The organism is Micromonospora citrea (assembly GCF_900090315.1).
GTDB lineage: Bacteria > Actinomycetota > Actinomycetes > Mycobacteriales > Micromonosporaceae > Micromonospora > Micromonospora citrea.
On the sequence record NZ_FMHZ01000002.1, the window covers coordinates 285,201 to 398,665 of the forward strand.

Below are 113,465 nucleotides of genomic sequence, written 5' to 3' on the forward strand. Positions count from 1 at the left end.
GTCCGTCGGGCCGGCGACGGTGGCGCCGAGTTCGGTCAGCAGTGCGCGGGCCTGCTCCGCCCGCTGCCGGGCCACGTCGACCACGAAGGTCGGGCGGGCGGTGGGCACCATCACGACGCGGGGCATGGTCACCGCTCCCCCATCGCGGCGTCGACCACGTCGCCGAGGCGACGCAACCGCGCGACGGCGTGGGTGGCCAACTCGGTCTCCAGGTCGGTGGCGCCGATGCAGGACGCCCAGACGGCGCGTCCGGCCAGGAACCCGGAGGCGCCCTCGGCACAGGCCAGCCGGACCGCCTCGGGGAAGACGTCCTCGGGGACCCCGGAGGAGAGCACCACCCAGGGGCTGGCCACGGTCTCGGTGATCCGCGAGCAGCGGCGCCGGATCTCGTCGGGGTCGCCCTGGCCGCGCAGCGGCACCTCGGCCTTGTACAGGTCGGCGCCGAGCGAGCCGAGTTCGGCGGCGGCGGCCAGCACGCCCTCGTCCCAGTCCCAGGCGCGGCCGTCGAGCGGCCGGCGGGAGACGGGCTCGACGATGCTGATCAGGCCGGCGCGCCGGCACCGGTCGACGAACTCCTCCACCATCGCGATCCGGGGGCCGGGGTCGGTGTCGGGCCGGTAGAGCACCAGCAGTTTCTGCGCCACGGCACCCTGCTCCCGGACCCGCTCGGGCACCACGTCGGGGTCGATGTCGACCTCGCCGACGAGCTCTCCGTGGGCGGTGTGGAACCGGTCGGCGGCCGCGATGAGGGCGCAGCCGGGAGCGACCGCCCGCTCGGCGACCACCCGGTCGAAGGCGAACTGTCGGTCGACCAGCACGGCGGAGGCGTACGGGGTCAGGATGCGGGCCGCGGCGAGCTTGAAGGCGGTCACCTGCTCGTCGCTGACGGGCTCCGCCTGGTGCTCGGCGAACATGGCCCGCATCGCCTCGCGCTGGTCGATGGCGAGCATGGCGTACCCACCCGAGGGTCGGCGCAGCACGGACAGGTCCGGTGCGGTGGTGGGTCCTGAGCTCACAGGTCTTCCTCCTGTCGATCGGGTAGGACACCGTCCAGGGCGGACAGCACCTCTGCGTGGTTCGGGATGGCCGAGCGGCCGTCGATCCCACGGCAGGACAGCGCGGCGGCGACGTTGGCGTAGCGCAGGCACTGCGTCAGGGGCAGGTCGCGGACCCACGCCGCCAGCAGAGCGCCGTGGAAGACGTCCCCGGCGCCGAGCGTGCTCACCACGTCGACCGGCAGGCCGGCGGCCTCCACCGGTGGGTACCCGGCCCGGGCGGCCACCGAGCCCTCGGCGCCCCGGGTGGCGACCACGGTCCGCGCGCCCTCGGCCAGCGCCCGGCCGAGCAGGTCGGCCACCGGCAGCGACCCGTGGCGGGCGGCCAGTGCCTCGACGGTGGGCACGTACAGGTCGACGTCGGCCAGCCGCAGGTCGGCGATCGGGTTGCCGCCGTCGACCGAGACGCGGGGCCGGGCGGCGGCCGGGAGTTGGTCGAGCAGGGCCCGGGCCACCGGCCACCCGCGGTGGTCGACGTGCACCCAGCCGGCGCCGGTGAGCCGGTCCAGCAGCGCCGGGTCGGCACCGAGGCTCAGGGCTGGCACCGGGCGGGTGCAGATGGCCCGGGTGGCCCGGGAGCGGTCGATGACCACGACGCTGGCCTGGGACGGCTGCCCGGGCACGACGCGTACCCCCGTGGTGTCCACGCCCTCGGCGCGCAGCCCGGCGACGATCCGCTCCCCCTCGTCGTCGTCGCCGACCGCACCGACGAAGGCGGCCGGCACGCCGAGCCGGGCCGCGGCGACGGCGGCGGTGGCAGCCGGGCCGCCGCCGGCGTACCGGACGGCGGCGGCGACCTGGCGTTCGTCCGGCTCCGGGAAGCGATCGACGAGCGTGATCGCGTCGAAGGTCGCGGCGCCGACGAACACGATCGGGGGTCGTGACGTGCTGCTCGCCATCCGAACCTCCGCCAAGCGTTTCTGCTGGTCAAGGGCGGTAGGGTGACTGACACCACCACCGCGGTGTTAAAAACAAAACACATGGGTGTTCGGAAGTCAACACCTCTGATGTAGGCTCAGCGTCGATCCGGGGGCGGCGCGGGCCGACACCGGATCGGGAGGCGGGGGATGACGAGAGCACGGACGGCGGAGCCCGGGGCACGCCGCGGCACACGCGACGGTCGATGCGTCCGCAAGCGAGGCTCGGCCGTAGAGTTGGAGTCCCCGCGGTCGCACCGGCGCCCGACACGCCCGCCCCGGTCCACAGGGCGGCCACACGGGCCCGGCACAGCGACGCAGACGACCGCGACGAGGAGAGGGCGGTGGCGGTGACGAGCGAGGTGGCCACGCCGACGAGCGCGGCGGCGCGGCGTCAGGCGATCATGCGACGCCTGCACACCACCGGCTTCGCCTCCATCACCGACCTGAGTCAGCTGTTCGGCGTCTCCGACATGACGATCCGGCGCGACCTGAAGCGGTTGTCGGAGACCGGCGAGTTGCGGGTGGTCCACGGTGGAGCGAGCCTGCCGCACGGCACCCTGCGCACAGCCAGCTTCGCCAGCCGGGCCGGGCAGGAGGCGGAGAGCAAACGACGCATCGCCGAGCGGGCCGCGACCCTGATCGAACGCAACGCGACCGTCGCCGTCGACGCGGGCACCACCGCGTACGAGCTGGCCACCCACCTGCCGCCCGGCTTCCAGGGCAGCGTCATCACCCACTCGATCCCCGTGCTGCAACACCTGCTCGGCCTGCCCGACGTGCAGGTCGTGGCCCTCGGTGGCCAACTCCTCGCGGACAGTCAGGCGCTGGTCGGTGAGATCACCGTCCGGTGCCTGGAGGGGCTGCACGCGGACGTCTTCTTCCTGGCCGCCGCGGCCATCAACGCCGGCGGCATCTACGTCGCCGCCGACGTGGAACGCCCCACCAAGCGTGCCCTGATCGACATCTGCGACCGGGTGGTCGTCCTCGCCGACCACACCAAGTTCGCCACCTCGGCCCCGATCCGACTGGTCACGTTCGACCTGGTCGACATGGTGGTGACCGACCAGCCTCCGCCGCCGGCGGTGGCCGACGCGCTACGCGCGGCCGACGTGGAACTCATCGTCTGCGCCGGCTGACGCGTCGAGTGCGGCCAGCACCAACGCCACACCGCCGGCCGCGTCGGCCGTTCCGAGTTCACGACCGTCTGCTGCCCTGACGAGATATCGCCCGTCCCGCAGCGGCTCCACGAAGGGACAGTCGTCGCTGTACGGAAGGCTCACGGTCCGGCTGAAGCGCAGCGTCCGGTGGCTGGTGTACGGCAGCAGCGCTCGCAGTCGCGGTTCGCGGAACGCGTGCGCGACGAACGGACGCAGGCGAGTCAGCTGGCGCGCCTGCGAAGGGTCTTCGTGGTACTGCCGCCATCGATGGCCGATGGCCTCGGCGTCGCCGCGCTCGTACGCCTCGGCGAACCCGTCGGTGCGCAGGAACGGCCATGCCGAGACCAACTGGCGAAGGCGGACGCCCGACTGCCAGGCGTGCATCGCCGCGGCGACGCCCGACAGTTCGACTGTCGTGCCCCGCGCCATGCCCACGCCTCGCGCCCGCAACCGCAGGCAGAAGGCTCGTTCGCCGATGCCCGTCACGACATCGGCGTCGCGTTCGACGCCGACGACTCTCGCCGCGACGTGCCGCCAGCCGGGCGAGGACACGTGGCGGGCCCGGCAGGCGAGACCGGCCGCGTCGAACTGGCCTTGCAGGGCCCGCCGGAGGTCGCCTGCCCGAGCGATGTCCGGGTACGGGACCGGGTCCGGCCCGGCCCGGCCGCGCTGGTCGGACACACGTCAATCATGCTCGCCCACGCCGAGCGGTGGCCCGGGCAGGGGTTGCCGCCGGGGTGGCTCGATACGACCGGTCGAGCCGGAACGAGTCGGCACAACTGCGGGGACTATCCTTCGCGGGCCTGAGTCACACCGAGAATGTTGCCCTCGCTGTCCTTGAACCAGGCACCGCGCATCGTCGGAAACTCCGCGACGCCGTTGACTGTCTTGAGGCCCGGGAGATCATACTCTTCGAACGTCACGCCGCGCCTCCGGAGATCCGCCATCTCGGCGTCGAGGTCGGCGACCAGCCAGGCCGCCAGCGTGTGGGGCGCCTGCCCGGCGTTTGACGTGGGATAGACGAAGAACCGCGTTCCACCGGACTCGAAATGGACCGCGTCCTCGGCTTCCTGCGACACGGCCAGGCCCAGCGTCTCACGATAGAAACGCTTGGCCCGCTCCATGTCGCTCGCGGGAATGGCCGCCTGCGCCGGTGCGTCTGCCAACATGTTGCTCACCTCGTGCGACAGCGTAATCCCCGCCGGGGCGGCAAGCTTCCGCTTTGCCCCACATCGTCGCCTGGCGCACACCGCTCGCCCGGTACGCCCGCCAGGAACCTGTGGACGCCCGGTCGTGGCAGCGGCGCCCTCTCGCCTCGGTGACGCCGGTCGTGGCAGCGGCGCCCTCGCGCCTCGGTGACGGCGGAGACGCGCTGCCACGCGCCTCGCGATCGGCAGCGCTGACGGCAACGGGTGGCGGGTGATGCCCACCCGCCGCATCGGAGAGGTCCTCGGGACCGGCCTGTCGAATCCATGCCCGGCAGTTCGGCATGGCATCAGATTGGATTCGCCGGCCACGCGCCCCGGCTCCCCTGCGCCCCCTCCGGAATATGACGATCGCATGACGGAACCTCACGATCTCATGACGTTTCTCAATCGCGGTCGTCATATTCGCACGATCGGCCACAACGGACCTACCAGTCCGCAGGGCCGGCGAAAAACCGGCACAAAAGCTTCATGATCGCCTGAATCAGTCCCGTCTGTGAGCGGCGAACCTGCTCCGCCTGCGCACACACGTCCGAATTCACAGCCCCGGGCGCGCATATTCCTGTGGTCAATTCCACAGTTCCTCAGGTTGCGACTGGAATCCCGCCGATGACGTCGGTAGGTTCTCGGGCCAGCCCTTGCGGTGCGATGAATGTGACCGATGTTGATATCGACGGACGAGACACGAAGATGTGACCGCCGGCGCGATCCGCCAGCGGTCGTTATCGGAGAGGGGATCGTGCCCGCACTCAGAGTGAAGTCGCTCTACAAGATCTTCGGCAGCCGCACCGACGAGGCGATGCGACGTCTCGCCTCCGGCGCGCCCCGCGCCGAGGCGCTGGCCGGGCTGCCGGCCACGGCGGCCGTGATCGACGCGAACTTCGAGGTACGCCCCGGCGAGATCTTCGTCGTGATGGGCCTGTCCGGCTCCGGCAAGTCGACCCTCATCCGCATGCTCAACGGCCTGCTGCGCCCCACCACGGGCAGCGTGCGGGTCGACGGGGTCGAGTTGACCACGTTGAAGCCCGCGGCGCTGCGCAAGCTGCGACGGGAGAAGATCAGCATGGTCTTCCAGCATTTCGCGCTCATGCCGCACCGGACTGTGCTGGAGAACGCCGGCTACGCGCTTGAGGTCGCCCGGCTACCGAAGGCCGAGCGGCGCGAGCGCGCCCTGAAGGCGCTGCGCATGGTCGGGCTCGAGGAGTGGGCGGACAAGCTCCCCCGCGACCTGTCCGGCGGCATGCGTCAGCGGGTCGGGCTGGCCCGCGCGCTCGCGGCCGGCACCGACATCCTGCTGATGGACGAGGCGTTCTCCGCGCTGGATCCGCTCATCCGCCGGGAGATCCAGGACCAGCTCCTCGAACTCCAGGCCGAGCTGGGCAAGACCATCGTCTTCATCACCCACGACCTCAACGAGGCCATGCGGCTCGGCGACCGGATCGCGGTGATGCGGGACGGCCGGATCGTCCAGATCGGCACGGCCGAGGAGATCCTCACCGACCCGGCCAACGACTACGTCGCGCAGTTCGTCGCCGACGTCGACCGGACCCGGATCCTGACCGCCGCGTCGGTGATGGAGAAGCCGCACCAGGTCCTGGACGTCAGTGCCGGTCCCCGGGTGGCCGCCAAGGCGCTGCGCGAGAGCCAGACCTCGGTGATCTACGTGACCGGGCCGATGAAGAAGTTCCTCGGCACCGTCACCGAGGACGAGGTGCTTCGGGCGCTGCGCGAGGGTCGGCAGCGCCTCGACGGGTACGTGTCGACCGAACGGGTCCGGACGGTGACCATGGACACGGCGGTGGCCGACCTCTTCGCCGACTGCGCGCAGAGCCAGCACCCGGTCGCCGTCCTCGACGACCGGGGGCGCCTGGCCGGCGTGATCCCCCGGATCACCCTGCTCAGCGCCCTGTCCAGCGCGAACCCGGAGGGTGGGTCCCCACCGCCGCCCCCGGCGGACCTGCCGGCGCGCTCCGAGGTCGAGCTGGTCGCCACGGAGGGAGAGCCGGCATGAGCACGACGCGGTCCCCGCTCGACGACTGGCTGCCCCGGATCCCGCTCGGCGCCTGGACCGAGGCCGCCGTCGACTGGGCCACCCGCACCCTGGGCCCGGTCTTCGACACGGTATCGGCCGTGGTCGAGGCCCTCGTCCGCCCGCTGGAGGAGCTGCTCACCGGCGTACCCGCGGTGGCGGTCGTGCTGGTCCTCGCCGGGCTCGGCTGGTGGCTGCGCGGCTGGAAGTTCGGGCTCGGCAGCGCCGTCGGCCTCGGCCTGGTGGCCGGGATGCCGTACTGGGAAGAGACCATGAGCACGCTCGCGCAGGTGCTCGTGGCCAGCGTGCTCGCCCTGGTGCTGGCGATCCCGCTCGGGGTCTTCATCGCGGAGAACCGCCGGGCGTCGGCCGTGGCCCGGCCGGTGCTGGATCTCATGCAGACGCTGCCCGCGTTCGTCTACCTGATCCCCGCGATCTTCTTCTTCGGCATCGGCACGGTGCCCGGCGTCCTGGCCACGCTGGTGTTCAGCATGCCGCCGGGCGTACGCCTGACCGAGCTCGGCCTGCGCCAGGTGGACCGGGAGATCGTCCAGGCCGCGGAGTCGTTCGGCGCCCCGCCCTGGATGGTGCTGCTGCGCACCAAGCTGCCCCTGGCCCTGCCGACGATCATGACCGGCGTCAACCAGGTGATCATGTTGGCGCTGTCCATGGTGGTCATCGCCGGCATGGTCGGTGCCGGCGGCCTCGGCGACGTGATCATGTTTGCCCTCTCCCAGGTCGAGGTGGGCAGCGGCTTCGAGGGCGGGATCGCCGTCGTGGTCCTCGCCGTGGTGCTCGACCGGCTCACCGACTCCGTGGGCGACCGGTTCCCGGCCGCGCGGGCGCAGCGCCTCGCGCGACAGGCCGCCTGACCGTCGCCCTCCGCCGGCGTCTCCTCTGCCCGCGTACGCGGGCCGCCGGCTGCCACCGATCAGGAAGGAAGATCGTGTTCAACACCTTGAAACGAGTCCTCGCCGTCGCGGTGACCGCCACCCTGGCCCTGGGTGCCGTCGCGTGCAGCGAGAAGTCGGACGGCCCGTCCGGCAGCGACAAGAAGATCACCATCGGCTACATGGCCTGGGACGAGGCGATCGCCGTCTCCCACCTGTGGCAGCACATCCTCGAGGAGAAGGGCTACCAGGTCCAGCTCAAGAACCTGGAGGCCGGTCTCGTCTACGGCGGGCTCGCGAGCGGCGACATCGACTTCTTCCTCGACGGCTGGCTGCCCCAGACCCACGCCTCCTATCTGGAGAAGTACGGCGACAAGCTGGAGAAGCTCGGCGTCTGGTACGAGGGCGCCAGCCTGAGCATCGCCGTTCCCGCGTACGTCGAGGGTGTCGAATCGCTGGCGGATCTGGCCGGCAAGGCCGACACCTTCGGTGGGGAGATCATCGGCATCGAGCCGGGCGCCGGCCTGACCAAGGCCACCCAGGAGAAGGTGCTGCCCGGGTACGGCCTGGACGGTGCGATGAAGCTGAAGACCTCCTCCACGCCGGCCATGCTGGCCGCGCTCGACGGCGCGATCACCGACAGGAAGCCGATCGTGGTCACCCTGTGGCACCCGCACTGGGCGTACGCCAAGTACGAGCTGAAGGACCTGGCCGACCCGAAGGGCACCCTGGGCGCGGCCGAGCAGATCAACACGTTCGGCCGCAAGGACTTCGGCAAGGACTTCCCCGAGGTGACGAAGATGCTCCAGCAGTTCAAGATGGACAGCCAGCAGCTCGCCTCGCTGGAGGACCTGATGTTCAACACCCACAAGGGTGACGAGAAGAAGGCCGTCGAGGAGTGGCTGAAGGCCAACCCCGACTACCTGAAGGCGCTCGCCTGACCGTGGGCCCAGCCCGCATGGTCGGGGCCCGCCGCATCGACGGGCCCCGGCCATGGGCTTCGCGCGCGATTTCGCTCAGCCGTACCCGAGTCAGGACCCGTCGCGGACCTCCCCTCCGACGGTGCGCCGAGTCGGACCGCCCGCCTCGACCGGCGTCCGGTCGCGCGACAGTTCGCGCAGGGCCGCCCGGTCCGACCCGGCCGGCGGGGCCGGCCAACGCGCGCCGACCCGTACCGTTCTTGCGGCACCGACGTTCACCGCAGGGTGAGCGGGGTTTCGGATCCGACGCGGGCGAGCTTCTCCGGGTTGCGGACGTAGTAGAGGCCGGTGATGCCGGCGTCCTCGACACGGATCGCCATGACGCCGTCAACCTCGCCGTCCAGGCGTACGAGGAGTGCCGGGTTGCCGTTGACGACCGTCGGTTCACCGGTGAATGTGCCTCTCACCTTGCCCAGGCCACCGAGGAACATGCGGGCCACGTTCTCCGCGCCGAGGATCGGCCGCAGCGCGGCCTGCTTGACGCCGCCACCGTCGCCCACCAGCACGACGTCAGGGGCGAGCACGTCGAGGAGACCCTGCAGGTCCCTGCCTTCGACGGCGCGCTGGAACGCTCCCAGAGCCGCCCGGGTCTCGCTCGGGGAGACCGCCCGGCGGGGGCGGCGGGCATCGACGTGCCGGCGGGCGCGGTGCGCGATCTGGTGGACGGCCGCAGGGCTCTTGTCGACGGCGGCCGCGATCTCGTCGTAGCTGACACCGAAGGCCTCACGCAGCACGAAGACGACGCGCTCGGTCGGCGACAGCGTCTCCAGGACGATCATGAGCGCCATCGACACGCTCTCGGCGAGCGCGACGTCCTCGACGACGTCTGGCGCGGTGAGCAGCGGCTCGGGCAGCCACGGACCGACGTACGCCTCCTTGCGACGTTGCACGGCACGCAGCCGGTTGAGCGCCTGCCGGGTGGTGATGCGGATCAGGTACGCGCGCTGGTCGCGCACGTGCTCCGCGTCGACCTTGATCCACCGCAGCCAGGTTTCCTGGAGGACGTCCTCGGCGTCGGCCGCCGAGCCGAGCATCTCGTAGGCGACGGTGAAGAGCAGGTTGCGGTGGGCGACGAACGCCTCGGTCGCCCGGTCGGTGGCGTGGCTCAATTCTCGACCCTTCTTCCTCGCTGCGGTGCTGGTCGCTGACGGCTCTCGCTCGCGCGAGGCCCTGGTCCTGTCTGCGCTGCTGCCGGCGCTTCGTCGTCAGGCGGCGAACGGCTCGACGACGAAGCGCCCCCACGCGATGAAGACGGCGAGCGCGACATAGCACATGTTCACCGCTATCAATGTGAACTGACCGAGGCGGTAGTGGATGACCGCCGCGCCGAGCATGAGCAGGACCCAACAGACGGCGGTCACCGGCACCAGGAACGGTGCGACGTGGAGCACGGCGGGCAGGACCAGGCCAGCCGCGGCCAGGAGTTCGAGGATCCCGATGCTCCTGACGAAGCCGGCGCTGGCGTGTCCGGTCCATTCCCCGCCCTTCAGCGCAGCCAGTTTCTCCTTGGGTACGAGCGTCTTGGTGATGCCGCCGGTGAGGGAGACTGCCGCCAGCAGTCCGGCAGCAATCCACAGAGCGAGGTTCATACGGTTCGTCCTGCCTCGGGTAGGTGACTGGTGGCCGTTCGGCGGGGCAGCGCCTGGCCGCGCCTGGCCCGCAGCACCTCCTGGCGCTTGTCGTCCCCGACCCAGGTGAGCGAACCCGGTCTGCGTGCCTCGTCCGCCAGATGCTTGACGGTGTGCTTGCAGACGAACTCCTTGAGCCGCGCGCCCGGGCCGCCGCCGATGTACCACCCGTTCGCGGTGTCGTCCCTCGAGGCGAACTGGAAGATTCCGGCGCGCCGCCCCAGGCTGATGCACTGGCCGAAGAACCCCAGGGCGATGGGCGTCGGCTGCTCGCCCGCGATCCGGGCCAGCACGGTGTCGGCGGCGTGCGCGCCGATCCTCGTGGCGGCCTGGCAGCTCATCCGGAAGGGCAGGTCCGACGGAGCCGCCGAATCTCCGGCGGCGACGATGCGCGCGTCGTCCACGCTGGTGGACGTCTCGTCGGTGAGCAGGCGGCCCAGCGCGTCGGTGGTCAGCCCGCTGCGGCCGGCCAGGTCCGGCACGCCGAACCCGGCGGTCCAGATGGTCACCTGGCTCGGCAGCGTGCGTCCGCCGTCGAGTCGCACGGCGTCGCGGGTCACCGCCGTCACCCTCGCGCTGGGTCCGTCGAGCACGGTCACCCCGAGCCTGGCCAGCCGCCTGGCGACCGAGCGCCGACCCCGCGGGTGCAGATACGGGCCGAGCACGCCGCCGCAGACCAGGGTCACCGTTCGGCCCGCCTCCGCCAGCTCGGCGGCGGTCTCGATGCCGGTCGGGCCGGCGCCGACCACCGTCACGGGGGCCGTCGCCGGCGCGGCGGCGACGACCGGCCGCAGCCGTCGGGCCTCCTCCAGGCTGGCGATCGGAAAGGCGTACTCGGCAGCTCCGGGCACGCCCGGGTCGGCGCTGCCGCTGCCCACCGCGTAGATCAGGTAGTCGTAGCCCACCGTGTCGCCGGTCGCCAGCGTCACGGTGCGCTCGGCCGCGTCGATCAGGGTCACCGCGTCGACCACTGGTCGGACGCCCTCGGCCAGGACCTCTCGATAGTCGACGACCGCGTCGTCGGACCCGCCCACCAGTTGGTGCAGGCGGATCCGCTCGACGAACACCCGGCGCGGATTGATCAACGTCACGGCCGCGTCGTCGCGCCGCCTCAGCCGATTGGCCGCCATGACGCCGGCGTACCCGCCGCCGATCACGACCACGTCAACGTTCCCAGTCATGGCGTCTCCTCCGTCTTCAGGGATTCAGCCTCAAGACACCGCGCGACCGACCGTTCTGACATCGTGTGAGGTACGCCACTGTCGAGTCGCTGGTTCGATGGCGGAGGCAGGCGATGCTGGAGCGGTGAACGTCGACGACGGTGGCGAGGAGCGTCCTCGGGTGGGGGTGCCGGGGCGACTGGCGGCCTTCCTGCTGGGTGCCACGGGGGCGATGGGCTACAACCTGCTGAGCACCACGGTGGGCTACCGGGGGGTTGCGGTCACGCTGGCGGTCGGGGCGGTCCTGGCGGCCGCCAACTGGGTTCGGGGGTTACCTCCGCGGGCGCCGCTGGTTCGCTACGCCCTCCGGGTGCTGCTGGCGCTGGCACTGGTGGCGGCGGTGGTCGCGATGACGACCCCACGAGGGTTCGCCGGCCCGGCGGTACTGCTCTCGGCGGGGTTGGTCGCCGCAGCCGTGGTCATCCCCGCCGACCTCGTCGTCGCCGGGCTGTTGGCCTTCCTCACGGCGTTCGCGGGGCTGGGGTTGGCGTTCGTCGACGTCGGGCTGGCGGAGATGAGAGACGGCGATGCCTCGTTCGGTGCCGCCTTGGTTGCCGCCGGCGTGCTGCTCGGCCTCCAGGTCCTCAGGGCGGGCAGGAGCAGTGTGACGGCCGGCGGCCCTGCTCGGTCGCCGGAGCGGAGCGGGGCGCCCGAAGGGGGCATCCGAGCGCACCGCCTCGGCCAGGGCCGCGCTGGTCAGGTGACCGGGCGGACAGACGAGTGGGTCTTCCGGGGTACCCACCTGGCGTCGACGATCGGCGGCGTGGTGTTCATCGGCGGCGGGACGGCGGTACTGGTCCGCGACGGAGCCACGTTCGGCCTGGTCATCGCCGCCTTCGGGCTGGGGCTCGTGGCCTGCGGGCTGGCGCAGCTGCTCGGCAGCGTCACGCTGTGGGGCGTGGCGGCCGTCAGTGCCGGTGCCGCGTTCGCCGGCACCGGGCTGGGAGCGTTGCGCGACGACCAGGTGGTGGCCGGTGCGGGCATGATCGGCGTGGGGCTGGTTCTCGTTCCCGCCGGTGGGCTGATGATCCTGCACCAGGTGGGAGTGGATCGGGTGCTCCGGTGGCTGGGACGTCTGACCAGCGAGCCGGCCGCGACGCCCGGCACCGGGGCCGCTGCGGCGGGGCGCGGGCCGAGCGACGGCATCGACCGTCGGCCAGGCACCAGAACCCCCTGAGTCGCGCCCGCGCGTCAGCCGACGCGGACCTCGGTCGAGGGCGCCGGTGTCGCGGGGGTCGGGCCGTGACACTGGTGGTCGCCGGCGTTGTCGGGGTCGAGGAGGTCCTCGTACACGCCGACCTTGAACCTGATCAGGTCCAGGCACTCGGTCAGCTTGCCGATCTGGGTGGTGACGCTCGTCTGGTGCTCGCGCATGAGCGCGAGTCGTTCCTCCTCGTTTCCGGCTCCCTGCCTGACGAGGTCGGCGTAGCGGCGCAGGGCGGGCAGGGGCATGCCGGAGGCGCGCAGGATGATGCAGACGGTGAGCCAGTCCACGTCATCCTGGCTGTAGACGCGGCGCCCGCCGGGCCCGCGCCGCACCGGATTGACGAAAAGGCCCTCGTGCTCATAGAAGCGCAACGCGTGCACGCTCAAGCCGGTGCGTTCGGCGACCTGCCCGATGCTCAGATTGGTGGTGACCTCAGCCATACCGCTCAGGCTAGTGGCTTGACCTAGAGTCGACTCCAGCTCCTAGGGTTCCCCGTGCGATCGACGCTTCTGTCGCCTCGTGCAATCACGGCTGAACCAGTAAGGAAGCAGCACCATGCGCTATCGCACCCTCGGTGGGACCGGCATCGAAGTCAGCGCCTACTGCCTCGGGACCATGATGTTCCAGGATGGCTTCAACTCCGACCACGACGATTGCGTCCGCATCATCCATGCCGCCCTCGACCAGGGAATCAACTTCGTCGACACTGCCGACATGTACGGACAGGGCGAGTCCGAGGAGATCGTGGGAAAGGCGCTGCGGGGGCGCCGTGACGACGTCGTACTGGCCACCAAGGTGCACTTCCAGATGGGCGAGGGCCGCAACCGCAGTGGCAACTCGCGTCGTTGGATCATCAGGGCGGTCGAGGACAGTCTCCGGCGACTGGACACCGACTGGATCGACCTCTATCAGGTCCACCGCCCCGACGACTCGACCGACATCGAGGAGACGCTCTCGGTACTCAGCGACCTCGTCCATCAGGGAAAGATCCGCGCCTTCGGCTGCTCGACGTTTCCCGCCGAAGAGATCGTGGAGGCGCACCACGTCTCCGAGCGTCGCGGCCTCGGCCGTTTCCGCACAGAGCAGCCGCCGTATTCGATCCTGGCCCGCGGCATCGAGGCCTCGCTCCTGCCCGTCTGCCAGCGCTACGGAATGGGCGTGCTGGTCTGGAGCCCACTGGCCTTCGGGTTCCTCACCGGCCGGTACCGTAAGAACCAACCCATCGACCTGTCGACCGGCCGTCCCACGATCCGGCCGGCGCTGTTCGATCCCGACAACGCGCAGAATGCCGCCAAGCTCGACGCCGTCGAACACCTCGTAGAACTCGCGGAGAACATCGGCTGCACCCTCCCGCAGCTGGCCATCGCGTTCACCGTTGCCCACCCCGCCGTCACCTCGGCGATCATCGGGCCGCGGACCATGCCGCAGCTGGAGGATCTCCTCAAGGGCGCCGCGCTCATCCTGGACGATGCGACCCTCGACAGGGTCGACGAAATCGTGCCGCCCGGAACCAACCTGTACAACCCCAACGCTCTGGTGCCCCCGCGTTCACTCACCGACACGGCGCTGCGTCGCCGCCCGCTCACCGACCGCGCGGCCGCGTGAGCTGATTGCGGCGGGCTGGATCTCCGGCGCGAGGGAGACGGGGCGTCCCCGTCTCCCTCGCGCCCCCTTCGAGCCTTCCGGTTCGGGCTCGGCCACGCTCGGCCGACGATGTGCCGCAGTTCCTCCCGGCAGCGGTGGTGGAGGATCCGCGCCTGGCGGCAGTGTCCGCAGTATGTCCGAGCGCCGTCGTCACCGACCGCGGCTGTTTCGCGGGTCAGGCCGGTCTTCCGCGCCGGATGACCGCGACGCCCTTGCCTTGAGCACACGGCCACAGGTCCAGGTGGTGGCGGAAGTGCGGACCCGGCTCGATCGCATACGGCAACGTCGGTGCCGGTGGCGGGCCGGACGGCAGGTAAGAGATCCGGAGCCGGTACCGCCCGGCCGGGATGTCCACCCGGTGCTGCGGCCCGGGCACCTCCATGCATCCGAAGACGTGCACGACGCCGCTCGGCACGGCGAGGTCCGCCTCCACGATGTGTTCGGCATCAGCCGACAACGGCGGGTCGGCGAGGTGCACCTGCAGGGCCGTCTCGACGTGGTCGCTGCGGGCCGTGCCGATCGCGATCGAACACGGGCCGTCCGGGCCGATGCGCCATACCTCGACCGCCTCCTCCGACCACGCCTCCGGCCAGTCGTGGTCATCGTCCTCCTCGGCCGCGACCTGCCCGTCGACATCCTGGATGTAGAACTGGGCGTGATCGGCGAAGACGACGGCACGGCGTACCTGATCCACCGCCGAAGGCTATCGGCTGGCAACTGTGGCCGGCCGGCGGCACCGATCGCGTCGGCGCGGTGTGCGGCCGCCACGCGTCAGGCGGCGAGTTACGCTCGCAGCCCTCACCGGTCGATCCGGATCCAGTGCTCCGCGATCTTGTTTCCGTCCCGTCGGGCGTGCGGTCTGTGCGTGCCGTCACCGGATGACACGGGCCGCGCTGCCATCGTCGCTGGTCTCGCCGACGTCCACCGCGGCCCCGCGTGGCCGCAGGGGCTATTGGCCGCTGCGCGTCCCTGGGGCAGCGGCCAGCGGGTCGCCGACAGGGGCGGGGTGGGCGACCATCCCGCCCCCCGTCGCGCTACGCCGGACGCATCAGCGGCGACACGATCGCCTGCGCGGTCGCCTCGGCGCGCGCGGCCAGGCCCGGGATGCTTGTGGTGATGAACGATCCGCCTCCGGCAAGGTCGCCCACCGCATACCACCGGGGGTCAACGTGCCCGGAGACCATCAGCCGCCCGGTCGTGGGCTCGATGTTCAGCCCGCCGTCGGGGTGGAGTTCGGCGGTCCCCGCGGTGAGCATCGACGCGATCACGGCCTGGGCGCCGTCGGGGATCGAGTGCGGTGGCGGGTTGACGGCGTTGATGACGACGTCGGCGCTCCGGACGCTGCCGTCGGTGAACACCCGGAAGCCGCCGTCGCCGGGCTCGATCTTCCGCAGGCCGGGGATCACGGCCAGTTGCCCCGTCTCCAGCAGTTCGAGCATGGTGGCGGCGTTGCCGGGCACCATCGGAGAGCTGAGGCTGGCGATCGCGCGGAAGTACCGGCCGCGCAGGACGTCGCGATCGGACTGGCGCAGCAGACGCCAGGCGTGCGGCCCGACGACGTGCACGGCCTGCTGGAGGAGGCGGCGACCCATGCCGGGCGAGTCGATCAGCGACAGGTGGCGCCGCAACCGCCCGATCGGATCCTCCGAGTTGGTCGCGCGCACCTCCTCGGCGAGCTCGGCCAGGTCCGGGCCCAGTTCGACGTCCAGCAACGACCACAGGTGGTCGAGCGTCAAGGCGCCGTGCTCGCGGGCGAGGGCCGCCAGCCGGTCGGTGGTCAGGTGAGCCATCGTGACCCTGGCCGGTCGCTGCCACACGGCCGGCAGCACTCCAGCGCGGGACAGCAGACTGATCCGCCCCGTGTGGCCACGGGCCGCCAGCGAGGCGACGATGTCGACCGCCGTGAGGCCGCTACCGACGACTGCGACATCCCGCTCGGGCGCGACGTCGGCGAGGGTGGTGGCCAGCGGGTAGGGGTCGCGGACGAATCCGGGGCTGCCACCGAGCCCGTAGTGGTCCTGCGGGACTCCGCACCCCACGGCCAGCACCGCGACGTCGACCAGGTGACGTCGTCCGGTGTGGGTGACCAGCGTAGGCCGGTCCGCAGGGAGGACGCCGGCCACGCGCTCGCGTACGACGTCGGTCCGCCACCCGAGCCGCCGCAGACCGGCCAGGGCGGATTCGGCGGTCTGCTCCAGGTAGCTGCCGTACACGCCACGCGGAACGATCGGCTGGCCGAGGCGCCGGTCAAGATACGAGCCGCCCTGGTCGGCGAGCCACCGGCCGTAGTGTCCAGGGTCGCCGTGGCTGGCGGACATGATCATCGGAGGGGTGTTGACCAACACCGACTCCAGGTCCGGCGCGAAGGCGCGCCCTCGCCACAGGTACGGCGACGGCTCGAGGATCGTGAGCGCGCCCGGCTCCCGCGCAAACCGGGCCAGCGCGTCCAACAGCCCTACCGTGGACGCTCCCGCCCCGATGATTCCGATCTCCATGTGTGCCACCCCTTCACGAGTCCTTGATCGCCTCGTCACGACTCTCGCCGCCACGGCCCGTGTCGCCCATCCCCCGCCGACGGGGCGCCGGGCGAGGCCGAACCCCCCAAACGCGGGGTGGGACACAGTTGCGAGCCGAGGCAGGCTGGGTGGTCGACTGCCCGAGAGGAGACTGGATCGTGCGCCACGACCCGATCGCCGAGGCGACGGACTCCCTGGAGCTCTTCACCCGGGTCTCGGCCCGGCTCCGCGAGCGCGTCGTCTTCGACGCTGCCGTGTGGTCGGTCACCGACCCGGAGACCGGACTCGTCACCGCCCCCATGTGGGTGCAGAACCTCGACGGCGGCGCGCAGTGCTACGCCTACTGGGAGTGCGAACTGCTGGAGGAGACCGTCATCCCCTTCCGCGAGCTGGCTCGCTCGGTCACCGCCGCCGGCGCGTTGCGGTGGAACACCGGCGACCTGCCCGGCCGCAGCGCACAGTACCGGCGGCTGCGGGGCCAGGGTGTGATCGACGAGCTCCGGGCGGTGTTGCGTGCCGGCGGCAGACCGTGGGGTGTCGTCAGCCTGTTCCGGCGCACGGGACGGGCACCCTTCGGCCCGACCGACATCGATGTGGTCGCGGGCCTGTCCGCGCCCCTCGGCGCGCGGCTGCGCTCCTTCGCCCGCCCGTCCGCCGCGCCGGCGCTCGGCGGGCCGACCGCACCCGGCATGATCCTTTTCGCCCTCGACGGAACCGCCACCTCGATCAACGAGGAGGCCCGGCACTACCTCGCCCTGGTGCCGGACGGACCGACCGAGCCGTCGGCCCTCGGCATTCGTCTCCCGGTCTGCGTCGTCGTGACGGCGGCGCAGGCACGGGCGGTCGCCGCCGAACGGGACGGGCGGACCGCGCGGGCGCGCATCCGTACCCGCGACGGCGGCTGGCTTGCCTGCCACGCCTCGTGCCTCAGTGGCCCCGACGACCGCCCCGGCCCGACGGCGCTCATCATCGAGCCGGCCCCCGCCTCCGACATGGCGCCGATGATCGCCGACGCCTACGGCCTCTCCCCCCGCGAACTGGAGATCGCCCAGCACATCGCGCGCGGCCTCGCCACCACCGACATCGCCGCGGCGCTGTTCATCTCCGCGCACACGGTCCGCGACCACGTCAAGACGATCTTCGACAAGGCCCAGGTCTCCAGCCGGGGTGAACTCGTGGCCCGCATGTTCACGGAGAACTACTGGCCGCTGCGCGACCGCCCCGGCGCCACGACCTACGGCCCCGTCTGACCGACGGTCCCGGGCTTCGACGGACGACCGGAGACGGTGCCACCGGGCGCCCGCCGGGCGGTGCGACGCAGCGGGCCCGTCAGTGCACCGCGCCCGCGCCGCCTCGTGGTCACGGCGTCCTCGGCGGCGGCAGCGGATGCAGACCGGGCGACTCCACGACCGGCACCGGCCGCCCCGGCGGATCGTCGCCGTCCTATGGCGCGTCGACGACCTCGCGGCCGAGGGGCCAGAACGCGGCGGGGACGAGCTTGAAGTTGGCGACGCCGAACGGGATGCCGATGATGGTGACGCAGAGCGCGATGCCGGCGAGGATGTGGGACAGGGCCAGCCACCAGCCGGCGAGCACCACCCACAGGACGTTGGCCAACCCCGACGCGACCCCGGCGTCGGGCCTGGCCACGACGGTGCGGCCGAACGGCCACAACGAGTAGACGGCCAGGCGCAGCGACGCGACGCCGAACGGGATCGTGATCACCAGGACGAAGCAGATCAACGCGGCGATGCCGTAGCCGGCGGCCAGCACGAGCCCACCGCCGAAGACGAGCCACAGCACGTTGAGCGCAAACCGAATCATGTCTGCCAGCATGACCGTACCGCGCCAGCCCGCGGCTGGCAGAGCCGTCTGCCGCGGGGAATTACCCCGCCGACGCACCGATGGCGGGGTAATTCTTTCCGGGTGACCCGGTCAGCTCTTGATCGACGGGCTGTAGTTGTGGTACTTGTACACACCGTTGCGCGACGCCCAGATGTGCACCCGGATCGGGATGTTCTCGGCCGTGTTGTAGTTGCAAACGGTCATGCCGCCGTTGGTGTTGCTCGTGCTGGTGTCGTCGAAGCATGGGGTGCTGTGGTTGACCCACCGCTTGACGCCCTTGCTGTCCGGCACGTACTTCTGGATCTGCGCCCGGACGCCCCAGCCGTCGGCCTGCATGTCCTCCACCCGCAGGATCTCGCCATTCGCGTAGAGCTTGGCGCACCCACCGTTGATCCGGTCGTCGGGGGCCTTCCAGCACGCCCACGCATACCCGTTGTTCGCCGCGGACGCGGCGCCCGGGATGGCGACGACAGCCATGCCGATTCCGGCGCCCAGCGCCACGGCGAATCTGACGGCCTTTTTGATCATCTTGCCTCCTCCTGTCGGCCGCGGACAAGGCTGCGCCCAGGCCACGGCGGCCGTTCGAGCAGCGGTTCCGGCCCTGCGGTGGCTGATCCCTGCTCGATTCGTTCGCATGATTGTTTCGACCACTGTGGACGTTCACCAGGAATCGTCGGAGAGCTTGAGACAATCTTGAGGGTGGGAGACTTGTCGGCGAGCCGGGTGTTCAGCATGGCTCCGGCCGCGCCGTAGCGAAGCGACCCGGACGCGCCGCACGTGACGGCCGGTTCGCCCGCGTTCCCGGGTCCTTGCGGTGCACCCGTGGCATCGGCGGAAAGGAAAAGCGGGCGAAGCGCGCCCAGGTGCCCGTGAAGAGGCGATCCTCCACGACACCGGGCGAAACTTCACCCGCATCCTCAGTGCATCAGTTGTTGGAGAACGACCACAGGTAACTGAGCGGCATGGTGGCATAGTTCTGGCGATAACCAGCGTTGACCGTCTTCCTGCCGGCCTCACTCCAGTCGAAGTTGCACCTGGCCCAGGAGCCGTGCCCGTGCGTGTTGCGGCAATACCGGTATGCCAGGCCGCGTTCGCTGTCGATGCGCGCCATCGCCGAGCGGCCGTCGGCCGAGCCGTCCCTGACATAGACGTGGTCGCCGTTGTAGTCGAGGCAGACGCTCGTCGAGGCATAGGTGGCGGATTCGGTCATGCACACGCCGACCGGACCAGCAACCTTGACGCCGGTCTGACACGACGCGGACGAACTCTCACACCCGACGAAGTACGGGTCACCACCGGCCATGCTCGGCTTCGGCGCGACGAACACGGCAACCGCCGTGGCCACGAGGGCGAGGGCCGCAGCCTGGCCCCGGCGGCTCCTGCCGACCCGCACTCCCGTTACTCGGGCCGGCAACCGCTTTACGAGATCCATCAACACGATCCTCTCATCCAGGGACGCGACTGCGATCATCCTTCCAACGAATGCCGGTGAACGATCACGATCATCGGTCGCCTTGAACAAATCTTGAGCCGTCGAAGCGTCAGTCGACTGTGGGCCGCCGGCAACGAATGCCTGCCACCCTCGAACGTCGAGCGGCCGGCACCGGGACGGTGCCGGCCGCTCCCGACGTGACCCCCCGGCGCCCCCAGCGGAGCCGTGTGCGGCTCGGTTCGGTCGGCCGAGGCCCACCCCGAACAGTCGGCGGCGAGCCGCTCGACCAGGGAGCGAGGGATCAGGGTCCTCCACGGGTTGCCGGGTGAACGTGGGTGGGCCGCGTCAGCGTTGCAGCGTCAGCACACCGGGCCGGTAGGGCAGGAGGCCGTAGTCGCCGCCGGAGTTCGGGGAACGTCCCTGGTACAGCAACCGCAGGTCGCAGGGGTCGACGGTCATGGTGTGGTCGGCGTTGGCGCGGATCAGCTCGCCGTGGCTGATGTCGTTGGTCCAGGTCGCGCCGCTGTTGGCCTTGCCGGCGAAGGGGTTGCTCTCGGTCGCGGCCTGCGGCGTCCACGAGCCGCCCAGGCTGGTGGCGGTGAACGAGCGGAAGTAGCGGCCCTGGGAGCCGATCGCCTCGACGAGCATGAGGTACCGGTTCTGCCCCTGGAGCTTGTAGACCTGAACCGCTTCGAACAGGTTGTTCGTCGAGTCGCTCATGATCACCGTCGAGGTCGAACCGAAACTGCCCGGGAAGTTGCCGATGGGCATGCTGGCCCGGTAGATCCTGCCGTTGTCCCCGGCGAAGAACAGGTACATGTTCGTGTCGTCGCCGATGAGCGCCTGGTCGATGGGCCCGGTCGGGGAGTTGGCGATGCTGCCGGTGAACAGCGCCTGGGGCGCCGACCAACTGTTGACGTTGGTCGGGTCGGTCGACGTCCGGTAGGAGAACGCCGGTCCACCCCACTGGTAGGCCAGCACCCAGACGTTCCTGGGCGCGAAGTAGAACAGCGTGGGCGCGACGGCCGCGAACGGCATGGCGTTCTGGCTCGCCGACGCCATTTCCGACCAGTTGGTGAAGAGACCGAAGTTCATCGAGCCCCACGTCGTGCCCGTGTCGTGCGTGGTGGCGTAGACGAGTTGCCTGCCGTTGTAGGGGGCGTGGGTGAAGTCCTTGAGCGAGACCCAGCCCGACCTCGGGTTGGCCAGTACGCCGGTGGACGTCCAGCGGTACGTCGACGGGAGGGCGCACGTGCCGGGCGGCGGGGTCGTCGGGGTGCCTCCGCCGTCGACGCGGACGAGTTGCCACTGCTGGTTGGCGCCATTCCAGTCGTCGTACTGCACGACGTTTCCACCGTCGGCGGTCGACGCGCCCTGCACCTCCATCGCCTTGTTGCTGTGCCGGCTGATCATCCGAACGTGGCCGCCGTCGGAGTCGGCCAACCGGAACTGCTGGTTGGTGCCGTTGTGGTCGGTCCACTGCACGATGCCGGCGCCGTTGGCGGTCGACCAGTTGTAGACGTCCAGCACCTTGCCGGACAGCCGCGACCTGAGCCGGTAGTAGCCACCGCCCGAGTCCACGAACTGCCACTGCTGCTGGTTGCCGTCGTTGCGCGCCCACTGCACGATCCGCGCACCGTCGTTCGTGGCCAGGTTGTACACGTCCAACGCCTTGCCGCTGTTGCGGTTGATCAGCACGTACCACGCGTTCGTGTCGACTGTCGCCGCGGTGGCCGGCGTCGACACCACCGCCGCCGCGGCGACACCGACCACGACCGCCGTCACACCGGCGGCGACGACACGCGGCAACCAGGCACGCCGCCGTGACGGCGGCGCGAGCGATGCGGACCTACGGAAGGCAAACATGATCCTCCTCAAGTGACGGACCCAAACGATCTTCGACGACGGGTGCACCGTGACGCGCGAGCGAGGCCCGGCTCGATGTTAGCGCTAACAATGCGCGCACTGGCTGTGCGGTGCACCTGATCCGAGATGACGAAGCGGGCTGCCCGGTAGTCCGCAGACGTCGTTGCCCTTAGCCATCGACTGTGAGCGATAACAGGCCGCCAGTCAAGTTGGGTTTCACCGGCCGGTGGCGTCCCGCTGCCCGTCGGGAGGCTCGTCGGCCGGTGGCCCGGCCGACACCCGGGCCGGTAGAGACGGCCGGCCCCGATGACGCCGGTTCAGCGGTGTGGGGGGCCGGCGACGCTGCGGCGGGGTATCAGCGTCGGGGCGATGGTGTGCCGGCCGGGGTCGGTGGCGTTCGTGTCGATCTGGGCGAGCAGCAGGTCCAGACTTGCCCGAGCGACCGCGGCGAAGTCGGGTCGCACGGTGCTCAGCGGCGGGATGAAGAAGGCCGCCTCCGGCACGTCGTCGAAACCGACCACGCTCATGTCGTCCGGCACCCGCCGGCCGTGCTCGTGCAGGGCGCGCAGCACACCGAGCGCCAGGTGGTCGTTGGCCGTGAAGACCGCGGTGACCTCCGGCATCCGGGCCAGCATCTGCCCGCACCGGTAGCCGGCCGCCGCGGACCAGTCCGCCGGCACCAGCGGTGGGATCTCCGCACCGGCCGCCCGCAACGCCTGCCGCCATCCCTCGATCCGGCCGGCGCTGTCGAACCAGTCCGGTGGCCCCGACACGTGCCACACGGTGCGGTGCCCGGCGTCGAGCAGGTGCTGGGTGGCCATGCGGGCCCCGGCCACCTGGTCGACCGTCACCAGCGGCACCGGCCGACGCGGGTCGCCGTCGACGGTGACCAGCGGAACGTCCTTGGGTAGCCGTTCCAGGGCCTCCCCCGCCGACTCGACCGGCGCGATCACCACGATGCCGGCGACCCGGTGCGTCAGGTGCCGCTCCACCGCCGCCGCGATCGACTGATGGTCCAGGTCGCGGACGCTGCCGACGCTGACAGCGAAGCCGGCCTCCGCGGCCTCCTGCTCAAGGGCGGCCAGCAGCGACGCCGGGCCGTAGAGGGTGGTGTTCTGGGCGACCACGCCGATCACCTGCGACCGGCCGGTAACCAGTGCGCGGGCCGCCCGGTTCGGCCGGTAGCCGAGTTCGGCGATCGCCGCCTGGACCCGCAGCCGGGTCTGCTCGCGCACGTTGGGATGCCCGTTGAGCACACGGGACACCGTCTGGTGGGAGACGCCGGCGAGGCGAGCCACGTCCGTCATCGCAGGACCGCGCATGGCCACCTCACTCTCCCGTCTGCCCTCGACGACCGCGCCAGTGGTCGACGAAGGCGGCCTGGAGGGGACGAAACGTCCGGGCAGCCGCCGCCGTGGTCTCTTCAAGTGGCCGGCGCCGGATCGCCGACAGTCTACGGCAGTGCCGTGGTGGCCAGGCGCGGCCGAGCCCGCCGGTCGAGTGCACCCGTCGGACGGCCCCGGGTCAGAAGCCTCGGGCGAGGCGGTAGTAGGCCTGGTTCCACCGCAGCTCGTCGGCGAAGCGGCTCGGGTCGGTGTCGGCGTCGATGATCAGCAGTTCGGTCCGGCTCATCTCCGCCAGGTCGCGCAGTTCCTCGACGCCCACCGCCTGCGAGAGCACCGTGTGGTGCGGAGCGCCGGCGGTGATCCACGCCTCCGCCGAGCCGGGCAGGTGCGGACGGGGCCGCCAGACCGCCCGGGCCACCGGCAGCCGGCGCAGCGGGTGCGGCGGCGGCACGACGTCGACGACGTTGGCCACCAGCCGGAACCGCTCCCCCATGTCCGCCATGCCCAGCACCACGGCGGGGCCCGCCGCGGCGTCGAAGACCAGCCGTACCGGGTCCTCCCGGCCTCCGATGCCGAGCGGATGGATCTCCACGTCCGGCACGTCGGCGGCGATGCTCGGGCAGACCTCGAGCATGTGCGCGCCGAGGACCAGTTCCTGGCCCGGGGTGAGGTCGTAGGTGTAGTCCTCCATGAAGGAGGTGCCACCGTCGACACCGACCGCCGCCGCCTTGAGCAGCCGTACCAGGACGGCGGTCTTCCAGTCGCCCTCGCCGCCGAAGCCGTATCCGTCGGCCATCAGGCGCTGCACGGCGATCCCGGGGAGTTGACGCAGGCCACCGAGGTCCTCGAAGTTGGTGGTGAACGCCCGGAAGCCGCCCTCGTCCAGGAACGTGCGCAGGCCGGTCTCCAAACGCGCGGCGTACCGCAGGGACCCGTGCCGCGCTCCGCCGGGCCGCAGCTGAGGGTCGACCCGGTAGGTGTCGTCGTACTCCTTGACCAGCTCGTCGACCTGCGCCTCGCCGACGTCGTCGACCACCGCCACGAGGTCGTTGACGCCGTAGGTGTTGACCGACACCCCGAAGCGCAGCTCCGCCTCGACCTTGTCGCCGTCGGTCACGGCGACGTCGCGCATGTTGTCGCCGAACCGGGCGAGCCGCAGCGATCGCACCGCCGACCAGCCGATGGCGGCGCGGGCCCAGGCACCGATGCGTCCGACGACCCGGGGGTCGGTGACGTGGCCGGCGACGGTCTTGCGGGCGATGCCGAGCCGGGTCTGGATGTAGCCGAACTCGCGGTCGCCGTGGGCGGCCTGGTTGAGGTTCATGAAGTCCATGTCGATGTCGTTCCACGGCAGCAGGACGTTCGCCTGGGTGTGCAGGTGCAGTAACGGCGTCCGCAGGGCGTCCAGTCCGGCGATCCACATCTTCGCCGGGGAGAAGGTGTGCATCCAGGCGATCACCCCGACCGCTCCCCGCGTGGCCGCGTCCCGGCACGCCGCGAGGATGTCGGTGCTGGAGGTGAGGACCGGCTTCCAGACCACCCGGACGGGAATGTCCGGGGACGCGTCGAGCTGGGCGGCGATCTGCCGGGACTGGTCGGCGACCTGCCGGAGGGTCTCCTCGCCGTACAGGCCCTGGCTACCGGTGAGGAACCAGACCTCGGGCTGGGGGTGTCTTGCCATGCTGTTGCCTTCCCGGTAGGGGCGGTCACTTGAAGCGGATGCCGATGAGGCGCTGGAGAAGGATGAAGGCGAAGAGCAACCCGCCGATCACGATCCTGGTCCACCAGGAGTTGAGGCTGCCGTCGAACGTGATCAGGGTCTGGATGACACCCAGCACCAGGACGCCGAGCACGGTGCCGAAGACGTAGCCGGACCCGCCGGTGAGGACGGCGCCCCCGATGACGACGGCCGCGATCACGTCGAGTTCCATGCCGACGGCGATCAGCGGGGCGCCGGAGAGCGTGTAGAACGACAGCAGGATCCCGCCGATGGCCGAGCACAGCCCGCTGACCGTGTAGACGGCGATCCGGGTGCGCCCGACCGGCAGGCCCATCAGCAGCGCGGAGTGGGAGTTGCCGCCGACGGCGTACACGGTGCGGCCGAAGCGGGTGTACGCCAGCAGGTACGCGGCGGCCAGCACCACCGCGAACGCGATCAGCACGCTGATCGACACGAAGTTCCCGGCAGGGTCGCCGATTCGCTTCTGCGACATGGCTGTCCAGAAGCCGTCGGTGATGGGGATGGACGCGTCACTGATGAACGTGCACATGCCCCGGGCGAAGAACATTCCGGCGAGCGTGACGATGAACGGCTGGATGTCGAAGAAATGGATCGCGCAGCCCATCAGGAACCCGAGCGCCGGGCCGATCAGCAGCGCGATGACGAGCACCAGTGCCGCGGGCAACCCGTCCTGGAGCAGGGCGGCCGACACCATCGCGGTCATGGCCACCACCGAGCCGACGGACAGGTCGATGCCGCCGGTGAGGATCACGAAGGTCATGCCGACGGCGACGACGAGCAGGAATCCGTTGTCGATGAAGACGTTGAGAACGACCTGGACGTTGGAGAACGCCCGGTACTGGGACACGCCGATGCCGTACATGACCAGCAGCAGGGCGAGGGTGACCAGGACCGGGAGGTGCCGGCGGGGCAGCGTGGGTCGCCAGGCGCGGGCGGTGGCCAGGGAGCTGCCGCTCATGCCGGCACCTGCTCCTTCTTCCGGTGCGGTGCCGCCGGACCGGGTGCGGCTCGTCGGCGGCGGTGGTGGAACCGGGCGCGGAACCCGGGCGACTGGATGAGGCAGACGGCGATGACGACGACCGCCTTGAACAGCAGGGACGTCTGCGGCGAGATGTTCATGGCGTACACCGTGGTGGTGAGGGTCTGGATGATCAGCGCGCCGAGGACCGTGCCGCCGAGGAAGAACCGTCCGCCGGCGAGGGACGTGCCGCCGATGGCCACCGCGAGGATCGCGTCGAGTTCGATCCAGAGCCCGGCGGCGTTGCCGTCGGCGCTGGACACGTTCGCGGTGATCATGAAACCGGCGAGCGCGGCGCAGGCGGCGCTGACCACGTACACCAGGAAGATGACGCGGCGCGAGCGGATGCCGGCCAGTCTGCTGGCCTCGGCGTTGCCGCCGACGGACTCGACGATCAGCCCGAGGGCGGTGCGGCGGGTGAGCGCGGCGACGACCAGGGCCGCAGCGAGCGCTATGAAGATCGCAAGCGGCAGCGTCAGGAGGTGCCCGAGCCCGATCGCCCGGTACGGGCCGGAGTTGATCGTTATGATCTGTCCCTCGGTGATCAGCTGGGCGAGCCCTCGGCCCGCCACCATCAGGATCAGCGTGGCGATGATGGGCTGGATGCCGACGACGGCGACCAGCACCCCGTTCCACATGCCGAGCACGAGCGCGGCACCGAGGGCCAGGGCGAGCGCGGTGAGCACGGTGGAGAGGCTGTTCTGGTCGGGTGACCGGCCGATGTGGAGACAGACGACGGCGCCGCTGACGGCGCAGACCGAGCCGACGGACAGGTCGATCCCGCCGGTGGCGATGACGAGGGTCATGCCGAGGGCGACGAGGATCAACGGCGCGCTCAGCCGCAGGATGTCGATCGGTGTGCCGTAGAGGCGCCCGTCGTTGACCTCGACCGCGAGGAATCCGGGCCGGTGGATCGTGTTGGCGACGATCATGAGGACGAGCACGAGAGCGGGCCAGAACAGCCGGTGGCTGGTCAGCCGGCGGAGGCGGTGGGTGGCGGTGCTCATCGTTCACCTCCTCCCGGTTCCGTCGGCGATGGTCCGCATGACGCGCTCGGCGTCGAGGGTGTCGTCGTTGTCGAGCTGGGCGACCATCGTCCGGTCGCGCATGACGGCGACCCGATGGCTCAGCCGCAGCACTTCCTCCAGCTCGGCGGAGATGAACAGCACGGCCGTGCCCCCGTCGGAGAGCTCCACCACGAGCTTCTGGATCTCGGCCTTGGCGCCGATGTCGATGCCCCGGGTGGGCTCGTCGAGGATCAGCAGCCGCGGTTCGGTGATCAGCCACCGGGCCAGCAGCACCTTCTGCTGGTTGCCGCCGGAGAGGTTGCGCACCGGCACGTCGGGACCGGCCGGCCGGATGCCCAGGGCGTTGACGTACCTCTCGACCAGCTCGTCCTGACGGCGGCGCGGGACGGGCCGCGCCCAGCCCCGCGCGGCCTGCATCGCGAGGATCATGTTCTCGCGGACCGTCAGCTCGGGCACGATGCCCTCCGCCCGCCGGTTCTCCGAGCAGAATCCGATGCCGCGGCCGATGGCCTGCACCGGGGTCCGCAGGGGCGTGCGGCTGCCGTCGATCGTCACGTGGCCGTCGTCGGCGCGGTCGGCGCCGAACAGCAGCCGCGCCACCTCGGTACGGCCCGAGCCGAGCAGGCCGGCCAGCCCGACCACCTCGCCGGGGTGGATGCGCAGGCTGAACGGAGCGACGGCGCCCTTGCGGCCCAGATCCGACGTCTCCACCAGCGGGGTTCCCGACGACCGGGCGGCGACCGGCCGCCTGGGCTGTCGGTCGAGGCGCGCCAGGACGTCGAGTTCCTTGCCGATCATCTTCTCGACGAGGCTCAGTTGCGGCAGCTCCTCGGTGCGGTACTCCCCCACGAGCGTGCCGTTGCGGAGCACGGTGATCCGGTCGGCGATCCCGTACGCCTGGTCGAGGAAGTGGGTGACGAACAGGATCGCGATGCCTTCGTCGCGCAGTTGCCGCATGATCCGGAACAGCTGCGCGACCTCGCCGGCGTCCAGACTGGACGTGGGTTCGTCGAGGATGAGCACCCGCGCCCGCACGTCGATCGACCGGGCGATGGCGATCATCTGCTGCACGGCGAGCGAATACGACCCCAGGGGCGCGGAGACGTCGATGTCGAGGTCGAGGCGGGCCAGGAGTTCCCGCGCCCGCCGGCGCACCTCACCCCAGCGGACGGCGCCGAACCGCCGCGGCTCCCGGCCGATGAAGACGTTCTCCGCCACCGACAGGTTGGTGCAGAGGTTGACCTCCTGGTAGACGGTGCTGACGCCGGCGGCGGCGGCCTGCATCGGGCTGGTGAAGGCGGTCTGGTCACCGGCGAGGGTGACGGTGCCCTCGTCGATGTGGTGCACGCCCGTCAGCACCTTGATGAGGGTCGACTTGCCGGCGCCGTTCTCGCCCATCAGGGCGTGGACCTCACCCGGGAAGAGCCGGAAGTCGACGTCGTGGAGCGCGCGGACCCCGGGGAAGGCCTTGCTGATCCCCGTCATGGTCAGGACCGGACGGCTACCCGTCATCCCATCACACCTTCTCTTCGGCGGTGTCGGCACGGAAACGCGCGGTGTGTCGGGGTCGCCGCCGGAATCGACGGCGACCCCGGCGTCGGTCAGTACCTGCGGTTGGGCAGTGCCTCCTTGGCCTGCTGCTGCGTGAAGGTGGTCTCCTGGGTCTCGATGCGGGCCGGCACCTCCTCACCGGCGTGGACCTTCTTCGCCAGCTCCATGAGCTGTGGCCCGAGCAGCGGGCTGCACTCGGCGATGAAGTTGAACCTGCCGTCCGCGAGGGCCTGCATGCCGTCCCGCACCGCGTCGATGGTGATGATGAGGATGTCCTTGCCGGGTGTCCTGCCGGCTGCGGTGATCGCTTCGAGCGCGCCCAGGCCCATGTCGTCGTTGTGTGCGAAGAGCACGTCGATGTCCGGGTTGGCCTTGAGGAACTGTTCCATCACCTGTTTGCCGCCGGCCCGGGTGAAGTCACCCGACTGGGAGGCGACGATCTTGAGGTTGGGGTTGGCCGCGATCGCCTCGGCGAAGCCCTTCTTGCGGTCGTTCGCGGGCGCGGAGCCGGTCGTGCCCTGCAGTTCGACGATGTTCACCGGCCCGGTCGCCGACGCGGTGTTCTGCACCAGCCACTCGCCGGCCAGGCGGCCCTCCTTGACGAAGTCCGACCCGAGGAACGTCTTGTAGAGCGACTTGTCGGCGGAGTCCACGGCGCGGTCGGTGAGGATCACCGGGATCCCCGCGTCCTTGGCCTCCTTGAGGACGGTGTCCCAGCCGGACTCCACCACCGGCGAGAAGGCGATCACGTCGACCTTCTGCTGGATGAAGTTCCGGATCGCCTTGATCTGGTTCTCCTGCTTCTGCTGGGCGTCGTCGAACTTCAGCTCGATCCCCGCCTCGGCCGCGGCCTCCTTGATCGAGGTGGTGTTCGCCGTCCGCCATCCGCTCTCCGCGCCGACCTGGGAGAAGCCCAGCGTCATCGTCTCGTCGCCGCCGGGGTCGCCGCCGGTGTCGCTGTTGCCGCAGGCCGCGACGCTGCTCGCGAGCAGCACGGTGGCGAGGGCCGCGACGAGGGTGCGCGTCGTTCTCCTGATTCTCATCGTTTCTCCTCGGGATTGGGCGAGCCGGACCGGGTCCGGGGGGCACCCGGCCCGGCTGAGGTGGTGGGGGTGATGCGAGACCGGCGTGCCGGACGAGCGGCGTCGGCCAGGACGTTCGCGTGGTGCTCAGCCCGGGCGTTGCCCGTAGACGTTCTGGTAGCGGTCGTGGAGCGAGTCGATGTCGTTCGGTGCGATCGGGACCGGTTGGCCCAGGCTGCGGGCCAGGTGCGCGGTGCGGGCGACGTCCTCGCACATCACCGCCGCCTTGACGGCGGCGCGGGCGTCCGCGCCGATGGTGAAGACGCCGTGGTTGCGCATGAGCACGGCGGGCGATCGGTGCCCCGACAGGGTGCTGACGATTCCCTTGCCGATGGCGTCCCCGCCGATCAACGCGAACGGTCCGACCGGGATCTCCCCGCCGAACTCGTCGGCCTGGGCGGTCAGCCAGCACGGGATGCCCTCGCCCCGGGCCGCCCAGGCGGTGGCGTATCCGCTGTGCGTGTGGACGACGCCGCCGACCTCCGGCATCGCCCGGTAGACGTAGGCGTGGGCGGCGGTGTCGCTGGACGGGGATCCGGTCCCGTCGACGACGTTGCCGTTGAGGTCGCAGACCACCATGCTGTCCGCCGTCAGGTCGTCGTAGTCGACGCCGCTGGGCTTGATGACCATCAGGTTCTGGCCGGGGACCCGGGCGGAGACGTTGCCGGCGGTCCAGGCCACCAGGTCGTACCGGGTGAGCTCGCCGTGCAGGCGCGCGACGGTGCGCCGCAGCGCGGCCACCTGTCGGGCCACGTCGCTGGTCATCCGGCCACCTCCAGAAGCGTGTCGGCCCGCGCCGCGGCCGCGTCGAGCGCGGCGTTACGGATTGCCCGCAGGCGGAGCATGACGTCGTCGCCGCCGCGACCGAAGTGGTCGTGCAGCGCGCGGTACTCGGCGTAGTGGGCGTCGTAGGCGCGCACGTTGTCCGGATCCGGCCGGTGGACCGCCTCGTGCACCCGGCCCATCGCCGCCGACGCCTCGTGTATCGACGGGTAGGCCCCGGCGGCGACCGCCGCGTGGATGGCCGACCCGAGCGCGGGTGCCTGGGTGGAGCCGATGACGCTCAGCGGGCGGTCGGTGACGTCGGCGTAGATCTGCATCAGCAGCCGGTTCGAGGTGAGACCGCCGGCCACCACCAGGTCGGTGACCGGCACCCCGGCGCCGACGATCGCCTCGATGATCATCCGGGTGCCGAACGCGGTGGACTCGAGCAGCGCCCGGTAGACGTCCTGCGGTCGGGTGGCCAGCGTCATTCCCACGATCAGGCCGCTGAGGTCGTGGTTGACCAGCAGGGAGCGGTTGCCGTTCCACCAGTCCAACGCCACCAGGCCGTGCGCGCCGACGGGCTGGGCGGCGGCCAACTCGGTCAGCCGTTCGTGCGAGTCCACGCCGACGGGCGCCGCGTGGGTGACGAACCAGCCGAAGATGTCGCCGACACCGCTCTGGCCGGCCTCGTAGCCCCAGGCGCCGGGGCTGATGCCGCCGTCGACGACACCGCACATGCCGGGCACCTCGGCGGGATGGTCGCCGTTGAGGACGTGGCACGTGGAGGTGCCCATGATCGCGACCAGTCGGCCGGGGTCCAGGGCCTGGGCGGCGGCGGCCGTCACGTGCGCGTCGACGTTGCCGACCGCGACGGCGATGCCCTCCGGCAGCCCGGTCCAGGCGGCGGCCCGGGCGCTGAGGCCGCCGGCGCGGCCGCCCAGGGGCAGCAGCGGGCCGTCCAGCTTGGTCACGAAGTCTGCGAAGGCCGGGTTGAGCGCGCTCAGGTACTCCCCCGACGGGTACCGGCCGTCCTGCCGGATGCCCTTGTAGCCGGCGGTGCAGACGTTGCGGGTCTCGGTGCCGCAGAGCTGCCACACGATCCAGTCGGCCGCCTCGATGAGGCGATCGGCGCGCCGGTAGGTTTCCGGGTCCTCCTCGAGGATCTGCAGGCCCTTGGCGAACTGCCACTCGGCGGAGATCCTGCCGCCGTACCGGCCGATCCACGGCTCGCGCCGCTCGTGGGCCAGCGCGTTGATCCGGTCGGCCTGCGGCTGGGCGGCGTGGTGCTTCCACAGCTTGACCCAGGCGTGCGGCCGGTGGCGCAGTTCCGGGATCTCGCACAACGGGGTGCCGTCGGCGAGGGTCGGCAGGACGGTGCAGGCGGTGAAGTCGGTGCCGATGCCGACGACCTGGGACGGTGCGACGCCGGCGGCGGCCAGCGCGGCCGGTACGGCATGGCGCAGGACGGCCCGGTAGTCCTCCGGGTCCTGCAGCGCCCAGTCGGGGGGCAGCGCCGGCCCGTCGTCGGGCAGCGCGGACTCGATGACTCCGTGGCGGTACGCGTGCACGGCGGTCCCGAGTTCCGCGCCGTCGCTGACCCGGACCACCAGGGCCCGACCGGAGAGGGTGCCGAAGTCGACTCCGACCACGTACCGCTCGTCGGCACCGTCCACAACGCTCATGACCACCTCCGCTCGACTGCGGAACCCCAGTGTTAACGCTCACATCGAGGATCGTCAAGACGCGGGCCACAGAAGACGGATGGCGGGCCTCCGTCTCGGGCCCGACGACGGGAAGCCCTTGATGAAGGCGACGGGTTCTGGCACCGTTACGTCCATCTATGTTAGCGCTCCCACGCCAGCCCAGGGACATCCCACCGTCGGCCGGCCAGCACCCGGGACGCGCTGACACGCGAAGCCCGACCGTTCACCACGACACCGGGAGCCACCGTGACACCACCAGCCCGACCGCCCCGGCACCGGCGGTCTCGACCGAGGCGCGCGCTCCTCGCGCTGCTCTCCGCCGCGACCCTGTCCGCCACCCTGTTCGCCCAGGCCGGCCCCGCCACCGCCGGCACGACACTCGGGGCTTCGGCCGCCGAGAAGGGCCGCTACTTCGGCGCCGCGGTCGCTGCGCACCGCCTCTCCGACAGCCAGTACGTCACCATCCTCGACCGCGAGTTCAACTCGGTCGTCGCCGAGAACGAGATGAAGTGGGACGCCACCGAGCCCCAACAGGGCGTCTTCACCTTCGGCAACGGCGACCGGATCGTCAACCACGCCCGGTCCCGCGGCATGTCGGTGCGCGGGCACACCCTGCTGTGGCACGCCCAGCAGCCGGGATGGGCCCAGAACCTCTCCGGCGGCGCGCTCCGCAACGCCGCGATCAACCACGTCACCCGGGTGGCGAGCTACTACCGGGGCAGGATCCACTCTTGGGACGTGGTGAACGAGGCCTTCGCCGACGGGGGCAACGGCGCCCGGCGCGACTCCAACCTCCAGCGCACCGGCAACGACTGGATCGACGCCGCCTTCCGCGCAGCCCGCGCCGCCGACCCCGGCGCCAGGCTCTGCTACAACGACTACAACACCGACGGCATCAACGCGAAGTCGACCGCCGTCTACAACATGGTCCGCGACTTCAAGGCCCGTGGCGTACCCATCGACTGCGTCGGGTTCCAGTCGCATCTTGGCACCACCCTGCCCGGCGACTACCAGGCCAACCTGCAGCGCTTCGCCGACCTCGGCGTCGAAGTCCAGATCACCGAACTCGACGTCGCGCAGGGCGCCAACCAGGCCAACATCTACGCCGCCGTCACCCGGGCCTGCCTGGCCGTCGCCCGCTGCACCGGAATCACCGTCTGGGGAATCCGGGACAGCGACTCCTGGCGGGACGACAATCCGCTGCTCTTTGACGCCAACGGCACCAGGAAACCCGCGTACACCGCCACCCTGGACGCCCTCAATGCCGGCGGCCCCGGCGACCCCGGGCCGATCGACCCCAACGCCTGGTACGTGCTGGTGAACCGGAACAGTGGAAAGGCGCTGGACCTGTACGCGTCGGCCACCACCGACGGCGCACGGATCACCCAGTGGACCCGGCACGACGGGGCGAACCAACAGTGGCAGTTCGTCGACTCCGGCGGCGGCTACCACCGGCTGAGGTCCCGGCACTCGGGCAAGGTCCTCGACGTGTACAACTGGTCGACCGCCGACGGTGGCGCCATCGTCCAGTGGAGCGACCACAACGGGACCAATCAGCAGTTCCGCATCGCCGACTCCGGCGGCTACGTCCGCCTGGTCAGCCGGCACAGCGGCAAGGCCGTGGAGGTGCAGGGCGCCGCCACGACCGACGGCGCCAACATCGTGCAGTACGCCGACTGGAACGGTGCCAACCAGCAGTGGCAACTCGTCCGCACCGGCTGACATGCCGCGCACAGTCCGGCTCGGCGACGGCTCCGGCCCGGCGGGATCGCCGCCGGGCCGGAGCCGCTGTGCCGGCGGGTGTCGCCCCGACGACGCGCACTCGTGAACGGGATTTCCGCGTCGGGTCTGTGGATCTAACGGTGTTTCCGGCCTGACCCACCGGGCGTTGTGCCTGGTGAGGAGGGTGCCGTGATGACCGCGACACTGAACGACGTGACCGGACGGAAGAAGCGGCCTGAGCCGTCTGCGGAGGAGCAGGCCGCTGCCGAGCTCGTTCGGGCGGCCAAGGAACAGGGCCTGTCGTTGACCGGGCCGGACGGTCTGTTGAAGCAGTTGACCAAGACGGTCCTGGAGACCGCGTTGAACGAGGAGATGACCGAGCATCTCGGCTACGCCAAGCACGATGCGGCCGGTGCGGGGTCGGGCAACATCCGTAACGGCAGCCGGCCGAAGACGGTGCTGACCGACACCAGCGGGCCGGTGCAGATCAACGTGCCACGGGACCGGGCCGGCACGTTCGATCCTCAGATCGTCCGCAAGCGGCAGCGGCGCCTGTCGGGGGTCGACGAGGTGGTGTTGTCGTTGTATGCCAAGGGATTGACGACCGGGGAGATCTCGGCGCACTTCGCTGAGATCTATGGAGCGTCGGTGTCGAAGGAGACGATCTCCCGGATCACCGACAAGGTCATCGAGGAGATGACCGACTGGTCCCACCGGCCCTTGGACGCCATTTACGCGGCGGTGTTCATCGACGCCATCGTGGTCAAGGTTAGGGACGGGCAGGTGGCGAACCGGCCGTTCTACGCCGCGATCGGCGTCTCTCTCGACGGCGAGAAGGACATCCTCGGGCTGTGGGCCGGCACAGGTGGTGAGGGCGCGAAGTTCTGGATGAGTGTACTGACCGACCTGCGCAACCGCGGCGTCAAGGACGTGTTCTTCCTCGTCTGCGACGGGCTGAAAGGGCTGCCCGAGGTGGTCACGAACGTGTGGCCGCAGACGGTGGTGCAGACGTGCGTGATTCATCTGATCCGCAACACGTTCCGGTTGACCTCCCGCAAGTACTGGGACGAGTTGAAGCGTGACATCAAGCCGATCTACACCGCGGTCAACGCCACCGCCGCCAGGGCGGCGTTCGACGACCTGGCCGACAAGTGGGGCGGCCGGTATCCGGCGGTGATCCGGTTGTGGGACAACGCCTGGACGGAGTTCATTCCGTTCCTCGACTACGACGTCGAGATCCGCACGGTGATCTGCTCGACCAACGCGATCGAGTCCCTCAACGCCCGCTACCGGCGAGCGATCAAGGCCCGCGGCCACTTCCCGAACGAGCAGGCCGCGTTGAAGTGTCTGTACCTGGTGACCCGGTCCCTGGACCCCACCGGAGCAGGCAGAGCCCGATGGACGATGCGCTGGAAACCCGCGTTGAACGCCTTCGCCATCACCTTCAGCGACCGCTTCCCAGCCGCTGAAACCTACTAACCAAGATCGCCGGAAACACCGTTGGCGAGACAGCCCCTCCGCGTCAGCCGGTCACGGGGAAGTTGGCGCGGAAGGTGTCGTGTGGGTCGTGGCGGTGTTTGATGTCGCGGAGGCGGTTGATCACGTCGGGGGTGAAGGCGTCGGCGATGGTTTCGGTGGGGTTGAGGAGGGTGAGGGGTTTGCGGCCGCTGGTGGGTAGTGCGTCGGCGAGGGTGCGTTGTTTGGTGGTGACGGCTTGTGCGCGGGTGGGGTCGGTGGGTAGGCCGAACATGTAGAGGGCGTAGGGCTCGGTGAGGGGGCCGTGTGGGCTGTCGGAGGGGTGGGCGAGTGCGCCGCCGAGGTGTCGTAGTTGTGCGCTGAGCAGGGGTGCGATGGGGTTTTCGAGCAGTGTCGTGACGGCTTGGTCGTCGAGGGTGGTGAGGAGTTCGGTGTGGGACAGGCCTGCGGCGGGTTCTGTGGGTTCGGCGGTGATGGCGCCGAGTTCGGCGGGGGTGATGGGTTTGCGGGTGTCGGACAGTGGTGTGGGTAGGCGGTCCAGCGGGCTGAGGAGTTCGTGGGCCTGGTTCGGGTGGCCGAGGTAGGTGGTGTCGATGGCGACCATGGGGTCGGCGCCGGGGAAGTGGAGGAGGTCGAGCCAGACGGTCAGTTCGTCGGGTGCGGTGGCGGTGATGGTGCGGTAGGTGTCCATCACGGCCGGGGCGTGTTGGGCGGGCCAGAGGATTCTGCCGCCGTAGAGGTGGGGTGCGGGGTGCAGGGCGAGTTCGAGGGCGGTGACGATGGCGAAGCTGCCGCCGCCGCCGCGTAGTGCCCAGTACAGGTCGGGGTCGGTGTCGGTGGTGACGTGTCGGTGGTGGCCGTGGGCGTCGACGATGTCGAAGGCGGTGACGTTGTCGGCGACCCAGCCGTGTGCGCGGCCGAACCAGCTCAGTCCGCCGCCGAGGGCGACGCCGGTGACGCTGACCACGGGTGAGCTGCCGGGCAGGCCGGTCAGGCCGTGGGGTGCGGCGGCCGCTTGGAGCAGGCCGGACGGTACGCCCGCGCCGACGCGGGCGCGGCGGGTGGCGGGGTTGATCTGGAGGGTGTCCAGGCTTCGGGTGCGCAGCAGGATCGTGCCGGCGGTGCGGCCGGTGGCGCCGTGTCCGTTGGGTTGGGTGGTGATGCGAAGTCCGGCGGCGCGGGCGTGGCGGACGAGCGCGACGACGTCGGCGGTGTCGGTGGCCTCGACCACGGCGTCGACCTGCTGGTCGATGGCGAGGTTCCAGGGCCGACGGGCGGCGTCGAAGGTGGGCTCGCCGGGCAGCCACACCTGGCCACGGACGACGGAGCGCAGAGCGTGCAGAGCGTTCACGGGGTTCCTTCTTCTTCTCGTGGTTTCAGGGGGCGACGCCGACCGCGCGGGTCAGGCCGCGAAGATCGCACCGGGGTCCCCGGTGAACCAGGCGTTGTCGACGCGCAGCCGACGGATGAGCCAGCGGTCGCCGTCCCGCACGAGGTCGACGTCGTACCGGTTCTTCAGCAACGCGAACGTGCTGCGGTCGGCGATGAGCAGGTGCTGGGCCTCGACCAGCGCGGTCAATCGCGCCGTGTCGCCGTCGACGACGACGCGGGGGTTGGTGACCTGGTGGGTGGTGTCGACGCGTCCCACGAACATGTCGAGGATCATGGTCACGATGGTGTCCCGTCCGGCCATCAGCGGCGGCTGGGCTCCCCATTTCGCGGCCGCCGGGCGGAAATCCAGTTCGGCGTCGGGCGTGAGGGCCGACCCGAACAACTCCCGGTCCTTGAGGTCCTGGCCGAGGCCGAGGCGGTAGAGAGCGTCGAGGATCTCGGCGCGGTCCCGTAACTCCCGCACGACCGCCTCGCCGTCGTCGGCGTCGACGGCCAGGGCGTGAGTGTCGGTGACGTACATGGTTGCTCCCGCGGATCTGCTCGGGGTTCGGTCCCTCCACCCTGCGGTCGCCCCGGACGCCGAACAATGCCGAGGTGTGCCACGATCATGAAGCTGCGATTAACGATGCAGGGAGACGGGGATGCTGGAGCGGCACGAACTGGAAGCGTTTCTCGCCGTCGCCGAGGAGCTGCACTTCGGCCGCGCCGCCGAACGGTTACGGGTCTCCACCCCGAGAGTCAGCCAGACCATCCGCAAGTTGGAGCGGCAGGTCGGCGTCGCGTTGTTCGACCGGACCAGCCGACGGGTCGAGCTGTCCCGGGTCGGGCGCGCTCTCTACGAGGATCTCCGACCGGCGTGGAACCAGATCGCCGCCGCAGTCGACCGAGCTGTCGAGGCCGGCCGAGGATTCACCGGAACCCTGCGGGTCTGCTTCACCGGCGCCGCCGGCGGTCAGTTGCTGGTCGGCATCACCGAGGTGTTCCGGCGGCGCCACCCGGAGTGCCAGATCCAGATCCGCGAGGCGCAGCTGGGCGAGCTGATGCCCTGGCTGCGCGGCGGCGAGGTCGATCTGGCCCTGGCCACCCTGCCCGTGGACGAGCCGGGCATCGTCGCGGGTCCGGTCCTGGTGTCCGAGGCGCGGTTCCTGGCCGTACCGGTCGGGCATCCCTTCGCCCGTCGCGACGCCGTCTCGGTCGAAGACCTGGCCGAGGTCGACATGCTGCAACTGCCCGACACGCTGCCGCAGTCCCTGCGCGCCGACCGCACGCCGCACGCCACCCCGGCCGGGCGACCCATCAGGGCCGGGCTCTCCGCCGCGACGTTCCACGAGATCCTCACACACGTCGGCGCCGGTCTCGGCGCCTTCCCTGTCGGCGCCAACGCCAGGCGCTACTACGCCCGCCCCGACGTCGCGTATGTGCACCTCCGCGACGCGCAGCCCCTGCAGTGGGGCCTGCTGTGGCGCGCCGACGGCGCCACCGCCCGCGTCCGCGCCTTCGCGGAGGCCGGCCACACGCTCGTGCGCGAAGGCCGATAGGAGGACGCGGCTGGCGGTAAGCGTCGGGCTGACATCGGTGGCGGGCGTTGCGAAGCCTGCTGGCCGTTCGCCGGCTCATCGGGCACGGCCTCGGCCCCTCCGCGGACGAACTCAACCAGAAGTAGTCACCGGGTTACCCCGCGCTCTCTCAGGCGACCACGGCCAGCCGGCTGTCCGGCGGCCCACCCGGCCGGCCTCCACGGCCAGGTCGTCGGCCCCGCGCGGACAGGTGGTCGTCGGGCAGTACCAGCGCCTATCGCGCCACCGCAGCCGTACCGGCCGGCCGCCGACCGGCAGGTCCCGCGGCCAGGTCGTGGCCCACTGCTTCACCCGGACCGTCCGCTGTCCGCACTGCGGGCAGCATCGCGCCTGCTCATCACTTGTGGACAGACCCACCACCGGCACGCCCTCGGCGTCCGGCTCGACCCGCTCCACCACCAGGCTGTCCAGACCCAGCAGCGGCTCCGTTCCCGAACCCCGCTCGGCCTCGAAGAGCCATGATGATCCGCACCAGGCGCCATCCGGCGGCGGTTCAGTGCTGGCCGAAGGCCTTCAGGAAGGCTGCGGTGTCGAGGAACTCGGTGTTGTCGACGATCTGGTCGCCGTGGATACGCATGATCTGCGCCCCTCGGTTGCGGTAGACGCCACCGGCGAGCAACGGTGCTTCCATCGTCCATGTGGACACGACCTCGTGGGGATTCAGCAGCGGCCGGATCTGCCAGGTCATCCTGACCTCGCCGACGACCATGAAGAAGAATCCGATGCCTTCGACGATGCCGTCGCGACCGTGGATCTCGCCGGGCGGGGTCACGGGCATCCGCGAGATCGCGTCGGGTGCCCATACGGCGGCGAAGGCGTCGAGGTCTTTGGCGGTGAGGGCCCGATACAGCGCCTCGGCGGTGGCGATGGAGCGCCGCCGCTGGCCTCCAGCGTCGGCACCTGCGGAAGCAGGCGCCATCGCCGCGCCGAGCACGGCACCGCCCGACAGAGCCAGGGCGGCACGCCGAGGAACTCGCCGGCCAGTAGTCATGATCACGTCCTTTTCATAGTGAGCTGCACGGTATTCCGGCCGCGGCAATCACCAGGACACGCAGCAGGGTGCCCCGTTGGCACTTCGAGGCATGTGGATAGCGGAGGCTGACGCAGGGCTCAGGTTCCAGCCCAAGGTCATGTAGGCGGCCGAACACTCGCGGTGGGCGCATGACAATGCACTACTCCGTGAAGTAGGCGGCGCTCTCCGCGTCTGCCGGGTAGTAGGACTCGATCGCGACCTCATCGATCGTGATGTCCATCGGGGTGCCGAATGTAGTGATCGTCGAGAACAGCCGCAACTCTCGTCCGCCGATGCGAAGGATCATCGGGATCACGACGTCGGTGTCGACCGGTTGGCTCGACGAGTCGTCGGGTTCGGGCGCCAGCAGTTCTTCGTAGAGCACGGTGAGTTCAGGATCGGGAGCAGTGGCGAGCTGGCGTGAGATCCGGGTGCGGAACACCGCGCGCACATCGGCGAGGTTGACGACCAGGCGAGCGAACCCGCGCGGGTCCAGTCCCAGCCGCACCAGGTTGACGGGCGGCCGCAGCAGGTCGGGAGCCACCTGCGCGAAGAACGGGTCGACAGCGCGATTGGTCATCACGATGTTCCACCGGCGATCAAAGACCAGCGCCGGATACGGCTCATGAGCGCGGAGCACCCTGCGGATCGCATCGTGGACGACCGACAGCGCATTGTCGCCGAGCGGACGCTCGGCGTAGCGGGGTGCGAAACCCCCGGCGAGCAGGAGTCGGTTGCGATCACGTAGCGGCACGTGGAGCCGATCTGCGAGTCGGAGGATCATGTCGGCGCTCGGCTTGGATTTACCCGTCTCGACCAGGCTTACGTGACGAGCCGACACGTCTGCAGCGATCGCAAGGTCCAGCTGGCTGAGTCCCCGGCATTGCCGCCACTGCCGCAGCAGTTCCCCAACCGTATGCACGATCAGGCAGTGTACGCATCGTTGCGCTGAACGCCATGAAATCCGAGTTCATCGACAGCTGAAGCTGCCACGGAAACACTGCCTTCATGACCACGGAGAACAAGAGCATCGTCCAACGAGCGCTGGCAGGGCTGATCGACACGGGCGACGTCGACGCGCTCGCACCATTCCTGAGCGATGACTTCGTCCACCACAGGCCGGGCACAACCACATCGACCAAGGTCGAGTGGCTCGCCGCCGTTCGCGCCGCGCTGGTACCGCTCGCCGGCATGCAGGTCGAGCTCCATCAGGTCTTGGCCGAGGGCGATCACGTCGTGGTGTACTCGCGACGCTGGCTTCCCGACGCAGGACCAGAGATCGCGGTCGTCGACATATGGCGGATCGACGACGGGCTGATCGCCGAGGCGTGGGAGATCATCGAGCCGGTGGGCCGAGTGGCCGCCAACCTGGCGTGGTGGCAACCTGCTGAGCACTGACCATGCGGAAGCCACCTGCGATGCCGAGCAACCGTCTCCCCGGTCCGGCCGCGCCCGACTGCCCACGCCGACCCGTCGCGCGCGGCGCCCGAGCGCGACCGTCGGCCTTATCGGACGTCCGGCTGGAGGAACCTGCTCCAGCGTTCAGCGGCCCGGGTCATGTCGTCCATGATGTGTTCGAGGAACTGGCTGGCGTCGTGGAGGCGGCCGCCGGCGGGGGTGCCGGGTCCGAGGATCGCGGCGGCCCGGCGGGTGGTGGCGGCGAGCAGCAGGTTCATCCTGACGCTGGCCATCCAGGCCCGGATCCACACGTCGTCGTCGATCACGTAGTGGTCGCGGCGCTGCCGCGGGGGGCGATCGCGGCGCAGCAGGCCCTGTCGTTCGAGGTCGGTGACGGCCTTGGAGATCGAGGCCGAGCTGACCCGCAGCCGGTCGGTCAGTTCGACGGCGGTGAGCCGGCCCGTGTCAGTCGTGAAGAGCTCGGTGAGGACCCGGGCGGCCATCGGCGGCAGTCCGGTGTGGGCGATCATGGCGGTGAGCTCCTCCCGGACGCCGCGCACGGCCTGCGGGTCGCGTCCGTCGTTGGAGGCGGGGCCTGGCGGGACGGCTGCCGCACCGGGTGCGGGCCGGCGCCGGGCGCGCATGGCGGTGGCTCGCTGGGCCAGTTCGGATCGGTAGCGGCGGGGTCCGCCGTTACGGTTCACCTCGCGGCTGATCGTGGACGTGGGCCGGTCCAGGTGTCGGGCGATCTCCGCGTAGGGAGTGCCTTCGGCGAGCCGGGCCGCGGTGTACTGCCGGTCCTCACGGGTAAGTCTACCTGTCGGCATGGGGATGACCTCCTTCTCGGCATTGTTGCGTTCGGTGCCAGCTCAATGCAACGCCAGATATCCGTCATTGCGTTCGGCGGCGGTGTCAGCGCAACGACGAGCACCATGCTTACCTGCTAAGACAGCCTCCTTGTAAGCCTTCGATATTGATGCAAACCCTGAACGCAACGTAGCGTTTGCCTTGCTCCGAAAATCGGAACGGGAAGGCACTCACATGGCAACCCACGTGACCGCGCTCGATCTCACTCCTGCGGCGCCGGGGGCGCACGCCCCCGTCCAGGACGCTCTCGAAGGCGCCGTGAACAACGCCGGCGCCCCCGGCATCGTCACCGAGGTCATTCACGACCGCTCCCGCTGGTTCGGGTCCGCAGGCCTGTCCGACACCGCCACCGGGCGAGCCCGGACGTCGTACGAGCAGTTCCGCATCGGCAGCGCCACCAAGGCATTCACCGCCACCGTGGTGCTGCAACTCGCCGCCGAGCGCCGGATCGGTCTCGACGACACGGTCGAGCAGTGGCTGCCCGGCCTGGTGCATGGCAACGGCTACGACGGCCGGGCCGTCACGATCCGGCAGTTGCTGAACCAGACCAGCGGCATCTTCGCGTACAACAACGCCCCGGAATTCTTCGTCAACGGGATCGGCGCGACCTGGTACGAGCACCGCCACGACCGGTACGCCCCGGAGCAACTGGTGAAAATAGCGCTGGCGCACCCCCCGTACGCGGCCCCCGGCGAGCGGTTCGTCTACTCCAACACCAACTTCGTCCTCGCCGCGATGATCGTCGAGAAGGTGACCGGGCGGACGTTCGCCCAAGAGATCGACCGGCGCATCGTACGCCCGCTCGACCTGCCCGGCACGTACCTGCCCGCCACCGGTGACGCCGGCATCCGCGGCCCGCACCCGGTCCACTACTCGACCCTGTTCTCCGCCGACCCGAACCCGCAGATCCACGACGCGACCGAGATGGACCAGTCGTACGCATGGTCGGCAGGCGGGCTCGTCTCCACCACCGGCGACCTCACCCGCTTCTTCGGCGCCCTGTTCGGCGGACGGCTGCTGCCCGCCGAGCAGATGTCCGAGATGCTCACCACCGTCGACACCGACGGCTCCGGCTGGATCCCGGCCACCCGGTACGGGCTCGGCGTCTTCGCCCAGACGTTGAGCTGCGGTGTCACGGTCTGGGGCAACGGCGGGGCGACGTACGGCTCCTGGTCGTACACGATGGGCACCCGCGACGGCCGCCACCTGCTCGCCATCCACGTCAACGGCGACTGGTCGGGCCTGTCCGTCTTCGACGACGTGCTGAGCGCGGAGTTCTGCACGGAGCAGTGAGGAGGACGGGCCGGCCGCGCCACAGTTCTGGGGGCCGGCTGCCTTCTGCGTGCCTCCTTCCTGCGCCTGGATCTACGACCATGCGTCGACTGGCAGAACTCGATCACCCGCCCGCACATGCCCTGCTAGCGAACGTCACAGGAAGGAAGCCATGAGCACTCGTCTCCTGGTCCGGCCGCGTCCGACCGCCCGCGCCAACCCGTACCGCACGCTGGCGTTCGGCGCTACCACCGGCCCGGTGCTGTTGACGCTGCATCAGGAGACGTGAGGAGCATGGTGCTGACGCAGGTGCGATTCCCGGGAATGCCATTGACAGGTCCACCAATTCGAGATCGGCGGCAGGATGAGGTCACTTACCGAACGGAAGCATCAGCAGCAAGTCGCCGTTGCCGACGAGGTAGTCAAGGCGTATGGGCGCAGGGATAACGCAGTTCATGCCCTGCGCGGGGTGTCTGCCACGTTCAGCGCTGGCCAGTTCACCGCAATCATGGGGCCGTCCGGGTCCGGAAAGTCCACCTTCCTGCATTGCATGTCCGGCCTGGACCCGGTGACCTCAGGAAGCATCCGCATCGGAGACCTGGAGATCACCGCGTTGTCGCGTACCGAGCTGACGAAGCTGCGCCGGGAACGCATGGGTTTTGTGTTCCAGGCGTTCAACCTCCTGCCGATCCTCACCGCCGAGGAGAACATCCGCCTCACCGGCCGCCTCGGCGGTCGACGTGCGGACGAAAGCTGGTTCGCCACCATCGTCGACTCCCTGGGACTACGCGGACGGCTGCGTCACCGGCCAGCCGAACTGTCCGGCGGCCAACAACAGCGCGTCGCCGTTGCCCGTGCCCTGCTCACTCGGCCCGAAGTGCTCTTCGCCGACGAGCCGACCGGAAACCTTGACTCCAAGTCAGGAACCGAGGTGCTGGGTTTCCTGCGTAACGCGGTCGACTCCTTCCAGCAGACCGTCGTCATGGTCACGCACGATCCGGTCGCCGCCTCGTACGCCGACCGGGTGCTGTTCCTCGTCGACGGCCGGATCGTCGACGAGCTGTCCGGCCCGACGAGGGATCTCGTTCACGCCCGCATGCGCCGGTTGGAGGGCTGAGCGGTGTGGCTGATCGCCAGGAGGTCTTTCTCCGAGTCGTGGGGCCGTCTGACCGCCACGCTGCTCGCCGCGCTGTTTTCCATCGCGCTGATCGGTGGGACGGTGCAGTTCTCCCTCCGCGCCGAGGACGCGGTGTCGGGCGGGGATGCCAGCGAGTTCTTCCGCGCCGATGTGGTGGTGCAGGGCGGTTCGGTAGACCCGGACGACGCCCGGGCCCTGCCCAACGGCGAGGTCCGCCTTCAGGAGATGGCCGGCGAGCCAGGGGTCGCGGCCATCGCGGGGGACATCGTCCTCCCGGTCATCGCGGCCGGTGCCGGTGGCAACACCATCATCGCGCCGGCCGGAGCGCGCACCCTGTTGCGGCCCTGGATAGCCGAGCCCACGCTGAACCCCTACCGGCTTGAGGCGGGCCGCGCGCCCACCGCCGACAACGAGGTTGCCCTGATGCGGCACCTGGCGGATGCGGGCAGTCTGAAGCCGGGCGACACCATAGCTGTCGGGCTGCCCAGGCAGACAAGACAGATGACCGTTGTCGGAATCGTCACGGTGCAGGGCAGCGGCGTCGTCGCGGTTGGCGGCCTGTTGCTCGCGACGCCGGAGACCATGCGCAAGGAAGCCGGGCTCGCGGACGGCGCGTGGCACAGCGTCTGGGTGAAAGCCGCCCCCGGCGTCGCAGCCGAACATCTGCGGGATACGTTGCAGCGCAGCATCGGTGAAAGCACGGCAACGGTGCGGACCGCCAAGGACGTGCGCGACACCCAGGCGTCAAGCCTTGCCGCCCAGGGCCTGGAGATCAGCGGCGGCATCGGGATGCTGACCGGCGTCTCGGTCTTTGTCGGACTGTTCGTCGTCGCCAACACCTTCGGTGGGCTGATCCGCCAACGCACCCGGCGCCTGGCCATGCTCAGCGCCATCGGTGCCACACCGGAGCAGCTGAAGGCGCTGATCCGGCTGGAGGCGCTGGCGCTCGGCCTGGTCGCCTCCACCTGCGGAGCCCTGCTCGGCTATCCGGTGGCCGATGCGCTGATCCGGATGTTCGCCCACGACGGCTTCGACGTCTCGGCCGCCGAAGCGCCGGCGCTGTGGCTCACCGTACCGCTGTCGATCATCGGCGGGGTGCTGGTCACCCAGATCGCGGTCTTCCGCGCGGCGCGCCGTGCGGCCCGGATCGCTCCGATGCAGGCCCTGCGGGAGAGCTCATCGGAACGCAGGGAGCGCCCTCGGCTACGGATCCTCGCCGGCTCGCTGATCCTGCTCTCCTCGTTCATCTACTACGGACCCGTCCCGGCGGTGCTCAACGATAGTCCGCCGGGCCTGCAGCGGACCCAGGCGATCACGGCCTTGATCGGATTCGGCTCCATGGTTGTCGCGTGTGCCCTCGCGGTCTTCGGGCCGCTGCTGGTCCGCCCGGTCGGCGGGCTGATCGGCCTCATCGGCCAGCTGCTTGGCGGCGAGTCGGGGCGGCTGGCCCGAGCAACCATCACACGCAACCCTCGACGTGTCTCCGCTGCCGCCTCTTCGCTCATGTTGGCCGTCGCGTTGGCCACCACCGCACTGCTCATCGTGGTATCCGCGAACACCCGCTTCGAGCAGGCGGCCAACGAAGTGATGCTCGCCGAGCACGCCGTGTCCACATCAGACAAGACGCCCGATGGGTTGCGGCCGCTGCCGCGCGACATCACCGCCCGCATCGAACAGGCCCCTGGCGTCACGCGCGCGTCGGCTCTCACCACGACCAAGGTGAAGCTCGTCGCGCCACCACCGCGCGCCTATCAGGAGGGCGAGCCGGTCTTGCCGCTCTATCTCAAAGTGACCGGCGCCGACCCGGCGGCGCTGCCCCAGGTGCTGCGCCTTCCCGGCAACCTGCCCGCGCTCGCCCCGGGCGAAATCGCTCTGCCCTCGGTCACCATGCGGGCGCAGCAGCTGACAGTCGGGCAAGGCATCGTCGTACGCGGCGCGCACGGCGACGTCCCCCTGACCATCGCCGGCACATACCATGACCCGACCCATGTGTTCGCCGACGGCGCGCTGGTCGCTGATGCGACGATGCGGCAGCTCGACTCGAACGCGGGAGCACAGGTTGTGCTCGTCAGCGGAGGCACAGCAGCAGCGATCATGGAGAAGATCGCCGGTGTGCCCGGCGCGACAGTGCTCCACCGGACGTCCTATGTCGATAAGGCGGCGGCGGCGATCACCGAGGGCTCGACGGTGATGTACGGCTTCGTCGGCATGACGTTGCTGCTCGCCCTCTTCGGCATGACCACGACGATTTCGATGAGCGTCAGTGAACGCCGCCGTGAGTTCGGTCTGCTCGGTGCCGTAGGCGCAACCGCCCGCCAACTCCGCGCCATAATCCCCTGGGAGGCGGCCACCGTGGTCACCCTGGGTACGCTGCTCGGTCTTGGCATCGCGGTGGGCACAGTGGCACTCATCCACGCAGCGACAGGAAGCTCCTACATCCGGCTCAACGCCCCATGGTGGCTGTACGCCTCCGTCGCTGGTGCCGCAGCACTGGTGACGCTCATCACCTCGGCACTGCCAGCCCGGCGAGCGACCACGGTTTCGATCTTGGAGGCGACACAGGCCGAGTGATCAACACCAGGGCGATCGACTTCCGCCCGGAGCCGCCCGGTCAGCGCGACAAGCTCTCTGGTGCCGCCCGCGTACCCAGACCATCACCAGGAGGCATGGCTTGTCATCGTCAAGCGGCACATTGACGTGGATGCCGTCGGCCCACACGTAAGCGTCCCCATGGACGCCGCATCGTGGATGCCCACGATCGGCAGCGGCCGGGTCTTCCTCGCCGCGGCACGCCCTCGGTCCGTCCTAACCGCGTCGCAAGGCGGTGAGCGCTGCGGCCAGGTCGTCGCAGAGGTCCTGAGGGCTTTCCAACCCGATGTGGAAACGAACCAGTCGGGGCGCGTCCGCCGGGGCGGCGAGAGCCCGCAGGTGATGGGGCACGGCGGGCATGACCAGGCTCTCGAAACCGCCCCAGCTCGTGCCGAGGCCGAACAGGGAAAGCTGGTCGATGAACCGGGTGAACGCGTCTTCGCCACACGGGGCGAGCTCGACGGTGAATGGACCAGCCGCACCCGAGAACTGTGAGCGCCACAGTTCGTAGCCGGGATCGGTGGCGAGGGCGGGGAAGAGTACTCGCTGGACGCAGGGCTGCGACTGCAGCCACCGTGCGACGGCGAGAGCTGACCGTTGGTGGCGTTCCATGCGAACGGCCAGCGTGCGCAGCCCGCGCAGCGTGAGCCAACATGTGTCCGGCGCGGCATGGGCGCCGCTGCGGTCGCAGTAGGCCCGAACGCCGGCCAGGGCGTCGAGAGTTCCGGTGATGAGACCGAGCAGCACATCGGAATGGCCGTTGATGAACTTGGTCGCGGCGTGGACGGAGATGTCGACCCCGAGCGCGTGCGCGTCGAAGAAGATCGGTGTCCCCCAGGTCGAGTCGCATGCGACGGGAACTCCCCGGTCGTGCGCCGCCGCGCAGATGGCGCGTACGTCCCACATCTGCATCGTCAATGACGCTGGCGTCTCGACGAACACGAGGCTCGTCGTGTCGCGCAGCAAAGACGACACGTCGGCGTCGTGGGCGAAGTACTCCACGTCGGTTCCGGACGGAACAATCTCTTTGTCGCAGAAGACCCGCGTGGGCCCGTACACGCCCGCGCTCACCAGGATGTGGCGTCCGGGACCGGCGTGTGCGGCGAGCACAGCAGTGATCGCCGCCAGCCCGCTGCTGGTTGCGATGCACGTCTCGGTGTTCGCGATCTGCGCCATCGCGCGTTGCAGCTCGAACGTCGTCGACGTGCCTGACCTGCCGTAACGCGGACCGTCGAACACCAGCGCGCCCTGCGCCTGCTTGTACGCGTCGAGCGAGTCGAACACCGTCGTCGACGTGCGCACCAGCGGAGGGCTCACCGAATTCGCGGCGGCCGCGGTCCGCCGGGCGGCGTGAACCAGAAGTGTCTCTCTGTCCATCGAGTCGTCCTTCGCGCGTCGACATTTCGCCAGGGCGCGCCCGGCGCCCCATCCCGACACATGGTCCAGGTTCGCTCTCGGGTCGCACTTCCAAGAAACCGCCGGACGATGACGCAAATCCGCCGTAGTCGGTCGCTTCGGCTCCACCCCGGTGGATCACCGTCATCGCGCCCTCCGGTCCACCGTCGTCCGATCAGAGGGCGTGGAACCTCGACCGGGTCCGCACGCTCGGCGCGGTCGCCGACGACTCCAACGTCACGGGAGGCTCACACCCGACGGAGGCGCCGACCCGCTCCCGCGCGACATCCACCACTCTTCGGCGCCGACCGGTTGGGCAAGCAACGTGCGGCGAGCATGAGGGCGTTGGGCGAGGAGGCCGTCGGATCGACACCGGCATGAGATGCGGTGCAGCCACCGGGTCCGTCGTCACCCGATACACGCTCTCAAGACCTTGGGGGGGGCTGTCTCGCCAACGGTGTTTCCGGCGATCTTGGTTAGTAGGTTTCAGCGGCTGGGAAGCGGTCGCTGAAGGTGATGGCGAAGGCGTTCAACGCGGGTTTCCAGCGCATCGTCCATCGGGCTCTGCCTGCTCCGGTGGGGTCCAGGGACCGGGTCACCAGGTACAGACACTTCAACGCGGCCTGCTCGTTCGGGAAGTGGCCGCGGGCCTTGATCGCTCGCCGGTAGCGGGCGTTGAGGGACTCGATCGCGTTGGTCGAGCAGATCACCGTGCGGATCTCGACGTCGTAGTCGAGGAACGGAATGAACTCCGTCCAGGCGTTGTCCCACAACCGGATCACCGCCGGATACCGGCCGCCCCACTTGTCGGCCAGGTCGTCGAACGCCGCCCTGGCGGCGGTGGCGTTGACCGCGGTGTAGATCGGCTTGATGTCACGCTTCAACTCGTCCCAGTACTTGCGGGAGGTCAACCGGAACGTGTTGCGGATCAGATGAATCACGCACGTCTGCACCACCGTCTGCGGCCACACGTTCGTGACCACCTCGGGCAGCCCTTTCAGCCCGTCGCAGACGAGGAAGAACACGTCCTTGACGCCGCGGTTGCGCAGGTCGGTCAGTACACTCATCCAGAACTTCGCGCCCTCACCACCTGTGCCGGCCCACAGCCCGAGGATGTCCTTCTCGCCGTCGAGAGAGACGCCGATCGCGGCGTAGAACGGCCGGTTCGCCACCTGCCCGTCCCTAACCTTGACCACGATGGCGTCGATGAACACCGCCGCGTAAATGGCGTCCAAGGGCCGGTGGGACCAGTCGGTCATCTCCTCGATGACCTTGTCGGTGATCCGGGAGATCGTCTCCTTCGACACCGACGCTCCATAGATCTCAGCGAAGTGCGCCGAGATCTCCCCGGTCGTCAATCCCTTGGCATACAACGACAACACCACCTCGTCGACCCCCGACAGGCGCCGCTGCCGCTTGCGGACGATCTGAGGATCGAACGTGCCGGCCCGGTCCCGTGGCACGTTGATCTGCACCGGCCCGCTGGTGTCGGTCAGCACCGTCTTCGGCCGGCTGCCGTTACGGATGTTGCCCGACCCCGCACCGGCCGCATCGTGCTTGGCGTAGCCGAGATGCTCGGTCATCTCCTCGTTCAACGCGGTCTCCAGGACCGTCTTGGTCAACTGCTTCAACAGACCGTCCGGCCCGGTCAACGACAGGCCCTGTTCCTTGGCCGCCCGAACGAGCTCGGCAGCGGCCTGCTCCTCCGCAGACGGCTCAGGCCGCTTCTTCCGTCCGGTCACGTCGTTCAGTGTCGCGGTCATCACGGCACCCTCCTCACCAGGCACAACGCCCGGTGGGTCAGGCCGGAAACACCGTTAGATCCACAGACCCCCTTGGGGCTGATCACTGCCCCCACTTCGGCATCCACACGTCTTCGTCGGGTGTGTCCATCCGCCTGGAGCTGAGATGGTCGCGAAGTGTGCTGAGCGCGGGATGCGGGTTGTCGTCGCGCCAGATCAGCGACATCGGATAGATCGGTGCCGGGTCGCGCACCGGTATGCGCCGCAGGTCGTACCTGTCCGGCCACAGATATCGCGTGCGTTCGCCGGCCAACGTCGCCAGTTCCGCGGAGTCGGCGATCTCGGCCAGCAACGCCTCGTTGCCGAAGGCCGGCCCGACCCGGTCGATGGTGAGGCCGAACGCGGCGGCGAGTTCGTCGTAGTAGCTGGCCCACTCGGTGCCGGCGACCATGCCGGGCATCCAGATGCGGTGTGCGGCGAGCTGTGCGGGCGTGACGACGCGGGCGTTGGCGAGCGCGTGACGTGGCCCCACGAGGAGTTCGTGGTGCTCGTCGATCATGCGGACGGCCCTGACCGCGTCTGGCAGGTGGCGCACGGGGACGGGGACGGCGTGGAAGGTGGCGTCGACCGTCCCTGCCTCGACGGCGGCGGTCGCGGCGTGAAAGTCGGCGTCGAGGGTCACGACGTCCAGCTCGATCCGCGGATACGTGCGGTGGAAGTCCTGCAGGAGCACGGACGGCGCGGTCCGCCGGCTGTGGACGTCGACGCGGAGGGCGCGACGGCCGGGCCGCACGGACGCGTCGGCCCGCTCGGCCACCCGGAGAAGTTCCCGGGCGTGGGGCAGGAAGGCCTGGCCGTCGATGGTGAGCCGGGCACCGCGGGCCGTGCGGGTGAACAGCCGTACCTGCAGGTCCTTCTCCAGCGCCGCGATGCGCTTGGACACGGCCTGCTGGGTGACCGACAGCGCGGCCGCGGCGTCCTGGAACTGGCCGGCGTCCACAACGGCGACGAAGGTACGGACGGCGTTGAGATCCACGAACAAGATCCTACGAGAACAACGGTTGGTTGTGGCTCGCCGCCGGTTCGGTTGTTTGATCCGTCATCCCACGCGCTGCTTCGATCACAGCGCTCAACGGCGAGTTGTTCGAGGCGGAAGGTGCGGGGATGATGGCCAGACGGTCCCTGGGCCGGCGGTTCGGCTGGTTGTGGGCGTCCTACGCGGTCAGCGCCTACGGCTCCGGGCTGGGGTTCGGCGCCTTGCCGCTGATCGCCGTGCTGGTGTTGGACGCCAGCCCCGCCCAGGTGTCCGCGCTGTCGGCGGTGGGGCCGGCGGTGGGCGCGCTGATCGCGTTGCCGCTCGCGCCCTGGGTGGAGTTCCACCGCAAGCGGCCGGTGCTGATCGCGATGGACCTGGCCCGGTTCGCGGTCATGACGACGATCCCGGTCGCCTACGCCCTCGGCCTGCTCGGTTTCGCCCAACTGCTGGTCGTGTCCGCCGTGGTCGCCACCTCCAAGATCGCCTTCAACGCCGCGAGCGGCGCGTACCTCAAGGCCCTCGTCCGGCCGGACGACCTGCTCGTGGCCAACGCGCGGTTCGAGTCGACGACGTGGAGTTCCATCGCCGTCGGGCCACCCCTGGGCGGCGCGGCGATCGGCCTGTTCGGGCCGGTCGTCACGGTGGTGGCCGACGCGCTCAGCTACCTGCTCTCCGCGCTGGGCATCACGGCGATCCGGGGCCGGGAAGCGCCCCCGCAGCGGACCGGCGGACGCCGGATCCGAGCCGGCGACCTGCTCGACGGCTGGCGGCACCTGCTGACCCATCCCGGGCTGCGGGCGCTCTACCTCAACCAGTTGCTCGTCAACGGCCTGATCATGGCCACCGAGCCGCTGCTGGCCGTGCTCCTGCTCCGCGAGCTCGGATTCCCGCCCTGGCAGTACGGCCTGGCCTTCGCCGCCCCCTGCCTCGGCGGGCTCGTCGGCTCACGCCTGGCCCGCCGGGTCGTGGCCCGGTACGGCCAACACCAGATCCTCCGCACCGTCGGCGCGCTGCGCGTGGTCTGGCTGATCGGCCTCGCCTTCGTCCAGCCCGGCCTCGCCGGCCTCGCCACGGTGATCGTCGTCGAACTGGCGACCATCATCAGCATGAGCCTGTACAACCCGGTGCTCGCCACCTACCGGCTCCAGCACACCCCCAAAGACCTCGTCGCCCGCACCCTGTCGGCCTGGTCGATCAGCAGCAGCGCCGCCATCGCCGTCCTCAGCGCGCTCGGCGGACTGCTCGCCGCCGCCACCGGCCCACGCGCGGCCATCGCGGTCGCGGGACTGCTGATCCTGGCCAGCCCGCTGCTGCTACCCCGCCGCCAGGGCTCCGCACCCGTCACCGAGCCCGAGTTGGCGACGGCCGCTCCCCCACCACGGGCGGCGGGCGTGTCGCCCGACACCAGGTGAGAGGGCGGCCAACGCCTGTCAGCCACCCCTCGGCGTCCTCCGGGGACCTCAGGCGTTCGCCCACACCCGCTTGATCCACTCCTCCACCCCTTGGGAGGTGCGGGGCATCGCGGCGGACAGGTTCTCGCAGCCGTCCTCGGTCACCAGCACGTCGTCTTCGATACGCACACCGATGCCGCGGAACTCCTCGGGCGCCAGCAGGTCGTCGGCCTTGAAGTAGAGGCCCGGCTCGACGGTGAGGATCATGCCGGGCTCCAGCACGACGTTCATGTAGTCCTCGCGCAGCAGCAGCTGGCAGTCGTGCACGTCCATGCCCAGGTGGTGGGAGGTGCCGTGGACCATCCAGCGGCGGTGCCAGCCCCCGCGCTCCCGGTCCAGGGTCTGCTCGACGGTGACTCCCTCGGGCAGCAGCCCCCACTGGTGCAGGGTCCGGGCGATCACCGCGTCCGCCGCGGCGTGGATGTCGCTGAACTTGTTGCCCGGCCTCACCGCCGCAAGGCCGGCCTGCTGCGCCTCGTACACCGCGTCGTAGATCCGGCGCTGCACGTCGGTGAAGCGGCCGGAGACCGGCAGGGTACGAGTGATGTCGGCGGTGAACAGCGAGTCGAGCTCGATCCCGCAGTCGACCAGGATCAGGTCACCCTCGCGGACCTCGCCGGTGTTCCTCGTCCAGTGGATGGTGTTGGCGTGATCCCCGGAGGCGCAGACGGACTCGTAGCCGACGCCGTTGCCCTCGTGACGGGAGTACAGGCCGAAGACACCCTCGACCCAGCGCTCACCACGCCCCTTACGGACCGCTTCGGGCAGCGAGGCGACGATCGCGTCGAAACCCCGGTGGGTGGCGGCGATCGCCGTGCGCATCTCCTCGATCTCCCACTCGTCCTTGACCAACCGCATCGCGGACAGGTGGCGGGCCAACTCCTCGTCCGCCTCCTCGCGCTCGTGGGCGGACCCGGTCGCGCCCGCCTGCGCGCGGACCGATTCGACCAGCCCGGCGAGCTGCGGGTCGGCGGCGCGGACCACCCGCATCCGGGCGGCGGGCGCGTCCTTGGCCAGGTCGTCGGCGAGGGAGTCGACGTGGCGGGCGGTGATGCCCAGCTCCGACTCCCGGTCGGCGAGGGTCGGACGGGGACCGACCCAAAACTCACCGTAGCGGGAGTCGGCGTAGAACTCCTCGCTGTCGCGCGGGGCCAGCGGGCGGAAGTAGAGGGTGGCGTGGTGCCCGCCGCCCGGCTTCGGGTCGAGCACCAGGACGCTGTCCGGATCGGCGTGCGCGCCGAGGCCGGTCAGGTGGGCGAAGGCGGTGTGGGGGCGGAACGGGTAGTCGGTGTCGTTGCTGCGCACCTTGAGGCCGCCGGCGGGGATGACGAGCCGCTCGCCGGGAAACCGCTGCGACAGGACGGCCCGGCGGCGGGCGGCATGGTCGGCCACCTCGGCGCGGTGCGTGGGCTCCCGGTCGGGGGTGGCCCAACCAGAGGCGATGAAGTCACGGAACTCGTTGTTGCTGGGTATCCCGCGGTGGCCGGCCTTCGCCTGCGTCTCGCTCGTCATGCCGACATACTGCCAGAACTGTCCGCTGTGGCCACCCGTGGTCACGTCGGCAGCGGTAAGCGGCCGGGCCGGGGAACGCCCCTTGCGGACGCCCAGCTCCACCGGCGGTACGGCAGGCCTCTCGGCCGCCGGCCGCACGGACCGTTCGCACCCGACCACCCGCCCGCCGGCGCCTTCGTGTCCGTCGTCGCGACGCCGTCGCCGGGCCGCGATCTCGACGGTCTCGTGCGCGGGGGTCCGGCTCGCAGCATCAGAGGCCGTCGACGTCATACCGGCCTGCCGGGTGAGCGGAGGTACGGCTGACGATCTTGCCGCCGGACGGGGCCGGAGGCCGGCCGGCACCGACGCTCCCACCGGCGCGGACTCGTCGGCCCGCCGGCCGATCGTCTCGTCGACGCCGAACTCGGCGAGGTGAGCTCCTTCAAATCCGACACAGGGTGTCAGGTTATTACCGAAGCATGGTCTCGCCGGCTCGTGCCCGACGGCGGGCGCGGACCGGTGCCACCGCCAGCCTGGAACAGGGATACCCATGCGCGAAACACCTCAGGAACTCCACGAGCTTCAAGCCCTCCTCGATACCTCCCTCTCCCGCTCGACCTCGCACCTCCGGTCGATCATCGACGCGGAGCGCACCCTCACCGCCGAGCAGCTCACCCAGGTCCTCACCGGCATGTGCCCCCTCGCCCTGTCCACCGTGACGGCGAAGGGCGAGCCGCGCGTCAGCGGTGTGGACGGGCACTTCCTGCACGGAAAGTGGCACTTCGGCACCGCGCGCGGCGCGGCCAAGGCGCGCCATCTCGCCGCCCGGCCCGCCGTCAGCGCCGCCCACATGCGCGGTGAGGACCTGGGCGTGTTCACGCACGGCCACGTGGAGATCCTCAACCCCCAGGACGCCGCGCCGGCCGCGGACTGGCCGGATCTGCTCGCCTACCTCAAGGACTTCTACGACGCCGACTCCTTCGACTGGGACAACGACGTCGTCTACTACCGGCTGCACCCGCACTGGATGACCGTCTACGCCCCCGACCTCGCGAAGCTCCCACCGCGTCGCGAAGGGGTGAACGAGGGTTGACCGCATTCGTGAGAGACGCCGCGAGTGCGGGGCGCGGGACCATCGACGTGGTGGGTGCCCGTACCAACAATCTGCGGGACGTGTCGGTCAGCATCCCCAAGGGGCAACTCGTGGCCTTCACCGGGGTGAGCGGTAGCGGCAAGACCTCGCTGGCCATCGACACCCTGCACACCGAAGCTCAGCTGCGATACCTGGAAGGCCTCTCGCCGTTCGTCCGGCAGTACATCACCCAGCGGAACCGGCCGAAGGTCGACCGTGTCAGGGGCCTCGGCGCGACCCTGGCGGTCGACCAGCGGCGGCTGAACCGCAACCCTCGCTCCACGGTCGCGACGATCACCGGCATCGACGGGCACCTGGGGCTGCTGTACTCACGCCTTCCGGGGATCGGTGCGGAGCAGGCGGCGGAAGGTGGCGGCGGGCATCTGACGACCGCGCACTTCGACCGCAACACACCGGAAGGGAGCTGCGCGGACTGCCACGGGGTGGGCGGACGCTGGCGGGCACAGGAGGACCTGGTCATCACCCAACCCCATCTTCCGCTGTTCGAGGGCGCCTCGCCCTGGTACGCGAAGTGGCGGTCCGGTGAGCACGCGTTCGTACCGGCACTCGCCGAGAAGCGGGGCGTGGACCTCGGCCGGCCGTGGCAGTCGCTGCCCGAGGAGTTCCGTCGCTGCGTGCTCCACGGCACGGGCGACGAGAGGATCGAGGCGACCATCGAGATTCCGAACAGGAACGAGACGGCCACGATGACCTACACCTCGAGCCAGCCGCTGCGGGGCGCGCTCGCCGAGGTCGAGCGGGTGTTCACCAACGCCCGAACGCCCAGCGCCAAGCAGCGCTACCTGGCGTACATGCGCAAGCAGCCCTGCGGCACCTGCGGCGGCAGCGGCTATCACGAGGTGGCCCGGTCCGTGCGGCTCGGCGGGCTGACCTACCCCGACCTGCTCGCGGTGGAAGTCCGGGAGGTGCGCAGCTGGGCGCAGCGCGTGGCGGGCGATCTGGGCGCCCGGCAGCGCGAGGTGGGCGAGCCGCTGCTGCAGGACCTGGGGCGCCGGCTCGGCATTCTCGACCGGCTCGGCCTGGCCCATCTCCAACTGTCCCGCGGCGCGGCCACGCTGTCCGGGGGTGAGTTGCAGCGGACGCGGCTCGCCGCGCAGCTCAGCACCGAGCTCAGCGGCATCGTCTTCGTGCTGGACGAGCCTGGATCCGGGCTGCATCCGGCGGACAAGGCGCACCTGCTCGACATCGCCCTGGAACTGCGCGAGGCCGGCAACACGGTGCTCCTCGTCGAGCACGACCCCGAGCTGATCGCCCGTGCCGACTGGGTGATCGACATGGGGCCCGGCGCGGGCCGCCTCGGCGGCGAGGTCCTCGTGTCGGGTCCTCCCGCCGATGCGGCCGTCCACCCGCAGTCGGTGACCGGGCGCTATCTGGCCGGTCACGGGCCGCGGCTGCGCCGGACCCGGCGCCCGGTCGGGGACGGCACCGGCTGGGTCGAGCTGCACGGCCTGCGTGCGCAGAACGTGATCACGGACCTGGTGCGTCTTCCCGCCGGTCGGCTCACCTGCCTGACCGGGGTGAGCGGCAGCGGGAAGAGCAGCCTGCTCGGTGCGCTCGCCGCGAGCGTGGCGGCCGCCCTGAACGGGAGGACGACCGACACGGTGCGGGAGGTGACCGGCATCGAGAGGTTCGGCTGGGTCGCCGTCGTGGACCAGGAACCGCTCGGGCGTACGCCGCGGTCCAACCCCGCCACGTACAGCAAGGCGTTCGACGTTGTCCGCAAGCTGTTCGCCGAGACCGGCACGGCCCGCGGGATGGGTGTGGACGCGTCCTGGTTCAGCTTCAACACCGAGGGCGGCGGCCGCTGCGAGACCTGCGCCGGTTACGGCCGCAAGCTCGTCGACATGCACTTCCTGCCGGACGTGTGGGTGGTCTGCGACGCGTGCGGGGGGCGGCGTTACAAGCCGGCGGCACTGGAGATCAAATATCAGGGGTTGACCATCGATCAGGTGTTGGAGCTGACCGTCGCCGAGGCCGTCGAGCGGTTCTCCGAGCCTCGACAGCTCGCGGAGACGCTGGGAGCCCTGAACCGGGTAGGGCTCGGCTACCTCCAGCTCGGTCAGAGCGCCACAGAGTTGTCCGGTGGGGAGGCGCAGCGGCTGAAGCTGGCGTCCGCGATCCAGCGCGGCGCCGCGAGTCGCAAGGCCGGCCTGGTCGTTCTCGACGAGCCCGTCTCGGGCCTGCATCCGTCTGACAGCCAGCGTGTGGTGGATGCGCTCGACGCGTTGCTCGACTCGGGCAACACCGTCGTCGTGGCGGAACACGACATTCCCGTCGCCGCGTCCGCCGACTGGGTGATCGACCTGGGCCCGGGAGCCGGTCCGGACGGGGGCGCGGTGGTCGCCGAGGGCACCCCGGAGACCGTCGCCACGGCGGGCACCCCGACCGCCGGCTTCTTTCGGCGGTACGCGGCGGGCCTGCCGCTCCTGGGGGCGCGCGGCGACGATCGCTGAGCGCCTTCGCCCACACGCGGATGTTCAACGTCATCTGGCTGCGACGCTGAGCGTGGCGAGCGCCGTGGCGGCCACCGCGCTGACGGTCGACGGTGTGTGTGCGGGCAGCCGACGGTCGCGCGGTGGCCGCGTGCCACAGAGGCCCTGTGCCGCGGCTCAGCGGCCGGGGCGGGCCGCGGCGGCCTCGGGGTCCGGGACGACGTCGAGGTCGCCCCACCGCGCCGGCCACGCGAACCGGCGTCCCACCACGCCGTCGCCGACCGGTGCTCGTCGGTCACCCCACGCTCGCGCTCGAGGGCCTCGAGTCGCTCACGCTCCGCCTCGAACCACTCCGGCACGGTGTGCGGAATCCCGGTCGTGTCGGCGGCGGATCGCTTGCTCCTCACGCGACGTGATGACACATAGTCGGCGGCGTGGAAGAGCACCTGACCGTGGGGCGCGTGGCGGAGTTGACCGGCGTCAGCGTCCGCACACTGCACCACTACGACGAGATCGGCCTCCTGGTGCCGTCCGCGCGGACCGCTGCCGGGCACCGGGCCTACTCCCCCGGCAACGTGGAGCGGCTCCGAGAGGTGCTCGCCTACCGGCGGCTCGGCTTCGGACTGCGGGAGATCGCCGACCTGGTCGACGATCCGGCCACCGACGCGGTCGCGCACCTGTGCCGGCTGCGCGGCCTGCTGATGGACCAGCGCGACCGCGCCGCCGCCATGGTGACGGCCATAGACCGGGAGCTGGAGGCACGGGCGAGGGGAATCAGGACGACGCCGGAGGAGCAACTGAGAGTGTTCGGCGCGCAGTTGTACGACGCCATCGGATCCGCCTACCCGGCGACCCGGCGCACCGAGCCGCGGATCGCCGCGCGCATCTGGGACGCGCTGGGAGACGCGCGAACGGTGCTCAACGTCGGGGCCGGCACCGGCTCCTACGAACCACCCGACCGTGACGTCACGGCGGTGGAACCGTCGGCGGTCATGCGGGCGCAGCGTCCCGTGGGCGCGGCGCCGTGCGTTGCCGCCGCCGCGGAGAGTCTGCCGTTCGAGGACCAGTCCTTCGACGCCGCGATGGCGGTCAGCACCCTCCATCACTGGCCGGACCCGGTCGCGGGGCTGCGGGAGATGCGGCGGGTGGCCCGCCGCGTGGTGGTGTTCACGTACGACGCCGACGACACCGGATGGCGTCGGCGGTTCTGGCTCACCCGCGACTACCTGCCCGAGTTCGCGGACCTTCTTGTCGGCTGGCCGTCGCTGGCCGACCTGACCCGCGCGATCGGAGGACGCGCGGAGCCGGTGCTCGTCCCCTGGGACTGCGCTGACGGCTTCTTCGAGGCGTACTGGCGCCGGCCGGAGGCGTACCTGGACGAGCACGTGCGCCGCGCCGTTTCGGTGTGGACCAGGGTCGGGCCGCAGGCCGAACGGCGGGCGGTCGACACGCTCCGCGAAGACCTCTCCTCGGGCCGGTGGGCCGAGCGCAACCGCGACCTCCTCGCCCTCGACACGGCGGAGCTCGGGCTTCGTCTACTCGTGGCCTGAGTCGCCACGTACGAAAGCGATCCGCGCTCGTCCCGTCTCCGCCGGCCCGCCGTGGATCCGGGCGACCTGACAGTCGATGGCCCCACGCGGGCTGCCGAGGGACAGCGCCATCGCCGGGAGTTTCTGGTAATGCCGTAGTGGGCGCCGGACGCCGTGAACAGGCAGTCGGAGAACCCGTCTTCGACCGCGCTGTGCTCGTTGGCGCGTGCCGGTGAGCATCGCGGGATCGCATGAGAGACGCACCTCAACAACCAAACTCAAGATTCCCTCAAGTTGCCCCCGGCATCGCCTTACATCGAAATACGTCTGTCAAAATCGACCGCACGCGGATTTTCGGTCCGCCGAGGACAGTGGCATGTAGACGGACCGGATGCCGGTTGACCTGCCGTTCCGGCTCGCTGCCGGAACGATACCCCTGAAGGGAGAGGCTGTGAGACGTCTCCGCTCGGTGGCCATCTCGGCCCTGTTGGGAACCGTGTTGGCGGTGGCTTCCGCAACAGTGGCCGCATCCCCGGCGTCCGCCGGGTCGCTGTACTGGAAGAACGGGATCAGCGTTTCGAAGTCAACGGTGTGGTCCGGGGCGACCGCCAGCAACATGCAGTGCTACTTCCCGTCGGGATACAACGCGACCATGTGCGTCCGGTTCGACCGGCAGACCATCTACGTGCGGAACGACAAGGCCAACGGCTATTTCAAGCTGGGGCAGTGGACCGGCGGCGGCAACATCTACATCTGCCAGAACAACCGCACGAAGACCTCTGGCGACAAGAGCTGGGTGGCCTGCCACTGGAAGTGGCCGAAGAAGAACTGCTACACCATGCGGACCGGATACGGGCAGCACGAATGGTATGTGACGAGCCGCGCCAGCGGCGTCAAGTGCTACTAGGTCCGTAGCGACGCCGCACCTCTCGTCGCGCCGGAACGGGTCGGTCCACCGGCGCCCGCAGCGGCTGCCCAACCCTGACGGGACGCCGACCGGCGGGCAGAGGCGAACCAGCCCGCCGCTACCCCGCGAGCCCGAGCGCGCCGCCGACGACCCGCTTCTCCTCCTCCGAGCCGAAGCGTGTCGTCGGCGGTGCGCGCGCCCGCTGGCGGCCGCGACGACCCGCGTCGGCCCGGGCCCGGGCGACGCGGGCGTGCGCCTGCGGTGCGTGTGGTCGCGTGCATCTGCTCAGGAGAACCGAGGCCGACGGTGGCCGGCAGAGCGTGGTGTTCTTCCTACGCCTGCCGATGGGCAAGGGGCAGCGCGGCGGACGGACAGCCGCCCGTGGTTCCGCGCCGGCTGGCCGGCCCGGTCGTCCCCGACCGGCCTCGCGCGCGGCAGCCACCGGGGCGGTTCGCGCCTCGGAGCACGCGCATCCGCCACGGTCGCCCCCGCCGCGCTCACGCGACTGACGCGAGAGGCCCGAGGTCCGTGCGGTACCAGGAGGTTCCGACGATGACGTGGAGCTCGGGGCCACGGCCGAAGGTACGAGCGTTGCGGATCTCCATGCCGTCGGGCAGCACGAGTCGGGCCGGCGCACCGGCGGCTGTCACCGCCGCGCGCTCGATCCGGAACGGGACGACCAGGTCGTAGTCGGGTCCGTACCCCCCGATGAACGCGCCCGTGACGCCGTCGGTCAGCAGGGCGTACGCGCCGCGGTGGAGCGCCTGGCCGTGGTCGGTCGGCCTGCCGCCGGTGACGGAGACCAGGTGGAACTGGGTGTACGCGCAGGTCCAGGCCGCCTCGTCGGCCACGTTGAGGGCGTAGCAGTCGAAGATCTCCGGCAGTGCGGGTTCCTGCGGGTAGAGCCAGTCCGGCTCGAGGTCTGCGGTGAACCGGGCGAGGCCGTGTGCCTGGGGGCCGCTGCCGGCCATGGCCTCGTCGAAGTAGCCGACCCAGATCGCGCCGGTGGGGGTGGCCGACACGTGCGCGATCGCGTCGCCGAGGTCACCCCGGTGCTCACGGCGCCCGTCGGCGGTCCATACCTCGGCGTTGGCGCCGCCCTGGTTCCGTGCACGGACGAGCAGGATCCGGTCGCCGGGTAGGGGCTGCACGAACCAGGGTCGGACGCACCCGTCGAGCTGCACGGACCGGACGGGCCGTCGGCCGCCGTCGTGAACGGTGATCAGACGCCGTCGGGGCTGCTCGCGGCTGGCCCAGACGGCGACGGCCTGGTTGTCCGGGCCCACACCGACCGCCTCGGGTACCCGCTCCCACTGCCGGTCGGTCCGGTCCGGAGCCAGGTAGCCGGCGTGGCGCAGTGGCGCGACGGGAAGCCGGAGGATCTCCAGCCGCCGGTGCATGCGCTCCTGTTCCAATTCGCGTCTGGTCCTGGGCACAGGGCTGTCCTCCTGGTCGTCGTACGGGCCCGGCCGGGTCGGGGTCCGCGGTCGCCGCGGTGGCCGGTTCATGTGGGGGTGGTGGTGATCTGGGCGCGGGTGGCCAGGGCGAGCCGCACGAGTTGCTCGTCGGCGCGCATCTCGGCGTCGGCGTCGCCCAGATACACCGCGAACCGCGGCGTCCAGCATCGGCCAATCGGCCCGGTCCGCCGTCGACAGGGCCGCGCAGGCACCGAGGAGACGCACGGCTGGAAGCTCGTCGCGCCGCATCCGCTCCACCACGTCGACCCACCGGTGGCCGTGGTCATCCCGCTGAAGCACGTGAAGCCACAACGCCTCGGCCAACGCCGTTCGCACCACCGGATCGGACGGCCCGAACAGCACCGGTATCGCCTCGTTCGCGCCCGCCGCCACCACGAACAACCAGGCGCCCGCGCGCCGCACCCGCTCGTCGGGGTCGGTGCGGGCACCGCCGCAGCCTCGGCGGCCGCCGGCCACGGATCCGACTGTGGACACAGGTCGGCAAGGAACCTCAGGACCGTCAGCCGGATGTCGGGACGGGGGTCGACGGCGCGGGCCAGCAGACGCCGTGTCACCTCGCCGTCGCGGTCCGCCTCGACCGCGGCGAACGCCCTCGGCCGAGCAGGGCCGTACCTGCCGACGTCACCCGCGCGGAGCGCGTCGTCCAACCACGCCAGATCAGCCGATCCACTCATCGGCGCTGGCCCGCTCATCGAACGGGGCGGAACCCGCCCTTCACACCGAACACGACCCAGATCATGAAGCACCGCGACAGCGTGTGCAACCGACTACGACGGTCCTTCCGACAGGTATGTCGACCTGCGCCTGCCGGAGCGCGATCGGCAGTGCCCGGTGCCGGCCACGCCGCGGTCGGGCGCGGGACCGCTACCGGCGGCCCTCACGTCGAGCTTCCCGATGACGGCGAGTGCGCAGGCCGGGCCTTCTGCGGATAGATCGTCTCGTGACGGGCCAGCATGGCGACGTACTCGCCGATCTTCCGCTCCCGGGTCTGCGCCCGTTTGACGGCGTTGACGCGGTGGATGAGGGCGAACCGGTTGGTTCTCGTGAGTACGTCGAACATGGCCTGGGCGGCGGGATTGGCGGCGATGGCGGCGGAGAGATCGGCCGGCACTTCGGCTTCCGACGGTGGGGCGTAGGCGGCCGCCCAACGACCGTCCGCCTTCGCGGCATCCACCGCGGCACGGCCTGCCGGTTGCATCCGCCCCTGCGCCTCCAGTCGGGCCACGTGGGCGACGTTGCGTTGTGACCAGGAACTGCGGGGCCTGCGAGGGGTGAACCGGATCCAGGAGGTCTCCTGGTCCCCTTTGCGGGCCTGCCCGTCGATCCAGCCGAAACACAGGGCCTCGTCGACCGCCTGTTGCCAGGTCAGGGTGGTGACCGTGCCGCCCTTCCTGGTCAGGGCGAGCCAGACGCCGGGCGACGCGGCGTGGTTGGCCGACAACCACGCGCGCAGCGCGTCGGCGTCCGGGACGATCAACTCTTCCAGCTCGGCGCTCCCCATGACGGCAGGCTACCGCTGCGCCGCCGCCGCAGCGTCTGCCTGTGGGGCGGTCCGGCTCGTCGGGCTGCTGGCGCGCATGCCGTTCGGCCTTCGATCATGACTCGGGAGCCGGGCAACCTGCGCGAGGAGAGCTTCGCGGCATGAGCGAGCGGCCTGCTCACGGAGTCGCTGAAGTCGGTGGCTGCGGCCCGACAGATTCGACCGGGCCAACAGTCGCTCGACCGCTTGTCGTCGATGCGTACGCTGCGGCCATGCCGACGTGGGACCGGGCTTACCAATCCGGCCAGGACGATCTCTACAACCTGCGCTACGTCGTCGCTGGCGGGATGTCCGTGGCCGGCCTCCTGCCCTTCTGCGGCCTCGCGGTGGGCGAGGTGCCGTGGACGGCAGCGCCGGCCGTCGGCGCCTTCGTGCTGATGTGGCAGGTTGTGCTGTGGCGCGTGACGCTGGTCGGCGTCTTCGTCAGCGATCACGGCATCAAGATTCGCCTGGTGCACCGTACGCGTGTCGTTCCCTGGTCGCAGGTGAGCCGCGCCTGGGCAGGCCGGGCCGCCAACTACGATGCCTGGCAGATCTGGGTCTCGACCCGAGATCCCGAGCGGGACCTCGAGACACCGATCTGGCGCGAGGGCTCCCCGCTGCACCGTAACCGGATTGTCCTCTCACCCGAGGAATTCGCAGCCGCCCTGGCTACCCTCAATCCACCTCGCTGATCACGCCAGTCCTGTGTGCGGGCGACGCGACGCCGAGGTCCAGACGGCGGGCAGCCTCCGGATTGCGCAGCGGCGCGCTCATCGGCACGACCGCGCGACGCGACACGTCGGCGGCGGGCGTGTGATCCGTGACGCCCGGTCGGCTGCGGGTGCGCGCGCTGCGAGGCTCAGCCGAGGCGCTCGGCCAGTGAGACGATGATCCCCTCGGGCCCCCGGACGTAGGCCATCCGCCAGGCACCCTCGTATTCGCCGACGCCACCGACGAGTCCGTAGCCCTCGCCGGCTGCCCAGTCGACAGCGGCCCGCAGGTCGTCGACCTCGAACGACACGTTGCGCAACCCCAGTTCGTTCGCCATGGCCGCCGGCGAGCCCGGCACCGACTTCGGCCGCACGAACCTCGCGAGCTCCAGGCGGGCGCCGTCCCCGGGCGACTTCAGCATGACGATCTCGGTGCGGGCGTCGGGAATGCCGCAGACCGTCTCCAGGAACTCGCCCTCGACGAACGCCCTGCCCTCGACCTCCAAGCCGAGCGCCACGAAGAAGTCGGTCACGGCATCGAGATCTGCGACCGTGATGCCGACGTGGTCGAAGCGCCGAACATGCGACATGAATTGTGCTCCCGTCGTATCGATCATGTATCTGCTGCCGCGGTGAGCGATCGGGATCTGACCCGCCACGCCCGCGACGGAGTCGGCCGCGAACGCGAGCATGCTGAGCGGGCCGGCTGAAGTTGGGACCGCCGATGCGTGGGCAACGACGGAATCCCTCGACAGCATCGCCGTTCGCGCTCACCGGCTTTGGGGAGAGGTGCCGACTCTACCAAGATGCGGCATCGCCGTGGATCCTCCCGGAACCACAGACGACGCATGCCCGTCTCGGCTGATCCGTCGTTTCGTGGGTGCCTGCCGTCCGCTGTCGACGGGCGCATGTCCGAAGGTCGCCGGCGCTGTGGCTGCGGGGAGGCGATCGGCGTGGGTACCGTCGTCGGGTGGCCTACGACGCCTTGGCCGAGAGCGTTCGGCTGATCGCCGACGGGCTGCCGGACCAACCGGTGCGGCTGAGCCGTCGCCGTCGGTTCGCGCCGGTCGCGGTCGACGTGGACGGTGACGTCGCCGCCGCGCGGTTCCTGCGCCGCGGCGCCGGCTGCTTCTGGGACGAGACCCACCTGCTGGTGCGCGACGACGACGGCGGCTGGCGGAGGCTGGGCGGCGGGGGGTCGTCGAGCGGCTACGAGGACCGCACCGCGGAGGCGTTCGAACGGGCCCGGGACGACCTCGCGCCGCACCAGGTCATGGTGAACGGCGGCGCCGCCGTCCTGCAGGGCCCCGACCGTCCACCGCCTTGGACCGGGCGCTGGGTACGCGCGGCGACGGTGCTTGTCGGCGCGGGGATCGCAGAGTTCACGGTCGGTGACCGCCGCCTGCCCATCCCGTACCACGGCCACCTGGTCGTGGTGTGGGGTTCCCGCCGGCCGCCCCCGGTGACCGCGCGCGACGCCACGGGCCGCACGGTCGTCACCGTAACCCTTCCGCACGATCGGTGAGCGAGAACCGTCACCCATATCCCATGGCCGGGATGATCTCGCCGAGTGCCTCCTCGACGAACTCGCGGGTGTCGTCGTCGAGCTGGTCGTCGCGATTCGTCAGCCTGTGCGACTGAAACGCTGAAGGGGTGGCGAAGTCGTCGACGTCGAGCCGTTCGAACAGGGCGCGGCGCTGCCCGGCCCAGTCGGCTGCGAGATCTTCCGCCCTCACCTCGATGTATCGCCTGCCTGCCAGGTCGAACGTGCTCTTCCAGGTGAGCCGTCGGTGGTAGACCGGCTTGAGGTAGGCGAGCACGCCGTCGACGGTGGGCGGTGCCCATGGCTGGGCGAGGTGGGATGCGAGCACGGAGAGCGGGTGACGCTTGATGTGCACGATCGTCGCTTCGGGGACCAGTTCCCAGAGGAACTCCATGCACAGCAGGTTGAACGGAGTCTTCTCGCACCAGGTCGGCTTGCCCGCGTCGGCGGCTGCTCCGCCGAACATGGTGTCTACCGGGCCCCGCAGGATTCCGAGCAGTTCACCCCGGTCGCTGAAATACCTGGGGAGTACCCGTCGGCGGCTCAGCGGCTCGAACGGCCCGCCGGCGTCCCCGAAGCCTTCGGCGGGGGCAGGTTCGTCGTACGCACACGCGATCAACTGCGGCCAGAGCTGACGCACCGCGTCCCGGTAGCGCCGCTCGCCGACCAGCTCGGGAACGGTCCTGCCGCGATCGTCGCGCCGGCCGGGCACTCGTACGGTCAGCAGGTCGCTCAGCCGGCGCAGGGCGTCCTCACCGACGGTGGGGTCGTATCGACAGGTGAGCGCGTCGGTGAGGTCCCGCAGACCGCCCGGGTCGACGAGAAACCTGGTCTCCATGGGAATCCGATGGATCAGCGGATGTTCGCCGATGATGTCGGCGATCCGTGACGTCCCCGAACGCCCCGTACCCGCAACGAAGATCGGTGAGGGGGAAGGCATGGCGAGCAGTCAAACTCTGGGCCCGACGCCGGTGCAAGCCGTTTGTCCCCGTCACCCGCCGCCGGGGCACCGGACCCGCACCGCCGCGGTCGGCAGCCGTCGAAGCGGCGGGCCGCCGACGAGACCGTCGCCGCTGCGGCCCGAGCGGGATTGTCCCAGCCCTGTGCTCTGATCGCGCCATGCATGTCGTCGTCACCGGCGCACTCGTTGCGAACGGCGCGGTCCTGCTGGTGCACCGCAGCCCGACCCGCCGGGCGTACCCGGATCTCTGGGATCTGCCCGGGGGACATGTCGAAGCGGGTGAGTCGGAGCTACAAGCCCTCGCGCGCGAGATGCGCGAGGAGCTCGGTGTGCACATCGCGGCGGAGTCCTCTTCACGGTTGGGCGACTTGCGTGTCGGCAGTGGTGAGGACGCCGTTCACGTGGGCGTCTGGCACGTTGGAGACTGGGTTGGCTCTCCGACCAACCGTGCACCTGACGAGCATGACGACATCGCATGGGTCGGGATCGGCGAGCTGGGCGACCTCCCTCTCGTGCATGGCGGCCTGGTGGCTCTGGTCGCTTCTCTGCCCGAGGCTGGCGGGCTACCTCGTCGCGACGCCTGGCCAGCGACACACCCATCCCAAGATTCAGGATGGCCGTCCTGCGATCCGAGATGATGGAACTATGCTCGACAGGCCCCGTCAGGGAGTCGTCCGGGAGGTTGGGCCGCCATGGTGAGTGCCGAGAACGCCTACACGCACGGGCACCACGAGTCGGTGTTGCGGTCGCACCGCTGGCGGACCGCGGAGAACTCGGCCGCCTACCTGCTGCCCCACCTCGCGTCGGGCGCGTCCCTGCTCGACGTCGGCTGCGGGCCGGGCACCATCACCACCGACCTCGCCGCCCGGGTGGCGCCCGGCCGTGTCACCGCCGTCGAGATGAGCGCCGAGGCGCTACGGCTCGCCCGGGCCGAGGCCGCCGCACGAGGCCAGGACAACATCGACTTCGCGGTCTCCGACGCGCACTCCCTCGACTTCGACGACGACACCTTCGACGTGGTCCACGCCCACCAGGTGCTCCAGCACGTGGCCGATCCGGTGCGGGCGCTGCGCGAGATGCGGCGGGTCTGCCGCCCCGGCGGCCTCGTCGCCGCCCGGGACAGCGACTACGCCGCGTTCACCTGGTTCCCGAACCTCCCCGTGCTGGACGAATGGCTTGCCCTCTACCGACGCGCCGCCCGCGCCAACCGCGGCGAGCCGGACGCCGGACGTCGCCTGCTCTCCTGGGCCCGCGCCGCCGGTTTCGACGACGTCACCGCCACCGCGAGCACCTGGTGCTTCGCCACCCCCGAGGACCGTCATTGGTGGGGCGGGATGTGGGCGGAGCGGATCCTGCGCTCAGACCTGGCCCGGCAGTTGGTGATCTCGGACATGGCGACCGAGGAGGATCTGCGCCGCATCTCGCTGGGCTGGCGGGAGTGGGCCGCAGCCGACGACGGCTGGCTCGTCATTCTGCACGGGGAGATCCTCTGCCGCACCTGATGCAGCAGGAAGGGTGCCGGCAGCCAACAGGATCAACTCCCGCCACCGTCCGAGACGGTGAGCCCTCGTCGTCGAAAAGGATTGACAGGTCCGAGGCGGCTGCGGCAGCCTTGCAGCCGACCCACGCGATCGGCGTGGGCACTCTGCATGAGGGAATGACGCCTGTGATCCGGGTAGGCCCAGCGGCCGCCTGAGCGTGACCGCGCGACGAATGGTCGTCGCGTGGCTTGAGCACGGTCGAGCGGTCCAACGCTTCTTCCGCCCGCCGCAACTTCCCCATGCATCGAGGTCACGTAGCTCATGGATTTCCGCATCCAGCAGTCCGTCGTCGCCAACCTGTCCAACCGGCCCGCCCCGGTAGAGGTGGGACCGTTCGTCATCGGAATCGATCCGACGACGACCAGTCCCTACATCAACTACGCGACGCCGCGTCCCGGTGCCGCCATCACCGCGCGCGACGTCGCTGCCCTGGTCGCCGCCTTCCGCGCGGTCGATCGCAAGCCCCGCCTGGAGTACGTCACCGGTTGCGCCCCCGACCTGGAGGCGCTTCTGACCGCCGCCGGCTTCACCGTGGAAGCCCGGCACACCTATCTGCTCTGTGTGCCCGGCACATCGAAGTGGCTGCCCACGCACGAAGGCCTCCACCTTCGCGAACCGGGCACCGATTCCGAACGCGCCGCGCTGATCAGCGCGCAGAACGAGGCCTTCGGCCAAGATCCGGCGGCCTCGGAGGCTGACGTGGCTCGGCTCCGACACCAGCAGGACGCCGGCGGCGTGGCCGTCATGGCCGTCACCGACGACGGCGCCTGTGCGGGAGGGGGCGGAGCAACCCCGCCCGTTGGCGCGGTAAGCGAGGTCGCCGGCATCGCCGTTCGCACGCCCTACCGCCGCCGGGGACTGGCGGGGGCGATCACCGCTGAGACGACCCGGCGGCTGTTCGCCACCGGCGCGGAGGTCGCCTGGCTGGAGGCCTCCGGTGAGGAGTCGTGGCGGATCTACGAGCGCGCCGGCTACCGACCTGCCGGTCAACGGCTCTACATCGCCCTGAACTGACGTCCGACACAGGGCCCGGGCCCGGGTCCACCGACCCGACCCGGGCCCGGGCCACCTCCGCGGCGTGTCCAGCCGTGGTCTACCGCTGCCAGAGGCCGTGGTCGTTGCCGCCCAGGACGTAGATGGCGAAGGTGCCGCGCCCGGGAATCTCCAGGGGCTCCACGGCTATCTCGCCGCCGGCCTTTGCCACCGCGGCGACGGCCGCCTTGATGTCATCCACCAGCCAGTAGGGGCGCACCACCGGCTCCTCGGTGTCACGCAACGGGGCCCGTACCCCCACCAGCCCGCCTCCCGGCATGGCGGCCGTGCGTGCGTTGCCGAGCCCGGCGTCCGGCTCGCCGAACTCCACTCCATTGGCGGCCGCGTAGGCGGCACACACCACGTCGACTTCCCTGGTCACGATCTCGAGGTAGTAGACCTGCATGGCTGTCCGACCTCCGGTAGGTCACTGTGCAGGGTGGATCTTCCGCATCCCGCCACTATATGGCCGCGTCCCTGTCCCACGCCCCCTGACCGTGCGCGGGGGCGGCGAGAACGGTTCGCCCCGGTTGCCTCAACTGGACTGTTCCGGCGGCCCGGCCGTCCCGCCCGACGTCTCGTCGTCCCCGGGCGCCGATCTCGTGCCGGGCGCCCGACCGCCGGTCGTGTCCCAGGTGAGGGTCAGCTTCAGGCTCGCCTTTCCGGCGGCTTCGGCCAGCACACTGGTCAGCTTGCCCGTCTTCAGCGACAGCTCCAGGCCGAATTCGAGGCTCACCTGATCGGGCAGCACGCTCTCGGCCGCCGCTGCGACGCTCTGGGCGACTCCCTCGATGGTGTCGCGGAGGTCCTCGGCGGACAACGATCGCAGGGCGTCGGCCGCGCCGACGTCGGCCGGGCCGTCGGTGACCTGCGCCCAGATCTGCTGGCCGCTGGGCAGCTGTACCTTGACCAATCTCGACATGAGACCTCTTTCTGTGGTGACCAGGCGCGGACAGGGTCTTGAGGGCCGCCGGGTGCGGGGCTTCCGCCCGGAGTTCGTTCAGTCCGGCCGACGAACCCTGCTGATTCGTACGCGAAGCTCGTCGGCTGCCGAGGCCGAACAGTCGCCCACGTCGACACCGAGGGGAAGTGCCGCGGGCAGCCCGAACTCTTGCCACATCTGCACGAACTCGGCCGTCTCCTCCGGCCGGAACGGCTTGCCGGTGGGCACGACCCGCAGCACGCCGTACCCGCCGAGTTCGGTCACGAGGTTCCGGTCGACGTCGGTCAGCAGGTCGGGTGGGCCGCCGGTGTCCGATCCGCTGCGCAGGGACAGCTGCATCCAGCCGTCGTCCTGTCCCACGAGGCTCTCGGGGTGCATGGCCGCGTACGCCTCTCCCCTGGCCACGGTGACGAGCTGCGACAGTGACGACGCCGCCGCCGACCACGAACCGAACCGGAACGTCTCCGAGGTGCCCGCCGCCAGCGGGTTGTAGCCGAAACCACCGAACATGTCGACCTTCATCATGCCCACCGGCGCCCCGAGGGCACGGGCCAGCCGGGCCAGGTCGGCGACGCGGCGGGCACGCCGGTCGGGAAGCTCGGATTCCTCGCGGGTCCGGATCGAACCGCTGAACAGCAGGAAGTAGACCTCTTCGAAGCCCGCCTCGGCCAGCAGCGCCGGCACCAGGGCGGCGACGTGCGAGTGGGACACCACGTACGGCACCCCGTGGACCACTCCGTCGCCCTCGCCGGCGTTGTACAGCCGACATTCCCACAGGGGCGACTCCCACCCGACCAGCTGGTCGGGCCCGGCGGCGGCCAAGCCGGCGTACCAGGCGACCTGGTCGCGCAGCGCGTCCCGGCGGACCTCGTCCAGGACCGGCTGCGGGTATTCGACGAAGCGGTCCCGGGTGAGGTTCAGGGCGCAGGCTCCGGCGTGGTCGGCAATGCTGACGACGGGTTGTTTCAACTGGGAGACCGGCTGCATCAGGTTGCGGTCGAAGTTGCGGTGTGGCGCGGCCACCCGGATGCCGTTGACGTAGATGCGGCCGCGGTAGGACTCCTCCGACGGGGTCCAGAAGACCTCCCCGTAACCGGTGACCTCGAGGCGACGCCAGACCAGGTCGTCGCTCGGGTCCAACGGCGGGCCGCTGGAGGCGAGAGCGGTCGCCGCGCCCTCGCGCACCACGGTCCGGGTGGCGGGCGGGTCCAGGAAGTGGTACCAGTCCCACCCGCCCGGCTCCCGCAGCAGCCGGTCGTACCGCGCGGGGGTCAGCTGCACCCGCACGGTGGTGCCGACCGGGGCGGCGCACCGGTACAGCTCGACGAGCTCGGTGTCCTCCCGCATCACGAAGTGCACCGCCTCCTCGGCTGCCACGTGTCGCGTGATCACCTGGATCTCGGCACCCAGCAGGAACCCGGCGAGCACCCCGACGCCGAACCGACCGATGCGCAGCGGCGCGCCCGGCCGGCCGCCGGCACGCAGCCGGGCGTCCTCGGCCGGGTCGTAGGAGCCGCCCACGCTGAGGAAGTGCTCACGGACGACGTCCGTGGTCATTCCCACTCCGTCGTCGCGCACCTCCAGCCAGTGCGTCCAGTGTGCTGGCGCCGCCGGCGTCGAACCCGGCGCGGGCGGGACCGGCCCGCGCGCCCCGCTGCCGTCGCTGACGGCGATCCGCACCTCGCCGGAGGACGCCTCCGCGGTTCCCGGCTCCGCCAGCCCTCGCCGCGCCCACACCGCGTCGAGCGCGTTCTGGAGCAGTTCCCGGACGCCGACCTCGGGACGGTCGCCGTAGAGCGGGCGAACCAGCAGCGGCAGGACGTTTGCGACGTTGAGGGTGATCTGCCCCGGTGTCGATTCGAAGTCGAACCGGTGGCTGCGCACGTAGTGCGCCGGGTCGTCGACGCTGCTGCGGATCCGGGGGTGTCGCAGGCGCAGACCCGCCTCCCGGCCGGCGACGTGGTACTGGGCCAACGTCGCCGTGCCGTGGTCGACGACCTCCCGCAGCCTGTCGATCTCGCCGAGCATGGTCTGCACCGTCGACGGGCTGTCCGGGGTCACCACCAGCCGCAGCGTCTCGCCGTCGATCTCGCTTTCCGGTTGCACGTCGACCACCAGTTGCTGCAGGCGCCGAAGCCGATGGTCCGGTGTGTTCGGCGAGGACACCGGCGTCAGATCGCCGTCCGGTCCTGCGTCGAGCAACCGCCGGGCGGTCAGTGCCGTGCGCAGCAGCACGCCGACGTAGAGCGGGCGGGTGCCGGCCACGGCGCGTACGCCTTCGAAGCGTTCGACGCAGCGGGCGACGAGGACCCGCAACGGCTCGGCCAGGGTCGTGACGACCAGCCCGGCCAGCGCGTCGCACCCGGCGAACGGTTCGGCACCGTTCGACGCGGCGCCGAGACGCCCCTGCCCGGTGGCGTCGCCGGACCCGCCGGCCGGGTGCCGGAAGGCGGCTGCGGCCACCTCGGACAGTTCCGTCTCCAGGAACAGCGAGACGGCTGCCTGCTCGGCGGGGCCGAGGTCGCTTGTGAGCCGGCCCAGCGCCCGAGGATCGGGAAGGTTGCCGCCGGGCAGGCCGCTGACCCGTTCCCAGGTGCGTGCGGTCAGTCGGCGGGTGCGGTCGACGTGCCGGTACCACAGCCGCCGCAGCACGGCGTCCGCCGCCACCAGCCGCGCCAGGTCGACGGCCGGCATCGCCTCGCAGGATGCCACGTGCGCCCCCGCCCTGGTCAGCAGCGCCGCGTCGCGGCCGCCCAACGTCCCCAGAGCCTCGGGCGCGGCGTGGGCGACGGCGAGAGCGAGCAGCCGGTGCAGCCGGTCCCGGAACTGTCGGCCGCCGTCGGCTCCCAGCCGGTCCTGGTACGCCGCGATCAGCGCCACGCAGGCCTGCCGCAGTGCCGGGGTGGGCCCCAGCAGGGCTTCCAGTCCCGGGGGCAGGGCGTGCGGGCCGGCGGGCGCCGGATCGACACCAACCGCTTCGGTGAACGCCGCCGCCCATGCCCGGTCCCTCTCGTGGAAGCCCGCCGAGGTGACCAGCAGCTCCGGTTCGTACGCCCGCAGTGCGCGGACCGGAACCGCCCAGCCGCCGTACGGATGCTCGTTGTCCCTGGTGGTCTTGACGATTCCGCAGACTCGGCCGGTGCGCAGGTTCAGCAGGGGCGCGCCGCTCATCCCGGCGCTGGCATGGGCGCCGGCGCCCAGCTTCAGCAGCATCCCGTCGTCGGTGGGGTGCAGCCCGTCGAACGTGTATGTCGCCGGCTCCGCGCCGGAGCGCCCGCCCAGGGTCGAGCTGAAGCCCACGGCGTGCAGCCGGTCGTCGAGCAGGGGCAGCCCTTCGTCGAGGACGACGATGCCGTGCCCGCACGTCTCGTCGACCGTGACGACTGCCAGGTCCGGGTACGGGTACATCCCTATCCCGCCGGTCGGCGGGTGGACGCCGGCGACGACACCCGCGACGGTGCGGGTGCCCAGATCGACCTCGACGGAACCGCCGGAGGCGCCCGCGACGGCGTGGGCGCACGTCAGGATCGTGCCCGGCGCCACGAAGAAGCCCGTCCCGCCGCTGGCCCCCGGGGCGCCGAGGCGGACCAGGCACCGGCCCAGCAGTTCGTCGACGTGGCCGCCCGCCACCGGACCGCTCATCAGCCGTGGCACCGACCTTTCCTGCGCGGAGACGCCCGCTCGATGGATGCATACGATCACCTGCCTGTCCCGCACGCGGCAAGGGGTGGCGGGCAAGGCGCTGAAAGATGACAGCGGAGCCGCAAGACGCCGCGGAACCGGGTCCGGGCCGGTGATCGGCGGGCCGGGGTGCCCTATGCTCCCCGCTGCGCAGCTTCCGGGGTGGTGGCGGCGGCCGCCTGAGCGCGGCGGGTGAGCAGGCCCAGCGTCAGCGTGCTGACGATCATCAGGCCGCCCGCCAGCAGGAACGGGGTGCCGAGGCTCAGCCAGTGCGCGACGGCACCGCCGGCGAGGGCGCCCAACGGCAGGGCGCCGAAGCCGATCAGGCGGTAGGCGCTGGTGACCCGGCCCATCAGGGCGTCCGGGGTGATGCTCTGCCGCAAGGAGCGACCGACCACCGAGAACGACACCCCGGAGAAGCCCGCCAGGAACTGGAAGACCGCGATCAGCCAGACCGACGTGGTGAACGCGATGCCGAGGGTGACCACGCCGGCGACAAGGCTGGCGGCGATCATCGTGCCGAGGCGGCCGAGAACCCTGATGGTCCACGGTGAGGCGGCGGCGCCGGCCAGGCCACCGACTCCGGCGCCGGTCAGCAGCCACCCGTACGTGCTGTCGCTCAGTCGCAGTTCCTGCACGACGTAGAGGACGAGGGTCGCGCTCGCCGCGGCGACGCTCAGGTTCATGGCCGCTGCCCACAGGGCCTGGGAACGCAGCGAGGGGTGGTGGATCAGGTAGAGGAAGCCTTCCCGTGCCTCGGCCGTGAGCGACCGGCGGGGCCTGGGCGGCGGGGCCTCACGTGGCGGCAGCCGCAGCCGCGTCAGCAACCCCCAACTGCCACCCATCGCGGCGGCGATCACCGCGAACGGGGCCGCCGGGCTGAGCGAGAACAACAGGCCACCCGCGGCCGGGCCGGCGAAGTCCTCGCCGATCGACTGCGAGGCGGTGAGCCCGGCGTTCAACCGTTCGAGCCCGGCGTCCTGCACGAGCACCGGAGTCAGCGACTGCACCGCGGTGTCGGCCGCCAACTCGGCCGCCCCCAGCAGGAAGGCCGCCGCCAGCAGCAGGGGCAGCGAAGCCTGACCGGCCAGGACCGCCACGACGAGCACCAGCACGACGGCGACGCGGGAGAGCTGCATGTACCGCAGCAGGCGGACGCGGTCGAACCGGTCGACCGCGGCACCGACGTGGAAGCCGAACAGCAGGTGCGCGGTGGACAGCGCGGCCGAGACCGCGCCCACGCTGACCGGATTGGTCGTCACGTGCACGGCGAGCAGCGGGAAGGCGGCGTAGCGGATGCCGTCACCGAGGCTGGCGGAGGCGCCGGCGGCGAGCAGCGTCGTCGCTGGGCTCCGCCTCATGCCGTGGACCACACCGGCGACGGCGCGTACCCGCTGAAGGGGTTGATGTTGATGGTCCCGGTCGCGTTGACGGCGTAGCGGCGCAGCACCGCCACCGCCTCACCGTCCACGATGAACACCCCGTTCACCGACGGCGCTCGCGTGACCGTGGCCTCGCCGGACGCGTCGACGAAAGCCACCGGCAGCGGGTCCGGGTCGAAGACCTGCTGGACGATGTACGGGTGATCGCCGGTTCCGCCGCGCACGCCTGCGGCGACCGCCTCGGCCCATGCCCGCGGGGACACCTCGCGCCCCACCGTGATGCCCTTGCCGGCGTGCCCGCGTACCGGTTTGAGGATGAGCCGCTCGCGGTTGCGGTCGACCCACGGCAGCAGGTCGATCTCGTGGCCCTCGATCGTGGTCTGTCGCGGCTCCAGCACGCGGGTCCACGGGACGTGCGCGGCCAGCCGCTTGCGCAGGTCGGCGCCGAGTCGATCCACCACGGTCTCGTCGGAGAGCACCGCCAGCGCCGCCTTGGACGCCAGCACCTCGGCGCGGTAGCCGGTGTACAGGCCGACCCGGCCCGCGTCGGCCAGCGCGAACAGCTGCTTGAGCACGGTGAACTCGTCCTGGTCGGTGGGGTCGGGCGACTCGAAGTACCGGTAGATGACCTGAACCGGGTGGCCATCGAGACGCACGCCGTCGTCGCCGAGCTCGAGATCCTCGACGGCGCAGTGGGCCGCCTCGACCCCGTGGCGCCGCAGCTCCCGGGCGAACAGCTCGTACTGCCAGTCGAGCGGGCCGGCCTGCTGCTCGTGCCGCCAGTAGCAGATGGCCACCATGCCGTCGGGTCGGCCGAAGCTGCGCTCGAGGCTGCCCAGCAGGCCGCGCATCGCCACCGTCGGATGGGCGGGTGCCTGCGGCGAGGGTTGCCGGAACGCGGACTGGGTGCGCGCGATGATGTCGTGCAGGCCGAACAGGCCGGCCGGGGAATCCCCGTTGATCTCGACGACGACGGTCCGTCCGGCTGAGGTGATCACGTCGGGGCGGGCGACCGTCGACCAGTTCTGGTGTGTCTGGTGCGTGAGGAACTGCAGCTCGGGTGGGGTCGCCCGGCACAGCGCGGCCATCTGCAGCACGTCGCCGTCGCAGACGTCGCGCAGCACCGCGTCCAGCCCTTCGAAGACCGCCTGGCAGGCTGCCTCCAGCCGGCGCACCTGCTCGGGCGACTCGACCGGCGGTTGGTAGACTAGGCGTTCCCGCGCGTACGGCGAGGACAGCTCGCGCAGTTCCGCGGTGGCAACGCGGAACTGGTCGGGGGTGGGCTGGACGAAGTACATGCTCATGACCCCTCCGTGAACTTGCGGATCAGCGCGTGTGCGGTGTCCGGGGCGTCCCAGATCACCTGGTGGCTCGCGCCAGGCACGACGTGCAGTTCGCCGGAGCGGCCCGGCAGGCTCGCCACGATCTCGTCGGCGACGGCGTACGGGATCAGCGGGTCGAACTCGCCGACCAGCACCATCACCCGGCACGTCGCGGCGGCCAGGTCGGGCCGCAGGTCGAGCTCCGGCAACTGCGGGATGAAGGCGGCGTTGACCTCGGGGGTGCCGATCCGGTTGCGGACCGCCCGCTGGTACGCCCCGTCGGGCTCGCGTCGGATCGCGAGCGGCCCGCAGACCTCGGCCCACTCGCGTTCGGCGTCGGGCGAGTTGTCGGTCAGCGACCGGCGCATCACCTCCGCCGCGCGGGCGCCACCGAGCACCCGGTGGCGTTCCACGATCTCGTCGTGGCTCGCCTGCCGGGCGCCGGTGCCGACCAGGATCGCGCCGGCGAGCAGGTCGGGGTGGCGACCCATGAACCGCTGGACGACGAATCCGCCGAACGACGTGCCGAGCAGGTAGGGCCGTTCCAGGCCGAGCGTGTCCACCAGCGCCGCCAGGTCGTCGGCCCACGTGTCGAGCGTCCAGTCGGACGGCTCGCCCCGGTCGCTGCGGCCGTGGCCGCGCAGGTCGGGGATGATCACCTGGGCGTACTCGGCGGCGGGGAGCATCGTCAGGCGCAGCATGCCACCGTCGATGCCGGGACCGCCGTGCACCGCGATGATCTCGGGCCGTCGGACGCCGTCGCGCCAGTCGTCACCGATCGTCGTGACGTGCAGGCGTACGTTCCCGGCGCGGACTCTCACCGTGTGGTGTTCCTTTCTGGTGCAGCGGCACGGCCGACGCGCAGGGCGAGGCCGCGGGGGTGGAGGGTGGAGTTCGTGTCGGTCGTGACGGGCCCCGAGTCGTCCACGAGACGGTAGTGCCGGAACACCCGGACGGCCTCGACGAGCTGCGCCTTGGCCAGGTGGGTGCCGACGCACCAGCGCGGGCCGCCGCCGAACGGCAGGTAGGCGCCGGCCGGCGGGCGGCCGTCGCGCCAGCGTGCGGGGCGGAACTCCGTCGGGTCCGCCCAGTGGCGTTCGTCGCGGTGGATCGCGTAGGGGCAGATCATCAGTGCCGCGTGCGCCGGGAACCGCCACGGACCGCTGGCTGTCTCGGCGTGGGTGGCCCGGTGGATCAGCCAGGTCGGCGGCCACATCCGCAGCACCTCGTCGACGACATGGGCGGGCTCGTCGGTCGGCTGGTGCACCGCCATCGCCCGCAGCGTCCACACGTTCGCCGCCGCCGGGACCAGTCGAGCCGCGATGGCGGCGGAGACCAGGATGCGGACCAGCGGTTCGCGGGGCACTCCGGCGTCCCGCAGCGCCGCGACCAGACCGGCCGGTGGCGGCCTGTCGACCAACGCGGCCAGCCCCGTCTCCAGCCGATGCTGGGCGCGGGCGGCACGGCGGCGGCGTCCGGTCAGCCGGTCGAGAAACCAGGGCAGCTCGTACGACGAGCGCACGATCGGATTGAGCGCGTCCAGTAGTCCGGCCACGGCCGTGGCGAGCCCGGCGCGCTCGTCGGGCGACACCGACGGGCCGGTGCACAGCCGCAGGAAGGCGTCGGTGCTGAGCCGCATCAGTGGTCGCAGCGGGTCGGCGGTGCGGCCCTGCCCCGCCCAGGTGTCGAGCAGCGTCGTCAGCGAGGCCGAGTACCAGCGCAGGTGCTCGGCGACCAGGTCGCCGGAGAGCGCGGACAGCATCGCCCGGCGCGCCGACATCCAGCTTTCCAGCGCGTCCTCGCCGCGGCGGCTGTCGGTGGGACGCCACGCGCGGTCGCGGTCCATCAGGAAGTCGCGGTTGGTCCGCCGCAGCACGTCGTGCGCGACCTCGCCGTCGGCGACGAGCACCGTGCCGGGGCTCAGCTCCACCACAGGGCCGTAGCGGCGGACGGCGCGCATCACGAAGCCGAGCCGGTCCCGGTCGTACTCCTCGATCAGGTCGGCCCGCGACAGGTTCGCCTGGACCGGCGGCGTCAGCGTCGCCAACGTCTCCTCCGGTTGTCCGGTGGTGGCCGGTGACCGCCACGGCGATCACCGGCCACCGTTCATCGGGCTCAGTGCCAGGGGTACGCGCCCGCGAGGGCCTTGCGCGCGAAACGCGCCTTGATCCGCCGGATCATGTCAACACCTCCCCACCTCTGTTCGCCGAACCTCCGGCACGGCACAGCGCCGTGCCCGCCTCGGTGGTGCGCCGGGGACCCGACCGTGGTCAGGTCGGCGCCACCAGGTCTGCCGGGACGTCGCGCAGGTCGCGCAGCCCCATCTGCCGGGCGACGTCGAGCAGTTCCGCCCGCAGGAGATCGAGCACGTGCAGCACGCCTTCCTCGCCGTCGAGGACCAGACCCCAGACGTACGGGCGTCCGACGCACACCGCCGTGGCGCCTGCCGCCAGTGCCTTGACGACGTCGCCGCCGGTACGGATGCCGCCGTCCATGAGGACCGGCAGCCGGCCGTCCACCGCGGCCACGACGGCGGGCAGCGCGTCGATCGCGGCGATGGAGTCGTTGAGCTGCCGCCCGCCGTGGTTGGACACGATCAGGCCGGCCACTCCGCGGTCCGCGAGCGCGGCGGCGTCGGCGGGGTGCAGCACCCCCTTGACGACGACCGGCAGTCGCGTCTCGGCGCGGATGACGTCGAGCAGTTCCCAGGTCAGCGGCCAGCGCGGCAGCCGGGTGTCGGGGGGCACCTCGCCGTCGGAGAAGCCGCTCTCGCGGTGGATTCCGAACTCGACCTCGGGTGGTGTCGCGAACCCGGACCGCAGCATGGCGAGGCGCCGCGAAGGATGACTGTTGTCGATCGTGACCACCAACGCCTGCGCGTCGCACGATTCGGCGAGCCGGATCGTGCGGGCGACGTCGGCTCGGCTGCCGTAGCAGTACAGCTGGAACCAGAACGGCCCCTGCTTGGCGATCTCGGTCAAGCTGTGGTGACTGTCGTTGCTGACGATGGGCAGCACGCCGGCGCGTCGCGCGGCCCGCGACACCGGCAGCTCCGCCTCCGGGTGGAAGAGCCGCAACGGGCTGGTCGGCGCGAGCAGCAGGGGCATCGTGGCGGTGAAGCCCAGCACGTCGACGCTCAGGTCCGGGTCGGCCGTGCCACCGAGGGGTCGCGGCCGCAGCCGGTGCCGACGTAGCGCCGCCTCGTTCTCCCGGACGCAGTCGTCGCGGCCGGCGCCGCCGGCGAGGTATGACCACCGGGCGTCGTCCAGGGCGAACCGGCAGGCCCGCTGGACGTCGTCGAGATCGAGCATCCGTGCGGTGATCATGCGGTCCTCGTCTCGGCCAGCCGACGGACGGCCCCGTTGCCCGGTGGCGGGCCGTAACGGCTCATCAGGCGCGTGATATCGCGGAGCACATAGGTGCGCAGCAACCAGCGGTCGCGTCCGTCGTAATGCGCTTCGAACGCGTCGCGGCCGTGCAGGCATCGACTGTTGGAAAAGGCCAGTAAGCTGCCGGGGGCGAGCCGGACGCGGTGTGCGACACGTTCGGCGGCGGCGCGGAATTCGGTTATCGCGGCCTTGTCCGACGGGTCGTCGCCGGCGATGGAACTGTGCCACCGAATGGTGGGCCAGCCGGGCGTCCCACCGATCGGGCGAATGCCGTCCACCGCTTCTTCGCCGACGGAGAAACTGTCGGGTGCGGCGATTGTGAAACGCGGCTCGCGCAGTCTGCGTACCGTTTCCGGCGAGCATTCGCGGACGGCGTCAGCGATCCGGACCAGGCGGGTGGCGGGCCGCGGCTGCGGGCTTCGCACGCCGTAGAGCAACACGAAGTCGGGGCGGATCTCGTGGAACGCCACCTCGGTGTGCAGCTGGAGATCCACCTCGGACGACGCGTTGGACTGGGTGGCGGCCCCGTCCGGCCGGGGGCGCACGTCGTGGACGAGATTGCCGCCCTTCTCGGCGCGATAGCCGTACTCGTGGCCGAGCTGCCTGGTCACCATGCCCAGCCACGTCCAGCCCAGCAGCGGCTGCGGGGTGGCCTCCGCGCCACCGTCGATGCCGTCGCGCCCGTCGTGGCTGCCGTCGGGCTGCTGGTGGTCGTCGAGCGGGTCGGCGGGCAGGCCGTGCACGACGACGGCGTCGTGGCCGCCCTCGCGCAGCCCGGCCAGCGCGTCACGGACCCGCTCGGGCAGGATCGAACCGCTCAGCTCGGCCAGGCGGAAATGTGCGCCGGTCTCCCGATAATCGACCTGGCCAGGAGCGCGGCCAATGACGTGATCCGATACCAGCCGGGCCATTTCGCCGGCCTCCACCGACGAGATGTGGACCGCGGCAATTCCCTCCGCGTCTGCGCCTATGTGCGAAGCTGCACTGCTTTCACTCACGCGCGCTACTCCCCTTGCCCGAGTGCCAAACTGCCAGGGAGCGGTGCAAACGGACAATCCGCAGGCCACAGCGAAGTGCGACTCGCGAAGGCAGGCGTTGCAGAATCCCCGTTAAGCCCCGTTGCGGACCCAATCCTAGGCAGGCGACTGCGGGGGTCGCAACCCGCGAATGGAATCACCCGCGCGCGCGATCATGAATCTTCCCGCGTCTCCGCAGGTCACGTATATTTGATCAACGCATTGATGTAACAAAATTCATCATGTGCCGGATCCCCACCGCGTCAGCCCGGTGGCGAGTCGCCCACCTGCACGAACGAGCCGTCGTGGGCGACCCGAAACGTGAACTGCCGGCGGTGGCCGCCGCGCGGGAGTCTCTCGTCCGGCCGCCACCGGCACCGCTCACGACGGGACCCGGGTCCGCCCCGACGCCCGGCCCCGGGTGCGGTCCGCGAGTGCGACCACTCCGGCGTCCCGCCCCCGGTGGCCCGCCGGGCGCGTCAGAGGCGCCGCTCCGACGGCTCGATGCGGTAGTCGTTGATGCTGGCGTCGCGGACGGCCATCAGCCCGTCCGGGGCGAACTGCCACAGCTCGTTGCCGTGGCTGCGCCACCACTGCCCGTCCGCGTCGCGGCTCTCGTACTCGAAGCGCACCGCGATCCGGTCGTCGGTCCAGGCCCAGAGCTGCTTGACCAGGCGGTAGTCGCGCTCGCGCTGCCACTTGCGGGTGAGGAAGCGAACGATCTCGTCGCGTCCGCTGAGGAACTCGTCGCGGTTTCGCCAGCGGCTGTCGACCGTGTACGCGAGGGCCACCCGCTCGGGGTCACGGGTGTTCCACAGGTCCTGCGCGATCCGTACCTTCTCGGTGGCGGTCTCGGCGGTGAACGGGGGGACGATCGGGGTGCTCATGATGCTCCTCGGGCGGGTTGGGGCTGCGGGTCGGTGAGGCGGCGCTGGATCAGCGCCTGGTAGTGGGCGAGCCGGCTGGTCCGGTTGGCGGTGAGGGCGCCGACGAGCCGGCCGTCGCGGTGGTACGTGACGACCAGGCGGTGTCTGGCGTCGTCGTGCTCGACCACCTCCGTGGTGTCGGCGAGGTGTGGCAGCCCGACCGAGCGCATCCGCACGCCGTACAGGTCCGACCAGAAGGACGGCACCGGCCGGTAGCCGGGCGACGTGTCGGGCCGCAGCAGGGTCTGCGCCGCGACGGAGGCCTGCTCGACGGCGTTGCTCCAGTGCCCGAGCGAGACCAGTTCGTCGCCGGCCAGCGGATGCGGCCACCGGGTCAGGTCCCCCGCGGCGACCACGTCCGGCGCGGGCCGTCCGTCGTGTCGCAGGGGTCGGCAGTACCCGTCGCAGACCAGCCCTGCGTCGACGAGCAGACCGGACCCGGCGAGCCACTCGACGTTCGGCTCGGCCCCGAGCGCGAGGACCGCCAGGTCCGCCGCGACGCGGGCGCCGTCGGTCAGCTCGGCTCCGGTCAGCTCGCCCCGGCCGTTGCCGGTGAGGGCCCGGACCCCGACGCCGAGCCGCAGGTCGACGCCGTTGGCGCGGTGCAGGGCGGCCACGAACCGTCCGACGTGCGGGCCGGTGGGCGCGAGCAGCGGCAGCTCCCGGGGCTCGATGAGGGTCACCGCGACGCCGAGGGCGCGGGCCGCCGCGGCCACCTCCCCGCCGAGGAAGCCGGCCCCGACGACGAGCAGCCGGTCGGCCCGGGGCAGCGCCTCGGCCACCGCGGTCGCGTCGTCGAGCCCCCGGACGGTGTGTACGCCGGCCGGTGTCGTGGGACCGGGCCAGCGCCGGGCGCGCGCTCCGGTGGCGAGCACCGCCCCGTCGTAGGGCAGCCGGGTGCCGTCGGCGAGACGCACCACGTGGGCGGAGACGTCGAGCCCGCCGGCGGCCACGCCCAGCCGCCACGTGACATCGAGCCCCGCCGGGACGGGCAGGGTCGTCTGATCCGGCCGCCACCCGCCGTCGAGGACCTGCTTGGTGAGCGGCGGTCGGTCGTACGGCGGGTGGGGCTCGTCGCCGACCAGCACGAGTTCGCCCGCGTAGCCGGACCGTCGCAGCGCCTCGGCGGCACGCAGCCCGGCCAGCGACGCGCCGACCACCACGATCCGGCGCGGATCGCTCATGGTTCGCCCACCAGGCGGATGGCGCGGACGGGACAGGCGGCGACGGCGGCGCGCACCTGGTCGTGTCGCGACCGTGGCGGTTCCGGTTCGTAGGTCAGGACTTCGTCCTCGTCGAACGCGAACACCTCGGGTGCGGCGTACACGCACTGGCCGTGGTTCTGGCACAGGTCGAGGTCGACGGTCACGGTCATGGCTTGGTCGCCTCCGGATCGAGGGTGGGGTTGAAGCGTGAGTACCTGGGCGCGCTCCAGGTGAGCGGGCTGGCGTGGTCGATCTGCACGACGCGCTCGACGCGGAAGTCGACCACCCGCTGGGCGCCGGGCATCGGCACGGCCGGGTCCCAGTCGACCCGGGCGGCGCCGCTGAGGTGCAGGGTCGTGCCGGAGAGCCAGTCGACCAGCAGCAGGCCCGCGGCCGGGTCCTGCTGGAGGTTGCCGAGGGTCATCATCATGGCGTTGCCGACGTAGTCCGGCCAGCGCAGCCGGGCGGGCGAGAGCACCTGCACGAAGCCGGGGTTGCCGCCCCGGTGCGAGGCGTCGCACGCACCGGCCGCCGAGCGGGTGGCCACGAAGAAGGTGTCGGCCCGCCGGACGAACTCCTGCTGGGTCGGGGTGAGGGTCTCGCCGACGACCGGTGGCGCGGTCGGTCGGGTGTCGGCGGCGCGCTGCGGGGTCCGCTGTTGGATGTACTTGGGGCAGTTGGCGTACACCTGCTCGGCAATGATCCGGAGCCCGGCGGGCCGGGGGTGGCTGACGCCGTTGAGCCGCATCCGGCGTCGCGTGCCGGCCTCGATGGCGATCGAACCCACCTGGGCCGGTCGGGCGAGGACCGGGGCGAGTGGGTCGCCGGGCACCGGACGCGCCTCGACGTCGACCGTCCGCTCGTCGGGGGCGCTGACGAAGCCGGCCGGCCCGGTGAGCAGGGTCGCCCACATGCGCCCGTCGTCGTCCGCCGCGCCGACGACGATCATGGGCTGTTCGGTCAGGAACTGCACGGCCGGCGGCGGAAGCGTCGTGCCGATCGCGAGGCGGGAGTACTCCGCCTGCTCGGCCACTCCCGCCCGCCGCTGCGCGGCGAGTTCCCCGGGGTGGTACTGGACCATCACAGCCTCCTTCCGGCTGTCGATCGGCAGGAGCGGCGGCGCCGACCCGGCGGCACGGGCCGGCACCGCGTTGGCCGGGCCTAGAAGAAGCCGCAGGTGGGGACGCCGCTGACCGGGGCGGCGGCCGGGTCGGCCCCGGTCGGGGCGTACACCTCGAGCCGGATGCCGTCGGGGTCGACGAAGAACACGCCGCCGGAGGAGGCTCCCTCGCCGTGCGGGACGACGCCGTCGTACGCGAACTCCGCGCCGAGCGCCTTCAGGGTCGCCTGGACGGCCTCCACCTCCGCGATCGACTCGACCTGGAACGACAGGTGGTGCAGCCCGGGACGGTCGGTGGGGAATCGGCCCTCCGACTGCTCCCACAGCGTCACGAGCAGGTGCCCGTCGCGGCCGAGGAACGCGAAGCGCCGTCCCTCCTCCTTGCCCTCGGCCTGCACTTCGAGCCCGAGCACCGCCCGGTAGAAGTCGAGCGAGCGGGCGAGGTCGGTGACGTTGAGCCCGACATGCCCGGTCTTCAGGGCGGTCGGGGCGGCGAGCGTGGTCATGGGACTCCTTCGATGCGGTCGCGCCGGATCATCCGACGCTTTCTAACCGGTGATCATCACGCTAAGGGTTAGAACGCAACCCGTCAAGCCGGCCTCATGGGTTAGGGTGGCGACATGAGTGGTGAGGGACGAGTGCGCGATCCGCGTCCACTCGTCGGCGAACCGCTCGGCCTGGACCTGCTCAACACGATCTGGGTGGACGCCGAGGGCCCGCATGACCTGCTCGGCGACCTGGCGGGCACCCGGGTCTGGCTGGCCAGCAACGACCGCTCCCACCGCCCGGCCACCGAGCCGGTCCGCCAGGCGCTGCTGGTGGCGCGCGAGGCGATCCGGGCGCATGTCACCGACCCGACCTCGCCGACGGCGATCGCCGACCTGAACGCCGTGCTCGCCCGGGGGCACCTCACGCGCAGCGTCGGGCCGGACGGGCCGACGACCACCGCGCGGGTCGACGACCCCGCGCACCTGACGGCCTGGCAGGCGGCGGACTCCTACCTCACGCTGCTGGCGGAGCGCCCCGACCGGGTGCGGCGCTGCGCCCATCCGGACTGCGTCCTGCATTTCTACGACACCAGCCCGAAAGGCAGTCGCCGCTGGTGCTCCATGGCCGGCTGCGGCAACCGGGCCAAGGCCGCCCGGCACTACGCGCGCACCCGACGCCCGGCCGGCTGAGGCCACCGCCCCCGCGCTCCGCCACCGCCCCGGGACGGTCGGCGCCGCACCGCCCGCCCAGCCGGTGCCCGCCGCTCACCCGCTACCGGCGCGACAAGTGCGGCCTGCCGAAGAGCCGCACCGCAGCCAAGGGCCACCACGACATGCCGGGCAGCGACCACACCGATCCCGGCCCGCGCTGGAACTGGGACCACCACGCCTCGCTGGTCGACGCCGACCTCCACGTAGGACTCTCCACCGGCACCGCCCTCAACCCCAGCACGACATGCGTGGACCACGTCCCGGCCGCCGCCGCTGGTCGGTGCCGCCGGGCCGGCTCCCGTCGGCCGTCGACGTGGCGCCGATGAAGATCGGCTTCCCGGTGGGACGCCGGCGGGCACGACCTCGACAACATGACACGCGGGGTGGGGTGTTCCCCGTCTCACCGCGGCCCCTCAGCGGATCTCCGTGGCGGCCGGTACCCTTGATCGGGTACAGACTGTGCGCATATGTCCGCTATTCGAGGGGTGACCATGCCCGATCACGTGTCTGGCCGCATCGACCTCGCCCGCCTGCAGGAAACGCTCGACGGCCCGTGGGCCAAGGTTCGCAACGCGCACCGCGATCACCTCGACGAGCGTTTCCTCCCGGTGTACGGCGAGACCGGCGATCAGGCACGTGAGCGGATCACCCGGCTGCTCCACGAGCTCCCCGTCGAGCTGGGCATCGCGTCGGCCTTCCCCACCGAGTACGGCGGCGGCGGCGACGTCGGCGGCTCGATCGTCGCCACCGAGATGCTCGCGCAGGTCGACCTGTCGCTGATGGTCAAGGCGGGCGTTCAGTGGGGTCTGTTCGGCGGGGCGGTCGCCGCCCTCGGCACCGCACGGCACCACGACGCCTATCTGCGGGACATCATCGCGGGCGACATCTTCGGCTGCTTCGCTATGACCGAGACCGGCCACGGCTCCGACGTCCAGCAACTGCGCACCACCTGCACGTACGACCCGCGGACAGAGACCTTCGATCTGCACACCCCGCACGAGGCGGCACGCAAGGACTACATCGGCAACGCGGCCCGGGACGGGCGGATGGCGGTGGTCTTCGCGCAGCTGATCACCAACGGCCGGCGGCACGGCGTACACGCGTGGCTGGTCCCGATCCGCGACGGACAGGGCAACCCCGTGCCCGGCGTGACCATCGGTGACGCCGGAGCCAAGGCCGGCCTGCTCGGCGTCGACAACGGGCGGCTCAGCTTCGACCACGTCCGGGTGCCGCGGGACATGCTGCTGGACCGGTACGGCCAGGTCGCGGAGGACGGCACGTACTCCAGCCCGATCGAGAACGACTCCCGGCGGTTCTTCACCATGCTCGGCACCCTGGTCCGCGGCCGGGTGAGCGTGGGCGGCGCCGCGTCGGCGGCCACCAAGTCGGCGCTGACCATCGCGGTGCGCTACGGCGACATCCGCCGCCAGTTCGGCACGCCCGACGCGGACCGGGAGGTGCTGCTCAACGACTACCTGGCCCACCAGCGCAAGCTGCTGCCCGCCCTGGCCACCACGTACGCGCTGCACTTCGCCCAGACCGAGCTGGTCGTCGCGCTCGACGAGGTGCAGGGCGGCGACGGGCCGGTCGACGAGCACCGGCAACGGGAGCTGGAGTCCCGGGCGGCCGGTCTCAAGGCCGCGCAGACCTGGCACGCGACCCGCACCATCCAGATGTGCCGGGAGGCGTGCGGCGGTGCCGGCTACCTGGCCGAGAACCGGCTGCCCAGCCTCAAGGCCGACACCGACGTCTTCACCACCTTCGAGGGCGACAACACGGTGCTGCTGCAACTGGTGGCCAAGGGCCTGCTCACCGGCTACCGGGACGAGTTCGGCTCGTTGGACGGCTGGGGGCGCGCCTCCTTCGTCGCCGAACAGGTCCGCGAGATGGTGCTGGAGCGTACCGCCGCCCGGTCGCTCATCGAGCGGCTGATCGGCGCCGTGCCCGGCCGCGACGAGGAGGTCGCCGTCACCGACCGCGGCTGGCAGCTCAAGGTCTTCGAGGACCGCGAACGCCACCTCCTCGACAGCGCGGTCCGGCGCCTGCGCAACGGCGCGGCCAGCAAGAAGGACCGCCCGTTCGACATCTTCAACGACGTCCAGGACCATGTCCTCGCCGTCGCCGCCGCGCACGTCGACCGGGTCACCCTGGAGGCGTTCGTCGCCGGCATCGAGGACGTCGCGGACCCGGCGGTCCGGGCGCTGCTCGACCGGGTCTGCGACCTGTACGCGCTCAGCGTCATCGAGGCCGACAAGGGGTGGTTCCTGGAGCACGGTCGGCTCACGCCGGCGCGTTCCAAGGCGATCACCGGCGTGGTGAACGGCCTGCTCAAGGAGCTGCGCCCGCACATGCGGACGCTCGTGGACGGGTTCGCCATCCCGGACAGCTGGCTGCACTGCGCCATACTGCGTGAGGAACCCGGCCGCCAGGAGACCATGGCCGCCCATGACGCGGCCGGCGATCCGCAGGCAGTCCCGGCGTAGGCACGAGGGATCCGGGCATCCCGCGATGTTCCCGCCGACCTGGGTGGTGTCCGGTTGATCGTCGTCCGCTCCGTGCTGCTGGTGGGCCTGTTCTCGGCGAAGGACCGCGACCATCGGGAGCGCCTCGACGCGCTGGAGGCGCGGGTGACCGCGCGGGGATGGCGGGTGCTGGGCCGGTTCGTCCAGCGCAGGGGTGTCTCCGACGGCGGGGTACGACTGATGACCGGGCCGTTGTCGCGTCGCTTCCTGATCGGTACGGGAAAGCTGGAGGAGATCGTCGCGAACTGCTCGCGGGAGCACGTCGACGCCGTCGTCTTCGTCAACGAACTGAGCAGCTACCAGCGCCGATGGCTCTCGGCCCGACTCGGGTGCCCGGCGCTGACCGAGGGCGACCTCGACGCGTCAGCGCATGTCGCCACGGGCGACCCCACCCGAACGCACCGCCGCGCCGGCCGTGGCCGGGCGTTCAGACGCCGCCGGTAGTGCGATCACTCGCGGGCCACGACGCACCGTCGGATTCGGCGGCGATGCCGCCCGGGACCGCGAACCGTTAAGGTGCCGCTGTGCGATTGATGATCGCCGCGGCGCTCGGTGCGGTCCTGCTCGTCGGCGGGTGGTTCGACGTGCTGTGGGCGCAGAACGCGATGTTCGATCTGCAGGCCGCAGCGCACAGCGCGGAGGCCGACCGGCACGTGCTGCCCGCGTTGGCGAACCTCTACACGGCCGGACACTACGGCGTCCAACTGGCCGCCATCCCGATCGGCGCTGCCCTCGCGGCCGACCACCGGGTGGCGGTGGCGTCGCGGCGTGCCGGCTCGGTGGTGCTGTCGGCCGGTCTCGCCGGGACTGCCGTCGTCGCGCCGTTGGCCGTGCTGACGCTGCGGGCGAATCCGGAGTACGCGCGACTGCTCGACCTGTCCACGCTCGCCGACGGTCGCGTCCTGTCGGCAGCCGTCGGCGGCCTGGTGTCGTGCGTGAGTTGGGCGCTGATCGGTGTCGTGGTGGGCGCACGTCGGCGATGGTCGTCCCGTGCGGGTTGGCTGGCGTGGGCCGGCTTCGCCGGGCTCACCTGGTGTTGGGGCGTGCTGGTCTCGGTCGGGCCGCTTCGAGGCTGTGGGCCGGCCCTGCTCGTGCCGAGCCCGACGACGCCGGGCACGGCGGCGGGGCTGGTCGGGGCGGACCGTGGCTGGGCGTGGCTCGGCGTCGGGTTGGTCACGGTCCTCGCGGTCGCCGGCGTGGTGACGGCCGCGCGCGCCTCCGACGTCCTCGGCAGCCCGGCCACGCACCGCCGGCGGCTCGGCGACTCGGAACGCTAGTCCCGGGTCAGCAGTTATGCCCGCCCCGGATCGAACGTGACGTCGACGCCGGCGCCCTCCGGCACCGCGTCGCGCGGTTCGACCCCCTGCCCGGTCACGGTGATGGTGCCACCGGTCGTCTCACCCCGTAGTCGATGCTCGGCCCGTCAAACGTCGAGCGCAGCACCGCGCCGAGGCCGGTGCCACCGTCGGTCACCGGACTGAGCCGGATCGTCTCGGGCCGCACCGTCAGACGGACACCAACTTGCGGGCGTGGACCTTGCCGACCTGGATGCGTTGTCCCGCGACCTGGATGCTGCCGTTGATGGCATCTGAGGGCACTGCGAAACTCCGTGGTCACGCGGCCTCGGGCCGTGTTTCCATGCCGCCGTGAGGGGCGGGAACATGTCCGGCGTCGAGGTGCCGGCGAGTGTCCGAGAGCGGACCGTTCGTGACCTCGGTGGCTGTGTGCGGCTGCTGGCCGAGGTCCACGGGCGTGACGGCTATCCGGTCAACTGGCCGGAGTTCCCGGACGCATGGCTCACCCCACCCTCGCTCGTCGCCTCGTGGGTGGCGGAACTGGATGGGCGCCTGGCCGGCCATGTCGGCTTGTCCCGCAGTGACGCGGGAGACGCGGCCCCTGCGCTGTGGGCCGCTCGTGCCCGCGTGAGTGTCGACGCGACCGTTGTGGTGAACCGACTGTTCGTCGCTCCGTCGGCCCGCGGTCACGGGCTCGGTGCGCTGCTCATGGCGCGGGCCGTCGAAGAGGCTCGGGATCGTGGTCTGCATCCGGTACTCGACGTGGTGGCCTCCGACACGGGGGCGGTGGCGCTGTACGAGAGGCTCGGCTGGCGACTGCTGGCCACGGTCGAACAGCAGTGGAGCCCGGAGCAGAAGGTGAGGGTCCGGTGTTACGCCGCCGGGCAGCCGTAGGGCGGTGGCGGCAAGGCACGGGCGGCGGCGCCGGGGCGGCGCTCCGAGGACGGGGTAGCGGCACACGCGCGGCTTCGCGCCTGGGGTGAGGACGAGGCGGCGCTGATGAACAACGGCAGCGGAGACGAATGGTCCGTCGTGTTCACCGTCGGGGGCGCGTTCATCCGCGTGTTCGACCACGAGTCGGCGATGACGCCGTACCGCGACCCGGTGCACCAGCTCTGGCCCGGGCTGCTCGACGGCCTCCCGGCAGTGCTGCGCCCGCAGGTCGAGGAACCAGCGTTCGGCGACGAGGAGGGACGGTTCGTGGCCACCGCCGTCCTGTGGCGGCTTGCCGGTGACGACCGCTGGCGCGCAGGCGAGCACATCGCGTTCCCCCAGCCCCGGGGAGCGTACGACACCGACCCGGATGGCTCCGGCCTGCTCGAGATTCTGCTCGACGACATCGCCGACCGGTACGTCTCGTTCGCGCAGGACCACCACGAGGTCGACGTGGACCCGAGGGCGGTCGAGCACGTTGTCGCGCACCGACCGCTCACCGACGTCGTCGTGCGGGCTCTCAACGCGGAAGCGACCGTTTCCGGGCTGTACGAGGACGTCGCCGCGATCGGGTACCCCATCGCGGCGTGACGCGAGTCGGCACCGGCTGCCGCTTCTCGCACGGCATCCCGGACGGTCCCTCAGTGCGGGCTGGGGCGTGGAGCGCTGATGGGTGTCATGCCCGCCTGCTCGCGACGCGCGTTGACGGCGGCCTCGATCGTCGCGAAGGCGTGCACCTTCGCGTCGTGGTATCCCGTCCTGACGATGGTCTGGCCGGGCCAGCGACGGTAGAGCACGGTCACCGCGGGCAGGGTCAGGCCCGGTCCGGAGGCGGCCACATTGAGGCAGAATCCGACGTCCTCGTTGACGCCGAGGCCGGGCCAGCCGAAGGCGGCGAGGGCCACCGACCGGCGGACCATGATGTTGTTGGGGTGGAAGGGGAAGGGCGAGACCCACTCCTCCTCCAGCTGGTGTCGCTGCCAGCGGCGCGGCTGGTCGATCCATCGCGGCGTACGCGACAGGTCGTCCAGCCAGCGACGGTTCGTCGCCACCCAGACGACCTCGTCCGGGTACGGAGTCGTGGCCACCGCCTCGAAGCCGTCGACGTCGAGCACGTCGTCGGCGTCGAGCGGGAAGATCCAGTCGCCGGTGCTGGCCGCCAGTGCGTGGTTGCGGGCCGCCGACACGCCCTGCGCGACGGGCAGGGCCAGCACCCGGTCGGGGCCGGCCTTCTCGACGGTGGCGTCGTCGGCCCCGGGGCCGTCGACGACCAGACACCACTCGACCCCGACGCCACAGCCCGTCAGGCGCGACCGCAGGGCGGCGATGCTCTCCGCCGTCTCGTGCAGGAAGTCCGTTCGGCGCGGGTGGGCGGCGGTCAGCAGGGACACGCGGACCGGCCGAGCTGCCGCCGTCACCGTGGTGTCGCCCGGATGGGCTCGGGCAGCGGGTTGCCTCGCCAGGACTCGCAGCGCAGGGATCCCGCGACACGAACGACCTCGACCCGCTCGACGTTGTCGATGCCGGGGTCGGCGAGGACGAACTCCGGGGTGAGGTTGACGCACAGGTGCGGAAGGACGATCCGGAACAGCGTGCCGTGGCCGACGAGGACGATGGTGTCGTCCCGGCCGCCCCGGTCGTCGAGCCGTTCGAGCAGGCACCCCACCCGGTCCACGGCGGAACGGGCGCACTCCCCCGCCGGCGAGAAGGGATGGTCGAGGTCACCGAGGCGCAGCCAGCGGTGCCAGGTCTCGTCGATCTGCGCGGCGATGTCGTCGTGCAGGCGTCCCTCGATCTCGCCGGCGTCGCACTCGGCCAGTTCCTCGGCGACCTGCATCGGCGCGTCCACCGCCGCCGCCACGATGGTCGCGGTCTCGACCGCCCGCCGCAGTGGGCTCGTCACCACGCCCACCACGTTCGGCAGCGCGGCCAGTCGCCGGCCGGCCAGTGCGGCCTGCCGGCGGCCGGTCGCGTCCAGGGACGGGCCGGGACGCCGGGTCGAGATTCGCCGCACGGTGTTCTCCGCCGTCCGACCGTGCCGCAGGAAGACAAAACGCACGTCGCGCCCCTTCTCTCCGGTGGGAAGTCAGACCCGGGCGGTCTGTCGCTTCGGCCGGTAGGCCACCGCGGCCTTCGGATTGCGGTGGAAGAGCTGGTCGATCTGGGTGGCGTCCAGGCCGATCGAGAGCATGTTCGCCCGCTGCAGCTCGTACCCGGAGGAGCCGGCCGCCACGGCGCCGTCGTCGCGCAGCCGCAACCGGCTGTAGGTGTCCTGGGTCAACGCCTCGCCGGCCATCGTGTTGATCTCGGTGTGGTCGGTCAGCGCGATGAGCCGGTCGCAGCCGAGGAAGTCCACCGTGCGGCGGCAGATGGCCAGGTCGACGTGGCGGCCGTCGAAGTTGAGGCAGGGCATGAGCCGGCCGTCGAGCGCCGCGGTGAGCACGGCGGCGGGAACCGGGCCGAGGAGCTCGGCGATGTTCTGCCGCGTCCAGGTCGGGCCGATGACCGCGGCGAGCTGCTCCGGTTTGCGGGCCAGGGCCGCCTCGGTCCGCCAGGCGTGGGCGAAGGTGCGGGGCATGTCGTTGTAGAGGTGATCGGTCAGCACGAGGTACGGCGACGACTCGTAGCGGGAGTGCAGGTAGTCGAGCACCTCGCCGACGCGCCGGGCGCTGCGGTAGGGGTCGTCGCGGTGGAAGTGCCCGACGGCGATCCGCACCTCGTTGTCGTAGCAGCGGTCGAGCAGGTCGGCGAACGTCATCCCGTCGTCGAGGGGCTCGTCCAACGCGGCGCCGTCCGGGGCCATCACCACGTACCGCAGCCCGTGCGGGCCGAGATCGGCGAGCTGGCGCCACTCGTCCGCCGTCGGATGCCACTTGCCCTTCCTGGGGATGCCGCCGTCCGGACCCAGCAGCGGGCCCTCGATCGCGAAGCCGGCGATGTTCGGCAGGGCACCCTCGGCGGACAGCACACCGTAGCGTTCGACGAGGGCGCGCAGCGCCGGAAGCTTCTCCCGGCGCAGGTAGATCGTCGGGACTATCTCCACGTCGCGGTCGGCGGCGAGCTGCTGGAGCGGGGCCAGGTCGTCGGGAGACATGGTGGAGAAGTCGTACGGACCCAGGCCGTGGAAGTGGTAGAGGAAGGCGGTCATCGGTAACTCCCCAGGAGGTGTGTCGGGCGGTCGGTGCGATCGCCCGGGCGGGTGCGACGGTCGGTTGCCGGGCCGGCACGCCGTCACCGCGTGCCGGCTTCATGCTTCGCGGGCCTCACCTCCCCGCTCCGGCGTTCCCTCGGCGGCCACCATGCCGGCGGCGAGCGCGAGCCCGACTCCGGCGAGTGCGACCGTCAGGAACGCCACGCGCAGTGACGCGAGCTCGGCCACCTGGCCCACCAGCACGGGCGCGACCAGCCAACCGGCGTAACCCATCGCGCTGACGGTGGCGATGGCCGAACCGGAGTCCCGGGCCCCGGCGTGCCGGCCCGCCGCGCTGAGGATCAGCGGCACCAGCACGGACAGTCCCGCGCCGAGCAGGACGAAACCCGCCACGGCCATCGGAGCCGCCACGGCGGCCACCACGACCACCGACCCGACGACGGACACGATCGCCGCGACGCGGGCGGTTGTCGCCGGCCCCACGACGCGTACGACGGCGTCGCCGACCAGCCGGCCGGCCACCATCGCCGCGGCGAAACCGACGTAGCCCACGGCGGCCGGTCCCGCGGCGACGTCCGTGACGTCGTGGACGTACACGCCGCTCCAGTCCGCTCCGGCGCCCTCGGCGTACATGGCGAGTGCGGCCAGGGCGCCGAGGCCGAGCAGCGGTGCCAGCGGCGCACGCCGTCGCGTCGCCGGCCCGGGGGTCCGGCTCAGCGCGACGACGCCGAGCAGCGTGGGAACGGCCACGGCGAGCAGCGATACCGTCGCGATGACGAGCAGAACGGAGGCGCTGAGGCCGGCTGTCGCGCCGGCCACCGCGAGCCCGGCCGCGGCGAGCGACCCGGCGCTCCAGGCCCCGTGCAGACCGGACATGATCGGGCGGTCCAGTTCACGTTCGACCGCGACGGCGTAGGCGTTCATCGCCACGTCGCTCACCGCCCCCGTGGCGCCGAGCAGCACCATCACTGCGAGCAGGACGGCGAACGAGGGGGTCAGCGCGATGGCGAGCAGCACCAGGACGTAGCTCACCAGGCCGACGCGGATGGCCACCGTGGCGCCGTGGCGCCGCACCAGGGGACCCGCGAACGCCAGCGCCGCCACTCCCCCGGCGACCTGAAGCAGCAGCGCGAACCCCAGGTCACCGGTGGACAGGCGCAGGCTCTCCCGAACCGCGGGGATCTGAGCGGCCCAGACGCCCTGCACCGCGCCGTGCAACAGGAAGGTCACCCTGATCGGCGCGACGCCGACGGCGGACACCGGGCGCAGGCCTGTCACGTCAGGCCGTCGTCGTGCGGTGCGGCTCCGGAGCCGTCGTCGGCATGCGGACGGCGCGAGACAGGAACACTCCGAACCAACCCCCCGTTGTCACTTCGCGTACGTTTGGTATCACTTGCAGCGATAGTTGTCAATGGCCGCCGGTCTCCTGCACCCCTCGTCGGCAGCGCCGGACCTCGACGTGCGGGTGGTCAGGCTCGCGCCGGCAGGTCCGCCGCCCGGGCCCGGAACGCCCCGCTCCGGCCCGGCCCGAGACGGTCGTTCAGGCGGTGGCTCGCGCCCGCGCCTCGGCGGCCCAATGGGGCGCGTTCCACCGGTCGGCGATGGTGGCGGCCCGAGCGAAGTGGGCGGCGGCCTCGTGGTCGCGGCCGGTGAGCACCGCCAACTCGCCGAGGGTGTGAGCCACCGGGCGCAGCGCCACTGCCAGGCTCGTGGCGCCCGCCGGAGGGCCGTCGCGGTGCGGAAGCAATGCCGCGTAGATCTCCTCGGCGGCAGCGCGGTCGCCCAGGGCGACGACCGCCATCGCGCGGCAGGTCGTGAGGAAGGTGAAGAAGTAGTCGGGCCGGATCGGGCCCGAGGTGCGCGCCCGTCGGGCCTCGGCGACCAGGCCGTTGGCGTGCAGGGCGAGGACCAGCAGGTCCGAGGCGATCGTGCCGACCACCTCGTGGAGGGCACGCACCTCGTCGAGGTGCTCGCCGAGGGTGCCGCTGTTCACCCAGGTCGTGGCCAGCGCGAGGCCGAGGAACCCGGCGGCGTGCGGGGACCCGGCGCGCCGCATGCCGTCGGCGGCCTCGGTGTAGAGCCGTTCCGCGTCGGCGAACCGGCCCGCGATGAGGGCCAGGGTCGCCAGGGCCACCTCGGCGACGCCGATCGCCTCGGACATCCGGTAGGCGCGCGCGAGGTCGAGGGCCTCGGCGGTCACTCGGCGCATGGTGGTCGGATCGTTGGCTCCGGCGGCGGCGGTGGCGTGGTTGAGCAGCCCGGTGACCCGGTAGACGGGCAGGTCGTGCTCGGTGCCGATCCGCACCAGCTCACGGCAGAGGTCGTCGTGTCCGGGCGATCCGGCGTGGTAACGCATCAGGACCTGCAGCGCCGCCGCCCGGAGACGGGGCCCGGTGGCCAGGTCGAGCGCCTCGCGGGCCGCCGCGAGGACGGTGAGGTCGTCCTCGCCGGCCAGTTCGTCGGCGTAGACGGTGAGGAGACGGCCGCGTGCCTCCGGGGCCAGGTCGGTGCGCCTGAGCAGGCGGCTCAGCCGGTCCACGACGGGCCGGTCCACCGTGCCGATCGGGCGGGACTGCCATGGCGTCGGCTCGGTCCAGGCGGTGAACGCGGCGATCATCAGGTCGTCGCGCCCCAGGGACTCGGCGTACTCGACGGCCTGCCGACGGGTGTCGCGGGCGGCGGCCACGGCGCCGGCGCGGATCTGCGCCCGCAGCAGCCTGCCGTACAGGTCGACGCGTTCCTCGGGGCCGGTCGAGTTCGCCACCGCGTCGGTAAGGAGATCCGCCGCGACGTCGTGCGCGTAGCGCGCCTCGGCCAGCTCGGCGGCCCGGACGCAGTAGCCGACCGCCTTGGGGGATCCGGCGCGCGCGTAGTGGTGGGCGAGCGCCGAGACGTCACCGGTGGCTTCGAGTGCGGCGGCGACGCGGGCGTGCATGCGCGTCGCCCGCAGGCGGCTGACGTCGGCGAGGAGGGTGTCGCGGACGAGGGCGTGGACGAACCGCACCCGCCCCGGTTCGGGCTCACTCAGCAGTCCGGCGATGACACCGGCGTCCAGCGCGTCCAGCACGCCGTCCTCGTCGGCGTCGGCGGCCTGCACCAGCACGTCCACCGAGCTATCCCGGCCCGCGACCGCGGCCAGCCGCAGCACGGCTACGCTGCCCTCGGGCAGCCGGGCGAGACGGCGCCGCAGCACGTCCCGTACACCCTGCGGCACCTCGGAGAGGGCGACCAGCGCGCCCTCGCCGTTCAGCAGCCGCGCGCTCTCCCGCACGTAGAAGGGGTTGCCGCCGGTGCGTTCGGCGATCGCGGCGACGGTCTCGTCGTCGGCCTCGCACTCGTCGCGCACGAGTCGCGCGACGGCCGCGGCGTCCAGGCCGCGCAGGGCGAGCCGGACGGGGGTGGCGCGCGCGAGGGAGGCCAGCGTCCCGGCGAGGTGGGCGCTCTCGTCCGCCCGGTACGCCGCGACCACCAGGATGGGTGCCCGGATGCCGAGGCCGCCGCCGAGCAGTTCCAGCGTGGCGGCGTCCGCCCAGTGCAGGTCGTCCAGCACGACGGCGAGCGGGCGTTGCGCGGCGACCGCCGCGAGCCACCTCCACACGGCCTGGCGCAGGCGGAACCGTCCCGCGGTCGCGTCGACGTTCACCGGCTCGGTGTCGGTGAGCAGCGGCGCGAGGGCGTCGGCGAACGCGCCCGCAGGCGTGGTCGCGGCAACGGCTCTGAGCGCCTCGGTCCAGGCCCACGCCGGCGGCGCGTTGTCGACCTCGGGGCAGTGGCCGACCGCGACCAGCCAACCGTCCCGTTCGAGCCGCCTGCCGAGGTGTTCCAGGAGCGTCGACTTGCCGAGGCCGGCCTCGCCGGCGACCAGGGCGATGCGGGCCCCGTCGACGGCGGCCTCGGCGGCCGTCGTGACCAGTGCCGCGAGTTCTGCCTCGCGCCCGACGAACGGCGCCTCGACGCTCGAAGCCGCCATGGGAAGGGAGGCGTTCCGCAGCGGCGGCGCGGACGGCGGCGGGGCGGTCAGCGACGGCGGAACGGACGGCGACGGCGGAACGGACGGCGACGGCGGAACGGACGGCGACGGCGGAACGGACGGCGACGGCGGAACGGACGGCGACGGCGGAACGGACGGCGACGGCGGAACGGACGGCGACGGCGGAACGGACGGCGACGGCGGAACGGACGGCGACGGCGGAACGGACGGCGACGGCGGGGCGGTCAGCGGTGGTGACGGCTGCGGCGGCACGGGCACGGTCGCGTGCAGGACGTCCGCTCGCCGGGTGAGGATCGCGTCCTCCAACGCCGTCAGGTCCGGGCCCGGGTCGAGTCCGAGTTCCTCGGCGAAGACGCCACGGGCGCGGCGGAGCGCCGCAAGCGCCTCGGCCTGGCGACCGCTGCTCCAGAGTGCCAGGGCATGCAGCCGCCAGCCCTCCTCGCGGAACGGCTCGTCGCGGGTGAGGCGTTCGGCCTCGGCGACCACCGCGGCGGGATCGCCGATTCGCAGACCCGCCGCGACGTGCAGCTCGGTGGCGACCAGGCGCAGCTCGTTCAGCCGGGCCGTCTCGGCCGCGGACCACGGCTCGTCGGCGACCTCGGCGAACGCCGGTCCCTGCCAGAGCCCCAACGCCTCGGCGAGCCGAGCCTGCGCGGCGCGCGGGTCGGTGGTCCTGCGGGCCTGGTCGACAAGGTCCTCGAACCGCCACGCGTCCACCGACTCCGGCGGCAGCCGCAACGCGTAGCCGGGCGAGGCGCTCACCAGCAGTCGGGCCGGGGCGCGCGGCGGGCGCCCCGGCTCCAGCAGCCGGCGCAGGTTGGACACGTACGCCTGCAGGGACATCAGCGCCCGCGCGGGCGGCTCCCCGCGCCACAGATCCTCGATCATCCGGTCGACCGGCACGACCTGCCCGCGCGCCGTCACCAGCAGTGCCAGCACGCTCCGCTGCCGCGGCCCGCCGAGGTGCACGGTCTCGCCGTCGATTTCGGTCGCGAGCGAGCCCAGGACCCGGATGCAGACCATGATCGGCAATCGTACGTGGGCTGTCCCAAGTCGCCCCCAAGTCGGCTCCAAGTCCCCTCCAAACACCCGGGAGCAGCCTGAACACGTCGCAACCGAGGAAGGGCAGGAGCAGATGAGCGTCAACACCCAGGAGATGAAGATCGTCCACTGCGTTCTCCGCCGGGAGTCACGGCTGCTGATGGAGCTAGTCGCGGCCGTCGCCCCTGGCGACACCGCTCGCGCCGGTGTGGTCGCCGACCACTTCCGCGACTACCGGCTGGGCCTGCACAACCATCACGAGGGCGAGGACGAACTGCTGTGGCCGCCGCTCCTCGCCCGGGTCGACCTGGAGGCCGACGTCGTCCTGCGCATGGAGGCCCAGCACGAACGCATCGCGGCCACCCTGACCAGGCTGGACGCCGCCGTCCCCGCCTGGGAGGCCACGGCGGGTGCCGACGAACGCGACATCCTCGTGGCCGCCCTCGCCGACCACCGCGCGGTCCTGCTCACGCACCTCGACGACGAGGAGGCCACCCTCCTCCCGCTCGCGGCCGAGCACATCACCGAGCGGGAGTGGGCCTCCCTGGGCGGCCACCTGGTGAACAACACTCCCAAGCTCACCCTGCTGACGCTCCTCGGCGCCGTCCTGGAGGACGCGAACCCGGCAGAGCGCGCCATCGTCCTCGGCGGCCTCCCCGCCCCGGTCCGCTTCATCTGGCACGCCGTCGGCCGCCCCCGCTACGCCCGTCACATCCGCCGCGTCCGCGGCTGACCCATCCCCCACCCACTCGACCACAAGGAGAAACCCATGTCGCTGAAGAGCGTCAACACCGTCCTGGCCACCGCCGGCGCCCTGTTCGTCCTCTACATCGGGGTGTCCTTCGTCCTGACCCCCGAGACGTCCGCTCCGGGTTTCGGGCTGCCGACCTGGCCCTCCGGCGACGGCGGCGGCTTCCTGGTCGTGAAGGGCCTCCGCGAGATCGCGGCGGGTCTGGCCATGGGCATCCTGCTGGTGACGGGCCACCGCCGGGCCCTGGGCTGGGTCCTGCTGATGGAGGCCGTCGCCCCGTTCGGCGACATGATCACCGTACTGACCCACCACGGCTCCCTGGCCGCCGCCTTCGGCGTCCACGGCCTGACCTCGGCGCTGATCGTGGTCACCGGCCTGCTGCTCCTCCGCGAGACCGGCAGGGCACGTGAAGCGCACAAGGCCACGGCGCGGGCCGCCCAGCCCGCCTGACGCCCGCACGTCACCCAGGGGTGGCCCGGCATCATGGCCGGGCCACCCCTGGTCTGTCAGTGACACGGCGCAGGGCAGGAACGCCAGACCGTGCCGCGCCGCCGCACGAGGGCATCGACGCCACCTGGAACGCCGCCGTGCCGGCCGACGAACGCGGCGTCGAGGCGGCTCGGCCGGCCGGCCGTCGACGCCCACCACGTTCCGGCTGACCCGCACCCTGGCTTCGAGACGCTCTGTCGCTGTCACGCGCCGCGTTGCTGCCGATAGGCTTCCGAGATGCGCCTGCGCGACGTGGAGCCGGCCGACCTCGACGCGTATCTGCGCATGCGCGGCGATCCGGTCATGATGACGGAGCTCGGCGGCCCGCAGTCGCCCGACCGCATCGCTGGTCAGCTCGAGCGTGACCTCGACACGGTTCGGGCAGACAGTGCGTGGATCAAGATGATCATTACCGGCGGCTCCGCACGGGTGGCGGGAACCGTGACGCTCTACGCCCACGGGGACATCTCCGAGATCGGCTGGATGATCCTGCCGGAGTTCCAGGGCAGAGGCTTGGCGGGCGAAGCCGTTCGCGCGGTTCTCGGGCTGGCCCGGGCGGACGGACGTTGGGGGCTGATCCACGCGTTTCCGAGCACGACGAACGCGGCGTCGAACGCGATCTGCCGCTCGGCCGGGTTCGCCCTGCTCGGTGAGGAGCAGACGGTCTTCGCGGGACGCGTCTTCCAGACCAACCACTGGGTGTTCGATCCGGCTGCTCACGCGTGACCAGCCGGCCCGCCATCCGCATGACCACCGTTGTCCGCGATCCGCACCTCGGACGCCCTTGCCGAGCCCGATCACGACTGCCTACCCGTGGCCCGTCGTGTTCGTCGCCCGCCACGTCGGCCAGCTCTGCGGCCAACTGTCCGGCCAGTTGTCGGTAACGGCGGCCGGCTCGATCCCGGCAAGGCTGAGCACATCGCGGGTGAGCCGTTCGGCGACGTCGGCGACATCGCTGGCGCGCAGCGGCACCCAGTCGTCGAAGCGCTTGTCGACCGCTGTGTCGACCAATGTCTCCGCGGTCTCCGCCGGAACACCGGTGGCGGTGAGCAGCCACCGCAGGACCATGCGGCACCAGCCCTGCCAGCTGTCGTCGTCGGCGACGGGTGCGACGGCGAGCCGCATCAGGTCCGCGACAGCCGACTCCCAGGTGGCGGCGAGGTCGCCCGGCCGGGCGGCCTTCACCGGATCGAGCAACGGCAGGAACCGGTCGAACCGCTCGGCGACCCCTTCCAGCCACCGCCGCCAGGCCAGCAGCGAGTCGACGGCAAGCGTCGGCGCCTCGGCAGGCGGAGGAAAGCTGCTGATCCAGTCCCACTGTCTCCACTCGTCCGGCGCCCAGTACCAGCGGTAGGCCCATGGCCCGAAGCGGTCGCACAACACGGCGCTGACGGCTTCGGTCCATGCCCACAGGTCGGACTGCCCGACCGCGGGGGGCACGGTCCGGACCAACGCCGGCACCTCGACCGGATCGAACGGGAATCGGGCCGGGTCAACCTCCGCCCAGGTGGCCAGGCTCGGCGGTGTTGTCGACCCGTCGTTCGCCATGGATCGGCATCCTGCCTTGCGGTCAGCCCGGCGTCGATCAGATATGTCCACGCGGCGGTCGATGGCACCGGTCGGATGCTCACTGGCGGACCGGGAAGGTCGCCGCGGTCGGCGCATCGAGCGTGACGAGGTGGCCCTCCCCGATTGCGTGCGTCAGGCCGTCTTCCGCGGGAACCAGCCGGTCGACCCGCGCCGGCAGCCGCGTGCGGGCGACGACGCTACCGACGCGGTCGATGGTGACGAGCGAACCGTCCGTGAAGGCGAACAGCACAACGCCGGACACCAGGGCCGAGGCGCAGACACCGCCGTGCCGCAGATGCCGTACGTCGGTGACAGCACCATATCTCAGGTCGATGACCGCGATGCCCGCGCCGTCGACGAGCCACAGCGTGTCGCCGTGCAGGATCGGCTTCTGCGGACGGAGATCACGCCGGTGGCGCCACAGCACCTGCACCCCGCGCGACGGATGGAAGGTCATCACCGTTCGCCGGCCGCTGAGGAACGTGACACGACCGTCGTTGCTGGTTCCGTAGCTGCCACCGGCATCGGAGACGACCACCGGCTCCGGCAGCGGCCACTGTTCCAGAACGGCGCCGGAGGCGGCCATCACCAGTAGTTTCGGCAGGCCGCTGCCCGCGATGAGCACCGCATCGGCGGAGTCACCCTCGGGCGTGCGACGAACCGGCTGCGGCCAGGCAAGTGGACCCGCTCCGGCTACCGCAGCGCCGTCGAACGGCAGCGGCCTGCCGTCGGCAAGGGCCACCCGTGTCAACGGGCGGTAGCCGCGCCACCCGCCGAGCAGCACGTCGGTGCCGCAGACGCTGACGTAGTGCCGCAGGCCCGTGCCGGGGGTGGACCACAACCGCAGTCCGTCGCCCAGGTCGAAGCAGTGCAGGACCCCCGCCTGGCTCAGGTACAGGCAGCGCTCGCCCGCGACAACGGCCGTGCCCCAGCAATCCTCGACGCGCTGTTCCCACAACTGCGTTCCGGTGCGCGGGTCCAGCCGGACCAGACGCGAGTGCCGCTCAGCCACGACCAGGGCCCCGGACGCCACCGCCATCGCCTGCGGGCCCGACCTCAGATGCAACGGCCGCGACCACGACACGCTGACCGACTGATCCACCACGGCGGCATGATCCCACGTATCGACAGGGTGCTGACGCCGCTCAAGCTCCGAGGGCGCCCCGGAGACGTCGAAACTGTCCCGGTAGTCGTGGAAGCTGACGGTGTCTCCGCCCGTCGTCGCATCCAGTTCGGCGCGGGCCTGACGCAGGTGTTCCACCGCGCGTAGGCCTCCGGAAGACCGCCCCAGCACACGAAGTCGACCGGCTCGGCCCGCCACTCGTCGTGGATCCCCCGGTGCGCAATTGGTTTGTTCGATCAGGGTGCGCGGGTGACCATGGGCGGCATGGGGAGGGACCGGTGGTGAGATCGCCGCTTCAGGGCGGGCTACCGCCGGTGGGTGCGGTGGTTGGCCCCGTGGTGGAGATCGCCTGCGACGAGTCCGGGTTCTCGGGCACCAATCTGCTCCGTTCGCCGACCCCGGTGATCGTGCACGCGAGTGTCGACCTGGGCGCGGACGAGGCGATCGGCCTGATCACCGCGTTGCGGTCCGGGTTCCGGTTCTCGCCGTACGAGTTCAAGTCCGGGCAGTTCCTTCGCGGCCCGGGCGCGGGTGGAGCGCTGGAGTGGTTCCTGGCGGCGCTGAAGGGCCGTGCGCACGTCCACCTGGTCGACAAGGAGTTCTTCCTCGTGACCCGGATCGTCGACCTGCTGCTGACCGAGCCGTCGTACGCGGCCGGCACCCGCCTGACCCAGGCCCACCGTCCGGCCGCACTCGCCGTGTATCGGGCCGGGCGCTTCGTCGGAGGCGAATGGGATGCCTTCCTGGCAGCCTTCGTCGACCTGGTCCGGATCAAGCGGCGGCGCCCGGGTCCCCGCAACGCGGAGCGGTTCTTCCAGGCCAGGGACGCGCTGCTACGACGCGGCCTCGGCGCACCGGCCGATGCCGTCCTCAGCGGGCTCAGTCCGACCCGCGTCTGGGATGTGCTGACCAGGCTCGACGACGACCGGTCGATCCCGCCACCGTTGGAACCGATGCTGCCGGCGCTGGCGGAGACGGTCCTGTCCTGGAGCGGTGGGCAGCGGCGGGTGCTGGTGACCCACGACGAGCAGAGCGCCCTCACGGCGGATCGGTTGACCCGCCTCCGGCAGGTGCTGGCCGACGACGGCGGGCCATCGGCGGCGGACGCCGGGAGGGCCGGGGCGTTGCCGGCCGGCGTGTCGCCCCTGGCCGGGCTGGTGATGGTCGACTCCCGCGACGATCCGCGGGTCCAGGTCGCCGACCTCCTCGCCGGGGTGGCCCGGCGGTGGCCGGCGACCGTCAACCCCGCTCTGCTTCAGTCGCTGCTGTCCTCGACCTCACTGCACGATCCCGAGGGATGACATCCGGCCGGCACCAGGGACCTGGTCGCCGTCGCTGTGAAGTCACGGTGAGCGATCGTCGCGGCGGCGGTGGGAGGCTGCACCGGCGCGACGACGGCATGGCGCTCGCCGACCTCGCGGTGACCGGTGGCGAACTCCCGTGGTGGACCGCTCGCGTCCACTCGTGCGTCAAAACCCTTTCCCGCAGATGACGCTGGCGGCGTGAACTGCTGGGTCGTGTACGCACAGGACAACGGTGACGCGATGGGCCAGGGCACCTTCACGGCGCGCGACGAGCTGCTGTACGCGCAGGACGACGCCGCCGACGGCCGGGGCATCCACGTGAGCGCCACGTGGCGGGCGGGCAGCACCAGGCACCAGAACGCCATCACGCTGACCTCCGGTGCGGGCAGCAGGAAGACCCTGGACCTGGACATCGCCGAGGCAACGAGCGTGACCGTCACGGTGTGCCAGACCGACGACGGGGAACGGCCCCACTGCTGGACCCGGACGGCAAGGGCCTGACCGACTCCCACGCCCGGCGACAACGGGCGCGTCCACCTCGTTCCCTCGTACCGGCCGGTCGGTCAGCGACCGTCCGGCGGGGGTGGCGTACAGGCGGCCGCGATCGCGGCGGTGTCCCAGTAGAAGGGATGGACCTCGCTGATCTTTCCGTTCTCCACGGTGATGGTCTGCAGGATCGGAAAGTCGAGCTCCTCCCCGGTGGCGCGAGCACGCGCATGCACGCGGGTCAGCACGACGAGGGGACTCGTGGTGGCCAGGAACTGCTGCTCGACCATCTCGAAGATGTCCCACGTCCGGCTCATGGCGAGGAAGAACCGTTCCAGGCCCTCATGCCCCCGCCAGACGCCCCCGTACGGCAGGGCCGTCGCCTGGTGCAGCACGACGTCCTGCGCGAAGAACGGCGCGAGCGGCGCGAAGTCCGCGGTTCCCGGCCCGCCTGCCGCGAGGTATTCGGCCTCGGCCGCGTACATTCCCTGAAGCACCGCCAGGGCGGTCGTCGTCGAAGGCTTGATCATGGCTCCACACTGCCCCGTGACACCTCGCCGCGCTGGCGGAAATCGGCCGTCGCGCTGTGTCGGCGCGGCCCACCCGAGTGCCGGCGCAGCGGCATCTTCGCGCTTCACCAGGTCGGCCGGCTGCGTTCCATGGCGTGCGGGCCGCTACGGATTCGGAGATTCGTGGTGAGCCGGATCGCCCTGTGCCCGGTTGGCCCCACCGTGCAGTGCGTGGGCAAGGCGCGAGGAGCCTCGACGTCCGTCTATCGGAGGCCGAGCGCCTCTGCGGCGCTTCGGCGTGGTGACGAGCCATGGCAGGAGCGCGGATGGCAGTTGCTCTCTCGACAGACGTGAGGGCTGGGGCTGCAGCTCCCCAACCGCTGGTTGCACTTTGCAAGCAGTCACCGATACGGTCAGCGAACCGGTTGCGAGTCGCAGACGGTCCCGCCGCGAGGCAAGGAGGCCCGCATGGGCAAGCTGATCTACTTGATGATCACGTCGCTCGACGGTTACGTCAGCGACCGGGACGGCAACTTCGGCTGGGGCGCCCCGGACGAGGAGACGCACAGGTTCATCAACGACCGCATGCGGTCCGTCGGCACCTACCTCCACGGCCGCCGGATGTACGAGGTGATGTCCTACTGGGAAACCGCCCACACCGTGCCGGACCAGCCACCGTTCGCCCTCGACTACGCGCAGATCTGGCGAGCGGCCGACAAGGTCGTCTACTCGACGACTCTGCGCAGCGTGTCCACCGAGCGGACCCGCGTCGAGCGGACCTTCGACCCGGAGGCGGTGCGGAAGCTGAAGACGGAGTCCGAACTCGACCTCACCGTCGACGGACCGAACCTGGCCGGGCACGCGGTCCGGGCCGGGCTGGTCGACGAGTACCAACTCGTGGTCACGCCGGTGGTCGTCGGTGGCGGACAGCCGTTCTTCCCCGCCGACGCGCGCGCCAGCCTCGAACTGCTCGACGAACGAAGGTTCGGCAACGGTGTGGTGTACCTGCGTTACGGCGTCAAGGACAGCTCGTAGCGGGCGCCGCCCACCACTGCGGCGACCTCGCCGCCAGCATCCGCGCCCGCGACCGACTGCTGGAACGACACCGGCAGAGCGAGCGACGACACCGTCGACCGACCGGAGTCGCCATAGGCCCTGTTCGCCGGCCCGGACCCCGACACGTTCCGTGAGTTGCACGTGCGCCTGACCGGCCCGTGGCTCGACGTGGCCGAGCGCCTGAAGGCCGACGTCGGCCGGATTCTCGACGAGTGGTCGTCCGAGCGGGTGTGGGGCCTCGGCCTCCACGGCGAACCTCACCCGACCAGCGGTTGGCGGGCCGAGTTCGGCCGGCTCCCCCGGCGCGATCCGGCGCACTGGCCGGGCGGGCCCTCCCCAAACCCTTGACACCCGAACTGCTATTCGCGAATAATCAATCGTAGCTTGAAGGGGAGTACCCACCCAGAGGGCGCGTCGGCCGTCAGTACGGATCCAGTCGGGTCCCGGCCACGCGGAACCGCCTGACCCCCAGGCGATCTGGGGAGACCTTCGGCCTGCTCGTCGGCGCGGCGGCGCCGGCATGGCCGAAGGGAGAACCCGTCACATGTCCGCACCCTGGTGGGCCTGGCTGGCCCTGACCGTCGCGATCGCCGCAATGCTGGCGGTCGACCTGTTCCTCCACCGCGACAACCACGTCATCGGCTTCCGTGAAGCCGCGATCTGGTCGACGATCTGGATCGCCGCCGGCCTCGCCTTCGGTGTGCTGCTCTGGCTGTGGCAGGGCGGCGACGTGGCAGGCACCTACTTCGCCGGGTACCTGATCGAGAAGGCGCTGTCGATCGACAACGTCTTCGTCTTCGCCCTCGTCTTCACCTACTTCGCGGTCCCGGCGTCAGTGCAGCACAAGGTGCTGTTCTGGGGTGTCATCGGTGCCCTGCTGTTTCGGCTGGTGTTCATCTTCCTCGGCGCGGAGTTGCTGGAGACGTTCTTCTGGACCGCGTACGTGTTCGGCGCCTTTCTCGTCTACACCGGCTGGAAGATGGCCTTCAAGCACGACGCCGAGGTGCACCCCGACCGCAACGTCATCGTCCGCCTCGTCCGCCGGTTCATCCCCACCGACGCCCGCTACCACGGCCACAGGTTCTTCACCCGCGTCGACGGCAGCCGCGTCGCCACCCTGTTGTTCGTCGTGCTCATCGCCGTCGAGGCCACCGACCTGATCTTCGCCATCGACTCTGTCGCCGCGATCCTGGCCATCACCACCAGCACGTTCGTCGTCTGGACCGCCAACGCCTTCGCCGTGCTCGGCCTACGCAGCCTCTACTTCTGCCTCGCCGGGCTGCTACGCCGCTTCGTGCACCTGCACTACGGCCTGGCGTTCCTGCTCGCCTTCGCCGGCGTAAAGCTCATCCTCTCCGAGACCCCGGTCGGCAAGCTACCCATCCCGCTCACCCTCGGCGTCATCGTCGCCACCCTCGCCATCTCGATCGGCTGGAGCCTCGCCGCGACCCGAAGCCAGCCGACAGCGACCGCCGAGCCCCACACCCCCGCCCGCCCTTGACGACGGCGAAGGCGGCCTGGGAGGTCCGCCCCTGACGCGGTGCGCCGTGGTCGCCGCGCGGGCAGGTCAGACACGGGCCAGCAGCGCGGGACGCAGGCCGGGCCGGCAGCGACGATCCCGTGGCTGTCCCAGGTGTGCGGGGTGCCGTCGGCGGCGATTGTCCGCCACCGGCTCGGCGCACCCTCAGACGGTCGTGGATCCTCGGTTGCTCGGCTTCGAGGTCGACGCCAACCTCTGGCTCAGCGTCCCGCCGGGAGCCTTGCCTCACGTCGGCACGGCCCTGGCCGCCCGTCCCGGCGTGCACGCCGTCGCGGTCACCACGGGCCCGACCGACCTTCTCGCGGCCGTCTTCTCCTCCGACCCGGCCGCTCTCTACCGCTTCCTCTCCACCGCCCTGGCCGAGCTGCCGGTCACTGCCGTCGACACCACCCTCGTCGGCCGTGCCGTCGAACGCGCCGGCCTGCGCCTGCGACACGGGCGCATCGTCACGCCGGGACAGCACCAGAACACCACGCGTGGGCGTCGACGACGACGGCCCGACCGGCCGGGGCGGTAGGCGCCCGCTGGTCGGACCTGTCGCCGCCCCGCGCTACGGTGCTCCGACGCGCCGACGGGCGCATCGGAGCGACTGCGCGCGGACGCGGCCGTCGAACATTTTCTGGCGGGTGTGTCCATCCGGCGGCATCTCGTTCGTAGTGCTTGCGTGCGGCCGCCGCCGCACGAGGACGACGCCGAAGAGGAGCTGAATCATGAAGTACATGCTGTTGATCAATGCGGGTGCGGTGGACGGGAACGGCGCGAACGGCGACTGCACCGTCGAGGACTGGATCACGTACGACAAGGAGGTCAGGGAGGCCGGCATCTTCGTCTCCGGGGAGTCGCTGGCCGACCTGGTGACGGCCACGACGGTGCGTGTCGGGTCGGACGGCCAGCGCGTGGTGACCGACGGGCCGTTCGCGGAGACGCGCGAGGTCCTCGGCGGTTTCTACGTCATCGACGTGCCGGACCTCGACGCCGCGTTGGACTGGGCCGCCCGCTGCCCCGGCGCTCGCGGCGAGGGCTCGGTCGTGGTCCGGCCGGTCGCCGAGTTCGGGGCCTGACCGCGATGGACGCGGGGGCGGCCGGCGCCGGATCGCCGGCCGGCGCATCGGCGGGGTCACACGGGACGCCGATGGAGTTGGTGGCAGCGGTGTTCCGCGAGGAACGCGGCCGGCTGCTGGCCGCCCTGGCCCGCCGCTTCGGCGACCTGGACCTGGCGGAGGAGGTCACCTCCGAGGCGATCGAGGCGGCGCTGGTGTCCTGGCCGGTCGACGGGGTTCCGCCCCGGCCGGGGGCGTGGTTGATGACCACGGCCCGGCGCCGGGCCATCGACCGGCTGCGCCGCGACCAGGCGTACGCGGCACGCCTGGCCATCCTCCAGGTGGAGGCCGACCGGGCCGGGCCGGTACCGCCCCCGGGCACGGACGGCGACCTGCCGGACGAGCGGCTGCTGCTCTTCTTCACCTGCGCGCACCCGGCGCTGGCGGCCGAGGACCGTGGCGCGCTCACGCTGCGCTTCCTCGGCGGGCTGACCACCGCCGAGGTGGCGCGGGCGTTCGTGGTGCCGACGGAGACGATGGCCAAGCGGATCACGCGGGCGAAGAAGAAGATCAGCCAGGCGCGGATCCCGTTCCGGGTGCCGGCGGCGCACGAGTTGCCGCAGCGGCTGCCGGGGGTCCTGCAGTCGGTCTACTCGATCTTCACCGAGGGGTACGCGGCGAGCGCGGGCCCGCGGCTGCAGCGCGTCGATCTCGCCGAGGAGGCGATCCGGTTGGCCCGGATACTTCGCCGGCTGCTGCCCGGCGAGCGTGAGGTGGCGGGACTGCTCGCCCTGATGGTGCTCGTCCACGCCCGGCGCGACGCGCGTACCGGACCGGACGGTGAGCTGGTCCTGTTGGCGGATCAGGACCGCAGCCGCTGGGACCACGCCATGATCGCCGAAGGGGTCGGGCTGGTCCGGACCGCGTTGAGCGGCGGGCGGCCCGGTCCCTACGGGGTGCAGGCGGCCATCGCCGCGCTGCACGACGAGGCGGCCGACGTGGCCACCACCGACTGGCCGCAGATCGCGGCGCTCTACGACGTGCTGCTGGCCCTTACCGGATCCCCGATCGTCGCGGTGAACCGGGCGGTCGCCGTGGCGATGCGCGACGGCCCGCAGGCGGGCCTGGCGCTGCTGGACGAGCTGTCCGGCGAGGCGCGGCTGCGCGGCTACCACCCGTACGCGGTCGCCCGGGCCGATCTGCTGCACCGGGCCGGCCGGCACGCCGAGGCGGCCGTCGCCTACCGCGGGGCCATCGAACTGGCCGGCACCACACCCGAGCGGGACCTGCTCCGGCGCAGGCTGAACGCGATCGAGCGGCCGGGCGGTTGCGTGGGATGACGCGCACGCCGTCGGCATGAGCTGACCACCGCCGGACTGTCGCCTGGGCGACATCGACCCCAATGGATCTAAGCCGGTTGGTAGCTTGTCGAGGTTCGTCGATACGGGGACGGCGTCCACGCTGATCAGCGCACCCCTGTGTGCCGCCTGACGGCCGGTCGCGGTGGCGTCCGGCATCGTGCCCACCACCCCTTCGGCGGATCCGACCATCGGAGCAACGCGGAGCACGGGGAGGACACATGCACCACCGCAAGTCACCGCGTCACCGCACGACGGCCTGGTTCGCCAGCGCCGTCGCCGCACTGATCATCGCCGCCAGCGCCGGCACACCGGCCACCGCCGCGCCGAAACCAACGGGCCAGCCCGGCGCGGAATGCGCGCCGACCCGCTCGGAGTGGTTGCGCTGCGTGACGGTGACGGCGGCGCTCAACCGGGCACCGGCCATCGGGCAGGCCGCTCGGCTCACCGTCACCGTCGACACCCAGGTGGCGATCGAAGACCTACGGATCCGGGTCGCGCTGCCGGCGGCCCTGACCCCGGCCACTCCTCCGGCCGGGTTCACCTCGACCCGGACCGCCTCGCGCGTACCGTCCGACGCGGGCGAGGTCACCACCCTGAGCACCACCGTCGACGCGACACCCAGACGCGCCCTGCGCTACCGGATCGACCTGACCGCCACCGGTGCCGGCTCGACGGTGGTGCGGGCGCAGGCCACGTCCGCCGGTGGACCCGTACTGGGCAGCCACGAGATCCACGTACCGGTGACCATCGGCGCCACGGCCCGCGAGTCCCGGCTGGGCAAGGCCGACGGCGACGCCGCGGCCGAGCAGACCCCGGCCGGCACACCGGCCGGCCCGGCCAACCCGGCGGTCCCCTACCGCCCGGCCGGCACCGCCGGACTGCCCACGCCGCACAGCGACGACGTGCCCTCGCCCGGTCCGGCGCCCACCCAGGTCACCTGCGTCACGGGCAGCTTCGACTACAGCGACAACAACGGCGCCTGGCACCCGTCGAAGAACCTGCAGTACCAGGTGTGGGACGACGACAACTTCGGCGACGACCTGCTGGCGGCCGGCCTCACCGACGCCAACGGCGCCTACCGTGCCTGCTTCGGCAACGACGACGGAATCGGCGGCGGCGGCCAGGACGTGTACGTCCGCGCGGTCACCGAGGGCACGCAGTACAAGGTCGAGGACTCGGACGACGACGCGTACGCGTTCCGCAGCACGACGCGCGACAACCTGGGCAACGGCCGCACGTACGACTACGGGCGGCTGCACATAGCGGACCCGACTCTGATGCCGGCGTTCCACGCCTACGACACCGCCGACGACGCCCTGTCCTGGACGCCCGGCGACTGCTGGGACTCGCGCGACGAGAGCTGCCAGAACATCGACATCGAGTGGGAGCCCGGCTCGACCGACGGCACCTACTACGACACCGGCGACGACGAGGTGCGGCTGCTCGCCGCCGACCCGGACACGCCGTGGGTGGTGATCCACGAACTCGGCCACGGCGTCATGGACGACGTCTACGAGGACAACTACCCGCAGATCGGCGCGGAGTGCAGCCCGCACTACGTCACCCGCCGTTCCGGCCCGGCCTGCGCCTGGTCCGAAGGCTTCGCCGACTGGTTCGGCGCCGCCGTGCTCAACGAGCCCGACCTGCCCGGTCGGGGCAACATCGACACCGCGACGTGGGGCACCGCCGGCTGGGACGACGGCGACCAGGTCGAGGGGCGCGTCGCCGGCGCGATCTGGGACCTGCTCGACACCGGCACCGAGGGCACCGACGCCTACGCCGACTCGCTGACGAACGTCTGGAACACGTTCCTGGACCATCGGGTGACCAGCTTCGCGGCCTACTGGTCGGCACGCGGCCGGGACGGCCACGAGGTCGGCGACCTGGCGCTGGGATCGCTCTTCCAGAACACGATCGACTACGGGTTCCGCCGAGGCCTGACCGACGGCACCGAGGTGAGCGCCACGACACCGCCGAACGACCAGAACTTCCGGTACGACACGCGGCACGAGGCGTGGTCGGTCGTGGCGGTCCGCCCACCGGCGGGCGCCGACGACGACCTGACGGTCTTCGACGACCGGGCGCAGACCCAGCGACTGGAGGAGAGTCTGCTCGGTGGGGACGCCACCGACTTCGTCGCCGTCGACTCGAATGCCGGACGGCGCCCGCTCGGCGACTACTACCCCCGGGTGCACCGGGTCAGCGGCACCGGGGCGTACACCATCGAACTGGCCGACGGCGGGCAGACACTTGTCGACACCGCCAAGCGGCAGATGGGCGCGGGTGACGTGGTCGCGGTCTGGAACTCGTGCCTGACCGCCGGCCAGCAGGTGACGTTCACCGTCACGCCGGGCGATCCGAGCCAGGACGCCGAACTGTTCGTGGTGTCCTCGACGGCGGGTGCGCCGGCCACGTACGTGCGCGACCGGGCGAGCGCGGCGGCCGCCACCGGGGCGGGGGCCGGCCAGCCGGAGTCCCTCGGGTACACGGCACCGGCCGACGGCTGCGTCGGCGTGATCGTCGTCAACCGCGCGGGCAGCGGCACCTACACGCTGACCCGTTCCTGACCGGCACGGGTTCCGGCGGGCGCCCGTTCGGGCCTCCGCCGGAACCCGCACGGGACAGGGAGCGTCATACCGTGATGACCAGACGCCTGCTGCTCTGCGCGGTGCTCCTGCTCACCGCCTGCGGTGACCGGCCGGCGCCCCGGCCGGCGACCGGCGCGCAGACCGTCATCGTCGAGGTCGACCGGCGCGACGGTCTCGCCGCCGGCGCCGGGCAGTGGGCCCTGCCGACGTTCACCCTCTACGGCGACGGCACCGCCGTGACCCGGGGAGAGGACCGTGGCGCGCTGCTGACGGGCCGACGCCGGACGCTCTCGGCGGCGCAGGTCGACGCGCTGTTCGAAAGGGCAGCCGAGGCGGGCCTCTTCGCCGACCGTGACCATCCCCGGCAGGCCACCGACCCGGCCGTGCTCACCGTGCGACTGACCACGACCGACGGCACGTACGCCACGACGGTGCGGCAGCCGTCGCCCGGCGAGACCGGCGACCGGGGCGACACGATCGCGTTCGCCGACGCGGCGGCTGCCGCCGGCGTGGACGCCGGGGAGTACCTGCCGCAGCGGGCCGCCGTGCTGGTGGTGGCCGACGTCGACGACGACTCCGACGTGCGGCCCTGGCCGCTGGGCGTGCCCCTGTCCGCGATGGACGGCGCACCCCGACGACCGTGCCACGTGGTCGACGGCGCGGCGCTGGCGGCACTGCGGACCGGGGTCGGCTCGGCCGGTGGCGCGACCCGCTGGCAGGCCGGGACCCAGCGGGTACGCCTGGTGGTCCGGCCGCTGCTGCCACACGAGCGGACCTGCGCGGACCTCGACTGAGGGCGCGTGACCAGGTGGTGCTGGTGCGGGCGGCAGACGGTACCGCCACGTCGCATCGGTCGGCGACGACCGACCACAGGCGTACGCCGTTGACGGCCGGTCCACACCAACAGCAGTGGTTCCGTCGGGACCGACCTGCCGCTGGCGCCGCTCGCCGCCGACGGTTCGTCCACCATCACCGACACGCCCCCGGTGGGCGGGCAGTACACGTACCACGTCCGGTTCGACGGCGACGTGACCTACGCGTACGCGTCCACCAGCCACGGCGTCTCCGTCCGGGGCGCGGGCGCCTGAGCGGGGCGTCCCGGTGGCGGCGGCGATGCCCGTCCCGGTCGCACCCGGGGCGGGCACCGTCGCGGCGGTGCGGCTCGCGGGGCCCGGGACGCCGCCCTGCCGCGACGATTACGGCTCTCGTCGCGGCCGTCGCGGGCGGTCAGTCGCCGAGGACCGTGCGGCGGGCGCCGGCGGGCCAGAGGACCGTCGTCGGGACGCCGTGGCGCCGCGCCCAGTCGACGGTCCGGTCCGTCGACGCCGCGTGGCAGCCGGGTTCGCCGTCCCACACCGCCACGAGCCGCTGCACCCGGCGCACCAGTTCCCGGTTGGCGGCCACGTAGGCGGCGGTGCTCGAACGGTCGAAGCCGGTGTGCACGACCGCCGCCGCCCGGGCCAGCAGCTCGTCGAAGGCCGGCCGGTTCTCCTGGCCGATCGCGGCGGTCCGGTAGTCGCGGGCCGGCAGCACCACCTCGTACGTGCCGCCCATGTCCAGGATCGTGCGCACGAAGACCTGATCAGCGCCGGCCGCCAGGCAGGTGACGCCGTGCACCGGCCGGTCGCTGATCCGCCGCAACTCGACGCGGAGCGCCTCGGCGACGAGCACCTCGGTGTCGCGGGTGAGGTTGATGTGCCCGGTGATGCCGACGCGCACCGGTGCGGGATCAGCCGGCATCTCCTGGTCCTCTTCGTTGCGCGGGTACCGCGGGCGCCAGCCGGATCAGCTCGAAACCGCTGTCGGACAGCACGTCGGGCAGCGCCCGGATCTCCTCGCGGTTCTGCTCCTGGACGGCGGGGGGCAGCTCGTCCCACGGCCGCAGTGCGGGGTGGCGCCGCCGGGCGTCGTCGCGGGGCTCGCCATAGGTCCAGCCCTCCCCTCGCCGCTCCCGGCACCACCGTTCGTGCTCCAGGCGGGCGAGTTCCTCGATCCGGTCGTCGATGACCTGCCCGGCGGCGGAAGCGTAACCGGTGCCGCCGCGGCGGGGCGCCACGACGCACCCGAGACTCAACAGCTTCGCGGCGATGTCCTGGACGTGGGCCCGGTTGGCCCGCCGCAGCGACTCCGGCAGCCGCGACCAGTCCACCATCGCGGGCGCGTCACCAGGGCGTACCCCGGCGCAGAGCTGGGCCTGGAGGTAGCGCTCGTGGATCAGCCGGGCCAGCCGCTCGGTGAGGTCCTCGGCGATCAACCGGGCGTCGCACGCGCGGGTCAGCACCGGATAGAGGCGCAGCTTGCCGTGCACCTCGTCGAGCAGGTCGTGGCGGGAGTCGCCG

The 113,465-nt window shown here is 71.3% G+C and carries 105 protein-coding genes and 1 pseudogene (2 of these 106 cut by a window edge); 44 read left to right on the forward strand and 62 right to left on the reverse strand.

Annotated features, from left to right (window positions below):
* The 3 genes in view from GA0070606_RS01585 to GA0070606_RS01595 are tightly spaced (at most 2 nt apart) and all read right to left on the reverse strand, a layout consistent with a single transcriptional unit that may run on beyond the window.
* Positions 1-126, reverse strand: the 5' end (the start) of a protein-coding gene (locus GA0070606_RS01585; protein WP_091094714.1) for a hypothetical protein. Its footprint begins 1,275 nt before the window's first position; 126 of the gene's 1,401 nt are visible here — the first part of the coding sequence; its start codon is at positions 124-126; the stop codon falls past the left edge of the window.
* 2 nt (positions 127-128) lie between these two features.
* Positions 129-1,016 (reverse strand): hypothetical protein, encoded by an 888-nt coding sequence (locus tag GA0070606_RS01590; protein WP_281190552.1) that lies wholly within the window; start codon positions 1,014-1,016, stop codon positions 129-131.
* Positions 1,013-1,954 (reverse strand): carbohydrate kinase family protein, encoded by a 942-nt coding sequence (locus GA0070606_RS01595; protein WP_091094716.1) that lies wholly within the window; start codon positions 1,952-1,954, stop codon positions 1,013-1,015. Before GA0070606_RS01595 ends, GA0070606_RS01590 begins: the two co-directional genes overlap by 4 nt.
* 362 nt (positions 1,955-2,316) lie before the next feature.
* Here GA0070606_RS01595 and GA0070606_RS01600 point away from each other — a divergent pair, with 362 nt between their 5' ends.
* Positions 2,317-3,111, forward strand: coding sequence for a DeoR/GlpR family DNA-binding transcription regulator (locus GA0070606_RS01600; protein ID WP_176737189.1), 795 nt, complete (start codon positions 2,317-2,319; stop codon positions 3,109-3,111).
* On the opposite strand, the gene GA0070606_RS01605 is transcribed toward GA0070606_RS01600, so the two are convergent.
* A complete protein-coding gene (locus tag GA0070606_RS01605; protein WP_091094718.1) occupies positions 3,070-3,813 on the reverse strand; it encodes a DUF6193 family natural product biosynthesis protein in 744 nt (247 codons plus the stop codon). The genes GA0070606_RS01600 and GA0070606_RS01605 overlap by 42 nt on opposite strands.
* A 107-nt stretch (positions 3,814-3,920) precedes the next feature.
* Positions 3,921-4,301 carry a VOC family protein gene (locus GA0070606_RS01610; RefSeq protein WP_091094719.1) on the reverse strand — a complete coding sequence of 127 codons (381 nt, stop codon included), beginning with the start codon at positions 4,299-4,301 and terminating at the stop codon, positions 3,921-3,923.
* A gap of 835 nt (positions 4,302-5,136) precedes the next feature.
* On the opposite strand from GA0070606_RS01610, the gene GA0070606_RS01615 reads away from it, so the two are divergent.
* The 3 genes from GA0070606_RS01615 (at position 5,137) to GA0070606_RS01625 (ending at position 8,197) form a co-directional block, all read left to right on the forward strand.
* Positions 5,137-6,348 (forward strand): quaternary amine ABC transporter ATP-binding protein, encoded by a 1,212-nt coding sequence (locus GA0070606_RS01615; protein WP_425413079.1) that lies wholly within the window; start codon positions 5,137-5,139, stop codon positions 6,346-6,348.
* On the forward strand, positions 6,345-7,238 hold the full coding sequence (locus GA0070606_RS01620; RefSeq protein WP_091094721.1) for an ABC transporter permease: 894 nt from the start codon (positions 6,345-6,347) through the stop codon (positions 7,236-7,238). The genes GA0070606_RS01615 and GA0070606_RS01620 overlap by 4 nt, the downstream gene beginning before the upstream one ends.
* 74 nt (positions 7,239-7,312) lie before the next feature.
* On the forward strand, positions 7,313-8,197 hold the full coding sequence (locus GA0070606_RS01625) for a glycine betaine ABC transporter substrate-binding protein (protein ID WP_245724534.1): 885 nt from the start codon (positions 7,313-7,315) through the stop codon (positions 8,195-8,197).
* Positions 8,198-8,451: 254 nt separating this feature from the next.
* On the opposite strand, the gene GA0070606_RS01630 is transcribed toward GA0070606_RS01625, so the two are convergent.
* The 3 genes from GA0070606_RS01630 to GA0070606_RS01640 form a co-directional block, all read right to left on the reverse strand.
* Positions 8,452-9,345 carry an RNA polymerase sigma-70 factor gene (locus GA0070606_RS01630; RefSeq protein ID WP_091094722.1) on the reverse strand — a complete coding sequence of 298 codons (894 nt, stop codon included), beginning with the start codon at positions 9,343-9,345 and terminating at the stop codon, positions 8,452-8,454.
* Between the two features lie 96 nt (positions 9,346-9,441).
* Entirely contained in the window at positions 9,442-9,825 is a 384-nt protein-coding gene (locus tag GA0070606_RS01635; RefSeq protein ID WP_091094723.1) for a DoxX family protein, read from the reverse strand.
* Positions 9,822-11,045: an NAD(P)/FAD-dependent oxidoreductase gene (locus tag GA0070606_RS01640; RefSeq protein WP_091094724.1), complete on the reverse strand. Its 1,224-nt coding sequence runs from the start codon at positions 11,043-11,045 to the stop codon at positions 9,822-9,824. Before GA0070606_RS01640 ends, GA0070606_RS01635 begins: the two co-directional genes overlap by 4 nt.
* Positions 11,046-11,169: 124 nt before the next feature.
* Between GA0070606_RS01640 and GA0070606_RS01645 the strand changes: the two genes are divergently transcribed.
* Complete coding sequence (locus tag GA0070606_RS01645; protein ID WP_141721499.1) at positions 11,170-12,261, forward strand: hypothetical protein; 1,092 nt, start codon at positions 11,170-11,172, stop codon at positions 12,259-12,261.
* 14 nt (positions 12,262-12,275) lie between these two features.
* Here the strand turns inward: GA0070606_RS01645 and GA0070606_RS01650 are convergent, their stop codons facing one another.
* Positions 12,276-12,731 carry a MerR family transcriptional regulator gene (locus GA0070606_RS01650; protein ID WP_091094726.1) on the reverse strand — a complete coding sequence of 152 codons (456 nt, stop codon included), beginning with the start codon at positions 12,729-12,731 and terminating at the stop codon, positions 12,276-12,278.
* Between the two features lie 115 nt (positions 12,732-12,846).
* Here GA0070606_RS01650 and GA0070606_RS01655 point away from each other — a divergent pair, with 115 nt between their 5' ends.
* Positions 12,847-13,896, forward strand: a complete 1,050-nt coding sequence (locus GA0070606_RS01655; protein WP_091094727.1) for an aldo/keto reductase — start codon at positions 12,847-12,849, stop codon at positions 13,894-13,896.
* A gap of 214 nt (positions 13,897-14,110) precedes the next feature.
* Here GA0070606_RS01655 and GA0070606_RS01660 read toward each other — a convergent pair whose 3' ends face one another.
* Both GA0070606_RS01660 and GA0070606_RS01665 read right to left on the reverse strand, forming a co-directional pair.
* Positions 14,111-14,629: a hypothetical protein gene (locus tag GA0070606_RS01660; protein WP_091094728.1), complete on the reverse strand. Its 519-nt coding sequence runs from the start codon at positions 14,627-14,629 to the stop codon at positions 14,111-14,113.
* A gap of 340 nt (positions 14,630-14,969) precedes the next feature.
* Positions 14,970-16,430, reverse strand: a complete 1,461-nt coding sequence (locus GA0070606_RS01665) for an FAD/NAD(P)-binding protein (RefSeq protein WP_091094729.1) — start codon at positions 16,428-16,430, stop codon at positions 14,970-14,972.
* 179 nt (positions 16,431-16,609) lie between these two features.
* Between GA0070606_RS01665 and GA0070606_RS01670 the strand changes: the two genes are divergently transcribed.
* Entirely contained in the window at positions 16,610-17,701 is a 1,092-nt protein-coding gene (locus GA0070606_RS01670; RefSeq protein WP_218105932.1) for a response regulator transcription factor, read from the forward strand.
* A gap of 193 nt (positions 17,702-17,894) precedes the next feature.
* On the opposite strand, the gene GA0070606_RS01675 is transcribed toward GA0070606_RS01670, so the two are convergent.
* The 4 genes from GA0070606_RS01675 to GA0070606_RS01690 form a co-directional block, all read right to left on the reverse strand.
* Positions 17,895-18,275 (reverse strand): YccF domain-containing protein, encoded by a 381-nt coding sequence (locus GA0070606_RS01675; protein ID WP_091107137.1) that lies wholly within the window; start codon positions 18,273-18,275, stop codon positions 17,895-17,897.
* A gap of 111 nt (positions 18,276-18,386) precedes the next feature.
* Entirely contained in the window at positions 18,387-18,824 is a 438-nt protein-coding gene (locus GA0070606_RS01680; protein ID WP_091094730.1) for a hypothetical protein, read from the reverse strand.
* Between the two features lie 397 nt (positions 18,825-19,221).
* Positions 19,222-19,728 (reverse strand): hypothetical protein, encoded by a 507-nt coding sequence (locus GA0070606_RS01685; protein ID WP_141721500.1) that lies wholly within the window; start codon positions 19,726-19,728, stop codon positions 19,222-19,224.
* 345 nt (positions 19,729-20,073) lie between these two features.
* Positions 20,074-21,426 carry a non-reducing end alpha-L-arabinofuranosidase family hydrolase gene (locus GA0070606_RS01690; protein ID WP_425413019.1) on the reverse strand — a complete coding sequence of 451 codons (1,353 nt, stop codon included), beginning with the start codon at positions 21,424-21,426 and terminating at the stop codon, positions 20,074-20,076.
* Positions 21,427-21,439: 13 nt separating this feature from the next.
* On the opposite strand from GA0070606_RS01690, the gene GA0070606_RS33095 reads away from it, so the two are divergent.
* Positions 21,440-21,610: a hypothetical protein gene (locus GA0070606_RS33095; RefSeq protein ID WP_245725011.1), complete on the forward strand. Its 171-nt coding sequence runs from the start codon at positions 21,440-21,442 to the stop codon at positions 21,608-21,610.
* 301 nt (positions 21,611-21,911) lie between these two features.
* Here the strand turns inward: GA0070606_RS33095 and GA0070606_RS01695 are convergent, their stop codons facing one another.
* The 8 genes from GA0070606_RS01695 to araB all read right to left on the reverse strand — a co-directional run bounded on the left by GA0070606_RS01695 (position 21,912) and on the right by araB (position 31,807).
* On the reverse strand, positions 21,912-22,901 hold the full coding sequence (locus GA0070606_RS01695) for a LacI family DNA-binding transcriptional regulator (protein ID WP_218105933.1): 990 nt from the start codon (positions 22,899-22,901) through the stop codon (positions 21,912-21,914).
* Between the two features lie 217 nt (positions 22,902-23,118).
* Positions 23,119-24,621, reverse strand: coding sequence for an L-arabinose isomerase (gene araA, locus GA0070606_RS01700; RefSeq protein WP_091094734.1), 1,503 nt, complete (start codon positions 24,619-24,621; stop codon positions 23,119-23,121).
* A gap of 25 nt (positions 24,622-24,646) precedes the next feature.
* Positions 24,647-25,639 (reverse strand): galactofuranose ABC transporter, permease protein YjfF, encoded by a 993-nt coding sequence (gene yjfF / locus GA0070606_RS01705; RefSeq protein WP_091094735.1) that lies wholly within the window; start codon positions 25,637-25,639, stop codon positions 24,647-24,649.
* Positions 25,636-26,706 (reverse strand): ABC transporter permease, encoded by a 1,071-nt coding sequence (locus tag GA0070606_RS01710; protein ID WP_091094736.1) that lies wholly within the window; start codon positions 26,704-26,706, stop codon positions 25,636-25,638. Before GA0070606_RS01710 ends, yjfF begins: the two co-directional genes overlap by 4 nt.
* Positions 26,707-26,709: 3 nt before the next feature.
* The gene (locus GA0070606_RS01715) at positions 26,710-28,239 is read right to left on the reverse strand and encodes a sugar ABC transporter ATP-binding protein (RefSeq protein WP_091094737.1); all 1,530 of its coding nucleotides are present in this window, start codon (positions 28,237-28,239) and stop codon (positions 26,710-26,712) included.
* A gap of 89 nt (positions 28,240-28,328) precedes the next feature.
* A complete protein-coding gene (locus GA0070606_RS01720) occupies positions 28,329-29,321 on the reverse strand; it encodes an ABC transporter substrate-binding protein (protein ID WP_091094738.1) in 993 nt (330 codons plus the stop codon).
* A gap of 126 nt (positions 29,322-29,447) precedes the next feature.
* Complete coding sequence (locus GA0070606_RS01725; protein ID WP_176737190.1) at positions 29,448-30,125, reverse strand: L-ribulose-5-phosphate 4-epimerase; 678 nt, start codon at positions 30,123-30,125, stop codon at positions 29,448-29,450.
* Positions 30,122-31,807 (reverse strand): ribulokinase, encoded by a 1,686-nt coding sequence (gene araB / locus GA0070606_RS01730; protein ID WP_091107141.1) that lies wholly within the window; start codon positions 31,805-31,807, stop codon positions 30,122-30,124. Before araB ends, GA0070606_RS01725 begins: the two co-directional genes overlap by 4 nt.
* Before the next feature lie 267 nt (positions 31,808-32,074).
* On the opposite strand from araB, the gene GA0070606_RS01735 reads away from it, so the two are divergent.
* Together GA0070606_RS01735 and GA0070606_RS01740 are read left to right on the forward strand one after the other, a co-directional pair.
* Positions 32,075-33,550 carry a glycoside hydrolase family 10 protein gene (locus tag GA0070606_RS01735; protein ID WP_091094739.1) on the forward strand — a complete coding sequence of 492 codons (1,476 nt, stop codon included), beginning with the start codon at positions 32,075-32,077 and terminating at the stop codon, positions 33,548-33,550.
* Between the two features lie 192 nt (positions 33,551-33,742).
* A complete protein-coding gene (locus GA0070606_RS01740; RefSeq protein ID WP_091094740.1) occupies positions 33,743-35,029 on the forward strand; it encodes an IS256 family transposase in 1,287 nt (428 codons plus the stop codon).
* A gap of 43 nt (positions 35,030-35,072) precedes the next feature.
* On the opposite strand, the gene GA0070606_RS01745 is transcribed toward GA0070606_RS01740, so the two are convergent.
* Positions 35,073-36,377: an FAD-binding oxidoreductase gene (locus GA0070606_RS01745; protein WP_091094741.1), complete on the reverse strand. Its 1,305-nt coding sequence runs from the start codon at positions 36,375-36,377 to the stop codon at positions 35,073-35,075.
* A 51-nt stretch (positions 36,378-36,428) separates the two neighbouring features.
* On the reverse strand, positions 36,429-36,938 hold the full coding sequence (locus tag GA0070606_RS01750; RefSeq protein ID WP_091094742.1) for a nuclear transport factor 2 family protein: 510 nt from the start codon (positions 36,936-36,938) through the stop codon (positions 36,429-36,431).
* Between the two features lie 121 nt (positions 36,939-37,059).
* Here GA0070606_RS01750 and GA0070606_RS01755 point away from each other — a divergent pair, with 121 nt between their 5' ends.
* Positions 37,060-37,956: a LysR family transcriptional regulator gene (locus GA0070606_RS01755; protein ID WP_091094743.1), complete on the forward strand. Its 897-nt coding sequence runs from the start codon at positions 37,060-37,062 to the stop codon at positions 37,954-37,956.
* Positions 37,957-38,175: 219 nt separating this feature from the next.
* On the opposite strand, the pseudogene GA0070606_RS33100 reads toward GA0070606_RS01755, so the two are convergent.
* The 3 genes and pseudogenes from GA0070606_RS33100 to GA0070606_RS01770 form a co-directional block, all read right to left on the reverse strand.
* Positions 38,176-38,415 (reverse strand): annotated as a pseudogene (locus GA0070606_RS33100) (transposase family protein); the annotation flags it as partial.
* Positions 38,416-38,488: 73 nt separating this feature from the next.
* Positions 38,489-38,986 (reverse strand): nuclear transport factor 2 family protein, encoded by a 498-nt coding sequence (locus GA0070606_RS01765; RefSeq protein WP_141721501.1) that lies wholly within the window; start codon positions 38,984-38,986, stop codon positions 38,489-38,491.
* A 181-nt stretch (positions 38,987-39,167) separates the two neighbouring features.
* Positions 39,168-39,935, reverse strand: a complete 768-nt coding sequence (locus GA0070606_RS01770; protein WP_218106127.1) for a helix-turn-helix domain-containing protein — start codon at positions 39,933-39,935, stop codon at positions 39,168-39,170.
* Positions 39,936-40,015: 80 nt separating this feature from the next.
* Here GA0070606_RS01770 and GA0070606_RS01775 point away from each other — a divergent pair, with 80 nt between their 5' ends.
* Positions 40,016-40,405 carry a nuclear transport factor 2 family protein gene (locus GA0070606_RS01775; protein WP_091094746.1) on the forward strand — a complete coding sequence of 130 codons (390 nt, stop codon included), beginning with the start codon at positions 40,016-40,018 and terminating at the stop codon, positions 40,403-40,405.
* 107 nt (positions 40,406-40,512) lie between these two features.
* Here the strand turns inward: GA0070606_RS01775 and GA0070606_RS01780 are convergent, their stop codons facing one another.
* Positions 40,513-41,232 (reverse strand): MarR family transcriptional regulator, encoded by a 720-nt coding sequence (locus GA0070606_RS01780; protein WP_091094747.1) that lies wholly within the window; start codon positions 41,230-41,232, stop codon positions 40,513-40,515.
* Between the two features lie 214 nt (positions 41,233-41,446).
* Here GA0070606_RS01780 and GA0070606_RS01785 point away from each other — a divergent pair, with 214 nt between their 5' ends.
* From GA0070606_RS01785 to GA0070606_RS01795, 3 genes are all read left to right on the forward strand, one after another.
* Positions 41,447-42,565 carry a serine hydrolase domain-containing protein gene (locus GA0070606_RS01785; RefSeq protein ID WP_091094748.1) on the forward strand — a complete coding sequence of 373 codons (1,119 nt, stop codon included), beginning with the start codon at positions 41,447-41,449 and terminating at the stop codon, positions 42,563-42,565.
* A 343-nt stretch (positions 42,566-42,908) separates the two neighbouring features.
* Positions 42,909-43,661 (forward strand): ABC transporter ATP-binding protein, encoded by a 753-nt coding sequence (locus GA0070606_RS01790; protein ID WP_091094749.1) that lies wholly within the window; start codon positions 42,909-42,911, stop codon positions 43,659-43,661.
* A gap of 3 nt (positions 43,662-43,664) precedes the next feature.
* Positions 43,665-46,253: an FtsX-like permease family protein gene (locus GA0070606_RS01795; protein ID WP_091094750.1), complete on the forward strand. Its 2,589-nt coding sequence runs from the start codon at positions 43,665-43,667 to the stop codon at positions 46,251-46,253.
* A 234-nt stretch (positions 46,254-46,487) separates the two neighbouring features.
* Here the strand turns inward: GA0070606_RS01795 and GA0070606_RS01800 are convergent, their stop codons facing one another.
* From GA0070606_RS01800 to GA0070606_RS01810, 3 genes are all read right to left on the reverse strand, one after another.
* Positions 46,488-47,648, reverse strand: coding sequence for a trans-sulfuration enzyme family protein (locus GA0070606_RS01800; RefSeq protein ID WP_091094751.1), 1,161 nt, complete (start codon positions 47,646-47,648; stop codon positions 46,488-46,490).
* A gap of 494 nt (positions 47,649-48,142) precedes the next feature.
* Complete coding sequence (locus GA0070606_RS01805; protein WP_091094740.1) at positions 48,143-49,429, reverse strand: IS256 family transposase; 1,287 nt, start codon at positions 49,427-49,429, stop codon at positions 48,143-48,145.
* 82 nt (positions 49,430-49,511) lie between these two features.
* Positions 49,512-50,444: a LysR family transcriptional regulator gene (locus GA0070606_RS01810; RefSeq protein WP_091094752.1), complete on the reverse strand. Its 933-nt coding sequence runs from the start codon at positions 50,442-50,444 to the stop codon at positions 49,512-49,514.
* Positions 50,445-50,575: 131 nt separating this feature from the next.
* Here GA0070606_RS01810 and GA0070606_RS01815 point away from each other — a divergent pair, with 131 nt between their 5' ends.
* Complete coding sequence (locus GA0070606_RS01815) at positions 50,576-51,856, forward strand: MFS transporter (RefSeq protein WP_091107143.1); 1,281 nt, start codon at positions 50,576-50,578, stop codon at positions 51,854-51,856.
* Positions 51,857-51,904: 48 nt separating this feature from the next.
* Here the strand turns inward: GA0070606_RS01815 and GA0070606_RS01820 are convergent, their stop codons facing one another.
* Positions 51,905-53,407 (reverse strand): aminopeptidase P family protein, encoded by a 1,503-nt coding sequence (locus GA0070606_RS01820; RefSeq protein ID WP_091107146.1) that lies wholly within the window; start codon positions 53,405-53,407, stop codon positions 51,905-51,907.
* 529 nt (positions 53,408-53,936) lie between these two features.
* Between GA0070606_RS01820 and GA0070606_RS01825 the strand changes: the two genes are divergently transcribed.
* From GA0070606_RS01825 to GA0070606_RS31805, 4 genes are all read left to right on the forward strand, one after another.
* Positions 53,937-54,479: a pyridoxamine 5'-phosphate oxidase family protein gene (locus tag GA0070606_RS01825; protein ID WP_091094753.1), complete on the forward strand. Its 543-nt coding sequence runs from the start codon at positions 53,937-53,939 to the stop codon at positions 54,477-54,479.
* A gap of 50 nt (positions 54,480-54,529) precedes the next feature.
* The gene (locus GA0070606_RS01830; RefSeq protein ID WP_245724535.1) at positions 54,530-56,992 is read left to right on the forward strand and encodes an excinuclease ABC subunit UvrA; all 2,463 of its coding nucleotides are present in this window, start codon (positions 54,530-54,532) and stop codon (positions 56,990-56,992) included.
* Positions 56,993-57,405: 413 nt separating this feature from the next.
* Positions 57,406-58,521, forward strand: coding sequence for a MerR family transcriptional regulator (locus tag GA0070606_RS01835; RefSeq protein ID WP_091094755.1), 1,116 nt, complete (start codon positions 57,406-57,408; stop codon positions 58,519-58,521).
* Between the two features lie 370 nt (positions 58,522-58,891).
* Entirely contained in the window at positions 58,892-59,407 is a 516-nt protein-coding gene (locus GA0070606_RS31805; protein ID WP_141721503.1) for a hypothetical protein, read from the forward strand.
* Positions 59,408-59,904: 497 nt separating this feature from the next.
* On the opposite strand, the gene GA0070606_RS01850 is transcribed toward GA0070606_RS31805, so the two are convergent.
* A complete protein-coding gene (locus tag GA0070606_RS01850) occupies positions 59,905-60,843 on the reverse strand; it encodes a hypothetical protein (RefSeq protein WP_141721505.1) in 939 nt (312 codons plus the stop codon).
* 919 nt (positions 60,844-61,762) lie between these two features.
* Positions 61,763-62,386, reverse strand: coding sequence for a YdeI/OmpD-associated family protein (locus GA0070606_RS01855; RefSeq protein WP_091094759.1), 624 nt, complete (start codon positions 62,384-62,386; stop codon positions 61,763-61,765).
* Positions 62,387-62,637: 251 nt separating this feature from the next.
* Here GA0070606_RS01855 and GA0070606_RS01860 point away from each other — a divergent pair, with 251 nt between their 5' ends.
* Entirely contained in the window at positions 62,638-63,099 is a 462-nt protein-coding gene (locus GA0070606_RS01860) for a hypothetical protein (RefSeq protein ID WP_091094760.1), read from the forward strand.
* 167 nt (positions 63,100-63,266) lie between these two features.
* Here the strand turns inward: GA0070606_RS01860 and GA0070606_RS01865 are convergent, their stop codons facing one another.
* Positions 63,267-63,809 carry a VOC family protein gene (locus GA0070606_RS01865; RefSeq protein ID WP_218105935.1) on the reverse strand — a complete coding sequence of 181 codons (543 nt, stop codon included), beginning with the start codon at positions 63,807-63,809 and terminating at the stop codon, positions 63,267-63,269.
* 278 nt (positions 63,810-64,087) lie between these two features.
* Here GA0070606_RS01865 and GA0070606_RS01870 point away from each other — a divergent pair, with 278 nt between their 5' ends.
* On the forward strand, positions 64,088-64,642 hold the full coding sequence (locus GA0070606_RS01870; protein ID WP_091094761.1) for a hypothetical protein: 555 nt from the start codon (positions 64,088-64,090) through the stop codon (positions 64,640-64,642).
* A 10-nt stretch (positions 64,643-64,652) separates the two neighbouring features.
* Here the strand turns inward: GA0070606_RS01870 and GA0070606_RS01875 are convergent, their stop codons facing one another.
* Entirely contained in the window at positions 64,653-65,498 is an 846-nt protein-coding gene (locus GA0070606_RS01875) for a sulfotransferase family protein (protein ID WP_245724536.1), read from the reverse strand.
* A gap of 281 nt (positions 65,499-65,779) precedes the next feature.
* On the opposite strand from GA0070606_RS01875, the gene GA0070606_RS01880 reads away from it, so the two are divergent.
* The 3 genes from GA0070606_RS01880 to GA0070606_RS01890 all read left to right on the forward strand — a co-directional run bounded on the left by GA0070606_RS01880 (position 65,780) and on the right by GA0070606_RS01890 (position 68,176).
* Positions 65,780-66,259, forward strand: coding sequence for an NUDIX domain-containing protein (locus tag GA0070606_RS01880; RefSeq protein ID WP_091094763.1), 480 nt, complete (start codon positions 65,780-65,782; stop codon positions 66,257-66,259).
* A gap of 54 nt (positions 66,260-66,313) precedes the next feature.
* Positions 66,314-67,123 (forward strand): methyltransferase domain-containing protein, encoded by an 810-nt coding sequence (locus tag GA0070606_RS01885; RefSeq protein WP_091094764.1) that lies wholly within the window; start codon positions 66,314-66,316, stop codon positions 67,121-67,123.
* 300 nt (positions 67,124-67,423) lie between these two features.
* Positions 67,424-68,176 (forward strand): GNAT family N-acetyltransferase, encoded by a 753-nt coding sequence (locus GA0070606_RS01890; protein ID WP_091094765.1) that lies wholly within the window; start codon positions 67,424-67,426, stop codon positions 68,174-68,176.
* A 79-nt stretch (positions 68,177-68,255) separates the two neighbouring features.
* Here the strand turns inward: GA0070606_RS01890 and GA0070606_RS01895 are convergent, their stop codons facing one another.
* From GA0070606_RS01895 to GA0070606_RS01960, 14 genes are all read right to left on the reverse strand, one after another.
* Entirely contained in the window at positions 68,256-68,600 is a 345-nt protein-coding gene (locus tag GA0070606_RS01895) for a VOC family protein (RefSeq protein ID WP_091094766.1), read from the reverse strand.
* Between the two features lie 129 nt (positions 68,601-68,729).
* Positions 68,730-69,116, reverse strand: a complete 387-nt coding sequence (locus GA0070606_RS01900; RefSeq protein ID WP_141721507.1) for a CU044_2847 family protein — start codon at positions 69,114-69,116, stop codon at positions 68,730-68,732.
* Positions 69,117-69,194: 78 nt separating this feature from the next.
* Complete coding sequence (locus tag GA0070606_RS01905; RefSeq protein WP_091094768.1) at positions 69,195-72,779, reverse strand: trypsin-like peptidase domain-containing protein; 3,585 nt, start codon at positions 72,777-72,779, stop codon at positions 69,195-69,197.
* Positions 72,780-72,952: 173 nt separating this feature from the next.
* The gene (locus GA0070606_RS01910; protein ID WP_141721511.1) at positions 72,953-74,179 is read right to left on the reverse strand and encodes an MFS transporter; all 1,227 of its coding nucleotides are present in this window, start codon (positions 74,177-74,179) and stop codon (positions 72,953-72,955) included.
* On the reverse strand, positions 74,176-75,504 hold the full coding sequence (locus GA0070606_RS01915; protein ID WP_141721513.1) for an ATP-grasp domain-containing protein: 1,329 nt from the start codon (positions 75,502-75,504) through the stop codon (positions 74,176-74,178). The genes GA0070606_RS01910 and GA0070606_RS01915 overlap by 4 nt, the downstream gene beginning before the upstream one ends.
* On the reverse strand, positions 75,501-76,343 hold the full coding sequence (locus tag GA0070606_RS01920) for an alpha/beta fold hydrolase (RefSeq protein WP_091094771.1): 843 nt from the start codon (positions 76,341-76,343) through the stop codon (positions 75,501-75,503). The genes GA0070606_RS01915 and GA0070606_RS01920 overlap by 4 nt, the downstream gene beginning before the upstream one ends.
* Positions 76,340-77,569 (reverse strand): cytochrome P450, encoded by a 1,230-nt coding sequence (locus GA0070606_RS01925; RefSeq protein WP_091094772.1) that lies wholly within the window; start codon positions 77,567-77,569, stop codon positions 76,340-76,342. Before GA0070606_RS01925 ends, GA0070606_RS01920 begins: the two co-directional genes overlap by 4 nt.
* 223 nt (positions 77,570-77,792) lie before the next feature.
* On the reverse strand, positions 77,793-78,848 hold the full coding sequence (locus GA0070606_RS01930) for an alpha-hydroxy acid oxidase (protein WP_176737192.1): 1,056 nt from the start codon (positions 78,846-78,848) through the stop codon (positions 77,793-77,795).
* The gene (locus tag GA0070606_RS01935) at positions 78,845-79,909 is read right to left on the reverse strand and encodes a TauD/TfdA family dioxygenase (protein ID WP_141721515.1); all 1,065 of its coding nucleotides are present in this window, start codon (positions 79,907-79,909) and stop codon (positions 78,845-78,847) included. Before GA0070606_RS01935 ends, GA0070606_RS01930 begins: the two co-directional genes overlap by 4 nt.
* A gap of 497 nt (positions 79,910-80,406) precedes the next feature.
* A complete protein-coding gene (locus tag GA0070606_RS01940; protein WP_091094775.1) occupies positions 80,407-80,814 on the reverse strand; it encodes a nuclear transport factor 2 family protein in 408 nt (135 codons plus the stop codon).
* Complete coding sequence (locus GA0070606_RS01945; protein ID WP_091094776.1) at positions 80,811-82,037, reverse strand: NAD(P)/FAD-dependent oxidoreductase; 1,227 nt, start codon at positions 82,035-82,037, stop codon at positions 80,811-80,813. Before GA0070606_RS01945 ends, GA0070606_RS01940 begins: the two co-directional genes overlap by 4 nt.
* The gene (locus GA0070606_RS01950) at positions 82,034-82,228 is read right to left on the reverse strand and encodes a ferredoxin (RefSeq protein ID WP_091094777.1); all 195 of its coding nucleotides are present in this window, start codon (positions 82,226-82,228) and stop codon (positions 82,034-82,036) included. The genes GA0070606_RS01945 and GA0070606_RS01950 overlap by 4 nt, the downstream gene beginning before the upstream one ends.
* The gene (locus GA0070606_RS01955) at positions 82,225-83,139 is read right to left on the reverse strand and encodes a pyridoxamine 5'-phosphate oxidase family protein (RefSeq protein WP_091094778.1); all 915 of its coding nucleotides are present in this window, start codon (positions 83,137-83,139) and stop codon (positions 82,225-82,227) included. The genes GA0070606_RS01950 and GA0070606_RS01955 overlap by 4 nt, the downstream gene beginning before the upstream one ends.
* Positions 83,140-83,219: 80 nt before the next feature.
* Positions 83,220-83,684: a VOC family protein gene (locus GA0070606_RS01960; RefSeq protein WP_091094779.1), complete on the reverse strand. Its 465-nt coding sequence runs from the start codon at positions 83,682-83,684 to the stop codon at positions 83,220-83,222.
* 114 nt (positions 83,685-83,798) lie between these two features.
* Between GA0070606_RS01960 and GA0070606_RS01965 the strand changes: the two genes are divergently transcribed.
* The 6 genes from GA0070606_RS01965 to GA0070606_RS01995 all read left to right on the forward strand — a co-directional run bounded on the left by GA0070606_RS01965 (position 83,799) and on the right by GA0070606_RS01995 (position 89,718).
* On the forward strand, positions 83,799-84,356 hold the full coding sequence (locus tag GA0070606_RS01965; protein WP_091094780.1) for a CGNR zinc finger domain-containing protein: 558 nt from the start codon (positions 83,799-83,801) through the stop codon (positions 84,354-84,356).
* Between the two features lie 512 nt (positions 84,357-84,868).
* On the forward strand, positions 84,869-86,860 hold the full coding sequence (locus tag GA0070606_RS01975; RefSeq protein ID WP_091107150.1) for an acyl-CoA dehydrogenase family protein: 1,992 nt from the start codon (positions 84,869-84,871) through the stop codon (positions 86,858-86,860).
* A 54-nt stretch (positions 86,861-86,914) separates the two neighbouring features.
* The gene (locus GA0070606_RS32840) at positions 86,915-87,343 is read left to right on the forward strand and encodes an HflX-like GTP-binding protein (protein ID WP_218105938.1); all 429 of its coding nucleotides are present in this window, start codon (positions 86,915-86,917) and stop codon (positions 87,341-87,343) included.
* An 80-nt stretch (positions 87,344-87,423) separates the two neighbouring features.
* Complete coding sequence (locus GA0070606_RS01985) at positions 87,424-88,176, forward strand: hypothetical protein (protein WP_141721516.1); 753 nt, start codon at positions 87,424-87,426, stop codon at positions 88,174-88,176.
* A gap of 384 nt (positions 88,177-88,560) precedes the next feature.
* A complete protein-coding gene (locus GA0070606_RS01990; RefSeq protein ID WP_091107153.1) occupies positions 88,561-89,088 on the forward strand; it encodes a GNAT family N-acetyltransferase in 528 nt (175 codons plus the stop codon).
* 105 nt (positions 89,089-89,193) lie between these two features.
* Positions 89,194-89,718, forward strand: coding sequence for a hypothetical protein (locus GA0070606_RS01995; RefSeq protein WP_176737193.1), 525 nt, complete (start codon positions 89,194-89,196; stop codon positions 89,716-89,718).
* A 50-nt stretch (positions 89,719-89,768) separates the two neighbouring features.
* Here the strand turns inward: GA0070606_RS01995 and GA0070606_RS02000 are convergent, their stop codons facing one another.
* The 5 genes from GA0070606_RS02000 to GA0070606_RS02020 all read right to left on the reverse strand — a co-directional run bounded on the left by GA0070606_RS02000 (position 89,769) and on the right by GA0070606_RS02020 (position 97,292).
* Entirely contained in the window at positions 89,769-90,545 is a 777-nt protein-coding gene (locus GA0070606_RS02000) for a glycosyltransferase family 2 protein (RefSeq protein ID WP_176737194.1), read from the reverse strand.
* Positions 90,542-91,186 (reverse strand): histidine phosphatase family protein, encoded by a 645-nt coding sequence (locus tag GA0070606_RS02005; protein WP_091094784.1) that lies wholly within the window; start codon positions 91,184-91,186, stop codon positions 90,542-90,544. Before GA0070606_RS02005 ends, GA0070606_RS02000 begins: the two co-directional genes overlap by 4 nt.
* A gap of 27 nt (positions 91,187-91,213) precedes the next feature.
* Positions 91,214-92,275 carry a hypothetical protein gene (locus GA0070606_RS02010; RefSeq protein ID WP_091094785.1) on the reverse strand — a complete coding sequence of 354 codons (1,062 nt, stop codon included), beginning with the start codon at positions 92,273-92,275 and terminating at the stop codon, positions 91,214-91,216.
* Positions 92,276-92,374: 99 nt separating this feature from the next.
* The gene (locus GA0070606_RS02015) at positions 92,375-93,556 is read right to left on the reverse strand and encodes an MFS transporter (protein ID WP_091094786.1); all 1,182 of its coding nucleotides are present in this window, start codon (positions 93,554-93,556) and stop codon (positions 92,375-92,377) included.
* Between the two features lie 262 nt (positions 93,557-93,818).
* The gene (locus tag GA0070606_RS02020) at positions 93,819-97,292 is read right to left on the reverse strand and encodes an ATP-binding protein (protein WP_091094787.1); all 3,474 of its coding nucleotides are present in this window, start codon (positions 97,290-97,292) and stop codon (positions 93,819-93,821) included.
* Positions 97,293-97,404: 112 nt separating this feature from the next.
* On the opposite strand from GA0070606_RS02020, the gene GA0070606_RS02025 reads away from it, so the two are divergent.
* The 3 genes from GA0070606_RS02025 to GA0070606_RS02035 all read left to right on the forward strand — a co-directional run bounded on the left by GA0070606_RS02025 (position 97,405) and on the right by GA0070606_RS02035 (position 99,276).
* Positions 97,405-98,043, forward strand: a complete 639-nt coding sequence (locus GA0070606_RS02025) for a hemerythrin domain-containing protein (protein ID WP_091094788.1) — start codon at positions 97,405-97,407, stop codon at positions 98,041-98,043.
* Between the two features lie 36 nt (positions 98,044-98,079).
* Complete coding sequence (locus tag GA0070606_RS02030) at positions 98,080-98,511, forward strand: DUF4267 domain-containing protein (protein ID WP_091094789.1); 432 nt, start codon at positions 98,080-98,082, stop codon at positions 98,509-98,511.
* A 276-nt stretch (positions 98,512-98,787) separates the two neighbouring features.
* Positions 98,788-99,276, forward strand: a complete 489-nt coding sequence (locus tag GA0070606_RS02035; protein ID WP_091094790.1) for a GNAT family N-acetyltransferase — start codon at positions 98,788-98,790, stop codon at positions 99,274-99,276.
* Positions 99,277-99,357: 81 nt separating this feature from the next.
* Here GA0070606_RS02035 and GA0070606_RS02040 read toward each other — a convergent pair whose 3' ends face one another.
* Together GA0070606_RS02040 and GA0070606_RS32845 are read right to left on the reverse strand one after the other, a co-directional pair.
* A complete protein-coding gene (locus GA0070606_RS02040; protein WP_091094791.1) occupies positions 99,358-100,098 on the reverse strand; it encodes a hypothetical protein in 741 nt (246 codons plus the stop codon).
* A 79-nt stretch (positions 100,099-100,177) separates the two neighbouring features.
* Positions 100,178-101,380 (reverse strand): outer membrane protein assembly factor BamB family protein, encoded by a 1,203-nt coding sequence (locus GA0070606_RS32845; protein ID WP_141721518.1) that lies wholly within the window; start codon positions 101,378-101,380, stop codon positions 100,178-100,180.
* Positions 101,381-101,577: 197 nt separating this feature from the next.
* On the opposite strand from GA0070606_RS32845, the gene GA0070606_RS02055 reads away from it, so the two are divergent.
* Both GA0070606_RS02055 and GA0070606_RS02060 read left to right on the forward strand, forming a co-directional pair.
* Positions 101,578-102,543, forward strand: a complete 966-nt coding sequence (locus GA0070606_RS02055) for a hypothetical protein (protein WP_218105939.1) — start codon at positions 101,578-101,580, stop codon at positions 102,541-102,543.
* 201 nt (positions 102,544-102,744) lie between these two features.
* Positions 102,745-103,047, forward strand: coding sequence for a hypothetical protein (locus GA0070606_RS02060; protein ID WP_091094793.1), 303 nt, complete (start codon positions 102,745-102,747; stop codon positions 103,045-103,047).
* Positions 103,048-103,109: 62 nt separating this feature from the next.
* Here the strand turns inward: GA0070606_RS02060 and GA0070606_RS02065 are convergent, their stop codons facing one another.
* Positions 103,110-103,562, reverse strand: coding sequence for a nuclear transport factor 2 family protein (locus tag GA0070606_RS02065; RefSeq protein WP_218105940.1), 453 nt, complete (start codon positions 103,560-103,562; stop codon positions 103,110-103,112).
* A gap of 447 nt (positions 103,563-104,009) precedes the next feature.
* Here GA0070606_RS02065 and GA0070606_RS02070 point away from each other — a divergent pair, with 447 nt between their 5' ends.
* From GA0070606_RS02070 to GA0070606_RS02095, 6 genes are all read left to right on the forward strand, one after another.
* Positions 104,010-104,576, forward strand: a complete 567-nt coding sequence (locus GA0070606_RS02070) for a dihydrofolate reductase family protein (RefSeq protein ID WP_091094794.1) — start codon at positions 104,010-104,012, stop codon at positions 104,574-104,576.
* Positions 104,577-104,732: 156 nt separating this feature from the next.
* On the forward strand, positions 104,733-104,945 hold the full coding sequence (locus GA0070606_RS02075; RefSeq protein ID WP_141721521.1) for a hypothetical protein: 213 nt from the start codon (positions 104,733-104,735) through the stop codon (positions 104,943-104,945).
* A 196-nt stretch (positions 104,946-105,141) separates the two neighbouring features.
* A complete protein-coding gene (locus GA0070606_RS02080) occupies positions 105,142-106,098 on the forward strand; it encodes a TerC family protein (RefSeq protein WP_091094796.1) in 957 nt (318 codons plus the stop codon).
* Positions 106,099-106,291: 193 nt separating this feature from the next.
* Positions 106,292-106,654, forward strand: a complete 363-nt coding sequence (locus tag GA0070606_RS02085; RefSeq protein ID WP_176737195.1) for an Lrp/AsnC family transcriptional regulator — start codon at positions 106,292-106,294, stop codon at positions 106,652-106,654.
* Positions 106,655-106,847: 193 nt separating this feature from the next.
* Complete coding sequence (locus GA0070606_RS02090) at positions 106,848-107,198, forward strand: YciI family protein (RefSeq protein WP_091094798.1); 351 nt, start codon at positions 106,848-106,850, stop codon at positions 107,196-107,198.
* 71 nt (positions 107,199-107,269) lie between these two features.
* Positions 107,270-108,517: an RNA polymerase sigma factor gene (locus GA0070606_RS02095; RefSeq protein WP_091094799.1), complete on the forward strand. Its 1,248-nt coding sequence runs from the start codon at positions 107,270-107,272 to the stop codon at positions 108,515-108,517.
* A gap of 262 nt (positions 108,518-108,779) precedes the next feature.
* Here GA0070606_RS02095 and GA0070606_RS32325 read toward each other — a convergent pair whose 3' ends face one another.
* On the reverse strand, positions 108,780-108,947 hold the full coding sequence (locus GA0070606_RS32325) for a hypothetical protein (protein ID WP_176737197.1): 168 nt from the start codon (positions 108,945-108,947) through the stop codon (positions 108,780-108,782).
* On the opposite strand from GA0070606_RS32325, the gene GA0070606_RS02100 reads away from it, so the two are divergent.
* Both GA0070606_RS02100 and GA0070606_RS02105 read left to right on the forward strand, forming a co-directional pair.
* Positions 108,925-111,105: a hypothetical protein gene (locus GA0070606_RS02100; RefSeq protein ID WP_091094800.1), complete on the forward strand. Its 2,181-nt coding sequence runs from the start codon at positions 108,925-108,927 to the stop codon at positions 111,103-111,105. The two genes, GA0070606_RS32325 and GA0070606_RS02100, sit on opposite strands and share 23 nt — an antisense overlap.
* Positions 111,106-111,179: 74 nt before the next feature.
* Positions 111,180-111,920 (forward strand): hypothetical protein, encoded by a 741-nt coding sequence (locus GA0070606_RS02105; RefSeq protein ID WP_091094801.1) that lies wholly within the window; start codon positions 111,180-111,182, stop codon positions 111,918-111,920.
* A gap of 433 nt (positions 111,921-112,353) precedes the next feature.
* Here the strand turns inward: GA0070606_RS02105 and GA0070606_RS02110 are convergent, their stop codons facing one another.
* Both GA0070606_RS02110 and GA0070606_RS02115 read right to left on the reverse strand, forming a co-directional pair.
* Positions 112,354-112,866: a hypothetical protein gene (locus GA0070606_RS02110; RefSeq protein WP_091094802.1), complete on the reverse strand. Its 513-nt coding sequence runs from the start codon at positions 112,864-112,866 to the stop codon at positions 112,354-112,356.
* A protein-coding gene (locus GA0070606_RS02115) for a RyR domain-containing protein (protein ID WP_176737198.1) crosses the window boundary here: on the reverse strand, positions 112,856-113,465 show its 3' portion. It continues 1,199 nt past the right edge of the window; 610 of the gene's 1,809 nt are visible here — the last part of the coding sequence; the start codon falls outside the window, past its right edge; it ends in the stop codon at positions 112,856-112,858. The genes GA0070606_RS02110 and GA0070606_RS02115 overlap by 11 nt, the downstream gene beginning before the upstream one ends.

What these genes read in the sequence shown, in the direction of transcription:
- GA0070606_RS01595 (WP_091094716.1), bottom strand. Translation starts at nt 1,954, where the DNA reads ATGGCGAGCAGCACGTCACGACCCCCGATCGTGTTCGTCGGCGCCGCG.
- GA0070606_RS01610 (WP_091094719.1), bottom strand. Translation starts at nt 4,301, where the DNA reads ATGTTGGCAGACGCACCGGCGCAGGCGGCCATTCCCGCGAGCGACATG.
- GA0070606_RS01615 (WP_425413079.1), top strand. Translation starts at nt 5,137, where the DNA reads ATGCGACGTCTCGCCTCCGGCGCGCCCCGCGCCGAGGCGCTGGCCGGG.
- GA0070606_RS01620 (WP_091094721.1), top strand. Translation starts at nt 6,345, where the DNA reads ATGAGCACGACGCGGTCCCCGCTCGACGACTGGCTGCCCCGGATCCCG.
- GA0070606_RS01635 (WP_091094723.1), bottom strand. Translation starts at nt 9,825, where the DNA reads ATGAACCTCGCTCTGTGGATTGCTGCCGGACTGCTGGCGGCAGTCTCC.
- GA0070606_RS01640 (WP_091094724.1), bottom strand. Translation starts at nt 11,045, where the DNA reads ATGACTGGGAACGTTGACGTGGTCGTGATCGGCGGCGGGTACGCCGGC.
- GA0070606_RS01650 (WP_091094726.1), bottom strand. Translation starts at nt 12,731, where the DNA reads ATGGCTGAGGTCACCACCAATCTGAGCATCGGGCAGGTCGCCGAACGC.
- GA0070606_RS01655 (WP_091094727.1), top strand. Translation starts at nt 12,847, where the DNA reads ATGCGCTATCGCACCCTCGGTGGGACCGGCATCGAAGTCAGCGCCTAC.
- GA0070606_RS01665 (WP_091094729.1), bottom strand. Translation starts at nt 16,430, where the DNA reads ATGGAGATCGGAATCATCGGGGCGGGAGCGTCCACGGTAGGGCTGTTG.
- GA0070606_RS01675 (WP_091107137.1), bottom strand. Translation starts at nt 18,275, where the DNA reads ATGATTCGGTTTGCGCTCAACGTGCTGTGGCTCGTCTTCGGCGGTGGG.
- GA0070606_RS01680 (WP_091094730.1), bottom strand. Translation starts at nt 18,824, where the DNA reads ATGATCAAAAAGGCCGTCAGATTCGCCGTGGCGCTGGGCGCCGGAATC.
- GA0070606_RS01685 (WP_141721500.1), bottom strand. Translation starts at nt 19,728, where the DNA reads ATGGATCTCGTAAAGCGGTTGCCGGCCCGAGTAACGGGAGTGCGGGTC.
- GA0070606_RS01695 (WP_218105933.1), bottom strand. Translation starts at nt 22,901, where the DNA reads ATGACGGACGTGGCTCGCCTCGCCGGCGTCTCCCACCAGACGGTGTCC.
- araA (WP_091094734.1), bottom strand. Translation starts at nt 24,621, where the DNA reads ATGGCAAGACACCCCCAGCCCGAGGTCTGGTTCCTCACCGGTAGCCAG.
- yjfF (WP_091094735.1), bottom strand. Translation starts at nt 25,639, where the DNA reads ATGAGCGGCAGCTCCCTGGCCACCGCCCGCGCCTGGCGACCCACGCTG.
- GA0070606_RS01710 (WP_091094736.1), bottom strand. Translation starts at nt 26,706, where the DNA reads ATGAGCACCGCCACCCACCGCCTCCGCCGGCTGACCAGCCACCGGCTG.
- GA0070606_RS01715 (WP_091094737.1), bottom strand. Translation starts at nt 28,239, where the DNA reads ATGACGGGTAGCCGTCCGGTCCTGACCATGACGGGGATCAGCAAGGCC.
- GA0070606_RS01720 (WP_091094738.1), bottom strand. Translation starts at nt 29,321, where the DNA reads ATGAGAATCAGGAGAACGACGCGCACCCTCGTCGCGGCCCTCGCCACC.
- GA0070606_RS01725 (WP_176737190.1), bottom strand. Translation starts at nt 30,125, where the DNA reads ATGACCAGCGACGTGGCCCGACAGGTGGCCGCGCTGCGGCGCACCGTC.
- araB (WP_091107141.1), bottom strand. Translation starts at nt 31,807, where the DNA reads ATGAGCGTTGTGGACGGTGCCGACGAGCGGTACGTGGTCGGAGTCGAC.
- GA0070606_RS01740 (WP_091094740.1), top strand. Translation starts at nt 33,743, where the DNA reads ATGACCGCGACACTGAACGACGTGACCGGACGGAAGAAGCGGCCTGAG.
- GA0070606_RS01750 (WP_091094742.1), bottom strand. Translation starts at nt 36,938, where the DNA reads ATGTACGTCACCGACACTCACGCCCTGGCCGTCGACGCCGACGACGGC.
- GA0070606_RS01755 (WP_091094743.1), top strand. Translation starts at nt 37,060, where the DNA reads ATGCTGGAGCGGCACGAACTGGAAGCGTTTCTCGCCGTCGCCGAGGAG.
- GA0070606_RS01765 (WP_141721501.1), bottom strand. Translation starts at nt 38,986, where the DNA reads ATGACTACTGGCCGGCGAGTTCCTCGGCGTGCCGCCCTGGCTCTGTCG.
- GA0070606_RS01775 (WP_091094746.1), top strand. Translation starts at nt 40,016, where the DNA reads ATGACCACGGAGAACAAGAGCATCGTCCAACGAGCGCTGGCAGGGCTG.
- GA0070606_RS01780 (WP_091094747.1), bottom strand. Translation starts at nt 41,232, where the DNA reads ATGCCGACAGGTAGACTTACCCGTGAGGACCGGCAGTACACCGCGGCC.
- GA0070606_RS01785 (WP_091094748.1), top strand. Translation starts at nt 41,447, where the DNA reads ATGGCAACCCACGTGACCGCGCTCGATCTCACTCCTGCGGCGCCGGGG.
- GA0070606_RS01790 (WP_091094749.1), top strand. Translation starts at nt 42,909, where the DNA reads ATGAGGTCACTTACCGAACGGAAGCATCAGCAGCAAGTCGCCGTTGCC.
- GA0070606_RS01800 (WP_091094751.1), bottom strand. Translation starts at nt 47,648, where the DNA reads ATGGACAGAGAGACACTTCTGGTTCACGCCGCCCGGCGGACCGCGGCC.
- GA0070606_RS01805 (WP_091094740.1), bottom strand. Translation starts at nt 49,429, where the DNA reads ATGACCGCGACACTGAACGACGTGACCGGACGGAAGAAGCGGCCTGAG.
- GA0070606_RS01815 (WP_091107143.1), top strand. Translation starts at nt 50,576, where the DNA reads ATGGCCAGACGGTCCCTGGGCCGGCGGTTCGGCTGGTTGTGGGCGTCC.
- GA0070606_RS01820 (WP_091107146.1), bottom strand. Translation starts at nt 53,407, where the DNA reads ATGACGAGCGAGACGCAGGCGAAGGCCGGCCACCGCGGGATACCCAGC.
- GA0070606_RS01825 (WP_091094753.1), top strand. Translation starts at nt 53,937, where the DNA reads ATGCGCGAAACACCTCAGGAACTCCACGAGCTTCAAGCCCTCCTCGAT.
- GA0070606_RS31805 (WP_141721503.1), top strand. Translation starts at nt 58,892, where the DNA reads ATGCCGGTTGACCTGCCGTTCCGGCTCGCTGCCGGAACGATACCCCTG.
- GA0070606_RS01855 (WP_091094759.1), bottom strand. Translation starts at nt 62,386, where the DNA reads ATGGGGAGCGCCGAGCTGGAAGAGTTGATCGTCCCGGACGCCGACGCG.
- GA0070606_RS01860 (WP_091094760.1), top strand. Translation starts at nt 62,638, where the DNA reads ATGCCGACGTGGGACCGGGCTTACCAATCCGGCCAGGACGATCTCTAC.
- GA0070606_RS01865 (WP_218105935.1), bottom strand. Translation starts at nt 63,809, where the DNA reads ATGCTCGCGTTCGCGGCCGACTCCGTCGCGGGCGTGGCGGGTCAGATC.
- GA0070606_RS01875 (WP_245724536.1), bottom strand. Translation starts at nt 65,498, where the DNA reads ATGGAGACCAGGTTTCTCGTCGACCCGGGCGGTCTGCGGGACCTCACC.
- GA0070606_RS01880 (WP_091094763.1), top strand. Translation starts at nt 65,780, where the DNA reads ATGCATGTCGTCGTCACCGGCGCACTCGTTGCGAACGGCGCGGTCCTG.
- GA0070606_RS01885 (WP_091094764.1), top strand. Translation starts at nt 66,314, where the DNA reads ATGGTGAGTGCCGAGAACGCCTACACGCACGGGCACCACGAGTCGGTG.
- GA0070606_RS01890 (WP_091094765.1), top strand. Translation starts at nt 67,424, where the DNA reads ATGGATTTCCGCATCCAGCAGTCCGTCGTCGCCAACCTGTCCAACCGG.
- GA0070606_RS01895 (WP_091094766.1), bottom strand. Translation starts at nt 68,600, where the DNA reads ATGCAGGTCTACTACCTCGAGATCGTGACCAGGGAAGTCGACGTGGTG.
- GA0070606_RS01900 (WP_141721507.1), bottom strand. Translation starts at nt 69,116, where the DNA reads ATGTCGAGATTGGTCAAGGTACAGCTGCCCAGCGGCCAGCAGATCTGG.
- GA0070606_RS01905 (WP_091094768.1), bottom strand. Translation starts at nt 72,779, where the DNA reads ATGAGCGGTCCGGTGGCGGGCGGCCACGTCGACGAACTGCTGGGCCGG.
- GA0070606_RS01910 (WP_141721511.1), bottom strand. Translation starts at nt 74,179, where the DNA reads ATGAGGCGGAGCCCAGCGACGACGCTGCTCGCCGCCGGCGCCTCCGCC.
- GA0070606_RS01915 (WP_141721513.1), bottom strand. Translation starts at nt 75,504, where the DNA reads ATGAGCATGTACTTCGTCCAGCCCACCCCCGACCAGTTCCGCGTTGCC.
- GA0070606_RS01930 (WP_176737192.1), bottom strand. Translation starts at nt 78,848, where the DNA reads ATGATCACCGCACGGATGCTCGATCTCGACGACGTCCAGCGGGCCTGC.
- GA0070606_RS01940 (WP_091094775.1), bottom strand. Translation starts at nt 80,814, where the DNA reads ATGAGCACCCCGATCGTCCCCCCGTTCACCGCCGAGACCGCCACCGAG.
- GA0070606_RS01945 (WP_091094776.1), bottom strand. Translation starts at nt 82,037, where the DNA reads ATGAGCGATCCGCGCCGGATCGTGGTGGTCGGCGCGTCGCTGGCCGGG.
- GA0070606_RS01950 (WP_091094777.1), bottom strand. Translation starts at nt 82,228, where the DNA reads ATGACCGTGACCGTCGACCTCGACCTGTGCCAGAACCACGGCCAGTGC.
- GA0070606_RS01955 (WP_091094778.1), bottom strand. Translation starts at nt 83,139, where the DNA reads ATGGTCCAGTACCACCCCGGGGAACTCGCCGCGCAGCGGCGGGCGGGA.
- GA0070606_RS01960 (WP_091094779.1), bottom strand. Translation starts at nt 83,684, where the DNA reads ATGACCACGCTCGCCGCCCCGACCGCCCTGAAGACCGGGCATGTCGGG.
- GA0070606_RS01965 (WP_091094780.1), top strand. Translation starts at nt 83,799, where the DNA reads ATGAGTGGTGAGGGACGAGTGCGCGATCCGCGTCCACTCGTCGGCGAA.
- GA0070606_RS01975 (WP_091107150.1), top strand. Translation starts at nt 84,869, where the DNA reads ATGCCCGATCACGTGTCTGGCCGCATCGACCTCGCCCGCCTGCAGGAA.
- GA0070606_RS01990 (WP_091107153.1), top strand. Translation starts at nt 88,561, where the DNA reads ATGTCCGGCGTCGAGGTGCCGGCGAGTGTCCGAGAGCGGACCGTTCGT.
- GA0070606_RS01995 (WP_176737193.1), top strand. Translation starts at nt 89,194, where the DNA reads ATGAACAACGGCAGCGGAGACGAATGGTCCGTCGTGTTCACCGTCGGG.
- GA0070606_RS02010 (WP_091094785.1), bottom strand. Translation starts at nt 92,275, where the DNA reads ATGACCGCCTTCCTCTACCACTTCCACGGCCTGGGTCCGTACGACTTC.
- GA0070606_RS02020 (WP_091094787.1), bottom strand. Translation starts at nt 97,292, where the DNA reads ATGGTCTGCATCCGGGTCCTGGGCTCGCTCGCGACCGAAATCGACGGC.
- GA0070606_RS02025 (WP_091094788.1), top strand. Translation starts at nt 97,405, where the DNA reads ATGAGCGTCAACACCCAGGAGATGAAGATCGTCCACTGCGTTCTCCGC.
- GA0070606_RS02030 (WP_091094789.1), top strand. Translation starts at nt 98,080, where the DNA reads ATGTCGCTGAAGAGCGTCAACACCGTCCTGGCCACCGCCGGCGCCCTG.
- GA0070606_RS02035 (WP_091094790.1), top strand. Translation starts at nt 98,788, where the DNA reads ATGCGCCTGCGCGACGTGGAGCCGGCCGACCTCGACGCGTATCTGCGC.
- GA0070606_RS02040 (WP_091094791.1), bottom strand. Translation starts at nt 100,098, where the DNA reads ATGGCGAACGACGGGTCGACAACACCGCCGAGCCTGGCCACCTGGGCG.
- GA0070606_RS02065 (WP_218105940.1), bottom strand. Translation starts at nt 103,562, where the DNA reads ATGATCAAGCCTTCGACGACGACCGCCCTGGCGGTGCTTCAGGGAATG.
- GA0070606_RS02070 (WP_091094794.1), top strand. Translation starts at nt 104,010, where the DNA reads ATGGGCAAGCTGATCTACTTGATGATCACGTCGCTCGACGGTTACGTC.
- GA0070606_RS02080 (WP_091094796.1), top strand. Translation starts at nt 105,142, where the DNA reads ATGTCCGCACCCTGGTGGGCCTGGCTGGCCCTGACCGTCGCGATCGCC.
- GA0070606_RS02090 (WP_091094798.1), top strand. Translation starts at nt 106,848, where the DNA reads ATGAAGTACATGCTGTTGATCAATGCGGGTGCGGTGGACGGGAACGGC.
- GA0070606_RS02095 (WP_091094799.1), top strand. Translation starts at nt 107,270, where the DNA reads ATGGAGTTGGTGGCAGCGGTGTTCCGCGAGGAACGCGGCCGGCTGCTG.
- GA0070606_RS02105 (WP_091094801.1), top strand. Translation starts at nt 111,180, where the DNA reads ATGACCAGACGCCTGCTGCTCTGCGCGGTGCTCCTGCTCACCGCCTGC.
- GA0070606_RS02110 (WP_091094802.1), bottom strand. Translation starts at nt 112,866, where the DNA reads ATGCCGGCTGATCCCGCACCGGTGCGCGTCGGCATCACCGGGCACATC.